Here is a 110,012-nt window from a genome sequence, read left to right on the forward strand (position 1 = left end):
AGTTCCTCGACTTTCTCTTGGACCTGCGGCATCCGCGTCGACCCGCCGACGAGAATCACTTCGTCGATATCGGATTTCGAGTAGCCCGCGTCGTCGAGGGCCTGCTCCGTCGGCGCGACGGTGCGTTCGAGCAGGTCGCTCGTCAGCGACTCGAACTTCGCGCGGGTGAGCGACGTTTCGAGGTGGATGGGGCCGCTGTCCGTCGCGGTGATAAAGGGCAGGTTGATTTCCGTCTCCTTGCGCGAGGAGAGTTCGACTTTCGCCTCCTCGGCGGCGTCTTTCAGCCGCTGGAGCGCCTGTCGGTCCTCGCGGAGGTCGACGCCGTGTTCGGATTCGAACTCCTCGGCGAGGTGGTCGATTATCGCCTCGTCCCAGTCGTCGCCCCCGAGGTCGTTGTCCCCGTTCGTGGCGACGACTTCGTAGACGCCGCCCCCGAGGTCGAGGACGGAGACGTCGAAGGTCCCGCCCCCGAGGTCGAAGACGAGGACGGTCTGGTCGGACTCGTCGTCGAGGCCGTACGCCATCGACGCCGCGGTCGGTTCGTTGACGATGCGTTCGACCTCGAAGCCGGCAATCTCGCCAGCGTCTTTCGTCGCCTGTCGCTGGCGGTCGTTGAAGTACGCCGGGACGGTGATGACGGCTTTCTCGACGTCGTCACCGAGATACTCCTCGGCGTCCCGCTTGATTTTCTGAAGAATCATCGCCGAAATCTGCTCCGGCGTGTACTCCTCGTCGTCGATATCGACGGTGTAGTCGTCCTCGCCCATGTGGCGCTTTATCGACTGAATCGTGCGCTGTGGGTTCTGGACGGCCTGATTTTTCGCCGGCTTCCCGACGAGTCGCTCGTCGTCGTCGGTGAATGCGACGACCGACGGCGTCGTTCGGTCGCCCTCGCCGTTCACGATAATCTCCGGGTCACCGCCCTCCATCACCGCGAACGCGCTGTTCGTGGTTCCGAGGTCGATTCCCAGAATTTTGTTGCTCGCCATCTTGTCTCTGAATACCGGCTTTTGCCGGTTAAAGGTTACTAGACCGGGCGAGTTTGCGGTCCCCACTACCCCACCGCCGTCGTTCGATTAGATATCGTGGGAACGGCTCACACCGTGAACGTTTATATAGAACTGCAATTCGGGTCGGCCTACCACCTACTGGCCTTCGCTGACCGTCACTTGCGCCTCCTGAATGACCGCGCCCGCCATCTCGTAGCCGGGGCGGTAGACGTCGACGACGGTGCCTTCGGGCTGGTCGCTCTCGACGCGCATCATCACCTGATGGCGCATCGGGTCGACCTCCGTGCCGGCGTCGGGTTCGATGGGCGTCACGTTCTCGTCTTCGAGGACGCGGTCGAACGTCTCGAGCGTCGATTCGACGCCGTCGCGGATGTCGACGTCCTCGTCTTGGTCCAGCGCCCGAACCAAGTCGTCACGCACCGAGACGAGACGCGTCACGAAGTCCTCGGTCGCTCGCTCTTTGATTTCTTCCTCGCGCTTCTTGGCGCGTTTCTTGTAGTTCTGGAAGTCGGCCTGCTTGCGCTTCAGTTTGGACTCCAAATCGTCGGCCCGCTCCTCGGCGTCCGCCAGTTCGGATTCGAGCGTGTCGACCTGCGCTTGGAGGTCCGCGACTGCCGACCCGAGGTCCGCATCGTACTCCGCGACCCGGTCGGCGAGGTCGGTCGTCTCGTCTCCGTCCGCGTCGTCGCCGGCGGCGTCTGTCTCCGTGCCGTCGGCCGTCTCCTCGTGCATGGTCGTGTGAAACGCCTCGGGTCGCTTAAGGCTTGCAGAACGCCGTCACTGGTACATCCCGAGGGGACGTGCCTTCGAACTCGCCTCCTCCGCGCTCTGCATCTGCTTCGCGAGACGGCGTTTCGCCTGCCGTATCTCCTGTGCGCGCTCGGTGAGTTCCTCCACCGGAATCGAGACGTCGAGCAGCGGTTCGATGCCCGTAGACAGCAGGTGCGCCGACGCCTGCGGGTCGGGGAAACGCTTGCTCGCCTCGACGATGAGTCCGAGCGCCGGGGTGTCCGTCCGGACCGCGTGACTCAGGAGCGCCCCCGTCGGACCCGACACCAGCCCCGCCTCCTCTGGCGGGTCGATATTGACGGCCGCCAGCCGCTCGCTCGTCCCGCCGGTTCCGACGCCGTACAGCGCGGGTGTCTCGCCCTCCTCGCGCTCCCGCCCGATACCGCTGAGGTAGATGGGCGTCACGTCGTTGCTGCCGGTCCACTCGTCGAGACATTCGGCGAATTCGAGCGCCGCCGGCGGGGAGACGGGCACGTCGCTCCGGAGCGCGAGCAAATCGCGGTCCGGGTCGGCGTACAGCCGTACCGGCGGCGCCAAGTCGCGTTCGCCCCCTTCGTAGGTCGCGACCGGCGGCAGGCTGTCGCAGTTGATATTCGCGTAGTGACACATGTCGAACGCCTCGGCGACGTGGTCGGTCGCGAGTTTGCCCACGAGGCCGACACCCGGCAACCCCTCGATGAGCGTCGGTTCGTCGAGCGACACGTCGTCCCGGAGGACGTCGATGCGGCTCATGTGAACACGTCGAACCGGCGGACCTAAAGAAGCGACGCCTATCCCCAAAAGCACAAATCCGGTGGCGTATTACCCGGTCTATGGTTACGTTCCTCGCCGGCGGGACGGGCACGCCGAAACTGCTCGATGGGGTCGACGCCGCGTTCGACCCCGAGGAACTCACCGTCGTCGCCAACACCGGCGACGACGTGGAACTCGGCGGCCTCCTCGTCTGTCCCGACCTCGACACCGTCCTCTTTCGCGGTGGGGGCGTCCTCGACCGGGAGCGGTGGTGGGGACTCGACGGCGACACGACCGCGACCCACGACGAACTCGACCGACTGGCGAACGTCGCCGGCCTCGACGCCGGCCCCCGATATCTCTCTCCAGAGAGACAGACGGCCGGGCGCCGACTCGCTCGCTGGCGCCGCTTCTCCGGCGTCGCGGAGTTCATGGAAATCGGTGACCGCGACCGCGCCGTCCACGTCACCCGCACCAGCCTCCTCGACGAGGGGCACTCGCTCACCGAGGTGACGCGCACGCTCTCGCAGGCCTTCGACCTCGACGTCGACCTCCTCCCCATGAGCGACGACCCCGTGGCGACCATCGTCCACACCGACGCGGGCGCCATGCACTTTCAGGAGTTCTGGGTGGCTCACCGCGGCGCCCCCGCCGTCGAAGACGTGGAGTTCCGCGGCGCCGACACGGCGACGCCGACGGACGCGGTCCGCGACGCTCTCTCGGACCCGGTCGTCATCGGCCCCTCGAACCCCGTCACGAGCATCGGCCCGATTCGGGCGCTCTCCGGCGTCGATGCCGCCCTCGACGACACGCCCGTCGTCGCCGTCTCCCCGTTCGTCGAGGACGAGGTGTTCTCCGGTCCCGCCGCCGCCCTCATGCGCGGGACGGGCCGTGACCCCTCCACCGCCGGCGTCGCCGACGCCTACCCCTTCGCGGACGCGTTCGTCCTCGACAGCGACGACGGCACCGACCTCGACCGGCCGGTCGTCCGCACCGACACCCGAATCGACACGCCCGAGGACTCGCGTCGGGTGATTCGAGCCGTCGCCAACGCGTTACGGGAGGTGGCCTGATGCTCGCCCTCGCCAGCCTCAGCGGCGTCGCGGACGCCGAGTGGGCACGCGCCGGCGCCGCCCACGCCGACCTCGCCGTTCTCGGCGGCGTCGCCATCGACGACGAGTCCCGGGACGCCGCCCGTGCGCTGGTCGACCGCGGCCGCGACGAGTTCCTCCCGAACGACCCCCTCGCGTTCGTCGAGCGCCAACTCTCGGCCCTCGACGACGCGCCGATTCGCGCCGGGATGAACGTCCGTAGCACGACCGTCGAGCCGATACGCGACGCCGCCGCGTGCTGTGCCGACCACGACGCCGTCCTCGAAATCAACGCCCACTGCCGACAGGACGAACTCCGGGCCGTCGGCTGTGGCGAGACGCTTCTCCGCGACACGGCGCGACTGGAGCGGTACGTCGCCGCCGCCAGCGAGACGGGCGCGACGGTGAGCGTGAAGGTCCGCACGGAAGTATCGGGCGTCGACCTGCCCGAGACGGCCTGTCGGCTGGGCGAGGCGGGCGCGGACCTCCTCCACGTCGACGCCATGGACTCCGAACCGCTCGTCGCCGACGTCGCCGCCGCCACCGACGCCGCCGTCCTCGCCAACAACGGCGTCCGCGACCGGGCGACGGCGTGGGAGTATCTCGCCTACGGGGCCGACGGCGTCAGCGTCGGGCGTCCGAGCGACGACCCCGCCGTCCTCCGACGGGTGGCTCGCGCCGTCGATGACTGGGAGCGCCGCCGGACCGGCGGCGAGGGGGCGCTCGGATGAGCGACGGGCCGCGGCCGGAGATGTCGCCCGCCGACCACGCCGAACTCGCGCTGTTGCTGGAGGTGGCGAGCACGCCGAAACCGGGGAACGTCGACCGGAAGCGCGACCACGAGGACCTGCACTTCGAGCAGTTCCTGACCGGGGCGGTGGGCGCCCGTCCCGGCTTCGAGCAAGTCGAGGCCGGGGACCCAATCGGCGAGGCGTTCGAGCGCGGCGTCCGCGGCATGAGCCAGCAGTCGGGCGGCAACACGCAGTTCGGCTGTCTCCTCCTCCTCGTGCCGCTGGTTCGGGCGGCGGCGACGGACCGCCTCTCGCCGGATGGACTCCGGGCTGTCGTCTCGGAGACGACCGTCGACGACGCCGCGGCCTTCTACCGGGCGTTCGAACACGTCGACGTCGCGGTCGGCGACCCCCCCGAAGACGCCCCGAACCTCGACGTTCGGCGGGGCGCCGACGCCGTGCCCGCGCTTCGCGACCGGGGGCTGACGCTCGCGGATGTGATGGCGACGAGCGCCGACCGGGACGGCAACGCCGCGGAGTGGACCGACGGGTTCGAGCGCACCTTCGCCGCCGCCGAGGCCGTCCTCGACGACGAGGGACCGGTCACCGACCGTCTGGCGCGGGCCTTCCTCGACTTGCTCGCCGAGCGCCCGGACACGCTCGTCGCCACCCAACACGGCGAAGAGCGGGCGCGGGAGGTGAGCCGGCGGGCCGCCGAGGTGCGCGACGACCCCGCGGCCGCCGACCAACTCGCCGAGGAGTTTCTCGATAACGGAATCAACCCGGGGACGACCGCCGACCTCACCGCCGCGACGGCCTTCGTCGCGCTCGAACGCGGGGTGTCGCTGTGAGCGACGCGTGGCCGGTCACGCTCCGCGGCGTGACCGAGAGCGTGGTGGCGACGCTCGGCCCGAACGACCGCTGGAATCAGGCGGCGCTCGGCCTGCACGCGCCCGACGACGACGGCCCCGTGACCGCCGTAACGTGGGGTCGGACCCGGACTCGCGGCAACTTCGAGCGCCGCGGCGGAGGCGTCGTCCAGTTCACGACCGACCCCCGAGAGTTCGTCGACGCCGCCCTCTCCGTGACGGAGACGGACGACCCTGTCCGTGACGGCGCGGCGGCGTGGGTCGAGGTGGAGGCCCGCCGCCTCGAATCGGGCACCGAGGGCGACACCGAGTGGGTGCGCTGGGCGCTCACGCCCACCGAGTCGACGGTCCGAGAGCGGACGGTGCCGACGATAAACCGGGGGTTCTACGCCGTCGTCGACGCGACGGTGGCGGCCTCGCGTCTCGACGTGCCGACCTACGACACCGACGCCCTGCTCGACCGCCTCGCGTACTTCGCCGAGACGGTCGAGCGGTGTGGCGGCCCCGCGGAGCGCGAGGCCTTCGAGCGCATCGACGACCGCACCGACTGGCGCGCGCGGCGCGACGACGCGTAACGCCGAACCGCAACGATTTTGTAAATTTAGGCTGGCCTAAACACATGGTGAGCGATAGCGACCACGACGTGGTCGTCGTGGGCGGCGGGCCGGCGGGCTGTTCGACGGGCGTGTTCGCCGCACGATACGGGCTCGATACGGTCGTCTTCGACCGGGGCCGGTCCTCCATCCAGCGGTGTGCCTTTCTGGAGAACTACCTCGGCTTTCCCGGCGGCATCGACATCGAGACGTTCTACGCGCTCATGCACGACCACGCCGAGGAGGCGGGCTGTTCGATTCTGGACGACGTCGTGGAGTCGGTCGAACGCGACGGCGACGGGTTCGTCGTCACGCCGCAGGACGGCGACCCGGTCACGGCTCGCTGGGTCGTCGCCGCCACCCGATACGACGGCGAGTATCTGCGCCCCCTCGACGGCGACGCGATGTTCGTGACGCGCGACCACGCCGGCGAGGAGAGCGAGCGATTCGACCGGGACTACGCCAACGCCGACGGCTCGACGCCGGTTGACGGCCTCTTCGTCGCCGCACCGTACGGCGAGACGGGGTATCAGGCCAGCATGGCCGCCGGGCGCGGCGCCCGAGTCGGCATCACGCTCGTCGAAGCCGTCCGCCGGGCGCGGGGCTACCCCGAATCGGTGGCGAATCACTACGACTGGATGCGACCCGAGGCGGAACTCGACGAGGGGTGGCGCGACCCCGACCGCTGGCGCGAGTGGTTCGACGACCACCTGCCCGACGACCACGGCCTCGACGACGACAGACTCGACACCCTGCGCGAACGGGACGTCGAGCGCCGACTCGACACCTACCTCACGGAGGCCGAGGTAGAACGTCGGAAAGAGCGGGCGCACGAGCGACTCCTCGACCACGTCGACGACGAGCGAATTCTGGCGGCGGCGCGCGAAATCGAGGCCGAACGGGCGTCGAGCGACTGACCGCTGACCGGCCTGTGACGCAGTCGATGCCTCGAAAAATCGAAGCAGTTATGTATTTTTAGGCCGGCCTAAATTCATGCGGAACTCCGACACGACGCAGACGGCACCGACACGCAGGCAGTACGTGAAGTGGGGCGGTACAGTCGTCGGCAGTGCTCTTCTGGGGGGCTGTGCCGGCGCCGGTGGGGAGGCGTCGACGCCGTCCGAGACGACCGAGTCGTACTCGGTGACGATGGCGCCGGCCGGCGAGGTCACCTTCGACGCGGTGCCCGAGCGATGGGCCGCCTACGACGGTGGCTTCGCCGACATGGCCGTCGCGCTCGGACAGGCCGACGGGCTGACCGGCGTCGGCGACGCGGACCGATACTACACCGACGTCTACGACGACCTGCCGGGCGTGAGCGTCGACCGCGGGCAGATAGAGACCAACCCCGAGGTGCGGACCAAAGAGGGGTTCTACCAACTCGACAGCGATGTCCACCTGTACGACCCGCAGATGCTCGTCAACTGGTTCGACTGGGACGAGGCGGACGTCGAGGAAATCGCGACGAACGTCGCGCCGTTTGTCGGCAACCTCATCTTCCGTCGCTCCGACGAGTGGCACGACTACCAGTACTACACGCTCTACGAGGCGTTCGCGAGGGTCGCCGACCTCTTTCAGGAGCGAGAGCGCTACCAAGCCTTCGCCCAACTCCACGACGAGTTCCTGTCGGACGTGCAGTCTCGGCTCCCGCCCGAATCGGACCGCCCGAGCGTCTTTCTCACCTACGAGGGGACGGACCAGCCCGAGACGTTCTCGCCCTACCGGCTCTCGGATAAGGGCACGAGCAAGAAGCAGTGGCGTGACCTCGGCGTGAGCGACGCCCTCGCGGAGACGGGTATCGAGAACCTCAGCACGACCAACCGCGGCGAACTCGACTACGAGAACCTCCTCGAAATCGACCCCGAGGTCATCCTCGTCCGGGGCCACGAGCGAAAGACGGCCGCCGAGTTCCGCGACGTCGTCCTCGCGTACATGGAAGACCACCCCGTCGGCAGCGAGTTGACGGCCGTCCAGAACGGACGGGTCTACCGCGGCGGCTACCTCCATCAGGGCCCCATCCACAACCTGTTCCTGACCGAGCGCGCCGTCAAACAGCTGTTCCCCGACGAGTTCGGCGAGGTGACGGGCGACACGCAACTGTTCGACCGGGAGCGCGTCGCAGGTATCGTCCGCGGCGACGACTGACCCTGCGAAAGGCCCCCACGGATTGCTACGAAGACGAAACTTTACTAAGCGCTCCACGTAGAGTGATGGACATGGCCATCAAACCCAAATACGTCAAACAGCTCGGTGGCATCCTGCTGGAGCGCTACCCGGAAGCGTTCAACACCGACTTCGAGACGAACAAGGACAGCGTCACCAAGTTGACGAACGTCGAGTCGAAGGGCGTTCGCAACCGCATCGCAGGCTACATCACGCGCAAGAAGGCGAGCGCAGCAGCCAACGCCTGATAGGCGACGATTCTCGTTGTTCATCACCCGCGTAGCCGCGGCTCAACTCGTCGCGTCGGCGCGCCGGAGTTCGACGCTGAAGACGGTGCCCGTCGGCTCGTTCGCCGCGGCCCAGACGCGGCCGCCGTACTCCTCGACGAGCGCCTGCACGATTGAGAGCCCGAACCCACCCCAATCGCGGGTGTGGGCGAACTCGTCGTCGTCGAACAGTTGGTCGAGTCGCGCCGGAGACATCCCCTCGCCGTCGTCGGCGACGGTGACCGTGACCGTCTCCTCATCGACTGCGACGCCGACGGAGACGGTCACCGTCTCGGGGTCGTTGTGCTGGACGGCGTTCGTGAGGAGGTTGTCGAACACCGTCGCCACCATGTCGTCGGCGTGGACCACCGTCGGCGACTCGGGGAGGTCACACTCCACGGTAGCCGCGGGATAGGCCGTCCGAACCGACTCGACGGCCTCGCGGAGCGGGTCGCGGACGTCGACCGTCTCCTCGTCGACGCTCGTCGAGACGTCGGTCGCGAGGCGGCGCGCGGTCTGGATGAGGTCGACGATTTCGTCGCTGCGATGACGGACCACTCGCAAATCGTCGCGGCGGTCCTCGGGCACCGCGGGTTCGAGCGCGTCCAGTTTCGCGAGGACGAGATTCATCCCGTTGAGGACGTTGTGGCGGAGGAGTCGGTTGAGGAACTCGACGCGGGCGCGCTCCCGACTGAGTTCCGCCTCTCGTTCGGCCCGGTCGGTCACGTCCCGAAGCGCCGACAGGTGGCGACCGGGGAGGATGTTCGCGGTGGCGGCGAAGGCGACGGTTCGACGCTCGCCGTCCGCGCGGACGATGTCGAACTCGCCGCGGGCCGCGCCGTCCGCGAGAAACGCCTCCCACTGGGCGTCGATTGCTTCCGACGAGGCCGCGAAGTCGCTAATCTGTCGGCCGAGTAGCTCCGAGCGCTCAACGCCGAACAGGTCGGCGGCGGCGGGGTTGACGGCCACGTAGCGTCCCTCGTCGTCGGCGATGACGAGGGCGTCGAGCGTCCCCTCGAACACCGCGCGGAGTTGGCGCTCCCGCTGGCTCAGTCGCTCGTGTTGCCGGCGGGAACGCACGTCGTAACGGCTGATGACGAGCCCACCGACGGCACCGGTCGCTGCCATGTCGACGACGAGATATCCCAGCGATTCGACGACGTGCCCGTGTGAGACGTGGAGCCAGAGGACGTATGTCGCGACGAGCGTCGCGCCGAGAAAGCCGGCTGTGACCCAGAACGCGGCCACCAGCGGTCGCACGTCGTCGCTACCCCAAGCGAGCCAGCTACCGACGCCGAACAGGCCCAGTCCGATAACGAGCGGTAGAGCGTCGCCGGCGAGTGCGTCGACCGTAATCGTGTGTCGGTACAGATGATAGAGCGGGACGGCGACGAGAAACGTGCCGATACTGGCGACGACGCCGCCACCGATTCGGCGGCGCCACAGCGGCGAGAGACCGTCGGTGACGGTTTCGAGCCAGCCGGTCAGTCCCGGGCGTTCGGCGCGCTCACCGAGGAGGTCCGCGAAGTCGCTTCCGCCCGGTCGTCTGACCCCCCGGTCCTCAGCCCCCCCGTGTTCTCCGCTCACGCCGACGATTTACGGATGTTGGCGGTATATGTCTACTGATACGAGTTTGACAGGCGAGGCGTCAGAAGCGGTCGGTTCGCCCCGACGCCGTCCACGCATCCGTCGGTGCCGCGTCGGGCACGCGCGTCGTCCGCCCCTGCAGTTCGACGAGGCGACCGGCGAAGGCCCACTTCCGGCCGGTCCACGACTCCTCCTCGCTCGACTCGGCGGCCGCGGCGGCGCGCGCGTGGTCGTTGAGGTGGGCGCCGATGGCGGCGGCGATGGCCGCCGCCTCCTCGTCGCTGGCGTCGTCGGGCACGTCGAGGTTCATATCGGGATGTTCCCGTGCTTTTTGTCGGGGTTGCTCTCGCGTTTCGTCTTGAGCATGTGCAGGTCGTCGACCAGTCGCGTCCGGGTGTCCTGCGGTTCGATGACGTCGTCGATGAACCCGCGGTCGGCGGCGGTGTAGGGGTTGGCGAACTCCTCGCGGTACTCCTCGACCAAGTCGGCGCGGCGGGCCTCGGGGTCCGCCGCCGCGTCGAGTTCGTCGCTGTAGAGGACGTTCACCGCGCCCTCCGGTCCCATGACCGCGAGTTCGGCTGTCGGCCACGCGTAGTTCACGTCGGCGCCGAGATGTTTCGACGCCATGACGCAGTAGGCGCCGCCGTAGGCCTTCCGCGTGATGACCGTCAGGAGCGGCACTGTCGCCTCGGAGTAGGCGTAGAGCAACTTCGCGCCGTGGCGGATGATGCCTCGGTGTTCCTGTTCGGTGCCCGGCATGTATCCCGGCACGTCGACGAACGTGACGATGGGGACGTTGAAGGCGTCACAGAAGCGGACGAACCGCGAGGCCTTCATGCTCGCGTCGACGGTCAGCGTCCCGGCGTTCGACCGGGGCTGGTTGGCGACGACGCCTATCGAGTGGCCGTCGAGTCGGCCGAAGCCGACGACGACGTTTTTCGCCCAACTGTCGTGTATCTCGAAGAAAGAGCCCTCGTCGACGACGTTCCCGATGACGTCCGTCATGTCGTAGGGCTTCTGTGGCTGGTCGGGGACGACAGTCGTGAGTTCGTCCGCCGAGCGGTCAGGGTCGTCCCACGGGTCGACCCGCGGCGGGTCCTCGACGTTGTTCTGGGGGAGATAGGAGAGGAGCCGCCGGATGTTGTCGAGGGCTTCCTCCTCGTCCTCGAAGGCGCGGTGAGCGACGCCCGTCCGCGAGGCGTGGGTGTCGGCGCCGCCGAGTTCCTCGAAGCTCACTTCCTCGCCCGTGACGGTTTTGATGACGTCCGGGCCGGTGATGAACATGTGGCTCGTGTCCTGCACCATGAAGACGAAGTCGGTGATGGCGGGGGAGTAGACGGCGCCGCCGGCACAGGGGCCCATGATGCCCGATATCTGGGGGATGACGCCGCTCGCCTGCTGATTGCGGTGGAAGATGTCGGTGAAGCCGGCGAGACTGCGAACCCCCTCCTGAATGCGGGCGCCGGCGGAGTCGTTGAGGCCGACGATGGGCGCGCCGACGTCCATCGCCTTGTCCATCACCTTACAGATTTTTTCGGACATCACCTCGCCGAGCGACCCGCCGAAGACGGTGAAGTCGTGAGCGAAGACGAACGTCTTCCGGCCGTTCACTTCGCCGTAGCCGGTCACGACGCCGTCGCCGGGGAGCTTTCGCTCATCCATGCCGAACTTGCTGGTTCGGTGGGTTCGGAACTGGTCGAACTCGCGGAAGGTGCCATCGTCGAGGAAGTAATCGATGCGCTCCCGGGCGGTCTTTTTCCCCTTCGAATGCTGGGATTCGATTCGGTCTTCGCCCCCGCCGAGGAGTGCCCGTTCCCGCTTCTCGCGGAGCTCCTCGATTCGGTCCTCCATGGTCATGGCCGACCACCTATCATCGTTCCCTAACAAGGTTCGAGGACCGGCAAAAGGATTCCGCCCCTCGGTATCGCGGTTATCGCCTAGTCCCGCGCCACGTCGCGCCGCGCGCCAATCCGACGAGCGCGAGGGCGACGAGGGCCACGGCGGCGGCGACGGTGGGCCAGACGCCGATTCGGGCGTCCACTCCCGCCGTCGTCAACAGCGTGAACACGAGGAACACGGGGATGATGACGCCGATGGCAAAGAGCCACGGCGTCGCAAAGCGCGTCGCGACCGACCCCGCGCCGGTGACGTACTCCTCGATGGCGTCGGGGCCGAGCACCCAGCCCGCAAACAGGAGGAAGGCGAGGAGGCCGCCGGTGAGCAACAGGTCGGCGAGCATCCCCGCCACGAAGTCGAACAGCGTCGGGACGAACGCCGTCGCGGTGCCCGTCAGCGCGATGAGCGCGAGAAGCACGCCCACCGCGCGCCGCCGCGACCAGCCCCCCTCGTCGACGAGGACGGCCACCGGAATTTCGAGCATGCTGATGGAACTCGACAGCGCGGCGAGGGTGACGACGCCGAAGAAGACGATGGCGAGGAGGTCACCGCCCGGAAGCGCCGCGAAGGCGCCCGCGATGCCGACGAACAGCGCCCCCGGACCGCCGGTTCCGGGGTCGATACCCTGCGAGAACAGGAGGGGGAAGACGACTAGCCCCGCGAGGACGCCGACGCCCGTGTTGAGCAACGCGATGACCGACCCGTCGAAGGGGAGCGACCGGTCCTCGCCGATGTAGGAGGCGTACGTGACCATCGTCCCGGCGCCCACGGAGAGAGTAAAGAGCGCCTGTCCCGCGGCGGGTGCGAGCACGCTCGCGGCGTTCGCTCGCAGGGTCGTGAGGTCGAACTCGAGGAAGAACTCGTACCCCGCCGCCGCGCCGGGTTCCGTGACCACCCAGCCGGCCATGCCGAGCAAGAGGACGAGGACGGCGGGCACCATCACCTTCGTCCCGAGTTCGATGCCCCGGCGGACACCGCCGAGGACGATGCCGCCCGTCACGGCCAGAAAGCCGAGGTGGAAGAGCGCGGCCTCCGCGCCGAACGAGACGCGGTCGAAGTACGGACCGGGCGCGGCGAGGTAGGGCGCGCCGCCGGTGACCGGTCCGACAACCGAGACCAGCAGGTAGCGCAGAATCCAGCCGCCGACGACGCTGTAAAAGGAGAGCAGGGCGACGCCCGTCAGCGCCGAGACGGCGCCGACGATGCCCCAGTATCGCGACCCGGAGAGGTCCCGCAGAGCGCCGACGGGGTTGCGTCCCGACCGGCGTCCGATGACGAACTCGCCGAGGAGGCCGGGGACGCCGACGCCGAGTATGACGAGCAAATAGACGGCCAGAAAGGCGCTGCCGCCGTTCTCTGCGGTCATCCACGGGAACCGCCAGATGTTACCCAGTCCGACGGCGCTCCCCGCGGCGGCGAGAATGAACCCCGTCCGCGTCGCCCACGTCTCGCGTGTCATGCTCACGCTCTGTGGAAGAGACGGAAGTGCGTTTTGAACGGCGACGCGACGGGTTTCCCCAATTGACATGACCGGTATGGTGAGCCTAATTAGCGGGACAGATGTTCAAAATCGGCCGATGGTATCGGAGTCATAACACACGCCGACTGCTCGGTTTTGATAGTAAGCGTCGGCTACGCATCCGGCTTTGGTATCTGTACAACGGTCGTAACCGTGATCGGCCGTTCTGTATAGTTGTAATGCGACTCAAAATTGCCGCACTCGCAGTAGCCGTTATCGCCATTTCGGCGACGGTCGGTGCGAGCGCGTTCACCACTGGTAGCGTTGCGCGATCTTCCTCCGTTGACGTCGTGAGCGACGATGCGGGTCTCATCGCGCTGTCTGACGGTACCTCCGGCGGCCTCGTTGCACAGTCGAACGGCAAACTCACTATTGACTTCACGAATGGCGGTGCGGGCGGCGTCAACCCTGACGCCTCGTACCAACTTGGTGACGATACTGACCCGACCAACAAGACGGCGTTCAACGTTTCTAACCTCGACGCTGAAACGCACGACCTCACCGTCTCGTACACCGGCGTCGACGGCGGCGCGACCGGCGACGGGACGGCCAACATCCAGTTCAACATCTACGACGACACCGGCACGCAGGTCGGCACCGTCTCCGAGGAATCCACGTCGGCGACTGTCTCCAGCGTGGCCTCCGGGTCGACGCTGTACGTCGTTGTCAACGTCGACACGACCGGTCTGACGAGTTCGACCAGTCTGTCCGGCACGCTGGAAGTCTCGGCCTAGAGAACACTCAATTTTTTATGCTACGGAAAGCTGGACTGGTCGCACTCGTCACGCTCGTCGCTATCACAGCGGCGCCCGCAGGCGCACCGGTTCAGCTCTCCTACGTATACTCAGACAGTATGGCTCCGACCATCGGCGTCAACGACGGCTACGTGCTGATGCCGGCCGGTCAGGTCGACACTGGTGATATCGTGACGTTCTGGAGCCCAGACAGGGATGCCTACGTCACCCACCGGGTCGTCGAGCGAACCGCAGACGGGTTCGTCACCAAGGGTGACAACAACCACGCGACGGACCAGGCGTCAGGCTATCCGACCGTGACCCGCGACCGTATCGTCGGACAGGTGCTTAGCGTCGGGAATGGGCCCCTCGTCATCCCGGGCCTTGGCGTCGCCATCGGGTGGTTGCGAGGCCATCGCCTGCAGGTGTTAGTTGGCTGTCTCGGGCTGCTCGCTCTGGGACCGGCACTCGGCGCCAGCACGGCCCGGCGGTCGCTCCTCCGTCTCGCCGATATCTTCCAGCCCCTGTTCGCCGTCAGCCTTGTCGCCATCGCCGTGTTGCTGGCGTTCGGACAGCCGGGGCACGAAATCACGCTGGTCGCCGTCGACGGCGGGGCACCGAGCGAGGCGTCGCGAGTCATCCCCGTCGGCACCGAGAACCCCATCTCGGTCACTGTCCACCAGCCGGCACGGCCGCTGACGACGCGTGTGGTGTCGACCCGCGGCCTGACCGACGTGGTACAGACGCAGAACGCGTCAGCGGTCAGCGTCTCGGGGACCGTCCCACCGCCGAGTTCGCCCGGTCCCGTCCCCGTCGGCGTCGATATCCGTCAGTATCCGGCACTCCTCCCGGCGGACGTACTCGCGCGCCTCCAAGCCATTCACCCGTTGCTCGCCAGCGGTGCGTGTGCCTTCCTCACGCTGTCGCCGCTGTGGGTACTCTATCACGTGCTGGTTGACCCGCAGACGCCGCTTCGAAGCCGGCCAGTTAGACTACTGGCCGTCCTCCGTCGCGGACGTGGGGGTGGGCGATGAGCCGTCGCGGTGGCTCACGATTCGGGGTGCTGACGTGGGTCGCCGCGGCGGTCCTGATTACGGCCGCGCTCGGTGGCGTCTCACCGACGACGGCTTTCACGACGGGAGACGTCGACCGGTCCTCGGCGGTAGACGTGGTCACGGACCCCGAGGCCGCCCTCGGCGTCGATTCGGCGACAGCGGTTCACACCAATTCCACTGACCCGCTGGTAGACACCACTAACCGCCTCGACCGGGCGACGACCGTCACGGTGTCGCTGCGTGACAATTCGACCAGCTACGCCGACCTCGTCGTCGACGGCACCAACGAGGGCGACAGCATCTCGTTGTCGCTCGGCCGCGGCGACGCCGCACGCGTCAGCGTCGTCCTCCCTGACGACGAGTCGCTCGTCGGTTCGACGGTTCGGTTCGACGTCAGCGCGTCAGCATCCGGATTACACGTCTCGGCCACCGACCGACGCGTCCCAATCGAGAGTTAACACATGCTTCCACCACGATTCACATACGTTATTTCGAAACGCGGTCCCGCGATAGCGATGGTGTTGCTCATCCTCGGCACGACCGGTCTCGGTGCCGCCGGATGGGTGTATACGCACCCGCCGACGACGGAGATAACTGACCACACTGACCAGCGGACTGTCAAGAGTTCGCTCTCTACCCACGCCGTCGTCACTGGCGAATCGTCGTTCTATCCCCCCGGAACCCGGATTGATGACCAACCGGTGTACCTGACGAAGGGGGCGCCGAACATCTCGCTCACGCTCGGCACGCGTCTCCCACCCGACGCCGCCGACACGAGCGTCGACCACCGCATTGAACTCGTGTACACGGCAAGTCGGGACGGTGACGTGTTCTGGCGGCGCACCGAGACGCTCGGAACCAGCACCACCCGCGATGGGGACCGGGTCATCACGACAGCGACGCTCTCGATGCCTCGCGTCCTCTCACGGACGGCCGATTATCGGAAGGAACTCGGCGACGCCGCTACGGTGTCTGTGAGCATTGATTCCGACGTGACCTACCGCTTTGGCCCGTACGACGGCGAGTTCTCGAAGACCACACCGATACGCTCTGGCTCCGGCTGGTATGCCATCGAACCGGTGACTGCGTCGGAGACCCACAGCACGACGGAGGCGCGAACGGTCGAACTCGACGTGGTCGATTCACCGCGGTTTCTGGTTCCCGGCGGCGTCGGGGCGGTGCTGTTCGTCGCTGGCCTCCTCGTCGCGGGCAGTTATCACCTCAGCGGGCGTCGCTCGGTGGCCGGCCTCAAGACGGCGGTCCACCACCAGCGGTACGCCGACTGGATAACTCAGGGAACGCTCCCGGAGGGAACTGCCCGAACCGCCGTCGGAACTGACTCACTGGAGGGGCTGGTCGACGTGGCTATCGACACCGGCGAGCGAGTCATTTACGATGCGGAGCGCGGGCAGTACGCCGTCCTACACGGCCAGACGCGGTACGTCCACATCCCGGACGACGAGTGAGATATCGCCACCAACTACGGATTAGGCCGGTCTTTAAACCATTCCCGATGGATTAGCAAACGACGTATGCAGACCGGAGGCTTCGATGTCTGGGAACCAAGCACCGACGGTCGAAGGGTTGCTCTCGGTAACCAGTGACCTCCTCGCTGCCGACTCAGTAACGGAGATTGCGGCCGCCATCGACGACGCGGCCGATGACATCGTCGACGACGCGACGGCCGCCGTGTACCTCTACCGGGACGACCGTCTGGTGCCGACGAACGCGGCCGACTCTACCCAGTCGTTCGACATCGATGACGACCATCCGGTCCCGTCGGCGTTCCGGACGGACGAGCCGAGGTGGGTTGACGACGGGAGGGACGGCCGGAGCGACGGTGTGGACGTGGGTGAGCGGGCCGTGTACCCACTCGACAGTCATGGCGTCCTCGTCGTCAGCGTTGACGAGGGATTCGACCCGTCGCCGACCGACCGCCGTCTCGTGAGCATCCTGTCTACGAACGCGACGGCCGCACTCCGTCGGCAGGCCCTCGAAACGGACCTTCACGAACGGGAAGCATCGATTCGGACACTTCACACGGAGATGCGGGCGATGCTGCGGGCGGAGTCACGGGCCGACATCGGTCAGGAAATCACCGATGCGGCTACAACCGTTCTCGATGCGCCTGCCGCGGCGTTCCTGTGGGATTCCGACGAGGGCCGTCTCAAAGCGACTGTTGCGGACGAGACGACAGTCGCTACGTCGACGATAGCAATGGATGGCGGACCGGCGTGGACAGCGTTCGTCGACGGTGAGACGCGGCGGGTTGCCGCTCCCGAGTCGATGCCACTGGCCGGCGTGGCGCCGACTGCGAGCGAACTCGCGGAGCCGATAGGACACCACGGCGTGGTGCTCGCCGCGCCGTCGACTGTCTGCGACTGCGATGTCGAAGTTGTGAAACTGCTGTCCGCGAATGCCGAACTCGCACTGGACCGGGCGGAGCATGCGGATACGATTCACCGTCAGGAGGCACGCCTTCAGGAGCAGACCGAGCGTCTCGCGCGCCTTGACCGTATCAACACCACCATTCGAACGATTCTGAAGGACCTGGTTCGGGCTGACTCCAAGGCCGAAATCCAGCGGGCAGTGTGCGAGGAACTCGTCGCGGCCGACCACATCGCCTTCGCCTGGGTGGGCCACCGTGCCGCGAGCGGCGAGGGGTTGCACGTCGACGCCTGGAGCGGCGAGGGACGGGGATTTCTCGACTATCTGCTCGACACCGAGGACGAGACGGGGGCTTCGCCGCTCCCGGTTCGGGTCGCTGAATCCGGAGAGGTCATCGTCGTCGACAGTGTGGCGACGAGCGACGACTTCGCACCCTGGCGCGGACCGGCGATGAATCGTGGATTCCGAAGCGTCGTCTGTCTTCCGCTCTCGTGGAATAGCCGCGACTACGGCTTTCTGGAGTTGTACGGCATCCGACCGGACGGCTTCGACGCGGGCGAAGTGACGGTACTGGAGGAGTTGGCGACGACTGTCGCCAACGCCATCAATGCCGTCGAGCGGAAGGAGGCGCTCATCAGCGGGCAGGCGACGGAGTTGGAACTCGCAGTCGACGACGTCGACGACCCGGTGTTCGAACTCGCTCGGCGGACAGGGTGCCGACTGGTCGTCAACGGCGTCGTGCCCCGCTCCGACGGGTCATGGCTCGTTTATACCGTCCTCCCATCGGATGACCCCGATCCGGTCGTCTCGGAGTGTGACCGCTTCGTCAGCATCGAGGACGCCGAAGTCATCCGCTCCGCCCCCGAGCAGTCGTTCATGAGGCTCACTGTCTCCGAGTTTACGCTCGTCGAGACGCTCGGCAACCACGGCGCCACCATCCAGTCAGTCGAACTCGCGCCCAACAGCGGGTCGGTCACGGTTACCGTCCCGCCGTCGACGGACGTTCGCTCGTTCGTCGAGTCCTGCGAACGCGCACTCGGTGAGATTTCCCTCCAGCGACGCGAACAGACGAGCGGGATAGGAACAGTGGGTGACCTCCGGTACAATCTGGAGAACATCGTGACGGACAAGCAGTTCGAAGCGCTCCAGACTGGCTTCGCAAACGGGTATTTCGAGGTGCCGCGCGAACATACGGGCGAAGAAATCGCCGACAAGATGGGCGTCAGCGGACCGACGTTCCAGCACCACATCCGCAAGGGCGTCCGGCGTATCCTTGGTCTCGTGTTCGACGACGGCCGCGAGTAGCAGCGACGCTCAGATTAGCGGCGCCGACAGCAGGCCGGCGTTGACGGCGAGCGTCTGCAGACCGAGGAGGAGCGTGACCAAGACGCCGAGCGGAACGACGGTGCGGACGAACCAGAGCCACGCGACGGCGCCCGACTCGCTGAGTCCCGTCCCGCGCCGGAGTTCGGCGACGGCGTCGCCGGTGTCGACCCAGCCGACGAACAGGAGCAGGCAGAGCACCGACAGGGGAAGCAGGAGGTTGTACGCGATGGCGTTGTACCAGCCGAGAATCGACAGGCCGAACGCGCTGGGGACGCCGAGCGCGAAGATAGCGACGCCGAGGCCGACGGTTATCACGGGCCGCGAGTAGTCCGTGTTGTCGACGAGATACGACGCGACGACTTCGAGCAGGCTGATGGCCGAGGAGAGCGCGGCCAGCAAGAGCACGACGAAGAAGACGACACCGAGGATGCGTCCCGCCGGCAACTGCGCGAACGCGCCTGCGAGCGTGATGAACGCCGCGCCGAGTCCGCCGCTCCCGGGTTCGACGCCCAGCGAGAAGAGGATGGGAAAGACCACCAGTCCTGCGAGCAGGCCGACCAGCGTGTTGAGGACGACGATGGTCGCACCGTCCGCCGGCAGCGAGTCGTCGCGGCCGATGTAGGAGGCGTAGGTTATCATCGCGCCCATCCCGAGCGAGAGGGTGAAAAACGCCTGCCCGACGGCGGCGGGGAGGATGGTGCCGAAGTTGGCGACGAGCGCGTCGATGTCGGGCGAGAGGTAGTAGACGTAGCCCGCGGCGCCGCCGTCGAGCGTCGTCGCCCAGACGGCCAGCCCGCCCAGCAACAGGACGATGCTCGGCACCATGAGTTTCGTCGAGCGCTCGATACCGCCGCTGATGCCGAAGGCGACGACGCCGACGACCAGCGCCATGAAGACGGCGTGGAAGGCGACGGCCTCGGGGCCGGCGGAGATGGACCCGAAGTACGCTTCGGAGCCGCTGAAGTACGACCCGCGGGCGCTCCCGACGATGTAGCGAATCACCCAGCCACCGACGACGCTGTAAAAGGAGAGTATCCAGAACGCGGCTATCGTGCCGATGGCGCCGACGAAGCGCCAGTTGCGATGCCCGAGGCGGGCGAACGCGTCGATGGGGTTGCGCTCGGCCCGTCGGCCGACGACGAACTCGGAGAGCATGGCCGGGAAGCCAATCAGGAACACGGCCAGCAGGTAGACGACGAGGAAGGCGGCGCCACCGTTGGCCCCCGTCTGGAACGGGAACTGCCAGATGTTGCCGAGGCCAACCGCGCTCCCGACGGCGGCGAGGATGAACCCCACGCGAGTCGTCCACGTCTCTCGTTGTGTTTGTGACATGGGATGAGTATCACCCGTATGGGAAAAAAGGCTCACGGTCCGCATAGCGCGCTCGCGCTGGGTTTCGTCCGGGAGTCAGTCCATTCGGCGGTACAGTTCGACCCGAATCTGAGAGGCCCCCGACTCCGGGAACGTCAGGTGCCCGTGGGCGTTTTCGAGTATCCACTTCGCGAGCCACAGCTCCAGCCCGCGGCAGTGCTGAAGCTGTGTCTCAGTGCCGCTGGCGAGCACTCGCCGGTCGTTCGGCGGTATCGGCGGGCCGGGGTAGTCGATGTCGAGGCGGACTTGCTCGGGCGGGCGGTCGGTAACCGTGAGCGTGAGCGTCGGCTGGTCGGTGTCCTGCATCCGAATCGCGTATTCGAGGAGTTCGGCGAGCGCGGTGTCGAGGTTCGTATCCACCGCGACCGACACGTCCTCTTCTCCCGTCACAGACACGTCGGCGTCCGGGAACGTCTCCTCGACGCGCTCGATGGCCCGAGCGACGACCGGTGCGAGCGCGGTGCGTTCCATCCGTGACTCGCCAATGGTTCGCTCGACGTACCGCGCCTTGTCCGCGATGTCGACGATGTCGTCGACGTGTTCTCGGGCCGTTTCGAGTCGTCGGGCGTCGGCCGGTTGCTCGGCGTCGAGGGCCGACAGAATCCCGCTGACGACGTTCAGGTCGTTGCGGATGTTGTGTCGGAGGATGCGGTTGACGACCGACAGCCGTTGCTCGTGGCGTTCGAGTTGGTTTCGCGCGTGTGTCAGGCCGTGCATCTGCTCCAGCATGAGGCGGGCGTTCAGCGGGCGCGCCTCCTGTGTCCGGTACTCGTCCGGCGAGACGTAGTACGGATTCTCACAGAGCGTGTACCGGTAGATGACCTGTTCGTGGGTCCACAGCGCCTTGGCGACGGATTCGTCGTTGAACTGATTCAGGTCGTACTGACACAGCGCCGTGACCGGCAGGTCGGGACAGGCGGCGTCGAACGCCGCTTCGAAATCGACCACGTGGTCGTACGAGAGGTCGGTGTGGAAACACCACGAGAGTTCGCCCGCGGTCCAGAGCCCGTCGTACCCGTCGTCGACGCTGGCTCGGCACGCGTCGCCGAGCAGCGATATCAACGCCTCGGGGTCGAAGTCGGCCTCGTCGTAGGCGTCGCTCGCGCTTCGAATGACGAGGTCACCGGCCGCGAGTCGGTCGTCGACGTCGACGTCCATCGACCGCAAGAGTCGTTCGACCGTCGACCGGCTGTTGGTGTCGAGGAAGTAGAGACACCGCTTGCCAGTCTGCAGCGCGTGTCTGACGAACGTCCCGGCGACCGTCCGCTGTGTCTGTGGCGAGCGATAGAAACACGCGAGATGTCTCGGCAGGTCGGCCCGGTCCAACTCCCCGCGGAGCGTGTCCGCCGTCCCCACTGGCGGGCCGTCCCCATCGACCCGCGCGTCCTCGGCGTAGCGTTGGCTCACAAGTGGAGTTAGAAATCAAACGTGAAACAACTGATGGATATTACGGCGTGACGACGAGTTTGCCGAGGAAGCTCTCGGTCAGGACGTCCTCGTGGGCGTCGGCCACCTCGTCGAGGTCGTACGTCCGCGCCACCTCGATGTCGATGTCGCCCTCGCCGAGGAGGTGAGCGATTCGGCCGAGCGGCGCGCTCAGCGCCGGCGTGTTGAACATACTCATGAACTGGACCGTGAGGTCCTTGCTCCGGGCGACGCCGTCGTTGGTGAGCCGAATTTCGGGGTCGTTCTCGCCGATGCCGACGACGCGGCCGTCGTGGGCGGCCACGTCGGCGTCGAACTGGAAGTAGTCGTCGAGGCGGTGGTCGAGAATCACGTCCGGGCCGCCCGCACTTGCCTCGACGACGGCATCCCGAAGGTCGTCACGCGCGTAGTCGAGGACGGCGTCGGCGCCGAGGGCTTCGAGGCGGTCGTGATAGTCGGGTGAGGCGGTGGTGACGACGCGCGCGCCGGTCGCGGCGGCGAGTTGGACGGCCGCGTGGCCGACGCCACCGCTCCCGCCGTGGACGAGTGCCGTCTCGGCGGGTTCGAGGCCGGCGTGGTCGATGAGCGCGCGCCACGCCGTCACCGCCGCGACGCCCGCGCCCCCGGCGGCTACGGGGTCGACGCCCTCGGGGAGGCGCGCGAGGCGGTCGGTCGGCACGGCGACGTACTCCGCACAGCCGCCGTAGTGGTCCTTGCTCAGGCCGGTAGCGACGACGGCGTCGCCCGCGCTGACTCCCTCGACGTCCGACCCGACGCCGACGACGTCGCCGGCGGCGTCCACGCCCGGAATCATCGGGAGAGTGAAGGGCTCGTACGCGCCTTCGCGGAAGTAGGTGTCGACGGGGTTGATTCCCGCCGCCGCCACCTCTATCAGCACCTCGTCGGCCGCTGGCTCGGGACGGTCGACGGTTTCGACGGTCAGTACCTCGGGGCCACCGTGTTCGTGATAGCGGACTGCTCGCATGGACGCGGGTACGGCGAGCGGGCGAATAAACGGTCCGGACGGGTCGCCGACTGACTCGTGATACCGTGTCACACGGGACCGGTACTACTAACTCCCGCTCGCCGAAATTGGCAGGCGATTCCACGATGAAACTTCACGAGTATCAGGCGAAGGGTCTCTTCGCCGAGGCCGGGATACCGACCCCCGACTCCCGGCTCGCCACGAGCGTCGACGAGGCGGTCGACGCCGGCCGCGACTTGGGATATCCAGTCGCGGTCAAAGCGCAGGTGCAGGTTGGTGGCCGCGGGAAGGCGGGCGGCATCGAAATCGCCAGCGACGAGGCCGGGGTTCGTGAGGCCGCGGACGCGATTCTCGGGATGGACCTGAAGGGGTATCACGTCGACCGGGTCCTCGTCGAGTCGGCAGTCGATTTCACCGACGAACTCTATCTCGGCGTGACGATGGACCGCGGCGAGGGCGAACCCGTCGTGATGGTCTCCTCCGAAGGGGGAGTCGACATCGAGACGGTAGCCGAGGAGAACCCCGACGCCATCGCGCGCGAACACGTCGACCCCGCCTTCGGCCTGCACCCCTATCAGGCGCGGAAGGCGGTGTACGGCGCGGGCATCTCTCGCGACCTGTCCCGGAGCGTCGCGAGCGTCCTCCAGACGCTCTACGACCTCTGGGAGTCGAACGACGCCACGGAGACGGAGATAAACCCGCTGATGGTGACTGCGAGCGGCGACGTGGTCGCCGCCGACGCCGTCATGAACATCGACGAGGACGCGCTCTTTCGCCACCCGGACCTCGCCGAGATGGAGGAGGAGTCGTACACGGACGACTTAGAGCGCAAGGCGGGCGAGTACGGCTTCGACTACGTCCGGCTGACGGGCAACGTCGGCATCATCGGCAACGGCGCCGGACTCGTGATGACGACGCTCGACTTGGTGGACCACTACGGCGGCGCGCCCGCCAACTTCCTCGACATCGGCGGCGGGGCGAAGGCCGAACGCGTCGCCAACGCCCTCGATATGGTGTTTTCCGACCCCAACGTCGACTCGGTGGTGTTCAACATCTTCGGCGGCATCACCCGCGGCGACGAGGTGGCCCGCGGCATCAACGACGCGCTCGAACAGTTCGACGAGATTCCGAAACCGGTCGTCGTGAGACTGGCCGGCACCAACGCGGCAGAAGGCATGGAGATACTCAACACGGACCTCGTGCAGGTGGAGGAGACGCTCGAAGACGCGGTGCAACGCGCCGTCGCCAACGCCGAGGAGGTGGCAGAATGAGCGTGTTGGTGGACGAGAACACCCGCGTCGTCGTACAGGGTATCACCGGCGGCGAGGGGCAGTTCCACGCCGGCCAGATGATGGCGTACGGGACGAACGTCGTCGCCGGCGCGGTGCCCGGTAAAGGGGGGCAAGAGGTCGACGGCGTCCCCGTCTACGATACCGTCCACGAAGCGGTGCGCCGCGAGGACGCCGACGCCTCCGTCGTGTTCGTCCCGCCCGCCTTCGCCGCCGACGCCCTGTTCGAGGCGCTCGACACCTCGCTCGACCTCGTCGTCGCCATCACGGAGGGCATCCCGACACAGGACATGGCGAAGGTGAACCGTCGCCTCCGGGAGACGGACACGCATCTCATCGGGCCGAACTGCCCCGGCATCATCACGCCGGGCGAGACGAAACTCGGCATCCTCCCGGGCAACATCTTCGCCGACGGCGAGGTGGGCCTCATCTCCCGGTCGGGGACGCTCACCTATCAGGTGGTCGACAACCTGACGAGTCGCGGTATCGGCCAGACCACCGCTATCGGCATCGGCGGCGACCCCATCATCGGCACCTCCTTCATCGACGCCCTCGAACTCTTCGAGGCCGACCCCGAGACGGAAGCCATCGCCATGTGCGGCGAAATCGGCGGCGAGGACGAGGAGGAGGCCGCGGAGTTCATCGCGACGCAGATGGACACGCCCGTCGCGGCGTTCATCGCCGGGCGGACGGCCCCGCCGGGCAAGCGGATGGGCCACGCCGGCGCCATCGTCTCCGGGAGCGGCACCGGGACCGCAGAGAGCAAGATTCGGGCGCTCAACAACGCGGGCGTCCCGGTCGGCGACACGCCCGAAGAAGTGGCCGACCACATCGAAGGCTTCCTGTAACCCGGCGCGCTTGCTCTCACCGTGACCGACCCCGTTCGGCGCTGTCCGGACCACGGCTACACCGACGGCCCCTGTGACTGTGGGGCCGGCGAGACGGTTCTTTCCGCCGACCGCCGGACCCGCCTCTCGAAGTTTCTGAGCGGCGCGCTCCGGCATTTCCCCGCGGACGCCGGCCTCGAACTCGACGCGCAGGGGTGGACCGAGTGGGAGGCCCTCGTCGCGGCGGCGACCGACCGGTACCCGTGGGCCGACGCCGAGGCTATCGAAGGCGTCGTCGCCACCGACCCGAAGGGCCGGTTCGAGCGCTCGGGGGGACGGGTTCGCGCCGCCTACGGCCACTCCGTGGATGTCGACTTGGAACCCACCGACGCGCCGGTGCCCGACCGCCTCTATCACGGCACGTCGCCCGACGCCGACGACTCCATTCGCGAGGAGGGGATTCGACCCATGGGGCGCCAGCAGGTGCATCTCTCGGCGACGGTGGCGGAGGCGCGAACGGTCGGGGAGCGCCACGCCGCCGACCCAGTCGTCTTCGCCGTCGACGCCGCGGCGCTCCGCGAGACGTATCGAATCACCAAGCGCGGTCGAGAGACGTACACCGTCGACCGCGTGCCGCCGTCGTATCTGACGGTCGTCGAGGACTAGTCGTCGGTGGCGTCGTCGGCGACGGGCGTCGCGGGCGTCTCGGAGGCATCGACGGTGGAAAAGGGACCGTGGTACGTCGAGCGGTAGCCGAGGAGGACGTCGTGGCCCTCGGCGGACATGAGGACGGGCCAGAACGCCTCGTCGGCGACGAGTGGGTCGCCGTCGGCCGTCGCGAACGTCTCGCCCGCGTCGACGCGCTCGAAGTTCGCGGCGAGGAACTGGTAGGACTGACCGGGCTCTTTGTAGATGGGCTCGGACACCTCGTAGAACCCTGCGTCGGGGGCGGGCGGGTCGCCGGAGAGGACGCCCGTCGTCTGGAGGAAGGCGACGAGGCAGTCGTAGGCGTTGTCGACGGCCTGTTCAGACCCCTGATATCCAGCCTCGATGTCGACGAAGCCGGGGAGTTCGACCGAGCGCCCGTCGGCGACGACGGTGAAGTCGACGACGCCAGTGACGGGGAGGTGTGCGAGAACCTCTCGCTTGCGCTCGTTCAGATACGCGACGTTGGCGAAGGCGTGTTCGTAGGAGACGGTAGAGTGGATGCCGAGCGAGACACAGCCCTCGACCTCCTGCAGTAGTTCGTGTGCGAGTCGTTCCTCGTACAGGTCGCTATCGGGGTCGCCCGGGAGCGCGCGGTTCAAATCTGTATCGACGTAGCGCACGTCGCGTTCCAGCGCACGCTCGTTAGCGATTATCAACTTCGCCGGGCGGTCGACGTCGGGGTCCGTCGCGAGAAAGCGCTCGATGGCGCGGGCGCCACAGGGTTCGTCCCCGTGGACGGCGCCGACGACGGCCACCTCGGGTGTCCCCGTTCCGACCGTGTGGACCTGCATGAACGTGTCTCGGGTGGCCCCATCCGAAAAATCCATCGGGGACGGGGCGACCGGCCTACTGTGGCAACACCGACGGGTCGCCGGAGCGGTAGATGTAGTCGCTACCGATGCCCGCGAGCGGGGAGTTCGATTCCTCCGCGTGGGCCTTCGCGGCGTCGAGATACGTCTGTGAGATGTCGACGACGTTTCGATACGCCGTCTCGTCGTCCGCTTCCAGCAGGTACTCGGCCGTGACCGGCGTGAGTTGGTCCTCGGCGTAGTCGGCGTCGTAGTCGTCCACGTCGTCGAGCCACACCTGCGCGCCGATGATGGCGAAGATAATCGATTTCTCGAAGGCGGTGTCGACGTCGATATCCGCCGCCCGGTACATCTCTATCATCCCCCGGTAGATGACGCCGACGCGGCGGTACTGGGTCTTGAGATAGGGCAGTTCGAGGTCGGACGCGTCGAACATCGGCGGCGGCGAGTCGAAGTCGGCGAACTTGTACTCGGCTTCGATGGCGTCGACGGCGTCAGAATCACCCTCCCGCGCCCGCCGCGCCAACTCGCGGAAGCGCTCGTCTTTCTCTTGGTGGCGCTCGGAGATATCGACCGCCCGGTCGTAGGCCTCGCGCACCGCCGGCGGGAACGCCTCGAATCGCTCGTCAACGACTCGCTGGAGCGTCCGCTGGGCACACGCCGCAATCTCGCGGCGGAGTTTCTCGGAAGCGACGGGGAAATCGACGTGGAAGTCCTCGTACTCCGCGTCGTTGAGAGCGTCTCGCATGTCGCCGTCGACGAGTGCGGCCGTGACGAGTTCGGTCATCCGCTCCGCTCGCTCGATGGTGTCGAGGCGGTCGGCGTGGGCGTCACGCAGCCGGTCCAGACGCTTTTCGTCGCCGCCGAGACGCGCCCGAAGGCCGGTGAGTTCGCGGTTCACGGGGTCGAACCCGTCGGGCGTCTCGCGCCGCGCCCGGTAGTACACCTGTCCGAGCGTCAGTTCGGCCGGGAGCGTGAGCTTCGTGTCGTACTCGAACTCGACGGCGTCGGGCGCCGCGTCGATTTCGCTCGCGATGGCGTCCTCGACGGGGTCGAAGAGGTCCGCTACCGCCCGCGTCATGAACTGGTCGGTGGCGCGCTGGAGTCGCAGGGCGCTCACGGACAGTTGGCCGCTGTCCGCGTAGTAGCCCAGAATCGCCCGCATCGGCGTCGGAAGCGCCTCCCGTTGGGCGATGCTCTCCGCCACGCCTCGCCAGAGTCCGTTGTGTCCTGCCATACTCGGTGTGATAGTCGGCGCGCCGCCGGTCGGCGCCCCGCGATGTAGGCACACGAGCGCCACAGAGCTATTCAAACCTTCTGATTGGAGCGCGATAATCGGTGGATAGAAGCGCTCCCGACCCCTCGCCTCGTCCAGAGATGACCGTGTCGCGATGGCTCCACTCGGTCGCCGAGGGACTCGCGAGCGGCGTGGCGCAGGCGGGCGTTCTCGACGCGAACCCGGTCCCTCGCTCGTGGCGACACGTCACCAAACTCGACCCCGAACCGGCCAAGCGGCTCCCGCTCTGTTACCCCGCGTATCTCGCCCACACCGACGCCGTCTCCGTCGGCGGCTCGACGGGCGTCACCCCGACCACCACCGAAGACACCTTTCGCCTCCTCGAATTCGCGTCCCCGCCCGCGATACACGAGCCGAGCGCCCCGACCCACGTCACCGACCGGACGCTGTCCGAGTCGGCGTTTCTCGCGGTTCCGGAGGTGCTGAACGGCACCTCCGAGGCGCTCGTCGGCACCCTTGGCGAGGGCATCGCGGCGCTCCGCGAGGACCTGATTGCGGCGCGCCTCGACAGACACCTGCCCGGGTGGCTGAGCGGAAGACTCACGCCCCACGTGGCGCCGCTGCTCTCCGCACACGTCCTGAACCGCGCCCTGTTCGAGGCGTACATCATCCAGAACCCCGAGAGCGCGGCGGCGCGGGAGGCAGGCGTGACGGCGGCGGACGTGCTCTCGCCCACGGAAGCCCGGCACCGAGCGCTCGCGGCCGACGCCCACCTAGAGAGCGAAGTCGTCTACGTGGAGTATTCGGGCACCTACGGCGGCGAGGCGGCGACCGAGGTTATCGAGGCCGTCGCCCCCGAACTCAACTGGGCGCGGCTCTGGTACGGCGGCGGATTACGAACCTGCGAGCAGGTCCGGGCGGTGCGGGACGCTGGCGCCGACGCCGTCGTCGTCGGCGACGTGTTCCACGAGATTGCCGAGGCGGAGACCGACCTCTACCGGCGGCTGGAGGGCGCGTTCGACGGCGAACCGACGCTCGACCGAATCGAGACGTGGCTCGACGACGCCGTCGCGGTGGCGGACACCGCGGCGGCCCAATACCTCTCGACGACTCCCGTCGACGCCCCGGTCCACCGGGCCCGAACCCTTCTCGCGACGAGTCTCCTGATTCGTCGGACGCTCGACCCGGTACTCGCGGCCGACGCGTCCCCGGCGCGCGCGGCCCGAAATCTCGACGCCGCGATTGACGACGAGTCGCTGAGCCGGTCGTTCCTGTCTGCTCTCGCGGAGGGGACGCAGGAGAACGGGTCGGGGCTTCCCGTGACTCACCTCCCGGTCAGATAGGCAGGCTCGACAGCGTGAGAAACAGCGGGATGATGTTCGATATCACGACCGTCTGGAGTTGGCGGCTGTCGAGCGGCCACACGGGCGACGAGAGCAGTTCCTCGTAGCCCGCCCGGTCGTTCACGCCGCCGATTGGCTCGCTGGCGTCGTCGCTGCGGTTCGACGCCTGCCGGGTCAGAATCATCCGCTCTTTGTCCCGAGCCATCTTGAGGTGTGTCGTCCAGAAGGTGTAGTAGAGCCAGACGGCCGAGACGGCGGCGTAAATCACGATTGGGCCGCCGAAATCGACGAGCCAGAGGATGGCCTGTGCGTCCTGCAGGGCGTCGAACCCGCCAACCGGGAGGGCACGAAGCCCCTGAACGTACAGGCGGTAGACGTAGTAGAGCCCCGCGATGATGACGAGGGCGTTCACCTGCATCGCCGCGCGGCCGATGTCGCGGAAGCCGCCGCGGCCGTCCGGATGAAACGGCTGGAAGCGGAGCCGTACCGCCTCGCCGTCGCGTTCGTACTTGTCGTCGAGCAGGAGGTTCAACTGCCGGATGAATATCAGGAACTGGAAGATGGCGGTCATCAAGATTGCGTCGAAGAAGGCGTTACAGGCCAGCGCAACCATCGAATTGAGTTGATGCGGGCCGTTTTGCAGCAGCCAGAACGTCACGAGTTGGCTGGTGAACGTGATGCCGAAGACGAGCGCGAGCGGCACGCCGAACGCCGACGCCGAGAACTTCTCCCGTATCTCGTCCAGAAAGGCCGTCTCGTACCGCGTCCCGTCCGGCACGACGTTTTTCTCTCCCAGATTTTCGAGGAGGTTCTCCGTCCGAATCAGCAGGTCGTACGCTATCATGCCCGAGACGTACGCGGCGAAGAGAAATCCGGACCCGAAGACGACGTTTCGAGGGAGGGTCGCGGGCGAGTCGCTGTGCCAGACGAGGAAGACGGAGAACAGCGTGCCGGCGAGCAAGACGCCGAACAGCCCGTAGACGAACGCTGGTTTCGCCAGTTGGGTGTAGCGGGTCACGATGCCGACCCGACCGATAGTGACGAACAGCGTCGCCCACACCACGACTGCGCCCGCGACCCAGACGAGGTTGTCGGCGGTCATCGGCGGGAAAAATGCCCAGACCGGCTCCAGCCCCGGTTCGACGAGCGGTGCGAGGAGATAGAGCAGCGTCATGCCGAACATCGTCAGGGGCCAGTGGCGAAGGACCGGCCGGACGATATCCGGCATGATGCGAACCGAGCTGTCGGCCCGCTCCTGCGCGTAGAAGGCCTCTCGCGGCGAGAGGGCACAGAACTGGTGAAAGCTCAGCGAGGAGAACGGTCGCTCGGCACGAGTGGCTAGGTCGTTGCCGCGGACGAAGGCGTTGAAGGGCCGCTGTTCGGGGTCCGAATCGGGTGGATACCAGTCGACGTCGCCGGCGTCGTCGGACGCTTCGGAGCCCATCGTCAACTACTCTGACAGTCCACCATCTAAAACGCTGGTGTCTGCGTAGGGCCACCGCTTATTATTCGCGCCACCCAATTGGTTCCGTGACCGCAAGCGAATACCGGGAACAACTCTATCAGATATTCTTGGTCTCCGACTGCGATGTCGAAACGTCGATTCACCGCGCGCTCGATTTGGGAGAGGAGTATCTGAATCTGCCACTCGGATTCGTGACCGAAGTCGAGGAGGGACAGCAACGAATCGTCCACGTTTCGGGCGACCACGACACGATACGACCGGGAATCCAGTGCCCACTCGACGAGGCCTACTGTCGGCGAACCGTCGAACTCGACAGTGCGTTAGCGGTCCAAGATGCCTCGGTATCACAGGCCATCAGCGACCGCGCACGACAGCGATTCAATCTCGGCACGTACATCGGCGCCAAAATCCTCGTCCACGAGGACAACTACGGAACCGTCTGTTTCGCCGCCGAACAGACTCGGGCCGTCGATTTCACCGACGCGGAGGAGACGTTCGTCGAAATCCTCGCCCGGCTTATCGGACAGGCGCTCGAACGGCGGCGGTTCGAACAGGAACTGCGCGCGCGAAACCGCCACCTCGAACGAGAGCGCAACCGATTCGAGGCCATCGCCGACACGGCCTTCGACCTGCTTTTCAAACTCGACCTCGACGGGCGATTCACCTACGTCTCGTCGGCGTCCGAAGACATCACCGGCTACCCGCCGGACGAAATCGTCGGCAAGCGATTCACCGACATTCTCAGCGAGAGGTCCATCGAGTCGGCGACACGCGCGTATCAAACGGTCACGGGGGGCGACCCCGTCGAGGCCGTCGAACTCGACATCGTGACGGCGGACGGCGAAACGGTCGTTCTGGAAGTGAACGGTACGCCAGCGACCGAAGATGGCGACATCGTCGGGGTCCACGGCGTCGGGCGCGACATTACGGCCCGGAAGATGGCCGAGCGCGAGTTAGAGATAAAGAATCAGGCCATCGACGAAGCACAGGTTGGCATAACGATAGCCGACGCACAGCAACCAGACGTACCACTCATATACGTAAACCAAGGCTTCGAGCAAATTACGGGGTACGACGCGACGGACGTGATTGGCCGGAACTGTCGGTTTCTACAGGGCGAGCGCACCGACCCCGAAACCGTCTCGAAACTGGGCGAACACATCACCGCGGCCGAACCCGTCGTGGCCGAACTCGTAAATTACAGAGACGACGGGACGCCCTTCTGGAATCAGATTCGCATTACCCCCGTTAGTGACAGCGACACCGTGACACATTTCCTCGGCATTCAGACGGACATCACGGAGCGAAAGCGGTCGGAACAGCTGATTCGGGTTCTCAACCGCGTCCTCCGCCACAACCTTCGCAACGATATGGGCGTGATTCGAGGACTCGGCGAACTGCTCGAAGGCGACCCGGAAGACACCGCAGATATCGGGAACACCATCACGGACACCGCGGACCGGTTGATAGAGTTGGGCCAGAAAGCCCGCGAACTCGAGGAGACTGCGAGTCAGGACGCCACCCCGTCACGAATCGACCCGGCGTCGATGCTCGAAGCGACCGTTGCACCGTACCGTCGAGAGCACCCGGACGTAACGATAGATGTCGAGGTACGGTCGGAGCAGAGCATCTGTGCCGGGGACGAAATGCAGAAGGCTCTCTCGGAGTTGATAGACAACGCGGTCAAACACAACCCCGCCGAGAGTCCTCGCGTCGAGATTACCGCAGAGAGCGACGGCGAGTGGGTCACGTTGTCGATTGCGGACGACGGCCCCGGCATCGACGAGATGGAAACGGCGGTCATCTCGAAAGGGGAGGAGCACGCCCTCGAACACGGGTCGGGACTCGGGTTGTGGTTAGTCAATTGGATTGTGACACGGTACGGCGGCTCGTTTCAAATCCAATCGGACGGCGACGATGGGTCCTGTGCGACCATACATCTGCCCGCACTCGACGACGACCAGTCGATTGAAGCCGCGGCGAAACGCCCGACGATTTTATTCTGGTGACGCGGGGGCCGGCTTATAATGGCTCTCCGGTCAGCAGGTAGTGGCCGACGACGTACGCGCCGACGAACAGGGACGCGGCGACGAGGAGCCAACCGAACGAGCGACTGGCGAGGGCGGAGATACCGAGTGGGAAGGCGACTACCATGCCCGTGATTGTGGTGGCGAGGATGGCTCGGCTCGACGCCGACTGCGGCATCGTCGGCGATTCGCCCGTTCCCGGTTCGTCGACGAATCGGCCCGTGGCGCCGTAGTGGGCGACGAGATAGCCGCTCCACGAAGTCACGACCCAGCCGAACACCTCGGCGTAGCCGCTTCGAACCGCGGACTGGACGGCGAAGGCGAGTGCAACCGTCGAGACGAGCAAGCCGCCGTACAGTTGGAGTCGACGCCCCAGCACTCACAACACCTCGTCGTTGGCGGCGACGTGTCCGATTACGTACCCACTCACGACGGCGGCCCCGGAGAGTAGGGTCGGCTCCCACGCCGACGCGCGGACGGCCTCGCCCATGAAGAGGAAGCCGTACGCACAGAGGACGACGGAGAGCGCGAGGCCGGCGACGCGCGCGAGGACGCCGGGCGTGACGGTGCCCGTCGCGTCCAGTCCGCCGACCGACGGCCAGCCGTGAACGCCGTACTGCATCGTCCGGTAGCCGCCGACAAAGAGCGCGAAGCCGACGACGACCAGCCACAGTCGCCCGGCGAAGGCGTTGACGCCGACGAGCGTCATCCCGACACAGAGGAGCAGGCTACCGGTGACGACCCAGCCGATGCGTGTGCGGTCCATTTCGCACGACAGGCGTAGGTCCGGTCCTTATATTTAGCCACCGGTTCACCACCCCCTGTGACCGACGGACTCGAAGTCGCCGCCTTCACCGACACTTATCTGCCGACGGTCAACGGCGTCACCTACACCATCGCGGAGTGGGCGGAGCGCTGGAACGAGTCGTACGGGCAGATGAACGTCGTCTACCCCGACAGCGACCACCGGCCCCGCGAACACGAGTATCCGATTTCGAGCGCACCCTTTCCCTTCTATCCGGGGTATCGAGCCGCACTACCGTGGATTCCGTCGGCGGTGCGCGATACCGACATCGTCCACGCACACAGCGTGTTCTCGGTCGGCGCCGCGGGCTGGGTGCTCGCCCGGACACAGGACTGCCCGCTCGTCGTCTCGTATCACACGCCGATGGCAGAGTACGCCGACTACGTCATCCCGACCGACGTCGGGTCGTCGCTGTTTGCCTCGGGGCTCTCGACGTACGAACAGCACGTCCTCGGCGCGGCGGACCTTGTGCTGGCGCCCTCGGCGGAGACGACGCGCGAACTCGAAACTCGACTCGACGACGGGGCGTCGGTCCGGACGCTCTCGAACGGCGTCAACCTCCGCGAGTTCCAGCCGACGGACGGCACCGCGTTTCGCGACCGCTACGGACTCGACGGGACGCTGGTGGGCTACACGGGCCGACACGGCTTCGAGAAGCGCATCGAGGACCTCGTTCGCGCGGCCGACCGACTCGGCGACGTGACGGTCGTCCTCGGGGGCGACGGGCCGGCAACGGACGACCTTCGGCGACTCGCGGACCGCCGCGACGTCGACGTTCGGTTCGTCGGGTTTCTGGACCGCGAGGAACTCCCCGAATTTTACGCCGCTCTCGACGTCTTCGGCTTCCCCAGCCCCGTCGAGACGGAGGGCCTCGTCGCCTTGGAGGCTATCGCCTGCGGGACGCCCGTCGTCGGCGCGGACGCCGGGGCGCTCCGGTCGACAATCGACGACGGCGAGACGGGCTACCTGTTCGAACCGGGGAATCCGGCGGCGATGGCCGACCGACTGGCCGCCGCGCTCGACGACCAGAGCGCTCTCGAAGCCGGCTGTCTGGCCCACCGCGAGACGCTCTCAATCGAGGCGACGCTCGACCGACTGGTCGACATCTATCGGGAATTGCGCTGACCGGCGACGCCTCAGTTTCGCCCGCTGTCGATGGTCGCGCCGTCCTCGACCAACACCCCGCGGTCGATGGCCGTCTGGAGAATCCGCTCGCACTGTGGCTCGGTGACGTCGTAGGCACCCGTCACCATCCCCGTCAGCGCGTCGCGCTCCATGGGGAACTCGCGATTCTGGAGGAGGCGAATGACCTTGTAGTAGCCGTCCGGAACGTCCTCCGTCTCCGCAGCGGGCTCATCGTCCGTTTCGGAGGATGCCGGTTCGGGGTCATCGGCTTGCTCCGGTGGCTCGTCGTCGGCAGTCGTCTCGGGGTCGTCGGCGTCCTCCGTCGCCTCCTCGGGCGCGTCGGATTCGTCCTCTTCAGATTGCTCGGCCGACCCGAAGGTCACTTCGTCGAGCGAGTCGACGCTCCGGTCGGGGCTGGTCGCCGTCTCCGCCGCCTCGACCAGCGGTTCGAGGACGCGCCGAAGCTTCTCGTGACAGGTCGAACAGAGCACCGCCGAGCGCGACCCGTCGGGAGCCACCAGTCGCTCGGGGACCACTTCGTACTCCTGTAACGAGTCACCGACGGCGCCACAGAAGTAACAGGACCGAAGCTGAGTCATGGTCGACCCTGTGCCGGGCGTCGGCTAAGTGTTTTCCCTCGCGCGCTGCCGACCAAAATTCGGATACTTGTATAATATCGATAAAAAGATGGCAAATATCCACTTCGACCACAGAAATATTTAATTAAGCGGCCCTCATTATGTTGATTCGATGGCACGCTACGTCTGTCCGGGGTGTGACCGGGAACTCGAAGCGGGCCCGTTTCGGATGACCTGTCCGACCTGCGGCGGTCGGCTCCTGAACTACCGACGCTCTCGCTCGCAGTCGTAGCCTGCTGGCTTACTCTCGAATCGCCGTCGCGTCGAGTGGTGACGCGGCGTCCCAGTACGTCTCGAACTGCTCGCGTGCCCAGTCGCGGACGGCCCGGTCGTCGGTGTCGACCGAGGCCTGTAAGACGCCGTTCGCGTCCCGCAACAGGAGGTGAACGACGTCGTCGGCGACAGTCGTCGCGACGGGGATGTCGTCGTCGCGGACGCGGACGCTCGCGTTCGGCGCGTCGAGCAACGAGGTCAGGCGGCGGCGCAATCCCTCGTCGTCGGCCACGGCGTCGATGGCGTGGCGGGAGAACACGCCCTCGAAGGTCAGTTCGCCCGCCGTGACGCGCCGCTCGATGACGTCGAGGCTCCCCTCGTTGAAGGCGTGAGAGAACACGCGGACCGACGACGCCTCGCGGAGGAAATCGAGAACGCGCCGGACCGGCGCGTTGGGTTTCGTCCCGCTCGGAACCGTTATCGTCGCGTCGTCGAGTCGCCGGAGGTCGAATCCCAGCGCCGCCGTCGGGAGATACTCGACGATGGGCCGAAGGTCGTGCTCCGTCTCCATGACCGACAGCAGTTCGAGAAAGGCGTCGGCGACGAGTTCGCCCGTCGCGGTGGCGACGTACGCGCCGTCGACCCGCTCTATCCACGACCGCTCCTCGAAATCCCGGAGGATGCGACCCAGCGTCGCCTGCGAGGCGCCCGTCGCCACCGCGAGGTCGGTTCGCGTGTGGCGGTCGTCGGCGAGACGCCGGAGCACCGACACGCGATTCGGCGAGAGCGCGAGAAACTCTATCTCCGCCAGTGCGGACTCCATACCCTCTCTGCTCCCCCGTCCGGGAAACCGTTTTCGCCCCCTGAAACCGTTGCACGCCGTGTACGGCCCGCCCGGAGTGCGAGTCTTTCTTCTCGTGAAAAATTTTACGAATTAAACTATACCCGCTCGGCCCGTGGGTGTCTATATGCACGGACTTCTGCAGTTTTCGGCATCGGACTGCGAACGGAGCGGTTGGGAGGGTGCGGAGTGACGACGGCGGACCGTCGCTCGCTCGGCGCGTTCGTCGTCGCGAGCGTCCTCTTCGGCGGGACGTTCGTCGCGGTGAAGGCCGGTCTGGCCTACTTCCCGCCGCTGCTTTTCGTCGCCTTGCGCTTCGACATCGCGGCCGTCGCGCTCCTCGTCTACGCCGCGGCGACGACGCCGCGCGGCCAACTCCTCCCCCGGACGCCCCGCGATTTAGCGGGTGTGTTGGCGACGGGCGTCCTCGCCATCGGCGTGACGAACGCCCTCCTGTTCGTGGGACAGGGGTACACGACCAGCGCCGTCGCCGCCATCGTCTTCAGCCTCAACCCGATTCTGACGCCCGTGTTCGCGGCGCTCGTCCTCGCTGACGAACGCCTCTCGCGCCGCGGCCTCGTGGGCATGGCCCTCGGGTTCGTCGGCGTCGCGCTGGTGGTCAACCCCGACCCCGCGACGCTGTTCGACCTCGGCATCGGCAAGGCCATCCTGCTGGCCGGCGCCGTCACCGGCGCCCTCGGGAGCGTCCTCATCCGCTGGGCCGGCGGGTCGCTGTCGAGCACCGTCCGCACCGCGTGGGGTCTGCCCTTCGCCGCCCTCCTCTGTCACTATCTCAGCTGGACGGCAGGGGAGTCCGCCCGAGCCATCACGTGGAACGCCGAGGCCATCGCGGCGCTCGCGTACGTCGGCCTCCTCGCCGGCGCCGTCGCCTACGTCGCCTACTTCGGCCTCATCGACACGGCGGGCGCGATTCGCGCGAATCTCGTGTTCTACGCCGTGCCCGTCGTCACCGCGCTCGGCGGCTGGGCACTGCTCGGCGAAGTCGTCTCGCAACTCGCCGTCGGCGGCTTCGTGACCATCTTCGTCGGCTTTGCCGTCCTCGGCAGCGAGTCCATCGACGTCCGCGCCGCGCTCTGCCGCCTCCGTGACCGGGCCGTCGACTCGGCGGACGCCATCGATGTCGACGACCCGTGTCTCGACGTCGAGTCCGACTGACCTCTCGGCCGGCCAGATTTCCCGCGGTCCCCACGCTTAACGTGCGTCGTGTGATACCACGCCGTATGACGAATCGGACTCTCTCTCAATCGCCGCTGGCCGCGACTCGCTTCGGTCCGTCGGGGGGTGAGTGACGTGGCGACGGAACTCCAGCCAACGCCCGAGTCGCTCACTTGTGCCGTCTGTGGGGCGACCATCGACGACGCGGGCTATCTGCCGGCGACCGACCGCGGGGCGACCTACGAGCCACGACCCGACGAAGCCGTCTGTGGCTCCTGTGGCTTCAACGAAGTCGGCATGATGGGCTGTGCGCCCGACGTCGACGACGTGACCGACCCGGGCCCCGATGTCGTGTTGCTCTACGTCCAACGGACTGCGGGCGGGTTCGACGTCGTGTCGGTGAAGCGGTAGGCTCGACGCCGAGGCCGAGTATCGACTGTGAACGAGTAGTTATAGAGTGGGATTTGAACCACGGTCGTTCCGCTTCGCTTCACTCCCTGCTTCAAATCCCTCCTGTGGCTCTTCGACTCCACTTCGTTCCGTCAGAAGAGCCAGGGGTGGGATTTGAACCCACGAAGTCTCGATTACAAGTCGAGTGCATGAACCGCCCATGCTCCCCTGGCACGGCGGACAGATTATCGGTCCCCACGCGGGCGTTTATCGTTTTCGACCTCTCGCTCGAACTCGATTCGATGCGGGCGATACCCCCGCGACTCGTAGAAGCGGATGGCGTCGTCGTTGGGTGCAAGCGCCTCGATGGCGACTATGTCGACGCCGCGGTCGGCGAGCGTCGACTCGGCGGCGTCCAAGAGTCGCGTTCCGACCCCCTCGTCTCGCCACGAGGGCCGGACGTACAGGTCGCGGACGATGCCGCGGGTGCCGTCCTGCACCAGCGGTCCGTGTTCGACTGCGAAGCGAACGAATCCGACGATGCCGTCACCGCGCGCGACGACTAGCCCGCCGTCGGCGGCGTGTTCGGCCAGCGACCGCCGCACCGTTTCGCGGTTCGCGTCGGCCTGCAGGCGCGTGCCGTGGCGTCGCTGGTCGCGCGCGAGTTCCACCCAGAGGTCCGCGACGGCGTCGGCATCAGCCGGCGTCGCCGGTTCGACCGTAACCACGCCCTCCCTACGGCTACGGGCGGCAAATCAGTTCCGCCGGGCGCGAACCATCAGATATCGCCTGCGGCGGCGTCGGCGCCCTCGTAGAACCAGTACCCCTGTTCGCGCAGCGCCGTGCCGAGTGCCCGGTGTAGGGCGACGAAGTCGTCGAACTCGTCGGCGTCGACGCCCTCGAAGACGTCTCGGACCGAGACGACCGTCTCGTAGTCGATTCTGACGGGGTCGTCGCCGTACTCCTCGACGAACGCCGCGGTGTCGAGGGGGAAATCCTCCTCCTCGTCGATTTTCTTGGCGATGATGGCGTGGCCGTACTTGCGCCGGCCCTCGCTCCCCTCCTCGCCATCCGGGTCGTGAGGCCAGTCCATGCTCGCCACTTGGTCCCGCGGCTCAAAGCCGTTACGGGTGTGAAAGTCGTCGCGGTGGCCCGCCGCGCGCTACAGCGGCGAAAAGTGGTGCACGGTGCGGGCGTGGTCGAGGAGTTCCTCCGTCGAGTCGAACGTCTCACCGCATCCACATCGATGCCAGCCCGCCGACGACTGCTGTGTCGACATACACGTTTGTTAGTGCTCCGAATATATAATTATTGTTCATGTTTTTTGGTGGCGTGTCACTAGCGGTAGTCGGTGACAGGGATGTGGGCGGCTTTCACGGGTGACGAAAGATGCGGTGGGACTGGGATTCGAACCGGACCCAGACGTGCTCGCTCGTTTCACTCGCTGCGCGCGACTGGTAGGATTCGAATCCCAGCGGCCGCTCTCCGTTCACTAGCGTTCACGGAGAAGCGGTGGGACTGGGATTCGAACCCAGGAAGCCGTGAGGCTACCTGCTTTCAAGGCAGGCGCAATAGGCCGCTCTGCCATCCCACCGATACATCCGCCGTTCGATTCCGGCCTTCATTAACCTGACGTACGTCCGCTGTCCGTGGTGGAAACTAGCAGGCGGTCGGTCCGACGGCCCGAGACGAGGGCGAACCAGTCAGATTCATGATGGTCCAGTCAGGAGACGTGTCTGAATGGCTGGAACTCTCGTTCAGGCGCTATCGTACACGATGCTGGCCGTCGTGGCCGCCATGGTCGGCGGCGTGATTGCCGTCGTCCGGCCGCCGGGGGCACAGATGGAGAGCAACGTCCAACATTTCGCCGCGGGCGTCGTCATCGCCGCTGTCTCGGCCGAACTCCTGCCGGACGTCCACGACCGGGCCCCGGCCGTCGTCGTCGTCGGGTTCGCACTCGGCGTCGCGGCGATGCTCGGCATCCATCGGCTGAGTAAACTCATCGAGAAGAAAGACATGGGTGGGAAGTTCGCGGGCGCCGCAGGACTGCTCATCACCGTCGGTATCGACATGCTCATCGACGGGGTTCTCATCGGCGTGACCTTTCTCACGGAAGCCGCGACGGGCGTCCTCATCGCCATCGCGCTGGCCATCGAAGTGCTCTTTCTGGGCGTCGCCGGTGTCGTCGCGCTCCCGCCGTCGGTCAGCACGCTCCGAAAACTCGCCGTGCCGGCGGTGTTCGGGCTGTTGCTGACGACCGGTGTGACCGTCGGCGTGGTGCTTCTCGACGGCGTGACCGGCGCCCCAATCGCCATCATCCTCGCGTTCGGCTCCGCGGCGCTCCTCTATCTGGTCACCGAAGAACTGCTCGTCAAGGCACAGAAAGTGCCCGAGACGCCGGTTTCGACGTCGCTCTTTTTCCTCGGGTTCCTCTGTATCTTCCTCCTCGATATGGTGCACTAACGTCGGGGACGCTCTCAGTTCCCGGCCGCCAACAGCCGTCCGAGACCGAGCGCGATGGCGAAGGTGAGCGCCGTCCCGAGTAGGGCACCGCCGAACGTGCCCGCGTACGGTCCGAACCCGGGGAGCGCGTAGCCCGAGAAGAGGCTTGCGCCGGTCGAGACGATTTCGGACGAGGCGCCCGCGAGTTCCACGGCGTTGTCCATCGGTTCCGCGTAGCCGACCCGATTCGCGGCCCACGCGAACACCGGCGCCAGCGCGACGAGACAGAGGAGACCCCCAATCGAGCGTCGCTGCCATCGGCCGACCGCTCGAACGCTCATGCGTGCACCGCCCCGAATCGGAGTTCTTCGGTGTCGACGCCGGCGCGGGCGAGCAGTCGGGTGCCCGCGAGCGTGAGGATGCCCTCACCGATACCGAGGACGGCGTGCCCGCCGACCATGACGGCCATCACGGTGAGGAACTCGCCGCCGAAGCCGGGCGAGACGCCGAGTTGGAGGCCCGCGGATGCGGCGGCGGCCGTGATGCCGACCCAGCCACCGGCGACGGTTGCGAGTGCCTCGCTCCGGTCTTCGAGCGCCGCGTACACGGCGTAGCCGACGTACGCCTGCACGATGGCCATGTTCCAGACGTTGGCGCCGAGCGACAGCGTGCCGCCGTCGCCGAAGATGAGTGCCTGAACGGCGACGACCAGCGCGACGGCGAACGCGCCGAGATGCGGTCCGAGGACGATAGCCGCGAACGCCCCGCCGACGAAGTGCGCGCTCGTCCCGCCCGGAATCGGCCAGTTCAGCATCTGGGCGGCAAAGACCGCGGCCGCGACGACGGCGAACAACTGGATGCGATGCTCGGTGAGCGACTCTCGCACCCGACTCGCGGCGGCCAGCAGGACGGCGCCGCTGAGTACGAGGAAGGCGCCAGCCATCCACGGATGCAGGAGTCCGTCTGGTGTGTGCATACCCGGATACAACCGGGCATCGGCTCATAATACTTTTCGAAGCGCCCGCTTCACCGGCTTCCACAAACTGAATTTTCAGTCTTCACGACCTCTATGTGGCTAGCGGCGCCACCGTCGAATATGGACCTGCAAGCGTTCACGGAGTCTCACGCGCCCGTCGACGGTGCCGAGGGCTTCCAGAAGGAGAACAACCGCCTGCTCGATATCCCGCTCGATGGCACGGTGATGGTCAAGGCTGGCTCGATGGTCGCGTACACGGGCGACGTCACGTTCACCGGCAAGTCGTCGGCCGAAGGCGGCCTCACCGGGTTCGTCAAGGAAGCCGTGAGTAGCGAGGGGACACCAATCATGGAGGCAGAGGGCAGTGGCCACCTGTACATCGCCGAGCAGAGCAAGAAGGTACAGATACTCAGCCTCGACGGCGACGAGGCCATCTCCGTCAACGGGAACGACGTCCTCGCGTTCGAGACGAGCGTCGACTACGAAATCAACACCGTCAGTAGCATCTCGGGCATGGCGGCCGGCGGCCTGACGAACGTCTATCTCTCCGGCCCGGGCGACGTCGCGATATCCACCCACGGCGACCCGCTGGTGATTACCCCGCCGGTCTACACGGACCCGGACGCCACCGTCGCTTGGAGTGCGAACCTCTCGCCGTCGTTCGAGACGAACAAGACGTTCGAAATCGGCCAGACCTCCGGCGAGGGGATTCAGATGGCGTTTACCGGTTCCGAGGGCTTCGTCGTCGTCCAGCCGAACGAGGAAGGCTCCGTCACGCAGGCCGAATGACCGAGCGCGAACCCGAGGACGACCGCGAGCGACTGAACCGGCGGCTCGACCGCGTCGTCGACGTCCTCGCGACCTACCTCCCCTGACGGCGCGCGCGGCGATTCAGAAGACCGGCGACAGGCCGAATCGCCCGGTGGTGCGATACAGCGCGCGCCGAACCACCGCCTCGCCGAGCGAGACGACGAGGACGAGACCCAGCAGGAGCGGCCAGACGGTGAGATACGACGAGAGCGGATGGAGATGCGCTCCGTACGCCCACTGATAGACCGTATCGCCGAGTATCCAGAGCGTCGCGAGCGGTGGCGTGACGAGCGAGAGGCGACCGAACAGATAGAGCGGGACGGCGCCGGTCAGGAACATCCCAATCCACGCGTACGCGATTCCGAAAATCACCGTGGTTCCGTTCCCCGACACCGACACGCCCGACGAGAACAGCCACCAGAGGACGAGCGTCGCGTACACGCCCCCGCCGCCGACGGCGACGGTGTGGGGAGTGAGTTCCGCGCGGAGGGACATGGGGCGGCCTTCGCCCGACACGCAGTTAACTGACGGTGCTGGCGGACAGTAGTCAGTCGACGACTCCCTGAACGTAGAGCTGTGCGTAGGCGCCCGCCCAGACGACTGAGAGGAGTTCGCCGGCGCTCGCCGACACTACTCGAAGCACGGGGGCGAGCGGCGCCAGTCCGTGCCCGATTTCGGGTAGCGAGCCGGGAAGGAAGAAGCCGACCCCGCTTCCCGCGACGACGAGGGCGACGAGAACGAATTTCCGCCGGTAGTTCGTCGTGATGCGCCAACTGAGCCGGAGCGATTTCAGGGGGCCGTAGCCGCCGATGACACACGCCTCGGGCGCGAACCAGAACTTGAACAGCAACAGCAGGAAGGGAACGCCCACGACGCTGAGACCGATGGCCGCGGCAACGGGGAAGCCGACCAGTTCGACGGGGTTCCCGGCGGCAGCGGCCACGAGCACGAACAGGGGAACGGACAGGACGAACGGGACGAATAGGACACAGACGACGACGAGGGTGAACACGCCGACCAGCGCCGGCGTGCGAGCGAGACTTCGGCGGAGGGCTTCCCACGCCGTCACGCGGTCGGTGAGTTCGCCGGCGACGACGACGCCCACGTACGCCCGAATCAAGACGGCGAACGCGAACGCCGTCGCGGCTTCGAGGCCGTTCACCGCGGGCGTCGGAATGGCCTGCAGGCTGTCGGTTTCGAGCAGTCGATTCGTGAGCACGATGGCCGCGCTGAACAGGGCAATGGAGGGCCGCGAGCGAAAGAGGCGGGCGGACCAGACGAGGGTGTCGAGGACCGACCGGCGGACCGTCGCCGTCTCGACGTCTCGACAGTCCAGACAGCCACAGCCGTCGACGTCGTCGCGCGCCTCGATAGTCGGGGACACGTCCGGTGTGGTTCCGTCGCCCGGACGAGAAATCTTTCGGAGGGGGTCAGTCGACGGAGACGAGTCGCGAGAGCGACTCGCCGACTGCGAGCAGAATCGCGGGCGGGCCGAGCAGGGATGCGACCGATTTGAACGCCCGCTTGAGACCCGGTCGGTCGTCCTCGGTGCCGAGGAAGATGAGCGTGGGGTCCTCGGCGACGACGTAGACGTCCATCTCCCTGCCTTTCTCCGAGTAACACGTGTCGGTGACCTCGATGACGCCCGAATCGTGGAGGTTCGTGAGGTGGTAGTGGACGTTCTGCACGCTCTGGTCTAAGTCGTCGGCGATGCGCGCCGGCGTCGCGGGCGTCTCGTTGAGCAACTGGAAAATCTCGTACGCCGTCTCGGAGGACAGAGCCTCGATGACGTCTCGCGTCGCGTCGTCGTCGAGACTCAGGACGGACGGGTCGTCGCTTCGTTCGACCGTGGCGTCGGTCTGGGTGGGGAGGAGTCGCGTCATCGTTGGAGGGGTCGCGTATCGACGTAGATACGCTCGGCTTCGGATATGTAGTTTCGGTGAATCATCGTTTCGACTTCGGCTCGGGCGACTCGGCGATTAGCTGCACGTAAAACGCCGTGTAGACCGTGTAGAGATAGCTCAAGCCGACGACGGAGACGACGCTTCCGACCGCAATCAGGAGGCCGAGCGAAAGGCCGTCCACGACCGGAACTCCGCCTTCGAACGGGAGCCGGCCACCGAACGGAACCGACGCGGTCAGACTGGTGGCTGTCAGCGACGACTCGACGAGATATTCGGGGAGCAAGACGAGATTGAACAGCAGTCCCCACAGCACGGAGAAGCCGACGACGCTCGCGAGGTTCGTCCGAACGAGGGCGACGCTCCGGCGGAAGGCGTCGGTCACGCCCGACTCCTCGACGACGATTGCCACGTCGTAGAACTGTAAGAACAGGATGACGGCCAGAACGAACAGGAGCCACACGACGGCCGACCCGACCATCGTCGCGAACGCTATCGTCCCGTCGGCCGACCCGGCGGCGATAACCCCGACGCCGAGCGCGAAGCTTCCCATCCCCACTCCGATGGCGACGCCGAGCACCAAGAGTGCAAACAGTAGCGACCCGAGAAGCAGGCGCACGTAGTGGGTTCGCCCGGCGGTCACGAAGGTTCCGAGCGACGGCGTCCCGTTCCGGAGCGCCGTCTGCACCATCCCGACGAAGCCGCCGAGGACGAACGGAAAGACGAGGAAGCCGACGAGCGAGACGGCGGCCGAGAGAAGCGGTCGTGATACCGCATCCCCGAGCAGAGACAGTTGATTCCCGGCCGCGAGAAACAGTCCGGCAAGTAACAGGACGGGGTTCTCGCGAAGCAGGGTCGTTCCGTCTTTGAACGCGGCGACAGTCGATGGCATACCGCCATCTTCGCGTGTTCGGTATTAGGTCGGACGTAGCATCAAAACGGGATTTAATCGTTCGGCGACGCCGTCTCGCCGCGATTACAGCTCCGGCGTGTGTCCCGTGCCCGCGGCCGTGGCGGCGTCGGCGCCACCGCGGCCGTCGTCCTCGTCGGCGAGTTGGAGATACGCTGCGGCCACGATGCCGTAGACGAACACGAACAGGACGCTGTTGAGACCGATGTTCGCGAGGTCGCTGAGAGCCGCTTCACCGGCCATCTGGAGGACTGAGGGCACGAATCCGACCACGGCACCCGCGACGGCAACGGCGAAGACGAGCGCCATCAGTCGGAGGCGGTTCCCGCGAGCGAGCGCCCAACTTCGCTTGACCGCGCCGACGACGCCCCGGTCCTCGACGCCGACGGCGAAGATGACACAGATGAAACTGGCGGCGATGAACAGCCCCGGAACGAGGAGAAAGGGGAGGCCGAGCATGGTCGCGAGCCAGACGAGAGCGCCGCTGACGAACATCGTGAGCGTCGCCCGCCCGATGCGACGCGTGTACAGGTCGGCGGGGAACGACGAGAGCGCCGAGAGCGGGCGGGCGAAGGCCCGTGCGAGGACCACGAAGTAGGTGGCGTTCAGCACTAGCGCCACGACGAGGACGGCGCCAGCGACCGGCCCGGAAACCGGGAGTGTCAGGCCGATTGCGTCCGCCGCCGGCGGAATCTCCGCCGCAATCAGGGTGTTGAGCGACGTGACCAGCAAGGTCTGGTGAACGAGCAACAGTGCAAACAGTATGCCGCCACTGCGAGTCAGTACGCGTCTGCTTCCGTCGACGATAGCGTCTGTCAGTTGGAGGGCCATCACCAGCGGTTACTGGGGAGGCGAACGTAAGCGTTCACGAGGTTCAAAACGAGCCTTTAGTCACGTCTGCCCCTCGGGAGCGCCGAATTCGAAGGACCCCGTCTCCGAGATTCGGAGGCGGCTACCGAGCGGCCCCGACTCGGACGCCGCAAGCGACACGGAACACCGAAGGGCCGACGGGAGCGTGTCGGCGTCGCGAACGAGGAGCGGGAACTGGAGCGTGCCGTCGACTGCGGCGTCACGCAACGCGACGACGAACTCTCGACGCGTGGGATACCGCCGGTAGCGAGTGCGAAACGCCCCCGACGTCGCGGGCGGTTCGGCGAGATATTGCACGTCGCCGTGTCGTTGATGGTAGGTTTCGGGCGTCGACAGCCGCAAAGTGAATCTGTCGAGCGTGTAGCCCGACGAGGGGTCGACGCTCGCGTTGACGTGAAAGCCGGCGGTGGGAGTGGGGTCGCCGGCGTCGAACTGCGGTTCGCGAGCGAGTTCGACGTAGCCGACGTACCCCGCCTCGTCCGACGCGGTGGGGAAGTCCCACGAGAGTTCGGTCGCCGAATCCTCGTGCACCACGGCGGACGCCCGTTCCGTGGTACCGGGAACCCCTCCGGAACAACCGGCGAGCGCCGCCGTGGTAACGGCGCTACCGAGTGCGAGCAGTCGTCGACGAGTGGTTTTCCGCGTCATCCGTGGTTACGGCGAGATGTACGCGTAGCCGGCGTCCTGCAGACGCGTGAGTTCGCCGACGCCGGACGGGACAATCTCCACGCCGTCGATGAGGTCAGCCGCCGTCACGTCGGCACCGCGGAGCGTGTTCCGGCACTGCTTGATTGCGATGCCTCGGTCGAGGAGGGCTTCGACGCGTTCGCGTTCCGGGGAGTCGGCGACGACGAGTTCGAGGCCCCCGGCGTTCGTGACGAGAGCGACGTCGTCGAGGGTGACCGTCTCGTCGTCGAGGAGGTTCGCGACGTTGGAGACGGTCCGCGAGTGGCGGTCGGCATCCGAATGGTGAAAGACGGTCCGCATACCGCTCGATACGGCGGAATCGCGGAAAAGACCTGTGCCACCTCGCACCGAACGGGTTTCACACGCCGATTAAGTGTCCCGCCGGACTAGCGTGGCCACACGCATGGGTCCCCTCTCCCGGCGACGAGCCCTCCAACTGAGTGCCGTCAGTCTCGTCGGCGTCGCGGGTTGTAACGGACTTCCGACGGACCGGACGGGTCCGGCCGAGAGACGGATATCGGTCACGAAGCCGGCCGCAGGCACGTGGCCGATGGCTGGATACGACCCGCAGAATACGGGCCACAATCCACACGCGACGCCCCCTCGGCAATCCCCGTCAGAGGACTGGCGAGTGCAGACATCGGAGACGGTGACGTCCGTAATCGCCGGTCCGGACGCCGTCTACGCGAGTGCCGAGGACGAAATCGTCGCCGTCTCTCGCAACGGGTCGGAGCGTTGGCGCGAATCGCTCGGTGGCGGCCTCTACTACGTCGCCGGACGGCTCTACGTGAGTACCGACGACGCAGTCGTCGCACTCGACGCCGACTCCGGCGACGAGCGCTGGCGGAGCGACGTCGACGACTTCGAACCGAGCGAGGTGTACGAGGTGGCGGGAACAGTCTACGTCACCGGTCGGGAATCGGTCTGTGGGCTGCACGCCGATACGGGCGAGCGACGGTGGCGACTCTCGACCGCCCGGTATCCGGCCCTCGTCGCGAGCGACGACCGTCTCGCCGTCGTGACGAACGAGCGGATTCGGCGGTTGGCGCCCGGCGAGATGACCACCGGACTCGTCCGCGATTCGGCGCCGACCGTCAAGGAGACGATTCGGACTGGCTGGCGGCCGTGGACGATGGCGCCCACGCTCGCCGACGGCGTCCTGTTCGTTCCGCAGTACGGCGACCGTCTGTCCGACTCGCTGGGCGCCGTTCGGAAGTACGGTCTCACCCAGACGGACGAATACTGGATGTCGACGTTCACGTGGCGGGGCGTGGCCGCCGTCTCGGTGACGGCCGACACGGTGTTCGCGGCGCCGTATCGGGCGACGACGGACCCGCCGGACGGCTCGCTCGTCGCACTCGACCGAGAGACCGGCGAGGAGCGCTGGCGCTACGACGGCGCGATGCTCGGACGGCCGGCCGTCGGCGACGGCGTGGTCGTCACCGGAGCGGCCGACCCCGGCTCGCCGTCGGTCTGTGCCGCCGCGAACGACTCGCAGGAGCGAACCTGTACCGACGGCGAACCCCCCGCCGAATCGGGCGTTCTTCACGGATTCGATGCCGACTCCGGCGAGCGACTCTGGACCACCACGCCCGGGCACTCGTTCGGTGGGTATCCACTCGCACTCGCCGGCGACCACGTGTACTACGGCGACGCGGACGGCCTCCACGCGCTCTCGTGACGCGTTCAGAGAGTCAGCCCGCAGAACCCATATAGCGCTCGGGGGATTAACCGAGGCAATGGACGAGTCGCCCTCGGTACGGACCCCCTCTCACATCTACACGGCGCCGCGAACGGCCGTCTCGCAGAATCAAGGCGCGTTCCGGACTCACTTCAACTTCCCCGGGCGGGCTGTCCCCGACCACGACGACCACGGGTACGGCCCGCTCGCGACTGTCGTCGAGTCGTTCATGGACCCGGGAACGCTCATCCGGATGCATCAGCACCGCAACGAGGAGATAATCTCGTGGGTGCCCGACGGCGTGATGCGCCACGACGACCGGCAGGGCAACGAACTCGTCACCGACGCCGACCACCTCATGGTGATGAACGCCGGCAGCGGCTTCTGGCACGCCGAGGAGACGCTGGCCGACGACCCGCCACTGCGGATGCTCCAGATATTCGTCCGCCCGCACAGCCTCGACCTCGAACCGGGCATCCAGCACGAGCCGATTCCCGCGCCGACCGCAAACGACTGGCGGCACCTGTTCGGTCCCGAAGGGAGCGACGCCCCGCTCACGGCCCGCAACGACGTCGATTTCTACGACTGCCGGCTCGACGCCGGTGCCACGGCCACGCTGCCGTCTCGGGCGGGGTGGCACACCTATCTGTACGTCTTCGACGGAGCCGTCGAGGTCAGTGAGGTGCCCGTCGGACACACCGAGAGTGCGCTCGTAACGGCCGAGAGCGACGTCGCCGTCACCGCAACCGAGGATTCGACCGTCGTCGCCTTCGCCATCAATCCCGACGCGCCGGTTACGCGACAGGGGACGATTGGGCGGTGAAAGGTCGAGTCGGGGGCCGGCCGACAGCCCCGAGCCTTCTTGTATCGACAGCGGGTATCGAAGACGTATTCGAATGACGACCCCGGACCGACTCGACCTGCTCGTCTACTCGGAGTCGGCGCTCACCCGACTGACGCGCGCGCAGTTCGCGGACTCGATTCGGTTCGTCGACCCGGACGTCGTCGTCGTGATCGACCCGAAACACGAACATCGCCTTCGTCAACTCGCTCCCGACGGATGTCGGGTGGCGGCCGTCGGCGGCTACACGGCCGAGGGCGTCCAGACGCACACGAACGGGTCGGTCGGACTGGCTATCGTCGACAGTCTCGACGGGCTTGCGTCGCTCTCGGACGAGTCGCTCGCGGCCGGCGAGTGCTACCTGCTCTCGGACCTGCTCTCCGTCGACGTCGAACTGACGCGTCTGGAGACTCGCTTGGAGGGCCGGGAGGCGTACGAAACCGCGCTCCAGTCCGCTCGCGGCTCCTACACCCATCTGAGTACGAACGCCAACCCCTCGTATCGGGCCGAGTGGGACGGATTACTGGTGCAGGGTGTCATGCCCGGGGCGAACGTTCGACAGGGCCAACAGCGGGACGGCGTCGCCCATCTCCAACTGCACGCCGACGGCGTCGTGTCGACCCGGACGTTCTCGCCGGACGAGTTCGGCCTTCGGACGCTCGACCAAGTCGGGCGAACCCGCGCCGAGGCCCTCCGAGCGGCGGGGTTCGAGTCCCGCGAGGACGTCGCGACGGCCGGCGTCAACGAGATTCGGGACCTCTCCGGTTTCGGTCGCGCCACGGCGGCGACAGTCGTCGACAGCGCGACGGCGACAGTCGAGGGCGACGTCGTCCGGTTCGCCGACGAGGGCTTTCCGCGTGCCGACCCCGTCTTCGTCGACATCGAAACCGACGGCCTCTCGCCGACGATGGTCTGGCTCATCGGCGTGTTGGACCGCGAGGGGAGCGAATCCTATCTCTCCTTTCTCGCCCGCGACCCCGACAGCCCCGGCGCGGCCGTCACCGAGTTCGTGTCGTGGCTGACCGACACCGCCGAGAACCGGCCGGTCGTCGCGTACAACGGCCACGGGTTCGACTTCCCCGTACTCGAAGAACACGTCGAACGCCACTGCCCGGAGTATCTCGACGCGTGGCGGGACCTGTGGCTGTTCGACCCCTTCCGCTGGGCGACCGATGGCGGCAACGCGATACTCCCCGGCCGGACCAACAAACTCGAAGACGTGGCGGCGGCGCTGGGCTGGGAGTCGGACGAGACGGGACTCAGCGGGGCGGCGGTCGCCCGCCTGTTCCAGCGCTGGCAGTCCAACCCCTGTGCCGAGACGGAACTCGATTGGGAGCGACACCAGCGGTACTGCGAGGACGACGTCCGGGCGCTCGCTCGCGTGTTCGACGCGATGGCAGACGCCTCGCGGACCGACCGCGGGCGCGACGGGCCGGGAGAATCCAGTTCGTCGACGACCACACAAGGCACGCTCGGTGATTTCTGACGATGACTGACCACTCACTCGTGGGAGCGCGCCTCCGCCCGGAGACGCTTCGGGCGTCTTACCCCGAATACGACGACCAGTTGGTCCACACGCAGACGCAACCGGCCCGGGACGCCGCGCACGTCGACAGCGGGACTGTCCTCCCGAGCGAGTTGGCGACGGCCCTCGACACCGACCTCTACGCCCATCAGGCGACGGCGCTCGAACGCTTGCAGGCCGGCGACAACGTGACGGTCGCCACGTCGACGGCGTCGGGCAAGACGTGGATATACACCCTCTACTTCGCGTTGCTCAAGCGGCAGAACCCCGACGCTCGGGCGCTCTTTCTCTATCCGACCAAGGCGCTCAGCACGGACCAGGAACAGGCCGTCAACGACCTTCTGAACCGTCTCGGCGTCGACGCGACGGCCGAGAAGTACGACGGCGACACGCCCAGCGACCGCCGACCACGGATTCGAGACCAAGCCGATATCGTCATCTCGAACTTCGCCGGCATCAACGCCTATCTGAACGACCACGTGAAGTGGCGCGACGTCTACCGGAACTGCGAGTTGCTCGTCCTCGACGAGAGCCACACCTACACGGGCATCCACGGGATGCACGTCGCGTGGACGCTCCGTCGACTGCGGCGACTCGTCGACTACTACGGCGCCGACCCGCAACTCGTCTGCTCGACGGCGACGATTGGGAACCCGGAGGCGCATTCGGAGGCGCTGACCGGCGCCGAGTTCAGCGTCGTCGACGACGACGGCAGTCCCCGCGGGCGACGCGACATCGCGTTCTGGCAGCCACCGGTCGACGACGCGGACGGACCGGACCTGCCAGAGGCGGAAATCGTCCCCGAGATGCGACGGAGCGCGACGGAGGAAGCCGCCAGCGTCACGGCCCATCTCGGACTCAACGGGGTGCAGACGCTCACCTTCGCCCGGTCACGACAGGGGACGGAAGTCGGCGTGAAACAGGCGACGAGCGCGGCCCGGTCCCATCCCGGCGACGGCTATCTGTCGGTCGAGCCGTATCACGCCGGCCTCAGCAAGCGAAAGCGTCGGGCCATCGAGAACGAACTCAAAGGCGGGGCGCTGGACGCCGTCCTCTCGACGAACGCGCTCGAACTCGGCATCGACATCGGGTCGGTCGATGCGACCGTTCTCTCGGGCTATCCGGGGACGCGCCAATCCTTCTGGCAACAGATTGGACGGGCCGGACGGGGAGTCTCGGACGCCCTCTCGGTGTTCGTGCCGCGCGGCGACGCCATCGACCAGTACATCCTCGACCATCCGGACTACCTCTTGAGCGACGACGTCGAGGACGCGGTGGTCGATTTGACGAACGACGCGGTCTACGCCCGACACGTGCTCTGTGCCGCGGCCGAGCGCCCGCTGACGGAGGCCGACAGCGAGTGGTTCGGTCCGCTGTCTCGGCTCGAACGCGCCGTCGCTATGTGGCGAGACGCCGGTCAAGTCATCGGCGATTTGGGCCGGGGCGTACAGTACGACGGGCCACCCCGCCCGCAGTCGGCCATCTCGATGTACGCCACGACGGACGACCAGTACGTGGTTCGGTGTACGAACGGCGATATCGACATGGAGCCGCTGGACAAGGAGCGAGTGTACCGCGACTACCATCCCGGCGCGCTGGCGCTCTACGATGGCCAGCAGTACGAAGTGACCGATATATTGGAGGACCGACCACAGCCGGTCGTCGAGGTTCGCGCGGTCGATACGCGCGAATACACGCAGACGATGAGCGACAAGCGGATTCACGACGTGGTCGGCGAGCGGTCTATCGACCTCGGTGACGGGGTCGCACTCCACGCCGGTGCGGGGACGGTCGAGGTGGAGTATCACACCTACAAGCGAATCGACATCGAGACGGGGCAGACGGTCGGCGCCCCGGAGCCGACGGGCGTCCCGCCGCTCTCCCTGCGGACACAGCTCATGTGGGTCGAACTTCCCCAATCAATTCTGGAGAGGGTCATGGACGCCGTTCCGCGCGAATCGGTGCTCGATGCGCCCCCTGAGACGGCGATGAGCGACCGCGAGTGGACGCTCGGCGGCGGCCTCCACGGCGCCGAACACGGGATGATACAGCTCGCGCCGCTCGAACTCAGACTCGACAACTCCGATATGGGCGGGCTGAGCACCGTCCGGCACCCCGAAGTCGGGTCGCCGGTGTGGTTCATTCACGACGCCGTCGAGGGCGGGGTTGGGTTCGCCCACAGCATCTACGACCAGTTCGAACAGGTTGCGACGCGGACCCGCGAACGCGTCGCCGACTGCGACTGCGACCCGAAAACGGGGTGCCCGGCGTGTCTGATGAGTTCGCAGTGCGGGAACGAGAACGAACCCCTCCATCGGCCGGCGACGACGTCGGTTCTCGACGCCGTTTTGGAGCGTCTGTGAACTCGGTGTCGGACCCGCTGTCCCAAGAGATGCGGCCTCGCACGGCAATCGTCGCGGCGGTACTCGTCGTTCTCGCTGGGTGTATCCAACCGCCGGGAAGTCGTGTAGATAGACTCCTGACCGGAGATGCCGTAGAACTATTCACGCAGGGGTAGAAATCGTGCCAAGTGTCGTCTATGCCCTCGAACGGAATTGTCGGCGGCGATTGGAGCGGGACCGAACTACTGAGTGGGCTGGCTCTCCTCGCGGGGATTGGTCTGGTGGGAACTGGAAGTTACTTCCATCTGACCGTCGCCACGCGAGTCAGCGCGGGACGCTGTGATGGGTGTGACCCGTGGCATCCGCTTTTCGTACTCGCACCGCTCGTTCTCGGTTTGGTGGCGATTCTCGTCGGCGCCGGCCTCTGGTATCGGCGCTGAGTCGTCGCGCCGTCCGTACCGCTTCGAATCGGAACTCACCAGCCACGTGACGTATCTGTGACCCGTCGAATCGCCACCAGCCTTCCCTCAAAGTTTGGCTCGCCTAAAACATATACTATTCCTGATAAGATTTATAAGAGCACGCCCCGCATATCTAGTCAATGAGTACCAAAGAGGGGCCGCGCCACGAGTCGGGCATCCCTGTCCGGACCGACAGTACCGCTCGCGGAGTCACACACCCCGGAGACGACACGCTCGCCCTCGGGGAGGCGACTCGGTAGATAACCGATGGCAAAGAAACAAATCGGTCTCGTCCGGGAGCCAGAGACTGGCGAGGTTCGGCAGGAGTGGGACACCATCGCTCCGAACGCGCTCCGAATCGACCACGACGACGCCGAAGCCATCGTCGACGCGCTCAGCGTCTCTCACGCCGGGTCGTTCAACCTGTTCTATCTCCTGCGAAAGCACTACTGGACCGCCGAGGGGGCCGAGTTCCACGACGTCGCCGACTTCCTCGAAGACGCCTACAAGGAGGTCCGTGCCATCAACGACGACCTCGCGATTCGCATCGTCGAACTCGGTGGCATCCCCCCGAACACGCCGCCGACGATTCAGGAACACGCCGAGGTTCACCTCGAGGCCGAGGACCTCTACGACCTCCGTGCCTCGCTGGAGGGTGACCTCGAAGGCTGTGCCACCCTCGTCGCGAGCATGCGCAACCACGTCCGTCTCGCGAAGGAACGCGGCGACTCGACGACGGCCGAGCGTCTGCGTGAGCATCTGCCGACACTGGAAGCGGTCGCTCACGAGATAGAGCACTATCTGGAAGACGATACGCTGGTCCGGACTGGGGGGCGCGATTGATAATGGCGAGTACACCGCATCTCCGACAACCCGATTCGGAGCACGTTCGACGGGAGTGGGACACCGTCGGTGAGAACGACCTTCGGCTCAATCGCGACGCCGCGGCGCGGATAGTTACGGCCCTGAACGCCGACCTCTCCGGGCAGTACATCCTGTTCAATCAGGTCCGGAAACACTCTTGGCTCGTCGAGGGTGCCGAATCGAACAGCGTCAGGAACGTTCTCGAGGACGCTGCCGACCGGCTCAGCGAGATGACGGACGCGCTCGCCGTTCGCGTACACGCGCTCGGCGGCGTACCGGTCTGTGGGCCGATGGGTGTCCGGCAGCACGCGCCGCTGTACATCGAATCGCCACACCAGTACGACGTGCGGTCGTCGCTCGAACGCGACCTCGATGGCTACGCAACGCTGGCCGTCCAGATGCGTGAGCACATCGAACTGACCGAGCGAATGGACGACGAAGCGACCGCCGAGATGCTACGCGAGCATCTCGAAACGATAGAGGAGGACGCCGACACACTCGACCGCTATCTCGACGACGACACGCTCGTTCGGCGAGGATAGCGGTACGTCGGCGGCCGGCCGGAGGCGGGGCCGCCCCGACTACTTGTTTTCGAGGGCGTCGAGGATACAGGCGGTAGCGATGACCGCTTCCTTCGGGACGTTGCTGGCGTCGTCGATGTTGACCGTGTAGGCGTCGCGGAGCGAGAACTGGCCCTCGATGTCGCCGACGTGGTCGCCGTTCGCGTCGAAGATTTCGTACTTGTTCGGGATGAGGTTGGCGACGGAGATGAGGTGGCGGAGCGCCGCGAGAAGCTTGTTCTTCGTCCGAATCGTCGCCAGCGTCGCGCCCGTCTCGGGGTCGCGAATCGTCCAGTTCTCCGCGAACAGCGAGAAATCCTCGTCGAGGACGACCACCTCCTCGCCCGTGCCCGCGTCCGTGATGGTGTAGTTCCCGGCGACGTCCATGATGCCCCCGGCCTTCACGGTGAACGCGTCCTCGTCGTCGCCGTTCAGGAACGGGAACTCCTCTTTCAACTTGAACAGCTTCTGCTTCCCGCGCAGGACGACGTCGCCGGCGCTGTCCCGGACGGTGTACTTGTTCCGAACCATCGACTGCTTGACCTCGTAGCGGTCGTCGTGGAGGTCGACCGTGGAGATGTCGTACGACGACTCGTCGAACGCGGGGGACTCGGTCATGGGGCTGTGATGACCCCATCTTCGGTCAAAAACCTTCTGCCCGATGGGGTGTCGCGAGCCGCCGCTCAGGGGGCGACGACGCCCGCGACGGCGACGAGAACGCCGGCGAGGACGAGTCGCAGTCGGTGCGGCGAGACGCGATGGTCGAGGCGCCACCCGACGAGGACGCCGACGAGAGGTCGGTCAGTTCGTAGAGCGCCGCCGTGACGAACACACCGCCGGGACCGACGGTCGTAATTCCGATGCCAGCAACCAGCGCGATGGCGACCAGCCAGCTGCCAGATGTCAGAAAGATGGGAGTGACGCGTCGTCGCCGGGCGTCTCGTTCGCCGCGCTGGCGGGTATCGCCAGCGCCGCCCCTGACGTTCGGCTACCGACCGTTCTGCGCATCGTCTCCTGTCGGCACCCGCACGAACCGAGAGTTGGGTGGCGCGTCAACGGGACGCCGGCGTGGGCGCAGTGCTCACATCTCGATTTCGCCGTTGACCTCGTCGCCGCTGTCTTTGTCTACGGCCTCGACGTGGAGGATACCGTCTTGGTCGTAGTCGAAGGTTATCTCGATGCGTGGTTCGCCAGCGGGTCGCGGCGGAATGTCCGTCAGTCGAACCTCACCGATTTTCTCGTTCTCTGTGGCCACGTCGCTCTCCCCTTGGTGGACACCGATGGGGATGACCGTCTGGTTATCCCCCGTCGTCGTGAAGAGGTCTGTCGCCTCCGCGTCCTCGATGTTCGTCCCTTGCTCGATGAGAACGGCCATGCTGCCGTCTTCGAGTTTCGTCCCCAGCGAGTGAGAGATGATGTCCGTGATGCCGCTGTCACGTTCCGTGATGCTCTCTTCGTCGTCGGAACCGCCAGCGTGGGTTGTCGCTTGGTGTCGCTGTCGCTCGTCTTCCGATTCGAAAGTCTGGTCACAGTGAGAGCATTCGTACTCCTCTTCGTCGGTATCGCTGTGCCGGTCGTCGTAGTGCTCGTTCAGTGTCAGCAGTGCGTCGTACTCTTCGCCGCAGATGGGACACCGATACCCGGATTCTATCTCCCGCTGTGCGTACACCGCCGCGCCCTGCGAGACGATTTTGTCCGGGTCCAGCGTCATCGTCGGTTCCACGCCGACGTACTCCTCCAGTTGCTCCTGAATCACCGGAATTCGGGTCGAGCCACCGACGAGTAGGACGTTGTCGATATCGTCGGCCGACATGTCGGCCTTGTCGAGCACCGTCTCGACGGGGTCTATCGCGCGGTCCTGTAGCTCCGCAGTCGCGTCTTCGAAGGTACTCCGCGTAACCGTCTCGTCCATCGAGACTATGTCTCCCTGTATCTGCCCCAAGAACGGAGCCAGTGCTTCGGCTTCCTCGTTGCTCGAGAGCGCGATTTTCGTCTCTTCGGCTTCCGAGCGGAGGTTCGCCCAGATTTCGTCCCGTCTGTTGCCATCCTCGTCCTCGAGCAGCGACTCGCCGTGTTCGTCTTCGTGGCGGTCGGCGAGTAACTCCATCATCGCTCCCGTGAAGTCTGCCCCACCCAATCGGTTGTCGCCGTCGGTGGCCAAGACCCTGTACTCGTCGTCGGCGACGTCGATGAGAGAGATGTCGAGCGTCCCACCACCGAAGTCGTAGACCAACAGCGTCTCGTCGAGGTCCTTTCCGTTGCCGTAGGCTAGTGCGGCCGCAGTCGGTTCGTTCAGCAGATGCGTCGTCTCGAAGCCCGCCTGTTCGGTGGCCTCCTTCGTTGCGTTCGTCTGGTTGATGGTGAAGTAGGCCGGGACGGTGACGACAGCCTCCTCGACGTCGTCGCCGAGATAGGCCTCGGCGTCCGCTTTGAGTTTCTTGAGAATCTCGGCCGACACGTCCGTGGGGGTGACCTCGTTGCCCGCCACTTTGACGGTGTAATCCTCCTCGCCCATGTGGCGCTTGATTTCGCGAATGACTTGGTCGGGTTCGGCCGGTTCTCGGTCGACCGCTTGCCGACCCACCAGCGCGTTTCCGTCCTCGTCGTAGTGGACGACGGACGGAGTCAAGCGCTGCCCGTCGTTGTTCTGTAGCATCTGCGGGTCCCCGGCTTCCACGATAGCCATCCCGCTATTGGTCGTTCCGAGGTCGATTCCCAGAATCTTCTCACTGGCCATACAGGATATCCATTCACGGTGGTTCGATAATATTTTTGGTGGACGACACTACGCTCGGGCGCACGATTGGCACGTGCCCCACGCTATTCGTCGCGGTACGACGATTGTGGGGCGCGAGACGGATTATTCCGCGAGCCTAGAGCGTCAATAATCGCCGTCGCTCCTGCTTGCCTGCCGTGCTACGCCCCATCATTTCAATCAGAGTTCACTTTGGTTTTGCTGACACGGATGAGTCCACCATCCTCATCTGCCCGCCGCAAATCGCGCTCTAACTCGTCTGCCGTGTCGTCCCAGCCTTCGTCCCGCAATCGCTCGATTCCCTCCTCGACGCGAGTTTTCGAAACGTCGGGGTCCTGAATGTCCACTCGCACTTTGGACGCCGCTCGTGCCCGCTCGATACCCGCTCTCGCGAGGCCACCGTTTGCGGAGTACTCGACGCTCGCAGTCGTCTCCGCGAGTACCGACCCCGTCGCATCGCGAACGCGAAGCGTCGCGAGTTCGTGAGTCAGTCCGGCCGACTTCGGCTGTCCGAGTACGGTAAAGGTGAACCGCTGTTGACTCCCCACTTCGAGTTCGGGCAACGCCAGCGTGTTCGGTGACGCGTCGGTGTCGATTGCGCGCTCTTCGGTCGTCGGCGCTTCGAAGTACGCTTCGTCGTCCGGGACGATGAACCCCTGTTCCGGCTCGATATCGAGGACCGGTTTCGATGCGAGGACGTTCTCGGTGTTACCTACCGTCTCTTCTAAGAAGTGGTCGATGGCGTCTTCCGAGAGATCGACCGGTTCGCCGCCCGATGCGTTCGCAAGCGCGAGTATGACGGCCTCGTCGTACGCACGGCCGATGCCCGCGGCGATGATAGAGAGCCCGTCGTCGTCGTACTCGGCCGCGAGGTCACGGTACGTGTCGGCTTCGAATCGGTCCTGTCCATCCGACAACAGGATGATGCGCTTGACTGCTCGCGGATTATCCGGCGTATCGTCGACCAACTGGTCCCGGACTGTCTCTAATCCGTTATAGATGTCCGTCCCGTTTGCGGCCTCGATGGCGTCGATATCTGCCTCCACGTCCGCTTGGGTGACGTCGCCCCATCGAGTCATCGGCGTGACCACCTCGACAGACGAATCGAATCCGACGATACTCACGTAGTCGTCTGGGTCGAGTTCCTGTAGGGCCTGTTTCGACCCCCGTTTCGCGTTCCGTATCTTTTCGCCATCCATCGAAAAGCTCGTATCAATAAGTAGTGCGACGTGTCTGGTCGTGGGTTGTGCCTTCGCCACTGGGTCCAGCGTTACCTCGACTGTCGTCTCGCCACCAGACGACGGCAGCACCTTACTGACCGCGGCGTCGATATCGATTGTCATCTGATACTCGCCTCAACGTAGTCGTTCGTGTTAACTATTCGTCCCGAAGCCTCGCGGGCTGTCCGTAGCTATCGGCGAAGTTCCATCGGCCCCTCCAGCGATGTATATAAGTTAACATACGACCGACGGGGGAGTATGGATGGCTCCGAGGGACGACCGGCGAGTGTCAGCGAACTCGTCGAATCCTTGCTCCGGGAGCGGGACGAGCATCACGACGAGGCGTGGTTTCGCGAGCAGTTGGAAGCGATAGACCGAGACCGTCGGGAGGCGCTGCAGCCGTTCGTCTCGGAGGTGTTCGATATCGTCGATTCGATGGACGGTGCCGACGTGACGTTTAGGACGACAGGCACGACACGGGACCGTGATTTCGACGCCGACTGGGAGTCTGGGTTCGACGGCTGGTCGGGGCGCTCGAAACCGGTTCGGACGGACGACGAGGACGGGTTCCTTCGGCGCTTTAGGTGGCGGTATGGACGGCATTCGGAGACGTGGGAAGTCACCGTCCCCGGACCACTGTTCGAATACTACACCGAGCGTCACCGGACGCGAAGCTTCGGGACGTACATTTCGGACCCGTTCGACCAACCGTTCGTATCCTCATTGGCGAACAAAGTTCGCTCGTTCGGCGACGACCTCGGACTCGGTCAGCGCGAGCAGATTAACGTCGCCGTTCGGTTCGTTCAAAGCATGGAGTACACCCCCGACGACGAGACGACCGGGCAAATCGAGTACCCAAAATACCCCATCGAAACGCTCGTCCACGACGGGGGTGACTGCGAGGACACCTCCATTCTCCTCGGAGCGCTCCTCCGCGAACTCGGCTGTGAGGTCGCACTCATCGTTCTCCCCAACCACCATCATATGATACTCGGTGTCGCGCCGAACGTCGATATCGACGGTAACTACTACGAACACGACGGAACGAACTACTACACGCTGGAGGCGACGGGGCACGGATGGGATATCGGCGACCTGCCACCACACTACCGGAACGCGTCCGCACAGGTTCACCCGGTCGGCGAAGACCCAACGCTGGTCCACGAGTGGAGCGCAGACCCACAGGCCGACGGAGGAGTCTCGGTCACTGCAGACGTCGCGAACTTCGGCGACGTTCCGGCCGAAGAACTGGACGCGTACATCGAATTCGAAGACGGCGACACGACACTCGCTCGGACGCAACTCGTCCGTGGCGACACGATTCTGCCATCCGTCTCGGAGCGTTACGAATCGACGCTCTCGCTGCCGGACGACAGACAGATACGCGGCCGGTGTGTCTTGACGCTCGGCCACCGGGTACACGACTCCAGTACGAGTGACTGGCACTGACTCTCCCCGACGTGGTAGCTGACACGAGCGGTGGTGACGAGAGCCGTCGCAGGCAGGGAAAAATAAACCTGTCCGGAGGGTGAAGCGTCTCGTAACTGAGATGTCCGACCACGACTCGACAGCTGACGACGGCCAGCGGGAAGAGAACGACCCAGCAGCCGACACTGCGGAAGCCCGAAAAGAGACCACGGACCAGCACGCCTCCGGAGGGGCGAAGGGGGACGGGCGGGCGGCTGACGAACGTGCTCGCTCCAGTTCCGAGGCGATGGACGACGAGGAGGCCGCCTCGGAGGACAGTGCCGACACGTCCGAATCTGACGGGGAACGGCAGCACGCCGACGAGGACGTGAGTTCGAGACTCGACTCCCTCGAAGCGCAGTTCGAGCAGACACAGGAACGGCTCGACTCCCTCGAGACGCAACTCGCGGACTACGAGCGGCGAAACGACCGCGAACACGAGGAACTCAAAAAATACGCCGTCGAGGACTTGGCCGCGGAGATGCTCAAAGTGAAGGACTCGCTGATGGACGCGATAGAGATGGAAGAACTCGAAGACGGCACGGAGCAGCGCCTCCGGATTGTCGGCAAACAGTTCGACAAAGTGCTCACATCGGGGCGTCTCGACCGAATCGAACCGGAAGCGGGGGAGCCGTACGACGACGACCGGTTCCGAATGGTTTCGAAAGAGGCGACCGACGAGTACGAGCCGAACCACGTCGTCCGAGTGCAGGAGAGTGGCTACCAGATACAGGACCGGGTTATCCGCCCGGCACGTGTCGTGGTCGCGACAGCAGAGTAAGCACGGGCAGCTGGGATAGCCGAAGGCGGGTGTGACGCTGGTTGACGGGGACGGAACCATGGCCTGTCGGCTGATTCGGGTCGCGGCTCACCGCGGTAACCGGCAGTTCACGGGTGACTCTGTGGGTGGCGCAGCGTCTCGTGTTCACCCAAATTCATATAATGAAGTCCTGCCTTCGAGGTAGTATGGCAGATGGTCTTCGACCGTCGGCAAAGCAGGTTGTAATCGGAATCGGCGACGCCGGGCTGAACATCGTCGAAACCCTCAGTCAGGTCATTGAGGAGGACGGATATGATGCGGACGACTTTCTCCTTCTTGGTATCAACAGCCACGACATTGACAGCGACGTCATCGATGACCGATGGCTAATCGAAGTACAAGATAGCGGGAAAGACTGGTCGACGAAACAAGATGAGTACTACTACCTCGACCGGACGGACCAATCACCGACGTCCGACGGGGGAGTCCAACGGAATCGGCCGACAGCGAGGGGTCACTTCGACGAGTCGTCGAACGTAAACACACTCATCGCGAACTTCGACCAGTATTTCCAAGACTTTCTCGGCGACAGTACCAACGTCAACGTGTGGCTGGTGAACTCGCTCGGTGGGGGGACCGGCAGCGGGACGATGCCGATGATTCTCGGTCTCTTGCAGGCTCTGGAGGGGAACATCGTCGACGATATGACGCTCTTCGGCCTCTCGACGGTGCCCCGACTGGACGTCGCTCCGAACGAAAACCATATGATGGGGCTGGACGCCGACGCGATTCCGAACGCGTTCGGCGCCCTCAGTGAGTTACGGGAACTTCTGGACGTGAAAGCGGTGACCGACCCGCCGGAGCTCGAGATAGACCTCGAACTGGACGACGAGAACGTCGAGCTAGTTCGGGGGACGGGGTCGCTGCCGTTCGACCGAGGGAAGATACGCGCGTTCCATCTGCTCGGCGTCGACGAAGACAAAATCAACGTCGACGCGGAAGACAACCCGTACGCGGAGCAAGTCGAACGGACCGCGGCGTACACGATACTGACGGGTGCCGTAGACGACGAAAACTACCCGCACGACGAGTATCCCGACCTCAGAGACCGGAAACTCAACACGGTCGACGCGGTTCAGTACTCGTTCCCGTGGAGCAAGGTCGCGGAGTACGTCGAAACCGAGGCAAACCTCCAGCGAGACAGGAAAGAGCGGGCGGCCCTGAACGACCTCAGCGAAGAGTTCAAGGCGCTGAAAGAGACTGTCGGGAGCGTCAGCGAAGTTCGTCCCGAAAGTGGCGACATCGACAAAGAGGACCTCCGGCGGCTGGTCTCGTACGCGGAAGACCAAGCGGAGGCGGTGACGGGACTCGAATATCTCACTAGCGAGGAGAACCTGCGAGATAGTGCGACGGACAGCGTGAGTCCGACGGACGACAAAATCTCGTTCCTCAAGGAGGATTTCAAACTCGACGACCTACTCTCGCCGATATCCCGAGCGGAGAGCAAGCCCGGAACGATACCAGAGGTGGTCGTGACCAGCGACGACACGAACGACGACGGCGAACTCGTCGCGGACATCAACGCACCGGACAGACAGGCGTCGCTACTCCTCAAGTACCTCTTTTACGTCGAATTGGAGGACCGCTTGGAGTCGGAGATATTCGAGGCCGCCCAAGACTACGAAGACAACCTCAACGACATCTGGCAGGAAGTCGTGGAGGACGCCGGCGAACAGACGCAGGAGGAGTACGACAACGCCGACAACCCGGCCGAGAAGTGGGGCGTTGCGGAGTCGCTCGTCGACGACGTCATCGATAACGAGCGCAATCCGGGGCTGCTCCGGCGCGGTGACGAGGAACGTGCGAACAGGTTGGAGGAGATGCAACAGGTCGTCAATGGCGCCGAAGACACCTACCAGTCGCTGGAGAAGGTGGCAGACGAACTGATGACGCTCCGCAGAAACACACACGACCGGCTGCGGGACCTCCTCGAATGGTACGATTCCGAGCGGGAAGATATCGAAGACACCATCCGAAATCTCGATGCGACCATCGAGACGACCGAACAGACGACTCTCGTCAATCTGAAAAGCGACCTGAAAGAGAGCGAAGTGAGCAAGTTCAGCACGCTCCCGATAACCAACCCCGAAAATATAATCACCAACCACTTCACCACTTCCGAGGACGACGTCCACACCCGTATCCCGAAGTTGGTGGCCGAATACGACCTCGACGACGCGGAGAACCCCACGAGGGAGGCCATCATCCAGCATCTGCAGGGTGAGTTGACGATTCAGCAAGCGACGAGGGATAACGTCATCGAGCAGTCAGAACTGGTCGACGGACTTCGTGACCTCCTCGGACGCCTCGAAGAGCGATTCGCGAACGACGGGGCCATCGACAGGAGCATGGTCGTCCCGATGAGCCACGAAAACGACGACTGGAAGGAGGCGACCGGCTACTCCAGTTACGGGTCCCTCTTGACCGACGAGGCGGCGAAGATGGAGGTGTCAGAGATTGGCAAACTGGAGGTCGGTACGCCGGGGACAGTCCGATTCGTCTTCGTCAACGTCGACGTGACGATGGACGATGCGAGCGAGTACGCCACGATTCGGGAGTGGTACCAGACCGGTCAACTGTCCGGCAAACTCAACGTCGACCAGAACGACCCCGCAGACATCATCAACTTCGCGTATCCACGGCTGAGCGATTTGGACGTGGATGAGAAATCCGCCGGGTCCATGAAACAGGTCGATAAGACCGAGTAGACGTACGCCCGACGTTTTTGTTGACACGTCGTCGAGGCGTGGCCGAGTAGTCCTGACGGACGGGTCCTATCTCCCTTCTCGCTACGTCTGATGCCCGTGGAATCAACCCGAGAAAGGATAAAAACTAATGTATGTTGATAAACTGGTGTCTTTCGTATGAACGGAAGATGGGCTACCCTCGGTCTCGGTATCGTTTTACTTCTCGTCGTCGGGAGCGTACTACCAGGCTCAGTGATGGGTGCGACTGAGGACCCCATCAGCCAATCGTCCCCGTCGCAACTGAACACGGCGACACAGGACGGAGTGAACGTCACGACGCAGTATCCGACGTCCGACGAGTCACAGGGTGTCGACGTCACCGTGACCGTGTCACCGACGGAAACGGAGATATCGAACATTTCGGTCGCCATCAGTAACACGGACTCGGCGTTCGTCGACTTCGATTCGTTCGGTGTGACGATTGAGCCCAGCGGTGCGGCCGAAGTCGACGAGGAGCTGCAGTTCCGTGGCGGCGAAATACAGCGCGTGTACCGTATCGACTCGCTGGAAGTTGACCAATCGGTGACGATAACGTTCACGACCTACCCGCGACAGTTGCAGTCGAGCAACGACCGTCTCGACGTCGCACAGGTCAACTACGAGTATCTCAGAAACGGTGTGCAGGTCCCGGACAACCCCCCTGCCCGGATGACCGCCGTCGCTGATTTGTCGTCGTCTCCGGTCAACGAAGCCCAGAGTCTCAGGACCACGCTCGACGGGTTGTGGGTGACGGTCGGCGTGAGTATCCTGCTCGGACTCGTCGGCATCGTTGCAGCCGTCTGGATGTATCTCAATAGCGACAGCGGTTCGGGCCCGAGCCGGTCGGACATTAGCGACGTTGCCGACGATGTCGAGGAACTCGAACGGCGATTAGAGGCGGTTGGCCAAGAAGAGGCGCAGGCGGAAGCCGAGGATATAAAGGAGAAAATCGAGGACCTGAAGTACTGAACGCGGCTGTCGAAGTCGCTTCGTCCATCTCTCCTTTGACATTTTCGCACGCGTGAACAGGATCTGCCGACCGCCGATGGGGCAGCTACTACCGTAAATTGACGGCTTCGACGGCTGTCTACGAGCCCACACTACTAAATCAATCCACCCGGTAATCTGACATAATATGGTAGATAAACCGTTCTCGATGCTGGACGATGAGGAGGAGGACGAGACGGACGGAGACGCAGCCGACGGCGATACGGCTTCGAACGAAACGTCGACGACAGCCACGGAGACGTCGACGACTCAGACGCCGATAGCCGGGACAGCGTCACCCGGTGGATTCGGACCCCCGACCACGGAGCGAGAGGAGAACTGGCAGCGGGCCAAAGTGCTCTCCATCGGCGGACTGCTTCTGGGGGGGCTCGGAGTTCTGATTCTGCTGGGGACACCAATCAACCAACTCTTCGGACAGGCAGGGGTCGTCCTCGGTATCGGTGCGACGGCGGGGTCGCTACACTACTTCGTGGAGTCACACAGAGCGTCACGGCAGGCCCACGAGGAGGCAGTGGTGACCCGGTTGAACGCAATCCACGACGAGGTCACCAAGAGCGAATACCACGACCTGATTCGGGAACTCAGGAAACAGCGCCAAACAGCCCAGAAACTACTGGACCAACTCCCCGACGACGAGATTGACACGCTGATTGACGAACTGGACACACAGGAAGACACCATCGAGGCGTTCGCTGACCACCTCGAACAGGCCGAACAGGAGAAACTCGACGCACTCCGAGATTTGAAAGATTCGACGTGACTATCGCCAGTCGGATCCGTGGCGTTCTCGACGGCCGACGGAGCCGGGATGGACGCCGCGCGCTCTGTCCGAGTGTAGGGCGGAAGTAGTGCGACCGGCCGCTACTCCGGCCGCGGCCGACTCAGGTTAATCAGTCCGGCCTCACACTCCGGGCAGACCGTCGGCGACGCCGAACTGCAGAGCCGCGCGCCGCACTCCCGACATTCGTAGAGCTGTTCGTCCGGGTCACACGGTGCTGGGTCCGGCGGAGTGGGCATCTCGTTCGCTCTTCGGCCCGGCGCGTGTTAACTTTTGTCTCGGATGCTCGGCACCTCGTTTTTTACCCGCTCGCGCCGACGGCTGTCGTATGCTCGACAAGATTCTCTTTCCGACCGACGGGAGCGACGGCGCGAGCGAGGTGTTCGGACACGCCCTCGACGTGGCCGCCGCTCACGACGCGACGGTCCACGTCATCAACGTGGCGGACACGGCCCGAGACAGCGTCACGCAAGTCCGAGGACAGGTCATCGACGCGCTCGAACAGGCGGGCACGCGCGCGGTCAAGGACGCGGCGAGTCGCGCCAGCGACCGCGGCGTCCCGACCGTCACCGACGTCCTGCAGGGCGAGCCGTACGCCACCATCGTCGACTACGCAGAATCGGCGGACATCGACCTCGTCATCATGCCGACACACGGCCGACAGGGTCTACAGCGGTTCCTCCTCGGAAGCACGACCGAACGCGTCGTCCGGCGCTCGGACGTGCCCGTACTCACCGTCCGCCCCGACGACGACGTGACCGTTCGGTATCCGTATCAGTCCGTGCTGGTTCCGACGGACGGGAGCGACCCCTCGGCCGCAGCCCTCGAAGTCGGATTGGACGTGACTCGCGTCGCGGACGCGGCCCTCCATCTCGTATCGGTGGTCGACGTGGCGAGTCTGGGGTTCGACGTGCGCGCCGACATCCAGACGGAGGCGCTCGAATCGGCGGCCCAAGATATCGTCGACGAGGCGGCGGCCACGGCGACGGAGGCCGGCGTCGACCCCGCGGCGACGAGCGTCGAGTTCGGCGGGTCGGTCGCGCGGGCGATTCAGTCCTACGTCACGGACCACGATATCGACCTGCTGGTCGTCGGCACCCACGGCCGGACAGGATTCGACCGGTACGTCCTCGGGAGCGTCGCGGAACATCTCGTTCGGACGGCGCCGGTCCCGGTGTTGACGGTGCGGGACACGGTGAGGTCGTAAGCGGGCGGTGCCGATTATCAGTTCGTGGCGATGGCGGACGGGTTTATCTCGTCGGCACGGTCGACTGCGAGCATGCAGCAGTACGACGATGCGTTCGGGACGGGTAGTCTGAACGCGCAACTCTCGGTCGACGACTTGATGCGGGACTGCGGGCTCGACGCGGCGGAAATCGAGTGGCGAAAGGAGTTCGTCGGCTTCGACGAGACGGATATCCGGCGGCTCGAATCGCTGGACGATGTCTTCCGTGACCACGCCGACCAAGTGGCCGAGGACTTCTACGACAACCTCACCGGCTACGACCAGACGGTGTCGGTCATCGAGCGCTCGGAGAAGACCATCGAGCAACTGAAGCGGACGCAGTCGGCGTATCTCGTCACGCTCGCGAACGGCGACTACGGCCGGGACTACTTCGCCAACCGCGCGCGGATTGGCAAGCTTCACGACCTGCTCGACATGCCGATGAAACACTACATCGGGCAGTACGGCGTCTACTACGACCTGCTCGTTCCGCTCCTGTTGGACCGGGTGACCGAGCGGTTGGTCGACCGACTGACCGAGGAGACGGACGCCGACCCCGGCGCCGCCGAACGCGTCGTCGGCGACGAACTCGACGTGGCGGAGGAGGAACTGCTCGCTGTCCTGCGCATCATCAACCTCGACATGCAGGTGGTCGCGGACACGTACATTCACTCCTACAACCAAGAACTGGAGGCGAGCGTCGCCGAGCGCGAACGACTCATGGACGAGGTGGAGTCGGACCTGACCGAGCCAATCGGTGACCTGCGCGACTCCGCCGAGGAGGTGGCAGCGCGCACGTCGTCCATCGACGACAAGACCGACGAGCAGGTGGATTCGATGTCGGAGGTGGCGGGCGAGGTGTCGAACATGAGCGCGACTGTCGAGGAAATCGCGTCGACGGCGAACGAGGTGGCGGACACCAGCAAGCGCGCGGAGGAACTGGCGACCGAGGGTCGGGCGGCGGCGACCGATTCAATCGAGACGATGGAGCGGGTGAGCGAGTCCTCGGAGGCGGTGACGAGCGACGTCGACGACTTGGCGGCACGCATCGACGAAATCGACGAGGTGGTCGAGGTCATCAACGACATCGCGGACCAGACGAACCTGCTGGCGCTGAACGCCTCCATCGAGGCGGCGCGGGCGGGCGAGGCGGGCGACGGCTTCGCCGTCGTCGCCGACGAGGTCAAAAGTCTCGCGGCAGAGTCACAGCGTCACGCGGGCGACATCGAGGAGATGGTCGACGACATCCAAGACGAGATGGCGGCGACAGTCGACAGCCTCGAAACGACGACCGACCGCATCGACCGGGGGATGACGGAAATCGAATCCGCGATGGAGACGCTCGAAGCGATTACCGACGCCGTACAGGACGCCACGCAGGGCATTCAGGAGGTGTCGGAGGCGACGGACGACCAAGCGGCGTCGACGGAGGAAGTCGCGAGCATGATAGACCAGTTGGTCGAACAGACCGAGCGCATCTCCGAGGAGGTGGAGACGGTGGCGACAATCAACGACTCCCAGACGGAGCAGATTCGGGCCATCGACGAGAGCGTGCGCCGACTCGGAGACGACTGACCCCCGTAGTTGAATACCCCTCGCGTCGAACCCCCAACCGATGCATACGAGGCGCGGTGGCCGGTGCTAGTCGAGACGTTCGCTCGGCTGTTCGGGACGGACCCGGTTATCAACGGCCTCGTCGGCGGCGTCGTCATCGCGTCGCTCAACCTCATCGGGGCGTCGCTGGTCTTCGTCTGGCGAGACCCCTCCGAGCGCGCACTCGACGGCGCCCTCGGCTTCGCCGCTGGCGTCATGCTCGCGGCGAGTTTCACGAGCCTCATCATCCCGGGCGTCGAGACGTACTCGGGCGGGAACCCGCTGCCCGTCCTGTTCGGCGTGGCGCTCGGTGCGCTCTTTTTGGACCGCTCTGATATGCTGATTCCGCACGCCCACTACCTCGTCACGGGGCGTCGGCGCTCCGACGCCGCCGACCCCGACACCTCGCTCCCCGTCGAGAACGAGCGACTCGCCGGCGTCATGCTGTTCGTCCTCGCGATAACGCTGCACAACATGCCGGAGGGGTTGGCAGTCGGCGTCGGGTTCGGGAGCGGTGACCTCGAAACGGCCATCCCGCTGATGCTGGCTATCGGTCTCCAGAACGTACCGGAGGGGCTTGCGGTGTCGGTGGCGGCGATAAACGCCGGGTTGGACCGGCGGGCCTATGCCGTGTTCACGGGGATTCGGTCGGGCGTCGTCGAGATTCCGCTCGCGGTGTTCGGCGCCTACGCCGTCGGCACGGTGTCGGCCCTGCTCCCTTACGCGATGGGCTTTGCCGCGGGCGCGATGCTCTTTGTCATCAGCGACGAAATCCTGCCCGAGACGCACACGCGGGGGAACGAGCGCATCGCGACGCTGGGGACCATCGTCGGCGTCATCGTGATGCTGTATCTCGACATCTCGCTCGGCTAAGTGGTTCCCAACTCGCTGGAAAGAGGGGGGTTCATATATCGGCAGCCATCCTATCAAATACCGATGACTGGGGGCGGCGACCTCACGTTCCGCTGTCCGGACTGTGGGGAGGCGATGACCGTGAACGAGTCGATGCGAGACGCATTGCTCGACCACGGCTGTGTCGTCTGTGGCTCGACAGTCTCGACGGCGGCGTTCTCGCCCGTCGACGGTGGCTGACCGGCGACGCTCGCCGCGCGGTGAACAAGTTATAAACAGCCCCCCCGCTATTCCCCAGCAGACGACACGCATGACCGTGGAGCAACAGACCGCGATGACGGACGCCGAAACCGACGCACTCCTCGACCGTCACGAAACCGGCGTTCTGGCGCTCGCCCGCGAGGACGAGCCGTACGCGGTCCCGATTTCGTACGGGTACGACGCCGACACCCGCCAGTTCTGTATGCGACTCGTCTCTACCCCGGACGGCGAGAAGCGACGCTTTCTCACCGACTCACCGACGGTTCGGTTCGTCGTGTACGAGGAGGGCGAGACGACCTATCGGAGCGTCGTCGCGACCGGTCGCCTCGAAGCGCTCGACCGGGCGTCGCTCACGCCGGACCACGTCGAACGCTTCGGCGCCGCCCGGCGACCCCTGTTCGAGATGTGGGACGAGGCGAAACCCGACCTCGACATCCAGTTGTACGAACTCGCGCCCGACGAACTGAGCGGGCGCCGAATCGACATCGAGTGACTACGCGTCGAGAATCGCATCGAGGAGTTTGGTCTGTGCGGCGGCCAGATGCTCGGTGAACGTCGAGCGCGAGATGTCGAGGTCGGCGGCGACGTCGCCCGCGTTCGCGCCTTTCGGCCGTTCGAAGTAGCCCATGCTGTGGGCGGTTTCGAGCACTTCCCGTTGGCGGTCGGTGAGTCGCCCCCGGTCGACAAACACTAGGTCGTGGTCCGCGCGCTCACCCTCCGACCGCAGGAGGCGCTGGATATCGACGGTCGGATACCGCTCCCGGAGCGTCGTGATGACGCCCTGTAGTTCGGACATGTCCGCGGCGTGAAAGACCAGATACAGCATGCCGTCCCGGGTGTGGACGTCGACGACCGGACAGTCGAACTGCTCGATGCACTCGCACGGACAGCCACCGCCCCGAGTGCGGCTGAACCGATACACGGTCTTCGAGCCGTAGGTAAAGACGGGGGAGAGACGCTCGTCGGCGTCGGCGGCCTCGGCCGCTGCGTCGTCCAGCATGAACTCCTCGGTGACCGTCCCCTCGTCGGCGGGAGCGACGCTCCGCGACACCGAGAGAGTGGACGCGTCGGCGTTCGCCGCGGCCGACGCGACGGGACAGGACCCGTCCGCGTCGACACACAGTTCCGCTCTGATACCCCCCATTATGCACTCCCTTGGCGCGAGCGATTGGTAAACGCACCGGAGCGTGCTTGCCATCCCTTATAAACTACCTCGATATCGTGGGTGAAGACTGGTTGTGGCCCCCTGTCTCTATAGAGATGACTGACGATGGCTATCGCCGCACCTCGCTACGACAGACGGACTGAGGAAACGACTATCGACGACGCCGACGACGTGCAGGCGATTCTGCACGCGCTACAGGACGACGACTGCCGGGCGGTACTCGACGCGACGGGAGAGCGGTCGCTGTCCGCGAGCGAACTCGCCGAGCAGTGTGACCTCCCACTCTCGACGGCGTACCGAAAACTCGAAACGCTCACCGACGCCGGCCTGTTGACCGAGCAAACCCGTCTCTCGCCCGAGGGGAAACACGCGAGCGAGTACGCCCGCGCCGTCGACGAGGTGGTCGTCGACGCCGACGCCGGGTTTGAACTCACCGTCTCGCGGCGTGACCACGCCGACGACGGACCGACCGCCGAACCCTAATCGCCGCGCAGTCGACGCACCGCCCAGAGAACGAGTACGAGGCCCTCGATTCGGGCCGCGGCGTACACCCACGGCCGGAGCGATACGTCGTCGTCGGCCGTCGCGAGGTCCATCCAGAAGTCGACGACGGCTCGCGGACGAAGCAGTTCTGCGACGCCAACGGCCAGCACTGCGAGGCGGAGGAGCATACCGAACGGGACGCAGTCGATGCCAATAACTGTTACCCATACGATAGGTTTCGGCGGTGAATCGGCCGACCGAGCGTACTCGGTGTTACTGTTTTAACGTCTCAGTTCGTAGTTCGGAACGGCATGGCGAACCGCAATCCGTTCGACGAACTGGACGAGTTGTTCGACCGGATGCAGCGAAACATGGAGCGCGCCACCCGGATGTGGGAGTCCGAGGCCCTCGACTCCGGACTACCGGGTGCCGCCTCGATGAACGTCGACCTCGAAGACCAGGGCGACGAGTTCGTCCTGACGGGCGACCTGCCCGGCTTCGAGACAGAGGACATCGACGTTCGGATGCAAGAGCAGACGCTACACATCACCGCCGAACACGACGAATCCAGCGAGGAGTCGGACGGGGAGTACGTCCACCGCGAACGGCGGCAAACCTCGGTGGAGCGGGCGATTCCCCTGCCGAGCCCCGTCGACGCCGACGAGGTCACCGCCAGTTACAACAACGGCGTCCTGACCGTCCGGCTTCCGAAGACAGACCCCGATTCGGACGGGACACAAATCGACGTGACCTGATTACGCGCGGAACGCTCGCACTTCGTCGAGCGTCGGTATCCCCGACCGGGCGCCGGCCGCCCGCGTCGCCATCGACCCCGCAGTGACCGCCGTCTCGATGGCGTCGCGGAGCGACGCCCCGTCGGCCAGTCGCGCCGCCAGAAAGCCGTTCAGCACGTCGCCGGCGCCGGTGGTGTCGACCGGCTCTACCGTCGGTGGGTCGACGCTGAACCCGTCCGTCGGCGTCTCGACGAGTAGCGTATCGCCGCCCCGTTTCCGGACGACGACGCCGTCGTACCCCGCGAGCGACGACTCGATGGCCGCGTACTCGTGTTCGTTCGGCGTGCAGTAGTCGACGGCGTCGCGAGCGAGCAAGGGTTCGACACCCGCCGGCGGCGCGGGGTCGAGAATCACCGTCGGACGGTCGGGGTCGTCGGCGAGGGCATCGAGCAGTGTCGCGACCGGTTCGACGGGAATCTCGTTCTGCAGGAGGAGACAGTCCGCCTCGGCCACGGTGTCGGCGTGAGCGCGGACGTAGGCGTCGTCGACGTCGGCGTTGGCGCCGGGGTGGACGACGATACGGTTGTCCCCGCTCTCCTCGACGAAGACGTAGGCCGCGCCGGTCGGGACGGGGGCCGTCCCGAGGGAGTCGGTGTCGATACCGGCCGATTCGAGCGCCGACACCACGCCGTAGCGCTCGTGGTCGACCCCCACTCGGCCGAGCATGGTCGTCGTCGCCCCCGCGGTGGCCGCTGCGACCGCCTGATTCGCGCCCTTGCCACCGTGTCGAATCTCGTCCGCCTTGGGGGCGAAGTCGTCGGGGAGGTCGGCAACCCGGACCGTCTCACCGCGGTCCGGGAACCAGTCGTACCGCGCTTCGAACGCCGCGAGTTCGTCGGCCCCCACGCGCGTGACGTGGTCGACGTTGACGCTACCGAGACTGATGACGTCGCCCATCGTGCGCCCATGCTCGGGGATGCCCCGTATACGTTCGGGTCGTGGCGGCGAACTCGGGCGCCGAGAGTCGCCGCGGCTGGTCCGCACTCGTCACGAACGTTTATCCGCGCTCCGATGCGACAGCCACGTATCATGTCAATCGTGGCTGCGGTCGACGAGGAGGCAAGCACCAGCGTAGTGCGTCGGGGATACGAACTCGCGCGGGCGTTCGACGAGGAGTTGGTGGTGATACACGTCATGCCCGAGACGGAGAGCGTGGCGGCGGCCGAGGAAGTCGCGAGCGAGGCCATCCGACTGGCGCTCGACGACCCGGAAAACGTGACGGCCGTCGGCGCCCTCGGCGACCCAGCGCCGCGAATCCTCCACGTCGCAGAGGAGCGCGACGCCGCGTACATCGTGCTCGGCCCGCGGAAGCAGACGCCGATTGGCAAGGCGCTGATGGGGAGTGTCTCCCAACTCGTCATGCTGAACGCGGACTGCACCGTCGCGTTCGTCACCGGCGAGTAGTCACGCGAGTCGCCGCCATCGAAGACGTGTTTCAACGGACGCACCACGACGCCTAAGCGTGCTACCGTGGTACACGGAGATATGTGGAACCTGACGCCGCGGCGCCATCCCGCCGGCGCTTCGTGCTCGCCGCGCTCACCAGCGCCGGACTGGCCGGCTGTCTCGGGACGAGCGACCACCCCGACCCCATCTCTCGGAGCGACGCGATGAGCTGTAACCAGTGTGGGATGATACTCAGCCAGCAACCGGGGCCGGCCGGTCAGGCGTACTATCAGGACAACAGTCCCGAGGGGAACGAGCCACCCGCGCGCTTCTGCAGCGCGGTCTGTACGCACTGCCACCGGTTCGCGAAGGGCGACCAAGGGTGGACACCGCAAGTGACGTATCTCACCGACTACGCGGCCGTCGACTACCGCGTCTCGCAGTCCGGCGGCACCCCGGTCATTTCGGCGCATCTCGGTGCCGAGGGGTTCGCCGCCACCGACGCCCTCGACGTCGTGGTCGGGTCGGACATCCAGGGGTCGATGGGACCGGCCATCGTTCCGTTCAGCGACACGGCGCAGGCGGAGTCGTTCGCATCGGCGTACGGCGGCGACGTCATCGCCGCGAGCGACATCTCGCGGGAACTCATCGCCCAGCAGTGACCCGCATTCCCAGTCCGTGGGAATCGACAACAGGTATTGCTCTGTCGGAGCGATATCGGGTGTATGACTGACGTCCGTCGACAGGTTCGGGACCACGTCCGGACGAACCCCGGCGTCCACTTCAACGCGCTCACGCGAAACCTCGACATCGCGACCGGGCAGGCGCAGTATCACCTCCACCGACTCGGTCGGAACGACGACGTCGTCGCCGAGGAAGTCCGAGGCCGAACCCACTACTTCGACCCCGAGTACGACCCGTGGGAGCGCCGGCTGGTCGCGCTGTATCGTCGCGAGACGGCTCGCGACATCATCACGCTCCTTCTCGAAGCCGAGTCGTTGGCGGCGACGACGCTCGCCGACCGCCTCGACCTCGCCCGGAGTACCGTCTCGTGGAATCTCGACTCGCTGGCCGACGCCGACGTCGTTGACCTGTCGTACGGTGACCGCGGACAGGTGGAAGCGACGCTCACCAGACCCGAGGAGACAGTGCGGTGTCTCGAAGCCGTGACGCCGTCGCTCGCCGACCGTCTCGTCGACCGCTTCGTCCGCCTCGTCGACGACGGCCTCTACGGCGAGGACTGAGTGGCCGCGACTCGGAGCAACCGGCCACGTCGAACTCGCGGCGCGCTCTCCGTCGGGCGTCTAATTGCCCTGATACTCGGCGTAACTCACGCAGTAGGCGTCGGGGGCGATGGTTCCGGCGACGACTGCACAGGCGCCCATCCCGTCGTCGTTCTTGTCCTCGATGTAGAACCGGCAGTTCGAACACTGCTGACCATCGCTCGGAGAGGTCTGGTAGTTCACGTCGGACTGCGCGGAGACGGCGTCGGGGTTGCGTTCGACGCCACCGATGCTGGTCGCCGTCTCGTAGGCGGCGGGCACGCCCTCGCTAGCGCTCGTCGACGTCGCCGTCATCGTCGCCGTTTCGCCACCACCACCGCCGCCACAGCCTGCCAGACCTACGGACAGCCCGGTTCCGAGCAGTCCGAGGAGTCGTCGTCGGTTCGCCGTCGTCAGTTCGTCTGACATGTGAGAAGATTGTGTTTTATAGCAGATAAATTGTGTGTCTAATCTCTCCCGGGATACAGACCTTTTTGGTGGCTTCTCGTCTACGACCGCCACAGGACGTGTGGCCTAGCGGATAGGGCGAGAGGTTCCTAACCTCTAGACCGCGGGTTCGAATCCCGCCACGTCCGTTCTCCGGCGAGCGAAGCGAGCCGTGAGAACGAAGACCGGAGATTCGAATCAGGGAGGTCGCGCGCAGCGTAGCGAGCACGTCCGACCGTGGTTCGAATCCCGCCACGTCCGTCTCGTTCGTATTCACTCACTCGACTGCCGCGGCGTAGTCCCCCTCGCTCCCTGCGGTCGCTCGCGTGACTCCCGCCACGTCCGTTTTCTGGCTGAGCGAAGCGAGGCCGAAAACGGTGACTGGAGTTCGAACCCTACGAGACGAGCGGAGCGAGTCTCGGTCCGGTTCGAATCCCGCCACGTCCGTCTCGTTCGTTTTCACGCACTCGACGGCCGCGGCGTAGTCCCGCTCGCTCACTCCGTTCGCTCCCGAGACTCCCGCCACGTCCGTTCTCCGGCGAGCGAAGCGAGAGCGAACACGGCACTTTCGGCGAGTTCCCGACCGAAGTCTGAAATTATAAAGCGATTCCAAACACGGGCCAGTGTACGATGCAGCGACTGGTCGGTCCGGCGCTCACCGCCCTCGCGGTACTACTCGCTATCGCGACTGTCGGCGTAGTCTTCGGTGAGTTTCGGTTCGCGAGTGACCTGGCGCTGGCTCTTCTCGGGCTGGCGTTTCTCACCGGAAGCGGTCTGTCGCTCGTCGAACTGGGACAGCGGATTCACCAGCTCGTGCGGTTCGGTCTCACGGATATCCACGACGAAAGCGACATCCACACGTCCGGTCCGGGGCGGCGTTGGCTCCGTATCGAGACGACTGTCGCCGCCGAAGACGACCCCGTCCGTGGTGTTCTCGACGACTCTCCCGCAGTGGCAGTAACCGTCGAGTGCAGTGTCCGTGAACGGCTCGCCCAGTTTCCGTGGCTGAGCACACAGGTTGGAACCCACTCCGAACGAACGAGTGCAGTTCCCGTTGGGCTCGGTCACTCAAGTACCGACACCGTCTTCACCGCCACTGGCACCGCCCGGACGCTCGGACACGACCTCCGTGTCGTCGGGGGCGACTGCAGAGAACTGACTGTAGACGACGACGTCCCGCCACACACCCGGACCGCGCTCGCTGACTTAGGTATCACCGTCGAAACGGCCCTGTTCAGGGGGCGAGTCTTCGAACACTACGTCCGTATCGCCGAAGCGACGGTCCCGAACAGAGCAACGGTCCAACTCTTCGGACCGGTCGTTGTCGAGAATACGGCGAGCGGACGAACGCTTAGACCCGCTGGCCGATTCGCCAGTCGGCCGCTGATGACGACAGACGGGTGGAGAGCGATTCTGAAACGGATCGGTCGACGACTCGCTATCCTCTCGCTGGTAGCACCCCTGACCGGTTTCTGTGGGTGGTTGTTGCTTTCGGTAGCAGGACGCTCGCTGCTCGGGTGACTCCCGCCACGTCCGTTTGCCGACGAGCGAAGCGAGGCCGAAAATGCCGACTGCCGAGGGGTCGCTACAGCACGTCGTCGTCGACGGTCTTCGGGACGATTTCGGCGTCAGCGAGCGGCGCGATGTTGATTTCGACGCCGTGTTTGTGGTTCGGCCGGTAGCCTTCGGTCGTGATTTCTGCGAGCGCGCGGTCGGCCCAGTCGGCGGAAATGTCGCTCGCAATCTCGTCGCAGGCCTCCCCGATTTCGCTCGCGAGCGCCTCGTACTCGTCGAGGTCGCTCGCCAGTTCGGAACAGAGCCGTTGCCGGTCCGAGACGCCGCCCTCACCTATCTGTGCTTGGCCGGCGTCCTCGAACTGGTCGTAGTAGTACGTCGTGAACAGGATGCCGTTGCTCGCGTAGTGCGCCGAGCCGACGAGGTCGTCGTAGTATTCGAAGAGGTCGTACAGATGCGCCGCGACCGGTTCGTCGCCGTCGGCGGCGTAAGCCTCGAACGCTGTTTCGAGGTCCGCGAGCGCGTCCAGCCACTCCTCGCGGTTCTCCTCGACCGTCTCGTAGAACGAGGGGCTGAACAGGTCGCCCATGTCCACGTCCGGACGGGCGGCCAACTCCTCCAGCGTCTCCAGCCGCGCGGCGGTCCGCGCCCGGAACTCCGCGACTCGCTCGGCGGCCTCGCGCGCGACCTGCCGGTTCTCCGCGGGCCACTCACGCGGGTCGGGCTGGGCGAGGTCCGCCAGTCGGTCCTCGAAGACGGCGATTTGTTCGAGGCCGCTCTCACAGCGGGCGTACGTCTCGGCGGCGTCGGCCTGCTCGCTCGCCGACAGCGACTCGTCGCCGCGGCGGCGGTTGGCCGCGCTCCGCCGCTCCCGGAGCAGGGCCTTCCGCGGTTCGAGATAGCGGTTCTGGAGGCGGTCGAACACCCCCGCGTCCAACTGGTGGTAGTCGACGAGACAGGCAAAGCCCTCGCCCTCGGGGTCCGAGACGAGGCGCTCGGTCGTGAACCGCCACACGATGGGCGTCCGGTCGAACGTCGAGACGTGATAGTCGAACAGGTCGTCTTCGAGCCACGCCCGGAGGTTGGGGTAGGCCTCCTCGGCGGCGCTCTGACTGCCGAGGAGGGCGTCGACCTCCGCGAGACGGGCGTCGGCATGGTCGCCCCAGATGCGCTCGAATTCGGCTTCGATTCGGGTGAGGAGGCTGGTCTCGCCGTCGATATCGGAGAGTGGGACGATACCGTCGTCGCTCTCGTGGACGATGCGAAGCGAGAGATGTAGCAGGAGGTCTTTCACCATCGCCGGGAAGTCGTCGGTCGGCTCGGTGATGGATTCGGGGTCATGGTCCTCGCGTTCGCGGGGGTCTTCGATGGTTCGGAGGGCGATTTCTTGGAGGATAGTGTCGCGCTGGTCGTCGGTGATATCGAAACAGTCGAACACCGCCTCATCGATGGCATCGGCACAGGTTTGGAGATTCTGCTCGATGCGTTCGAGATGCCGTGCCGCGGCGACACCGAGTTCGTCCAGCGAGGTGTCCGGCGACACCGTCTCGGAGGGGGTATCGAGTTCGAGTTCGTCCCGAAGTTCGCGGTGCGGGTGGTCGTACTGCGGAAGCGAGTCGTTAGCGCCGAGGGCGTCGAGGAGAACGGGGCCGTCGTAGTGGGGCGAGACGAAGTCGTACTGGCGCTTGGAGACGAGGTGGCCGACGGCCTCGCGGGCGAGGCTTTCGAGTTCGTCGATTCCTTCGAGTTCTTCGCGCCACGGGACCTTTGAGACCAAGCCAATCTCCCAGTTTCTCTCGGAAGTCTGTGTGAGCATCAGGTACGTGAAGAGATGGCTGTTCGTGTAGGCAAGCGCAGTCCACGTAGCACGGTTCGGCACGAGAACAGACCCCATATGTCCGAACACGGAAGAGTCGTGCAGGTATCCGAATCTACGCCCGCTCCGCTTGGAAACCGTGTAGGAAAGTGCCTCTCTGAAATAATATTCCGTGTTTCGCGGATAGGATTTCGGATACCGCTTCACTTCCCGCCCGTCGTTGCCCCAGAGGATGGTGTTCTTGACACGTGGTAACAGCCATGCATCCGAACCACCCTTCGCAAACGGTGCCCACTCCGAATCCCCGGCAGTAACCCAAAACCGACGGAGAAAGCGCCCATCGTCGGCTGTCGCGGTTCCCTGTTTGATTGCGGAGAACCCCCTCTTTCCGGGAAGGTTCGCGTTGTCAGCGTCGAGGACGACATCGGAGTCGTACAGTAGACGGAGCTGTCGGGGGACCCAATAAGAGAGCGGCGTTCCGGGGACAATCTCGAACTCGGAGAGAGACCGTTCGTACATCCGTTGCGCGCTATCGTCGTCCGAATCGAGAAAGGCGGCGCGGAGAAACACCTGTTCTTTTTCCTCTTTTTCGATATCCGGGAGGCGGATGAACGCGCCAGTCTGTTGTCCGTCCGTCCCAGACCGAACGACCGTACCGACGGTACCGACTGTCGCGTTGTCGAGGATATCGTACCCGAATTCGGAAAAGAAATCGAACGCGCCGCGGTTGCCAATGAAATCCTCGCGGAAGCCTTGGAACGACCGACTGAACATGAACGAGTGGGGAACGAGCATCCCGATACGGCCTTTTCGCCTGACGAAGCCGTCGCAGGCTTCGAAGAAATTGATGTAGTACTCCGGCTTGTATTCGTAGTGGTCCTTGACGTACTCCTGCACGTCGTCGGGCATCCGCCCACCCGACCCATACGGCGGATTCATCAGCGCCACGTCGTAGTCCTGTGTCAACACCACCAGCAGATGCAGGAAACTCCGGAGGTTCTGTGCGCCGAAGGAATCGGACGTCTGTTCCTCGACGGCGGCTTCGAGTTTGCGCAGGAACTCGTGCAGGGTGTGGGGACCCTCGCCGCCCCACTCCATGACGTCCGTCTGGTCGTCCATGAACTCGTCTTCGAGTTCGCCCTGCACGTCGAGCAGACTTCCGAGGGCTTCGGTGGTCTGGAACTCCTCGATGACGCCGTCGAGGGCTTCTCGAACGTCGGTACCCTCGCCCGTGATGTCGTCCAGTACGTCGACCGCCTCCTCGATTTCCGCGACGCGAGCGTCGGCACAGACGATGCCGACGTTCGGCATCTCGAAGTCGCCGCCCTCCGCTTCGGCCCGCGTGCGAGCCTTCAGATAGAGGTTGAACGCCGATAGCTGACAGGACCGAAGGTCGATGTCGACGCCGTAGAGGTTGTGTTCGAGGATTTTCGCGGGAATCGCCGCGCGGTCGAGGTCCGTCTCCGCCCACCAGATGCGTTCGAGAATGTCGAAGGCATAGAGGAGGAAGTGGCCGCTGCCGCAGGCGGGGTCGATGACGCGGAGGTCCGAAGGGTGGTCGAAGTCGGGGGCGTCGCCGCCGTCCGCGTCGGGGATGAGATACGTACAGAGTTCGGGCACGCTCGGGGCGTCGTCGGGCGTGACGAGGCGGTCCTTGCGCGCCTCGGGCGAGATGGCGTCGGCGTCGGGGACGGCGTCGGTCTGGTCGGTCGCTTCGAGATAGAGTTTGCCGAGCGAGTTGTCGGCGAGCATCCGGACGACCCAGTGGGGCGTGTAGAACTGGTTGGCCGGCCCCACGTCTTCGGGTTCGAGCGTGTTCTTGGCGTCGAGGGCTTCGACGACCGGGCGGTTGTAGTACTCGTACACCCATCCCAGCACGTCGTCGGCGCGCCACACCTCGTCCGGGACCGAATCCAGCATCCCGCAGAGTTCTTCGAACGTGTCGTCGTCGGGGTCGACGAGGCTGTACGGCGACGAGCGGTCGAACAGAATCTCGATTTCGTCGGCCAAGCGGTCACAGGCGTCGTGGTAGGCTTGAAGAATCGACTCGTCTTCGAGCAGGAACTCCTCGTGGACGAGCGTTTCGGCGGCGGGCGTCAGGCCGTTCTCCTTGAAGACGGTGACCTCCTCGGCGACGAAGTCCCGGACCTCCATACAGCGGAGCGCGGCGAGGCGATTGACGATGGTGTAGCCGACGCCGGCGACGTACTTCGCGAACGCCTCGTCCCACGTGTGGCCGTCGACGCCCTCGATGTCGATGGCGTCGACGAGGGCTCGTGTCTCGTCGTCGAGCGCGTCGCGATTGGCCGGCTCCTCGTCGAGCCCCCGCTGTGTGAGCTGGTACTCGACGTTGGCCTCGACCCGGTCGCGCATCTCTGCGACGACGTCTTCGAGGTGTTCGCGCTCGGCTTTGTCCAGTTGCGCCGTCCGCTCGTGTGTGGCGGTGTCCGTCATGGGGAACGCTGAGTACGCCACCAACAGCGTCGGGTGATTTCAAAGTTGCTTCCGGGGCGCGCTCGGACGGTCCGGGCGGCGCCTGCGCCCGACGACCGAAGACGGCTTAGTGAGGTTTATGCGGGCGTAGGGGCGAGATTCGGGTAAGAATGCTCTCAGCCACGAGACGCGGGCTCGTCGAGGGGCTTCGCGTCGCCGTCAGCGAGGCGGGCTACGACTACGATATCGCGGACACCGACGTCGAACTCGAAGCGTTCGACGACGAGGAGAAAGGCGAGTTCTCCGCCGCCGTCTCCTTCGCCATCGCGGCGGACGTGGGCGCGAACCCCATGGCCGTCGCCGACGACATCGCGGCCGCCCACCGCGACCACGGACTGCCCGAGGGAGTCAGCGAGGTGAGCGTCGCTAACGGCCACATCAACTACCATCTCGACCCCGCGGCGATGGCGCGTCTGACCCTCGGCACCATCGACAGCGAGGGCGACGCCTACGGGTCGCGCGAGCGAGACGACCCGGACACCATCGTCGCCGACGTCTCCTCGCCGAACATCGCGAAACCCCTCCACGTCGGCCACCTGCGAAACACCATCCTCAGCGACGCGCTCATGAACGTCTTGGAGGAGCGGGGTCACGACGTGACCCGAGACAACCACCTCGGCGACTGGGGGACGCAGTTCGGCAACCTGCTCCACGAGTACGTCGAGTTCGGGGACGAGGACGCCTTCGAGGACGACCCCATCGCCCACCTCCTCGAACTCTACCAGCAGTTCGAACAGCGCGACGGACTGCTGGAGGAAGTCGAGGACTTCGGCGCCCTGACCGACGACTTCGAGGAGGCCGTCGAGAACGAGCGCACCCACCACACCGAAGCGGGCAAGGAGTGGTTCGCGCGTCTCGAACGCGGCGAGGATGTCGCCGTCGACCGCTGGGAGCGGTTCCGCGAGGCCAGTATCGAGCGCTTCGAAGACATCTACGCCGAACTCGGGGTCGACTTCGACCTCTGGCTCGGCGAGAGCTTCTACGCTCGCGAGGGCTGGAACGACGTCGTCATCGAGAAGGCGCTGGATGAGGACGTGGCGATGCGCGGCCCGGACGAGTCGGTGTTCATCCCGATTTATCCCGACGACTACGAGGACGCGGGCGACCCCGAGGCGGCGTCGGTCGATACCTCGCTGGACCGGGCGCGGGCCATGGTCGACGACGCGGGGAGCGTCGAGGACGCCGACTTCGACGCGTTCTACATCGTCAAGTCGGACGGCTCGACGGTCTACGGAACCCGTGACCTCGCGACCATCGACTACCGCGTCCGCGAGTTCGACGCCGACCAGTCGGTCTACGTCGTCGCCAGCGAGCAGAACCGTTACTTCCAGCAACTGTTCGTCGCCGCGCGGAAGATGGGCTACACCGACGTTCGCCTCGAACACATCGACTACGGCATGATTAGCCTCCCCGAGGGGAGCATGTCGACCCGCGGCGGCCAAATCGTCACCGTCCGCGAGGTGCTCGACGCGGCCGACGAGCGCGCTCGCGAAATCGTCCGCGCGAAGGGGCGGAACGTCGAGGATGACGAAGTGGACGCCATCGCCCGCAAAATCGCGCTCGCGACGGTGAAATACGGCATGGTCGCGGCCAATCGCTCGAAGGACATCACCTTCGACATCGACGAGGCGGTGTCGCTCGACGGCGACACCGGTCCCTACGTCCAGTACGCCACGACGCGAGCGTACAGCATCCTCGACTCGGCGGAGGCGGTGCCCGACGTCGGCGACATCGACCCGTCGGCGTTCAACGACACCGACTACGACCTTATCTACCACCTCGGGCGCTACCCGCTCGTCCTCGACCGGTGTGAGACGCGCTACGACGCCGCCCCGCTCGCACACTACCTCCTCGAACTCGCTCACGTCTTCAACTCGTTCTACCACAAGAACCGAGTGCTGGACGCGGAGTCGGCGGCCGAGGAGCGCCTCGTCCTCACCGCGACCACCGCGCAGGTGTTCGAGAACGGACTCGACCTGCTCGGTATCGACACGCTGGCGGAGATGTAGAACGGGGGCTTTTCTCCGCCCCGCCCGTCGGACGGGTCGTGAGCCGACCCACTCGCTGGCTGGCCGTCTGTCTCTGTCTGCTCGCCGTGAGCGCCGGCTGTCTCGGCGCCGGCGTCGGGAGTGACGGAGACACGGCGGAATCGACCGTTCGCGTCACGGACGTCGTCGACGGCGACACGATAGACATCCGGTACGCGAACGGCACCGAAGACACGGTGCGCTTGCTCGGCGTCGACACGCCGGAGGTCCACGTCGAGAACGACCCCGCGGAGTTCGAGGGCGTCCCCGACACCGAGGCGGGGCGGTCCTGTCTCCGCCGGCACGGCGAGCGCGCGACAACCTTTGCCGTCGAGCGACTCGCGGACCGCGAGGTGACGCTTCGCTTCGACCCCCTCGCCGACCGGCGGGGCGGCTACGACCGCCTCCTCGCGTACGTCGTGGTCGGGAACGAGACGTTCAACGCCGCACTGCTGGAACGCGGCCACGCCCGACTCTACGATTCGGCGTTCCGCCAGCGCGACGACTACGCCGCGCTCGAACGAGCGGCGCGCGAGGAGGGCCGCGGCCTCTGGAGCTGTGCCTCGTAGAGGTATTACTACCAGACATTCACAAAGACTTTAGTATAACCAAAGAATATCTCCTAGCGAGAATGACGCCCACATGGTTCCGCGCCGACGGGGAGACGCTCGGACGACCGTGGGTCGGTAGGGCGGTGAGTCGATGACGGCGACGAAGTCCGGACTCGCGGGGCAGTTGGCCGTCGTCGCCGGCTTCGAGAACCCACAGGCCGCCCTCGAACAGTACCCGACCCCGCCGGAGTTGGCGGCCCACGTCGTCCACATCGCCGACCTGAACGACGACATCGAGGGACGAACCGTCGTCGACCTCGGCGCCGGGACGGGGATGTTCACGCTCGGCGCCGCGCTCCGCGGCCCGAAGCGAGCGGTCGGCGTCGAAATCGACCGCGACGCCCTCGAAATCGCGCGCGAAAACCGGCGTCGGGTAGGCACCCGGACGGAGATTCACTGGGTGCAGGCCGACGCGACGCGCGCCCCCCTCTGCATCGACGACCCGACCACCGTCGTGATGAACCCGCCCTTCGGCGCACAGGACGGCAACGAGCACGCGGACCGAGACTTTCTGGCGACGGCCGCCGACATCGCCGACGTCTCGTACTCCGTTCACAACGCCGGCAGTCAGGACTTTGTCGAGGCCTTCGCCGCCGACAACGGCGGCGAGGTGACTCACGCCTTCGCGGCGCAGTTCGACCTCGAACACCAGTTCGACCACCACGCCGCCGACAGGGCCGAAATCGATACCGAAGTCTACCGCATCGACTGGACTAGTCGTACGTCTCGGTGAACGCGACGCGAACCCGCGTCCCGCCATCGACGGCGTAGAGTCGCCCACGGACGTTGATGAAGCTGAGTCCACCGACCTCGACCGTCTTGTTGGCGGCCGGAATCGGCTCGGTGGCAGAGCGGTTTCCGACGGACACCGTGACCTTGAACGACCCGGCCGTGGCTTCGACGGAGATGTTTCGCCCGGCCACGACCGGGTTCGCCCGGGCCGGCGGCGACGTGTAGGCCGTCACGTTCTGGTCGTCGTGGACGAGACGCACTCGGTACGCGGTGCCGCCGCCGACGGCGCTCCACCCCGAGCGTTGGACGCGAATCGTCTCTCGCCACCCGACGCCGCCGACGCGGACGAGCGTCGTCCCGTCGAAGTCGAGTCGCCCCTTCGAGACGGCCGTCATCCAGATGCCTCGCTCGCGGTTCCTGACGATGACGCCCGAGGTGTTGACCTGTGTCGTCTCGCCGAACGCCTCGACGTCGACGACAGACACCATCCCGTTCGGAACGTTCTCGGCGTAGGTCACTTCGTAGCCGCGCGTCTCGATGGGCGCACTTTCACTCGGCAGGTCGTCGCTCGACGCTGTCATCAGGTTGACCGGGACGGCGGGGCCGGCGAGCGCCGCCGTACAGAGGAGGAGGATGGTCGCCCCGACCTGCCACCGGGCCACCGAGGAGTCGGTATCGGAGCGCTCGACGGAGGGAAGGAGCGGCCGAGCGGACGCCGCCGCCGTCGCCGCCACGAGCGCCGCGAGGAGGACGACGAGGGTGACCCCGAGCGCTCGGTAGAGGACGTACGTCTCGCTGCCGCGGAACCAGTAGACGGCCCACATGGACTGTGCCACCGCGAACAGCACGACGCCGACGGCGACCCGAAGCGCCGACGGTCCCTCGTCGTCGCGGCCGCGCAGTACCCACACCCCGGCGAGGACGCCGAGGAGGAGGCCGATGGCGTGGCCCTGAATCGCGATGTCGGCCCACCACGGCGCTGAGTACGACGACCCGGCGCTCGCGGACACCGTCGGTTGCTGGAGTGCCGTGTAGAGCGTCCGGAGCGCGTTGCCCGCGGTGATGGCGACGACTGTCGCCAGCGGGTAGCGCACCAGCGCGAAGCCCGCGAAGGCGAAGACGACGCCCGAGAACCCGATGACCGGGCCGACGGCAAAGAGGGCGGTGAACAGACCGGCGCCGACGACGGCGAGGGGAGCCACCACCAGCGCCCGCACGTACGGGTTCGTCAGCGGCGACGTGAACGTCTGCGTGCCGCGCTCGCGAGGGTAATGTCCCCACGCGTACTCCGCGAGGGGGGCGAGCGCGAGCGTTCCGACGAGGTTGCCGAGCAGATGCCCGACGCCCGAGTGTGAGAAGGCCGCCGTCACTACGCCCAGCGGATAGAAGTACGACCACGCGCGGAAGGGAATCGTGACCGGTGCGTACCAGTGCGACCAGCCGCCTTGGACGAACAGATACACCGCGAGGACGCCGAGGACGGAGAGGACCGTCCCCCACGGGACACCGAGGAGGAACCGTGACCGGAGGCGCGCACCCCAGCGCCCGCGGGGGCGGTCGACTGCGAAAATGACCACCGCGACACAGAGAAGAGAACACAGAACGGCGAGTCGAAAGAGCGTCGCCGAGTCCGGAAGCCCGAGCATACTACCCGTTCACCGGGCGCCGGTAATGAATCCGGCGGGGGGTCCTGCGCGGCGCTTCGGCGGCCGGCTTACAGTTTGCTTTCGGCGTCTTCGGCGAGTTCGGCCATGCGCTTGCCGACGCGGCCGGCGTCGGAGAACTCGTCTTCGCTCATCGCCGTCGCGAGCGCGTTCCCGAGGACGAACACGGCGTGTTTGTGCTCGCTTTTCGACTTGTGGACATGGGAGGGGTCGACGCTCAGCGACTCGTAGGGGTCGAAGATGCTGTCGTCGACTGACTCTTGACTGCGAAAGTAGTTCATAATCGTTACCATCTGCTCGTGGAGTTCGAGGAGTTCTTCCTTGTGCATACTGACACCTACGGCGGTGTATCGGTTAAGGATTATTGCGGCTGTCTCGCATAGTCGGGCGCCGTGGCTCGCGTCTCGAAGGGGTCAGAAGACGTACTCGTCTTCGTGACCCATCATCCCCTCGTCTTCGAAGCCCGGTTCCTCCTCCTCCATCGGCCCACTGGTCTTGTAGGCCCGCAGTCCGGTCGAGAGCAGTTCCTGAATGGCTTCCTCCCGGTTGACGAACTCACCCTGTTCTATCAACTGGGCAATCTGCATCTCGAGGTGTTCCGGAACGGTTATTTCCACGTTCGGCATTTGAACGTTCGACGGTTTGGAAGGACCGTATTTAAATTCTGCGGGGCGGATTCAGAGTTCGATAACTGTCGATTCCATCGCACGAGTATATCTCTGGAAAGGGCGAACTGGAGTTTCGGAATCGTGTAATCCGCCGAGGCCGAGAGTATAGGTGTATCGAGCGCCGAGCCAACCCATGGTTAGAGACGTCACCGACGTCTACCGGGAGTTCGGCGACGAGCGACTCCCGCCCGGCCAGCACCGAACCGAGTCGTTTCCGATTCTCTCGAAGGGGAACGAGCCGCGCGTCCCGCGCGAGGAGTGGTCGCTCTCGGTGACCGGCGCCGTCGACGACGCCGTCACCCTCGACTGGGACGAGTTCACGGCGCTCGGCGTCGAGACGCAGCGACAGGACTTCCACTGCGTGACCGGGTGGAGCAAGTTCGACTGCGAGTTCACCGGCGTCCCGCTCACGACGCTCGCGGACCACGTCGGCGTCGACGACGACGCCGTCCACGTCATGTTCTCCGCGGCCGACGACTACACGACCGACCTCCCGCTGGACGCCAGCCTACGCCCCGAGACGCTGCTCGCCTTCGAGTTCGACGGCGACCCGCTCCCCCGCTCTCACGGCGGCCCCGTCCGCGTCGTCACGCCACACCGCTACGCCTACAAGGGCGCGAAGTGGGTGACGGGCGTCGAGTTCCTCACCGAACCGGAGCGGGGGTTCTGGGAGCGCCGCGGCTACTCCGTCACGGCGAACCCGTGGGACGAGGAGCGATACAGCGATAGTTAGGTAAAAGAGTGCGGCGTCCCGAGGTGTGCTTATAATGGGTGTCCCGCGAAGCGACGAGACCGGAACCCGTCTCGTCAGCCGGTCGGCTCGGGCGTCGGTCCCATCGCTCCGTGCCGCCCTCGACGCCATGCCCGCCCCGCGCACCTTCTGGACGGCGCCCGACGAGGCGTCCGTCGTCGCCGGCGGCGCCGCCGCGACGCTCACCGCCGACGGCCGGGACCGCTTTACGACCATCAAGGAGGGCGTCGGACGCGTGCTGTGTGAGGGCGACGTTCACGCCGGAACCGAGGCCGCCTGCCCCCGCCTGTTCGGGGGATTCGCCTTCCACGACCAGCGAGCCGACGACGACACGTGGGACGACTTCCCCGGCGCGCAGTTCGTCCTGCCCCGGGTTCAGGTCACCGACACCGACCGCGGAACGTGGGTGACGGTCAACGCCGTCGGCCCCGACGCGACGGTCGACGCCGTCTCGGACCGTCTCGAATCCGAGTGCGAGCGCCTCGAATCGCTCGACGCGCCGACGCCTACGGACCCGCCCGAAATCGTCTCGCGGACCCGGACGACCCCGCGCTCGGCGTGGCGCGAATCCGTCGAGGCGGCCATCGACCGCATCCGCGCCGGCGACCTGCAGAAAGTCGTCCTCGCGCAGGCACTCGCCGTGACCTTGGACCGACCGCTCTCGCTCCCCGACGTGCTCGCTCGCCTCGGTGAAACCTACCCCGACTGCTATCGCTTCCTCGTCGAACCGACCGTCGAGGGCGACACCGCTCGCCCCGGCTTTTTCGGCGCGACGCCGGAGCGGCTCGTCACTCGCCACGGGCGGACGGTCACCACGGGCGCGCTCGCGGGGACGACGGGTCGCGGCGACACGCCCGCCGAAGACGACTGGCTCGCACAGGAACTCCTCGACGACGAGAAGAACGTCCACGAACACGAACTCGTCGCCGAAACCATCCGCGACCAACTCGACCCGTTCGCGTCCTCTATCACCGCCGGCCAGCGCCGCGTGCGGCGACTGGAGACGGTTCAGCATCTCTTCACCCCGATGACCGCGACGCTAGAACGCGACACGCACGTCCTCGATTTGGTCGAGGCGCTTCACCCCACCCCTGCCGTCGGCGGCCTGCCGCCCGAGACGGCGCTCGCGACGATTCGGGAGACGGAGCCGTTCGACCGCGGGTGGTACGCCGCCCCGGTCGGGTGGGTCGACGCCGCCGGCAACGGCTCCTTCGCCGTCGCCATCCGCTCGGCGCTGGCCCGCGGCGCCGAGACGACGCTGTTCGCCGGCGTCGGCGTCGTCGCCGACTCCGACCCGGACCGCGAGTGGGACGAAGTGCAACTCAAATACCGCCCGATTCTCGACGAACTCGAACATCGATGAGCGCACCGAACCGCAACGTCCTCTGGGCGCGCGCACTGGTCGACGAACTCGCCCGCGGCGGCGTCGACGCCGTCGTCGTCTCGCCCGGCAGTCGCTCCACGCCGCTGACGACGGCGGTGAGCGAGCACGACGACATCACCGTCTTCTCCGTCCTCGACGAACGCGCCGCGGCGTACTTCGCGCTCGGCCGCGCGCGGCGGACGGGCGAGGTGACGCCGCTCGTCTGCACCTCCGGCACCGCCGCCGCGAACTACCACCCCGCGGTCATCGAGGCCACGCAGGGCCGAGTCCCGCTCTGCCTGCTCACCGCCGACAGACCGCCCGAACTCCGCGACAGCGGCGCCAACCAGACTATCGACCAAGAGAAACTGTACGGCGACGCCGTCCGGTGGTACAAGGACCTCCCGGAGCCGGAGGCCGACCCCCGAAAACTCCGGTCACTCCGGACGACCGTCGCCCGCGCACTCGGCGAGGCGACGGGAACGCCGTCGGGACCAGTCCATCTCAACTGCCCGTTCCGCAAGCCGCTCGAACCGACGCCCGTCGCGGGCGACGTGCCCGCCGACCTCGACCCACTCGCCGCCGTCGGACGCGAGGGCGGCCAACCGTTCGTGCGGACGACGAGCGGCGCGCCACAACTCGACCGGGCAGACCTCCGAAACGTGGCGGAGGCGCTGTCCGTCGAGCGGGGACTGCTCGTCGCCGGCCCCGCGGACCCGCCGGGCGTCGACGCGCAGGCAGTTACGGCGCTCGCACACGCGACTGGCTTCCCCATCGTCGCCGACCCGCTCTCGGGGCTTCGCTTCGGCGGCCACACCCGCGTGACGACGACCGTCGGCGGCTACGACGGCTATCTCGACCCGCGAGTGACCGAGGACTGGCCCGACCCCGAGGTGGTGCTCAGACTCGGCGCCTCGCCCACCTCGAAACAGCTCCGCAAGTATCTCGCCCGGACCGGCGCGCGCCAACTCGTCGTCGACCCGGCCGGGGAGTGGCGCGAGGCGGAGTTCCGGGCGACGGACCTCGTCGTCGCCGACCCCTCGCGCCTCGCCGGCCGTCTCGCCGAGGTGGTGAGCGGGCCGACGGACGCGGACTGGCGCGAGCGATGGGCGCGGGCCGACCGCGTCCACGCCGATATCGTCGCCGACGCCGCTACCGACGGCGACGGCGGCTACTTCGAGGGCGCGGTCCTCGCCGACGTGGCGGACCTCGCACCGGAGCCGTCGACGCTCGTCGTCTCGAACTCGAACCCTGTTCGCGACGCCGACCGCTACATGGCGCCGGCGACGGACAGCTACACCGTCCTCGGCAATCGCGGGGCGTCGGGCATCGACGGCGTCGTCTCGACGGCGCTCGGGGCGGGGAGCGCCACCACCGACCACCTGACGCTCGTCATCGGCGATTTGGCCTACTACCACGACAGCACCGGCCTGCTGTCGGCGCTCCGGTGTGGCGTCGACGCGACAATCGTCCTCGTGAACAACGACGGCGGCGGCATCTTCCACCGACTCCCCATCGAATCCTTCGACCCGCCATTTACCGAGTCGTTCAAGACGCCCCACGGGCTGGATTTCGAACCCACCGCCGACCTCTACGACCTCGGCTACACCAGCGCCGACGAGCGCGAGGGCTTTCGCGACGCCTACGCCGACTCGGTGGCGAGCGACGGGACCGACGTCATCGACGTGACGACGGACGCCGAGGCCAGCCAGCGAACCCGCGAGCGACTGGTCGAGGAGACGATTACCGAACTCGTCGAGTGAGTAGGTTTAGGTGCGGCCCGCCGCCAGTCGAGAGCGATGCCCTCCACCAACACGAACTGGCGGCTCGGCGCACTCGTTCTCGCCGCCCTCGTCCTCACGTACGCCATCGTCGTCGCGAACAACGTTCTAGTCGGCGTCTTCGTCGCCGCCCTCGTCTACCTGCTCGCGTGGGTCATCGACCGCGCGTCGGCCGGCAGCCCGCTCGACGACATGAGTCGCGAGCGGCAGGCGGTGACCGGCGGCCTCGTCCTCGTCATCCTCGCGTACTCGCTGGTCATCGTGGCGTCGCTCCTGCTTGGCGTTCTCGCCGCGGCGACGGTGTGTGTCGTCTCGTGGGTCACCAGCCCCATCGGTCCCGTGGCGCGGTGGCTGGACCGCCGGTGACCCGCACCTTTTTGCGCGGGCCGCCCTCGGACCGGGTATGGTTTCCGACATCTTCGACCCCGACCGCTGGACGGCGGTCACCGACGACTTCGAGGACGTAACCTACCACCGCGCGGACGACGTGCCCGCGGTGCGCATCGCCATCGACCGCCCGGCGGTGCGAAACGCCTTCCGCCCCCAGACCGTCGACGAACTCTACGCGGCGCTGGACCACGCCCGACAGCAGGCCGACGTTGGCTGTGTCCTCCTGACGGGGAACGGCCCGTCGCCGAAAGACGGCGGGTGGGCGTTCTCCGCCGGCGGCGACCAAGCCATCCGGGGCGAGTCGGGCTACGAGTACCGCGACGACGAGGGCGACGTCGAGGGTGCCGACACGGGCGACGAGTCGCTCGACACCGACGCGCCGAGCGTCGGCCGCCTCCACATCCTCGAAGTCCAGCGGCTGATTCGGTTCATGCCGAAACCGGTCGTCGCCGTCGTTCCGGGGTGGGCCGTCGGCGGCGGTCACTCCCTTCACGTCATCTGCGACCTGACGCTGGCGAGCGAGGAACACGCGAAGTTCCTCCAGACCGACCCCGACGTGGCTTCGTTCGACGGCGGCTTCGGGTCGGCGTATCTCGCCCGGCAGGTGGGGCAGAAGAAGGCACGGGAGATATTTTTCCTCGGCAAGACCTACGACGCCGCGGAGGCGGCGGAGATGGGCATGGTCAACGAGGCGGTGCCCCACGAAGACCTCGAAGACACCGCGCTGGAGTGGGCGAAGACGATGACCGGAAAGAGTCCGACCGCGATGCGGATGCTGAAGTACGCGTTCAACCTCGCGGACGACGGGATGGTCGGTCAGCAGGTGTTCTCGGGCGAGGCGACGCGACTGGCCTACATGACCGACGAGGCACAGGAGGGGCGCGACGCCTTCCTCGAAGGGCGGGAGCCGGACTTCTCTGACGTGCCGTGGCACTACTGACTCCGCGCCCTGCGGGGTGTCACTCGGTGTCGTCGAACGGCGGAAGGGGAGATGGTATATGGCCGGACGACCAACTACTGGTATCTCGATGAATCCGAACCGTGTTGACTTCTTAGTGGACTTGGCTTATGGCGTGGTAATCCTGCTCTCCGTGGCGCTCATCCTCGCTCTCGGCACCAGCGTTGGCGTCGCGTTCGGGATTGGCGCGCTCGTCTCCTACACGATTCACGTCGTGTGGAAAATGGCCCGATTCGACCCGCAGTGGATGACGGAGGAAGTGACCGAGAAGGTCGAGGAGACGCTCACCGAAGAGGTGACCGAGAGCGTCGAGCAGACCGTCTCCGAGGAGGTCGAGGAGGTCGAGAAATCCGTCGCCGAGGAAGTGACTGAAAAGGTCGAACAGACGGTGACCGAGGAAGTCGCCGAGAACGTCGAGAAGGAAGTGACCGAGAAGGTCGAACAGACCGTCGCCGAGGAAGTGTCCGAAAACGTCGAGCGCACCATCACCGAAGAGATGACCGACATCATCGAGCAACTCGAAGAGGTGAACCAGCGCGTCGACCGTCGCCCGCGCGCCGACGAAATCGACGGCGTGCAGGGTGAAGCGACCGAGGACGAAGACGTGGACGAGGACGAGGAGCCAGACAAATGACGACGACTATCGAGAACGCATGATTGGCGGCCTCCTACTCGTCGGATTCGGCGTCGCCCTCTTCGTCGGGTTCAACATCGGCGGGTCGAACACCGGCCCAGCCTTCGGCCCGGCCGTCGGCGCGGGCGTCATCTCGAAACTGTTCGCCGGCGCGCTCATGGCCATCTTCTTCTCTATCGGTGCGTGGACTATCGGCCGGCGCGTCGTGAACACGCTGGGTCGAGAACTCGTGACCGACCCCGGCGTCTTCACCATCGAGACGAGCATCGTCGTCCTCTTTTTCATTGGCGGCGCGCTCTTCGTCGGTAACTACGCGGGCGTGCCGGCCTCGACGTCGATGACGGCCGTCGGCGCCATCGCGGGACTGGGCGTCGCCGCCGGCGAACTCAACTGGGCCGTCATGGGCGAAATCGCCGTCTGGTGGATTGTCGCCCCCCTCGTCGGCTTCTGGGTGTCTGGCGTCGTCGGGCGGTACTTCTACCCGGCCATCAACCGCTGGATTGCTATCGAGCGGAGCGACGGCCCCCTGCTCACCGCCGACCGGTCGGGGACGGTTCCGATGCCTCGCTCCGGCCCGAACACCACCCGTCGCGAAGTCGTGGGGACGATAGTCGTCATCGGCATCGGGAGCCTGATGGCCTTCTCCTCCGGTACCTCGAACATCGCCAACGCCATCGCGCCGCTGTACGGCGCCGGCGTCGACCTGAATCTCCTCATCCTCTTGGGGTGTGCCGCCGTCACCGTCGGCGCACTCACCATCGCCCGCCGAACCCTCGACACCCTCGGCAACGACATCACCGACCTGCCGCTGACCGCGGCCATCGTCGTCGCCGTCATCTCGTCGGGCATCGTCATCGGCCTCTCCGCTATCGGCATCCCCGCCTCCTTCGTCATCATCGCCACCATGTCCATCGTCGGCCTCGGCTGGGGGCGTGCCACCCGGTCTATCACCGTCTCTGAAGGCGTGCGCGGCGAGAAATCGCCGAACGTCTCCGTCGGCGCGCTGACAGCCGACGACCCCGGCGAGGAGGCGCCCGACATCGGCGAGGAGGACCCGGCTGAGGTGCCGAGCGCCACCGAACTGTTCAACCCCGAGACGACGGGGCGGGTGGTCCTCATGCAGAACGTCGTCCCCCTGCTCTCGACGCTCGGCGCGTACGCCACCTTCCGCCTCCTCTTTGCCTTCGTCTGGTAGACACGGAAACGGGGACTTTTACGCGGCTGGGCGCCCGAGGTTCGACAATGAGCGCACAGGCCTCCGAGATTAGTCGCTCGAAGGCGTGGCTGATGGCCGCGCGACCACAGACGCTCCCCGCCGCCGCGGCGCCCGTCGCCGTCGGCACCGGTCTCGCCATCGGCCGCGGCGTCGAGCATCCGCTCGCCGCCCTCGCGGCCTTCGTCGGCGCCGCCCTCATTCAGGTCGGCACCAACTTCGCCAACGACTACTACGACGCCGTCAAGGGCGCCGACACCGACGAGCGCGAGGGGTTCACCCGCGTCACGCAGTCCGGCCTCATCCCACCCGAGTCGGTCAAACGCGCCAGCTACCTCACCTTCGCCGCCGCCGTCCTCGTCGGCACGTCGCTGGTGTACGTCGGCGGCCTCCCCATCCTGCTCGTCGGCCTCTGCTCTGTCGCCGCGGGACTGGCCTACACCGGCGGTCCCTACCCCCTCGGCTATCACGGCCTCGGCGACCTCTTTGTCTTCGTCTTCTTCGGCGTCGTCGCCGTCACGGGGACGTACTACGTGCAGGCGGCCGCCGTCCTCGCCGGGCCGTTCCCCCTCTCGATTCCCTCTGGGACGCTTCCGGCTATCGCTCTCGTCGCCAGCCTCCCCGTCGCGGCCATCTCGACGAACATCCTCGTCGTGAACAACGTCCGCGACTTGGAGACGGACGCGGCGACGGGCAAGCGCACGCTCGCGGTCCGAATCGGCTACCGCTGGAGTCGCGTGCAGTACGTCGCCCTCCTCGCGCTGGCGTATCTCGTTCCCGTCGCGCTGTGGGCGGCCGGTCCCGCCTCGCCTGTCGTCTGTCTGCCCCTGTTGACACTGCCACTCGCGGCGTCGGTGGCCCGGACCGTCTGCACCCGGACCGACGGCGAAGCGCTCAACCCCGCCCTCGAACGCACCGGCAAACTGCTCGCGGCCCACGCCGGCCTGTTCGCCGTGGGACTCGCGTTCGCGCTGTGAGACGGCGCTCGTTCGCGCTCGACCTCGAACGCCCGCTTGCGACGGCCCGCGGGACGATTCGGCGCCGCGAGGGCGAACTCGTCGGTGTCGACGCTGACGGTGTTCGGGGCGTCGGCGAGGCGACGCCGCTCCCCGGTTGGACGGAGTCGCTCGACGACTGTCGGGCGGCGCTCGACCGAATCGACCCGGACGCGACGCTCCTCGATGGACCGCCGACAGACCCGCTGTCGGCGGCGCCGGGGGTCGCGGACGCCCTCGCCGACGCGCCCGCCGCCCGCCACGCCGTCGAGTCCGCCGCTCTCGATGCCCGGGGCCGACGCGACGGGGACGCGCTCGCGTCACTTTTCGCCGACGCGCCCGCCGACCGCGTCCCGGTCAACGCGACGATTGGCGACGGTGCGGTCGACGAGACGGTGAGCGCCACCAAAACCGCCGTCGCCGACGGCTTCGACTGCCTGAAGGTGAAAGTCGGCGTCGGAGAACTCGACCGCGACGTGGCACGCCTCCGCGCCGTCCGAGAGGCGGTCGGCGACGGCGTCGCGATTCGGGCCGACGCCAACGGCGCGTGGGACCGCGAGACGGCCAGCGAGGCGGTCGCCGAACTCGCGGCGCTCGACCTCGCGTATCTCGAACAGCCGCTCGCTCGCACCGACCTCGCGGGTCACGCCGCGCTCCGCGGGCGGGGTGTCCCCATCGCGCTCGACGAGACGCTGGCGACGGCGGGCGTCGGAGCGATTCTCGACGCCGACGCCGCGGACGTCCTCGTCCTGAAGCCGATGGCGCTCGGAGGGCCGGCCCGAACGCTCGCCGTCGCGGAGCGCGTGCGCGCGGCGGGCGTCGACCCCGTCGTGACCACGACTATCGACGCCGCGCCGGCGCGGACGGCGGCAGTCCACGTCGCCGCCGCGATTCCGGACGTGCGACCCTGCGGGCTGGCGACGGCCAGCGCCCTCGCGACCGACCTCTGTCCCGACCCCGTGCCCGTCGTCGGAGGGGCCATCGCCGTCCCTGACGGTCCCGGCGTCGCCGGCGACGCCTTCGAGGACCTGCTCTGACCGTTGGAGCTATAGGAATCACGTCCCTTCGACTGGTATGTCGACAGGGCGACTCCTCTACGCGCTGGCGGTGTTCGCGGCGCTCGTGTTCTGTGCCGGCATTGCGGTCATCTGGGCGCTCTCGTACGGCCCGCTTTAGTCGGGGCCGTGAGAGACGCCCTCGCGTCGGTCGGCGCGCAGGCGACGAATCGTCGCCACCGCGTTGCTCGCGTCGTAGCCGAAGTAGACGGCGTCGCCGGACGCTGACGCCACCTCCGTCGCGTTCACGAGGGCATCGACGTCGACGTCGACGGCGTAGAGTTCGACACCGAGACGCGTCTCGGCGCCCGCAAGTCGGCTCTCGAACCCCTTCGCGATGGTCTCCAGCCAGTAGGTCGTCCCGTACGCGGTGTCGTAGAGCGGGACGACGAACTCGTCGGCGAGAGAGGCGAGAGCATCGACGTCGACGCCGCTCCGCGCCCGGAGATGGCCGGGGTAGGGGTCGGGGTACAGCGTGAGATACAGGTCGCCGGGAACCCGCTCCCGGACGGCGGTGACGAAGTCCGTAACGACCGAGACGCGCCACGCGTCCCGGTCGTCGAACTCGCTCGCCTCGAACCGGCGGTCACAGCGGTCACACCGGCAGTAGCCGTCGCGGGGGAAGCCGATGTCGTCGAGGCGGAGATGCGGCGCTTCGGCCACGCAGTCGTCGACGATTTCGAGCAAGCCCTCGCGGTAGCGGTCGTGAGTCGGGCAGACGTACGACCAGTCGAAGTAGGGGCGCTCGCGGGTCGCGGGGCGTCCTTCCCCGTCCACCGCGGCAAGGCTCGGGTCGTCGCCGACGGCGGCGTTGTCGCCGAACGCCGACACCATGTTGACGCCCGTCGCCACCGGTTCGGCGGCCCGGCCGGTCACGTCTTTCACCTCGTAAAACCCGCTGTCGACGTCCGACCACTCCAGTTCCTCGGCGTTGCGCGTCACCACCCCGTACATACCTCGCGGTACGGGCGTGTGGGGGTAAGTGGTTTGGATAGCCGTCGCTGGCGGGTGAGCGTCGGAGAAGGGGGCCGCGGGTGTCGACTACTCTTCGACGTCGACTTCGACCGGCTGCTTGTCGCCGGACAGCAGGACGTAGCCGATTGCAATCAGTGCGAGCACGAGGATGAACTTCGTTTTACCGGACATGGTCTCCCGTTGGGCCACCTGTCACAAAGCGGTTTCGCCCGCGCCGCGGGTGTCGATATGCTCGGCCACGTCGTCCTCGCGAACAATCGTATCGCAGTACGAGCATCGGACGCCGTCGTCCAAGACTTCGAACGCCGTCTGGACGGGTTCGTCGGCGTTCGTGATGCAGTTGTGGTTCGGGCAGACGAGAATGCCGGTGACGGAGTCGGCTCGCTCGACACGGTCTTTCTCCACCACGTCGAAATCGCGGATGATGTTGATGGTCGCCTGCGGCGCGATAAGCGAGATGACCTCCACCTCGGACTGGCTGAGTTCCCGTCCCTCAACCTTCACCACGTCCTTCTGTCCCACCTTGCCGCTGGGGACGTTCATCCCGATGCTGACGCTCTCGCCGCCGCTGCCGTCGATGCCGAGGACGGCGAGGACGTTCAGCGCTTGCCCGGCGGTGACGTGGTCGATGACGGTGCCGTTGCGAATCTTGCTGACGCGGAGTTCTTTGTCGGTCATCGGTCGTCACCTCCGAGGAGGATATCGAGCAGCGCCATCCGAACGGGCACGCCGTTGTGTGCCTGCTCGAAGTATTTGGCGTGGGTCGTCTCGTCGACGTCGGGCGCGATTTCGTCGACGCGGGGAAGCGGATGCATCACCGTCAAGTCGTCGGGAGCGGCGGCGAGGGTGTCGGTATCGATGCGGTACTCGCCCGCAACCTCCCGGTACTCCCGCTCCTCGGGGAATCGCTCGCGCTGAATGCGGGTCACGTAGAGCACGTCGAGTTCCGAAAGCACCGCCTCGATGTCGGTGTGTTCGCGAACCTGCGCGCCCGCCTCGTGGAGGTCGTAGCGGACGTTCCGCGGCAGGCGCAGGCTCTCGGGGCTGATGAAGTGTTGGCGGGCGTCGAAGTTGGTGAGGGCGTGGGCCAGCGAGTGGACCGTCCGGCCGTACTTCAGGTCGCCCATGATGCCGATTGTGAGGTCGTCGAGGCCCGCGTTCTCGCGAATGGTGTAGAGGTCGAGGAGCGTCTGACTCGGATGCTGGCCCGCGCCGTCGCCGGCGTTGACGAGAGGGACGTCGACGAACTCCGTGGCGAGTTTTGCTGACCCCTCGCTCGGGTGGCGGAGGACGAGCGCGTCGGCGTAGCCCTCGATGACCCGGACGGTGTCGGCGAGGCTCTCGCCTTTCTTCACGGACGAGGAGTCGACCGCGCCCATGTCGATTGTCTCGCCACCGAGGCGCTTCATCGCCGACTCGAAGCTCATCTTCGTCCGCGTGCTCGGCTCGAAGAAACACAGCGCGAGCACGCGCCCGTCGTGACGACCACGGACGAGGTCGGGGTCGGCATCGACCGCCGCCGCGTGGTCGAGCACCGCCTCGATGTCGTCCCTGGAGAGGTGGGCCGCACTGATGAGGTGGTCCTGCAACATTACGTGTGTGAGCCACCCGCGGCGCCTTGAATCCCTCGGGACGCCCTCACCGCTACGGCCAGTTGCCGCTGTCGTCGAACGCCTCCGCCACCCGCTCGATGGCGACGACGTACGCCGCCGTCCGGAGGTTCGGCACGTCGTACGTCTCGAACGTGTCCACGAGGCGGTCGAACGCGTCGGTGATGACGCGTTCGAGTTCGTCGTTGACTCGCTTCTCGGTCCACGAGAACCGCTGTCGGTTCTGGACCCACTCGAAGTACGACACCGTCACGCCGCCCGCGTTCGCGAGGATGTCGGGGACGACGTACACGTCGCGGTTGGTGAGGACGTCGTCCGCGTCGGGCGTCAGCGGGCCGTTGGCCGCCTCGACGATGACGTCTGCCTGCACGTCACGCGCGATATCGGCGTCGATGGCGTTTTCCAGCGCCGCCGGCACCAACAGGTCGACGTCGGCGGTGAGCACCGCCTCGTTCGACAGCGTCTCGTCGGCGCCTGCGAAACCACCGACGGTGCCCGTCTCTCGCTTGTGGTCTCGCACCGCCGCCACGTCCAGTCCGTCGGCGGCGTAGATGCCGCCCTGCGAGTCGCTGACGGCGACGACACTCGCCCCCACCTCGTCGAGGAGGCGGGCGGCGACTGAGCCGGCGTTGCCGAACCCCTGTACCGCGACTGTCGCGCCCTCGATGCCCCGGTCGAGGTAGTCGAAAACCTCGCGAGCGGCGAGCATCGTCGACCGACCAGTGGCCTCGACGCGGCCCGCGCTCCCGCCCGACGACGGCGCCTTCCCGGTGACGACGCCGGGTTCGGTCGTCCGCTCCAGCGTCTCGTAGGTGTCTTTGAGCCAGTTCATCTCCCGCTGGCCCGTGTTCACGTCGGGAGCGGGGATGTCGCGGTCCGCGCCGATGAGCGGGCGAATCTCGGTGGCGTACGCTCGGGTAACCCGCTCGACTTCGCTGTCCGAGTAGTCCCGCGGGTCGAAGGCGACGCCGCCTTTCGCGCCGCCGTAGGGGATATCGACCACGGCACACTTGTACACCATCCACCCCGAGAGAGCCTTCACCTCCGCCTCGGAGACGTGTGGGTGATAGCGGATGCCGCCCTTGTACGGCCCCCGGTCGCCGTTGAACTGCGAGCGATAGGCGCGGAACTGCTCCATCGACCCGTCGTCCATGTCGACCGAGAGCGTCGTCGACAGCACTCGCTCGGGTCGTTTGAGTCGCTCGATGACGTCGCCGTCGACGTCGGTGTAGGCCGCCGCGTCGTCTATCTGTTCCTGGAGGCTCTCGAACGGATTGATATCCGCCATTCCCGCTTACTTTCCCCTCTAGTAATACAGGCCTTTCGCCCTACGCGAGTTCGAGGCCGATAGTGACGGCGTTGGCCGCCGACGCGACGACCCACGGCAGCGCTATCCCGGCAGGAATCAGCGCCCGGTAGTCGTCGGGGACGACTGCCCATCCTGTGACGGCGACGCCGACGGCACCCGTCTTCAGGAGCGCGAGCGCCGGCACGGCGCCGATTCGGCCCACGAGCGCCGCAGCGAGCGGGTTGCCCTCCGCCAGCCCGAGACGCAGGCCGTAGGTGGTGAGTACGATATCGGCGAGACAGGTTGCGACGACGACACCCCAGAGCCGCGTCTCGTGGTCAGTGAGTCGAGCCACCGCGGTGGCGAGACGCGGCCCACCGACGGAGAGCGTCTGTTCCGTGTCGGTCGACATGGGGGCATCGTCGGCCGATACCCCCGTCAGTATGCGCCGCGTACGGCGCCTCAACGAGTGATTGTAGGGGACGATTCAGTCGAGTGTCGCTTCGAGACGGTCGATTAGCGACGGCGTGCCGAGATACACCGGCGTCCGCTGGTGGAGGCCGGTCGGGTCGACGTCGAGGACCGACCCCGTGCCGTCAGAGCTTCGACCGCCGGCACACTCGATAATGTAACCGACGGGGTTACACTCGAACTGGAGCCTGAGTTTACCCTCGGGCGCCGATTCGAGTTTGGGGTAGGCGAAGACGCCGCCGTAAGTGAGCACCTGATTCACGTCGCCAATCATCGCGCCGCCGTATCGGAGTTTGAGTTCGGACTCGACGTCGTCGACGTAGGCCGCGACGTCTGCCGGCCAGTCGGGGACGCGGCCGCCGAATCCGTACACCGTCGGGTCCTCGGGCAGGGTGACGTCCTCGTTGAGCGTCGTCGCCTCGCCGTCCTCGACTAGGTACTCCGTGACCGTGCCCTCGTGGGCGAAGGCCATCGTCGTTATCGGGCCGTAGAGGACGTAGCCCGCGGCGACGAGGTCACGCCCGCTCGCGGGTAGCGACGCGTCGTAGACGCCGACGATGGTCCCCATCACGTTGTTGGGCTTGAGATTCGACGAGCCGTCGAGGGGGTCGACCGCAACCGAGTAGCCCGAGCCGACATCGACGGCGCTCTCGCGCTCCTCGCTCGCGTAGGCGCCGACGCCGTCGATGGCGCCCAGTCGCTCTTCGAGCAACTCGTCGGCGTACTCGTCCGCCGCCAGTCGGCGCTCGCCGGAGGGGTTCTCCGACCCCGCCTGCTCCCGACGGCCGGGGAGGCCGGCGCGAATCTCGGGCGCCGCCGCGGCCACCGCGTCGCGAACCGCCGCAACGGTGTCTGCCATCAGTTGTCGGCTTCGAGGTTCGCGTTGGTGGCGAGGGCGTCCTCGACGCTCGCGTCCTCGAAGATGACGGCTTCGAGGCCGTCGAGGATGGCTTCGGGATGCTCGCGCTGGAAGACGTTACGCCCGACGGCGAGGCCGTCAGCGCCAGCGTCCATCGCCTCGCGCACCGTCGAGAGGAACGCCTCGTCGCTCGTCTTCGACCCGCCGCTCATGACCACTTTCATGTTGCCCGTGTTCTCGACGGCCCACGCCATCGCGTCGCCCGAGCCGGGGTATTTCACCTTCGCGATGTCGGCGCCGAGTTCGAGGCCGAGACGGGACGCGTAGGCGATGGTGTCCGCGCTCGTGTCGTCTTTGAGTCCCTGCCCGCGCGGGTAGGACCACATCACGACGCCCATGTCGTTGTCGCGGGCCGCCTCCTGTGCCTCGCGGAACTCCTCGGCCATCTCGACTTCGTGGTTCGACCCGCCGTAGAAGGTGAAGCCGATGGCGTCGGCGCCGAGTTCGGCGGCATAGTCGACAGACCAGTTGACCGCGGAGTCGGGTTCGCCCATCCAGAGGTTGCTCGTGCCGTTGAGCTTCGCCAACAGCGTCACTTCGTCCTCGTACTGGGGGTAGTACGCCTCGGCGATACCCTTCTGGACCGCGAGCGCGGTCACGGCGTCGTGGGTCGCCACGTCGAACACCGTCGCGGGGTCGGTCGTCTCCGGCACCGGTTCGAAGTCGACCGGCCCGTGTTCGAGGCCGTGGTCGTATGCGAGAATCAGTGCCTTGCCGTCACGGGTGATTGCGTCGTCAGCACCGGGAATCATGTATAGACGTTCCGGCGAAATCACACATAAAGCGTGTGGTCGTGCGCCGTGAGGATGAGTCGTGCTGACACCCCGGTGGGGCTAGTCTTACAATCCGGCGTCGCGGACGGACACGTATGCGACAACTCAGCGACATCGACACCGTCGGCGTCGTCGGCGCGGGAACGATGGGTAGCGGCATCGCGCAGGTGGCCGCCACCGCCGGCTACGACGTCGTGATGCGTGATATCGAGGACGACTTCGTCGCCAGCGGGTTCGACCGCATCGACGACAGCCTCTCTCGGTTCGTCGAGAAGGAGGACCTCTCGCGCGCCGAGGCGGACGCCGCCGCCGACCGAATCACCGGCACGACCGACCTCGCGGACCTCGCCGACTGCGATTACGTCATCGAAGCCGCCGTCGAGAACATGGACATCAAGCAGGACATCTTCGCGGACCTCGACGACGCCGTCGACGACGACGTCGTCCTTGCGACCAACACCTCGACGCTCTCGATTACGACCATCGCGTCGGCGACCGACCGCCCCGAACTCGTCGTCGGCCTCCACTTCATGAACCCCGCACCGGTGATGAAAGGCCTCGAACTCGTCGTGGGCGAACGCACCGCCGACGAGGTGGTCGACGTCTCCCACGCTCTCGCCGAGGACTTCGGCAAGGAGACGTGGGAGGCAGACGACAAACCCGGCTTCGTCGTCAACCGCGTCCTCATGCCGTGGATAAACGAGGGCATTCGCGCCTACGACGAGGGCGTCGCCGACAAAGCGGACTTGGATTCGGGGCTGAAACTCGGGACGAACGTCCCGATGGGACCGCTCGAACTCGCGGACCACATCGGCCTCGACGTCTGTCTCGACGCCAGCCAGACGCTCCACGAGGAACTCGGCGACCGCTACAAGCCGCCGTACCTCCTCAAGCGAAAGGTCGACGCTGGCGACTTGGGTCGGAAGACGGGGCGTGGGTTCTACGAGTACGACTGACCACCGCTCGCCAGTAACTGCGGTCGAACCCTCGCTAAGAATCAGTTCCGAACGGCCCGTTCGCGGATGGAGACAGCTTACTCGTCTTCGAGTGCGTCGTATATCTCTGCGTGACGGCGTCCGTCGAGTTTCCCCATTTCGAGCGCGATTTTACGACGTTCGGCGTCACTCTCGGCCGCCCGATACCGCTCGTACAACTGCCGGACCTCGTCGTCGACCGCTGCCGAGGAATCGGTGCTTGACGCCATCGTTCTACCGAAGATTCGGAGCGTGTCCCTTTATCAGTTGCGACGAGCACAGGCCCGGAAGTAGATGGCTGCCGTCGCGGTGTCAACCGCGGTTTCGTCGGTTGCAAACCGGTGCAAGAGGGCTCGAACTTCATCACCGTAGGAGAACGTGTACCCGTTCAGCATATAGAAAACAACCACCGTTCGGAGCGCCGTTCGTTTGTTCCCGTCGACGAATGGATGCTCCGCAACGAGTAGTCGCATCAACTGGACCGCTTTGTCGTGGATAGACTCTGGCACCTCGCCGAAAAATCCCTCCGAGATATACTGCAGCGCGGAAGCAATCGCGTCTTCCGACCGAACTCCCGGTTCCGTGGTATCCCCTTCGGCCACGATTTGCTCGTGGAGCTCCAGAATAAGTTCGACAGAAGGATACGCGAGCTCGTCAGTCACGCATCCGGCTTTCTCACGCTACTCGTTAACTATTTCTCAACCGTTGGGACACGTCTCGCCGTCGGCGATGTAGAGCAACCCAGTTATCGAGAGTCCCCGTCGGCCCGGATTCTTTTATGTCGCCGCCCCGCAGAGCCACCGATGGAAGTCGCCATTCTCACCGTCGGCGACGAAGTGCTGGCGGGCGATACGACGAACACGAACGCGACGTGGCTCGCGGGCCGACTGACCGAGACGGGCGCACGGGTCGTGCGCATCCTCACCGTCCCCGACGACCGGGCGGTGATTCGAGACACCGTCGCGGAGTGGCGCGAGGCGTTCGACGCGGTAATCGTCACCGGCGGCCTCGGGGGCACGCACGACGACGTGACCGTCGACGCCATCGCCGAGGCGTTCGACCGCGAGTTGGTCGTCGACCCCTCGGTCCGAGAGGACGTCATCGAGACGGTGGCGGCCTACCGTGACCGCAACCCCGACTTGGTCGAAGCCCACGAACTCGATATCGACGTGGACGCGTGGGCGGCGCTACCGGCAGGGAGTCGGCCGCTCATCAACCCCGAGGGGCTGTGTCCGGGGTGTGTCATCGAGAACGTCTACGCCTTCCCGGGCGTGCCCGACGAGATGCAGGCGCTGTTCGAGAAGGTGGCCGGCGAGTTCGGCGGCGACGCCGTCTCGACGACGGTCTACACCCCCCAGCCCGAGGGGTCGATGGTCGACGCCCTCGCCGGCGTCCGCGAGCGCTTCGACGTGACGGTCGGTAGCTACCCGAGTGCGACGGAACACAACCGACTGAAAGTGACGGGGACGGACCCCGAGGCCGTCGAGTCAGCGGTCGACTGGCTCCGCGAGCGAGTCGAGGTGGTCGACGACGCCTATCAGGAGTGATTCTGCGAGCCGTGCGTTTAACCTCCCAGCCCTTCTCACGCCGATAGATGATTGCGGTCGAGTCTCTGCGCAAGACCTACGGCGATTTCCCCGCCGTCGTCGGTAGCACGTTCGCCGTCGACCGGGGGGAGATTTTCGGCGTCGTCGGCCCGAACGGCGCGGGCAAGACGACGACGCTGAAGATGATAGCCGGCCTCGTCGACCCGACAGCGGGGTCGGCGACCGTCGCCGGCTTCGACGCCAGCGACCCCGAGATGCGCCGCTCGCTCGGCTTCCTCCCCGAGGAATCCCCGCTCTACGAGGACATGACCGCGCGGTCGTATCTACACTTCTTCGCCGACCTCTACGACGTCCCCGACGACGTGGCAACCGAGCGCATCGAGGACACGCTCGACCGACTGGAACTCGACCACCGCGACCGGCGCCTCGGCGATGTCTCGAAAGGGATGAAACGCAAAGTGGCCATCGCGCGCTCGCTGGTGAACGACCCCGACGTGCTGATTTACGACGAACCCGCGAGCGGCCTCGACCCGCTGACGACCAACTACGTCCTCGAGTTCGTCCGCGAACTCAGCGACGCGGGCAAGACCGTCCTCTTCAGCGCGCACAACCTGTATCACGTCGAGAGCGTCTGTGACCGGGTCGCGATCATGAATCAGGGCGAAATCGTGGCCCGCGGCACCGTCCCCGAGATTCGCGAGGAGTACGGCACGACCGACTACCGCGTGTTCACGTCGGTCGCTCTCGACGACACCGAACCTGCCGGCGACCGCTACGCCGTCACCGTCGAGAGCATGGCGGACGTCGAAGAAGTGCGCGACCGGGTCACGGCGCGGGGCGGCGAAGTGGTCGACATCCGAACCCGCGAGCCGAGCCTCGAAGAAATCTTTCTGGAGTTGGCCGAAACCACCGGCACCGGCCCGCGGGGTGAGTCGTGAGCGGCCGGTCGAGGCTCCGGGAGTGGATTCGGGCAGTCGCGCGCATCGCCCGCTGGGAGACGAGTCGGAGCGCCGGCGTCGTCGACCGACAGACGGCGATTCTCGGCCTCGTCGCCCTCCTCCTCGCCGGCGCCGTCGGCGGCGCGGCGATGGCATCCGGCGGCGTCGCCCTCGACCAAGACATCTACCGCGTCGGCGTCGCACCCGACAGCCCGTATCACGACGTCGTCGCGGACAGTCCGGCCCTCGCGTCGCGCCCGCCCGACCTCGCTCGCCTCGGCGACGATATCGAAATCGTCGTTCGCGACGGACAGTTCTACGTCGCCGACTCGCAGAAGGCACGGGCCGCGCTGTCGACGTTTCGGGACGCGGTCCGCCGGCACAACCTCGAACTGATGAGCGAGGAGTCGAACGCCTCGGCAGCGTTCCCGGTGGTCGTCACCCTCCGCTACGCCGAACAGGGGTCGGTGACGCCGCCGGGCGCGACCGTCGAGGGTGGGACGACCGGCGGAAGCGGTGGGGGTGACGGCGACGAGAGCACCGGTGGAGGCGACGCCGCCGACGGCCCGAGTAGTGGCATCGGTGCGACCGACTCGGACGACGAGGCGGCCGGAAGCGGCGACGGCTCGCTCGGCGTCCCCGGATTCGGCGCGATGGGCGGCCTGTTCGGCGGGAGTACGTCGGGGTCGCCGGCCGACATCTCCCCGCCCTTCCCCTTCGGCGCGCTCGTCCTCGCGTTCGTCTTTTTCATTCCCATGAACTTCGTCATCCAACCCTACGGGAGCAGCATCCTCAACGAGCGCATCAACCGCCGGGGCGAACTCCTGCTGGTCGCGCCCGTCTCGCCGACGGCCATCGTCGCGGGCAAGACCCTGCCCTACCTCGCCCTCCTCGTCGGCATCACCGCCGTCGTCGCTCTCGCCATCGGCGGGGGACCGATAAGCGTCGCGGCTGTCGCCCCGATTGCGGCGCTGTATCTCGCCGCCACCTTCGTCGGCGGTATGTTCGCCCGGTCGTTCAAGGAACTCACCTTCGTCACCGTCAGTATCTCCGTCTTCCTCACCTCCTACGCCTTCGTCCCCGCCATCTTCACGAACGTCACGCCCGTCGCGCTCATCTCGCCGCTGACGCTCGTCGTCCACGACCTACAGGGGACGGCGGTGACCGCCGGCGAGTACGTCTTCTCGACCGGACCGTTCTACGTCGGCTCGGCGGTGTGTTTCCTCCTCGGCGTCGGCGTCTACCGCGAGGAGGACATGTTCACACAGCGCCCGGTGCCGCTGAAGTTCCTCGACGCGCTGAACAGCCGTATCCACCGCCGGCGCGACGTCGCGGTGGTGAGCGCGCTCGTCATCCCCTTCGTCTTCATCGCCGAACTCCTCGCCATCGCCGTCCTCTTCGTCCTGCCAGTCGACCTGTCGGTCCCCCTGTTGCTCGTCGTCATCGCCACCGTCGAGGAGGTGGCCAAGAGCCTCCACCTCTACGCGGCCTTCCGCGGCCCCTTCGCCGAGCGACGCGACTGGCGGATGGCGCTCGTCCTCGGCGCACTCTCCGGGGGCGGGTTCTTTCTCGGCGAGAAGCTCACCGCCGTCGTCCAGTTGGTCGGCCTCCCCTCGCTCACGCTCGGACAGGCGGCGTTCTCCACCACCGGCGTCGTCGCGACGCCCGCCCTCGGGGTGGCGCTCCTGCTCGCCCCGCTCCTGCTTCACGTGACGGCGACGAGCATCGCGTCGCTCGGCGCGGCGCGCGGGCGGTGGGCGTACGTCGCCGCACTGGTGCCCGCAATCGCTATCCACGCGGTCTACAACCTCGCGGTGGTGAGTACCCTTGGGTGAGCCTCGTCTGACGATTGCGCGGCGGGAACTCCAGACGCTTCGCTCCGAGAAGACCATCGTCCTCGCCTTGCTCATCCAGCTATTCATCGCGGCCTTCTCCTCGTTTCTCGTCGTCGGCCTCGTCTCGCTGTACGACCCCGGCAGCGTCGAGGGGTACGAGACGACAGTCGGCGTGACCGGCGACGCACAGGCCGACCTGTTGCAGGTGGTCGACGAGCAGACGGCGATGGCGGGCGTCGGCTACGACTCACAGTCCGCGGCCCGGGCCGCCTTCGAGCAAGAGGAGGTGGACGCCGTGTTGCTCGCGGACCGCCGCGCGGGCCGGGTGTTCGTGACGGCGCTCGCGCCCGAGGGCTCCGTCCGGACGACGGTCATCGTCGTCCAACTGCGGGAGGCGCTGTCGACGTTCGAGCGCGTCGAGCGCCAACAGCGGTCGGACCACCTCTCCTCGACTCCTATCGACCTCCCGCCGCGGACAGGGTCAACGCCGTACTACGGGTTCAGCTACACCGTGCTGTTGCCCCTCCTCTGTTTCCTGCCCGTCTTCATCAGCGGGTCCATCGCCGTCGACTCGGTGACCGAGGAGTTCGAACGCGGCACGCTCGAACTCCTGCGGGTCGCGCCCGTCTCGACGGTCGATATCGTCGACGGCAAGGTGTGGGCGGCGGCAGCGCTCGCGCCCGCACAGGCCGGCCTGTGGCTCGCGCTCCTCGCGTTCAACGGGACGGCCGTCCGCCACCCGGCCGCGATTCTGATCGTCGTGGCCGCCCTCGCGCTTCTCGTCGTCACGCTCGGGGCGACGCTGGCCTTGCTCGCGCCCGACCGCCGGGCCGCGCAGTTCCTCTACGCCGTCGGCGTCCTCGTCGCGTTCGGCGGGACGACGCTCCTGCCCGCGAACCCCATCAACACCGTCGCGCGTCTCGCCGTCGGGAGCGTCGGCCCGACGTACCCCCTCCTCGTCGCCGGCTACGTCGCCCTCGGCGTCGGCGCGTACGTCCTGCTCCGGCGTGCCGTGCCGCGAATCGGGATTGCGGGCTGACGCCGCCCCGAAACACACTCAAGGCCCGCGTCGAACAGATGGGGTATGGGATTCGGAAGTACGGCCAAGAAACTCCAGCAGGTCACCGATATGGCCGAGGACGTGTACACCCGTCTGAACCAACTTCGAGAGCAGGTTAGCGAAACCCGCGAAACCGTCGAGGAGACCAAAACCCGCGTCGAGGAGATGGACCACGAACTCGCCGAACAGCGAGCGCTCGTCGAAGCACTCGCGGAGCAACAGGATATCGATATCGACGCCGTCACCGCCGACGCTCACGTCGTCGACGCGGAAGCCGTCGCCGAAAGCGACGACGAGTCGGCCTAACTCTGGAACTCGCGGTGAGTGACCATCAGACATCGGTCCTGCACGACGAGCAGTCCGGCGTCGCGGGCGCGGTCCGCCGCCGCGTCGTCGCGGATGCCCTTCTGTAACCAGATGCCCTCGACGTCGTCGCGTCGCTGGCGGCGCTTGACCGCCGTGTCGACGATGGAACTCACCTCCTCGCTCGGCCGGAACACGTGTATCAGGTCGACGTCGTCGCCGATATCTTCGAGGCTGTCGACGGCCGTCCGGCCGAGGACGACGTCCCGATTCGGGTTGACTGGGATGACGTCGTACCCCTGTTCCTGCAAATAGGCGGGAACGTCGTGTGCGGCCTTCCCCGGCGTGGCCGAACAGCCGATGACGGCGATGGTATCGACGTCCAGAAGCGTCCGTATCTCGTCGTCGGTGGCGGTCATGTGCGGACGTACGCCCGCCCGCCGAATGAATGGTGTGGCCTCAGACGTCCGGCAGGTTCGCGGTGGGTTCGCCGTCCTCGTGAGTCTCGATGACGCCATCGAACAACTGCTTGAGCGTGTTCATCGTCTTGTCGTCGTGTGCCGAGGAGTCGATGGCGTAGAGGCCGAGTCCGTCGACGCTCTGGACGCGTCCGGTGAAGACGTGGAGGAAGCGAAAGACGGTCTGGAGGTCGGAGTACATCAAGAGCGTCGACAGCGAGTCGAGAAAGACGCGGTTGCGCTGGACGGAGCGACGCTCGTAGAACTCTTCGAGCAGTTCGGAGAACTTGATACCGACGCCGGTCATATCGACCGGCGACGAGGTGTATCGGACCTGTGCGTCGTCGCGCGCCTCGCTGACGCCCTGCTGGCGGGTGACGCAGTCGACGACGGCGACCGGTCGGTCGGCGTACTCGACACGCTCCTCCAGCGCTTCGAAGACGCGTTTCGCGCCGTCGGTGTTGCTGACGACGATGGCGCCCTCGCCCTCTCGAACGCCGGCGGCCAGAATGTCGAACGCGAGCGATTTCTTGCCGGTGAGTGCGGGTCCGGAGATAAGCAGGTTCGTCCCCTCCTCGACCCCGACATCTAACGGCGGGCCAAGGTCATACATTACGAACCCTCGCAGGGGTGAACGGCCGTGGCAGAGCCTTGCCCTGCGGACGACACAACTCACCGGAAATCATGAGGTAGTAGGAACATATAGTGAGCCGGTAATATTCTTTTTGATTGCGCAGAATCGAAGGATGAGAGTCGGATACGCGGATACCGTCCGACCGCTCCGGGGGTCGTGCAGAAACCATCGAATTATGACATGTACCAGAAGGGACAATCGCGCCGCGTACTGTCCGGGAGACGGGTCAGGTTCGGACCGACGCGACCCGAATCGTGTCACTTCATCGTCCCATGCCGTTTAACACGGCTCGGTATAGATGTGGTGACAATGCCCACAGGTCAGCCGACGGTGCTCCTCGTCGACGACGAGCCGGATATCGTCGACATCTACGCGCTCGCGTTTAGCGATGCCGAGTACGCCGTCGAACGAGCGCACGATGGTGAAGCGGCGCTGGAGGCGGCGGCCGACGCCGACGTCATCTTGCTCGACCGGCGGATGCCCGGACTGTCGGGCGAGGACGTGCTTACCGAACTCCGCGAGCGAGAACTCGACGTGCGCGTGGCCATGGTGACCGCGGTCGACCCCGACTTCGACATCGCGGAGATGCCGTTCGATGCCTATCTGACCAAACCGGTGAGCGACGAGGAACTCCGCGAGACGGTCGACACCCTGCTCGCGCTGGCGCGGTACGACGAACAGGTGCGGGAGCGATACGTCGTCGCGCAGAAGCTAGCGATGCTGGAAGCCGAGAAGACACGGCGCGAACTCGAGGGCAGCGAGGAGTACGCGTCGTTGCGAGCGCGCGCAGCGGAGCTAGACGCGGCAGCGACGGAGACAGTGGGTGAGATGACCCGAGACGCCTTCGAGCGGGCCCTCTCGGGCATCGTCGAAGACGGTATTGGCCGAGACGCCTAGGCGTACTTCGCGACGACGTTGAGGATTTCGTCGAGTTCGTCGCCGTCGAGCGAGTAGCGGCCGTGTGCGAACACGGACCGGAGTTCGTCGCGGTCCTGCGGGAGCAGGTCCACGATTTTGAACGCGGCC

At 66.1% G+C, this 110,012-nt stretch carries 115 protein-coding genes, 3 tRNA genes and 3 pseudogenes (2 of these 121 only partly in view); 65 read left to right on the forward strand and 56 right to left on the reverse strand.

What is annotated here, in order from left to right; genetic code table 11:
- The 3 genes from dnaK to ACQUSQ_RS02270 all read right to left on the reverse strand — a co-directional run.
- Nucleotides 1-989, reverse strand: the 5' portion of a protein-coding gene (dnaK, locus tag ACQUSQ_RS02260) for a molecular chaperone DnaK (RefSeq protein WP_435066878.1). 922 nt of this gene lie to the left of the window's left edge; 989 of the gene's 1,911 nt are visible here — the first part of the coding sequence; its start codon is at nt 987-989; the stop codon falls past the left edge of the window.
- A gap of 156 nt (nt 990-1,145) precedes the next feature.
- On the reverse strand, nt 1,146-1,742 hold the full coding sequence (locus ACQUSQ_RS02265; RefSeq protein ID WP_435066879.1) for a nucleotide exchange factor GrpE: 597 nt from the start codon (nt 1,740-1,742) through the stop codon (nt 1,146-1,148).
- A 45-nt stretch (nt 1,743-1,787) separates the two neighbouring features.
- Entirely contained in the window at nt 1,788-2,531 is a 744-nt protein-coding gene (locus tag ACQUSQ_RS02270) for a proteasome assembly chaperone family protein (protein ID WP_435066880.1), read from the reverse strand.
- Nucleotides 2,532-2,611: 80 nt separating this feature from the next.
- Here ACQUSQ_RS02270 and cofD point away from each other — a divergent pair, with 80 nt between their 5' ends.
- From cofD to ACQUSQ_RS02305, 7 genes are all read left to right on the forward strand, one after another.
- Entirely contained in the window at nt 2,612-3,604 is a 993-nt protein-coding gene (gene cofD / locus ACQUSQ_RS02275) for a 2-phospho-L-lactate transferase (RefSeq protein ID WP_435066881.1), read from the forward strand.
- On the forward strand, nt 3,604-4,353 hold the full coding sequence (locus ACQUSQ_RS02280; protein WP_435066882.1) for a tRNA-dihydrouridine synthase: 750 nt from the start codon (nt 3,604-3,606) through the stop codon (nt 4,351-4,353). The genes cofD and ACQUSQ_RS02280 overlap by 1 nt, the downstream gene beginning before the upstream one ends.
- Complete coding sequence (locus ACQUSQ_RS02285; RefSeq protein ID WP_435066883.1) at nt 4,350-5,204, forward strand: triphosphoribosyl-dephospho-CoA synthase; 855 nt, start codon at nt 4,350-4,352, stop codon at nt 5,202-5,204. The genes ACQUSQ_RS02280 and ACQUSQ_RS02285 overlap by 4 nt, the downstream gene beginning before the upstream one ends.
- Nucleotides 5,201-5,797 carry a DUF447 domain-containing protein gene (locus tag ACQUSQ_RS02290; RefSeq protein ID WP_435066884.1) on the forward strand — a complete coding sequence of 199 codons (597 nt, stop codon included), beginning with the start codon at nt 5,201-5,203 and terminating at the stop codon, nt 5,795-5,797. The genes ACQUSQ_RS02285 and ACQUSQ_RS02290 overlap by 4 nt, the downstream gene beginning before the upstream one ends.
- 44 nt (nt 5,798-5,841) lie before the next feature.
- Nucleotides 5,842-6,732 carry an FAD-dependent oxidoreductase gene (locus tag ACQUSQ_RS02295; RefSeq protein WP_435066885.1) on the forward strand — a complete coding sequence of 297 codons (891 nt, stop codon included), beginning with the start codon at nt 5,842-5,844 and terminating at the stop codon, nt 6,730-6,732.
- A 76-nt stretch (nt 6,733-6,808) separates the two neighbouring features.
- Complete coding sequence (locus ACQUSQ_RS02300; RefSeq protein WP_435066886.1) at nt 6,809-7,960, forward strand: ABC transporter substrate-binding protein; 1,152 nt, start codon at nt 6,809-6,811, stop codon at nt 7,958-7,960.
- Nucleotides 7,961-8,031: 71 nt separating this feature from the next.
- Nucleotides 8,032-8,226, forward strand: a complete 195-nt coding sequence (locus ACQUSQ_RS02305) for a 30S ribosomal protein S17e (protein ID WP_114586480.1) — start codon at nt 8,032-8,034, stop codon at nt 8,224-8,226.
- Between the two features lie 42 nt (nt 8,227-8,268).
- On the opposite strand, the gene ACQUSQ_RS02310 is transcribed toward ACQUSQ_RS02305, so the two are convergent.
- The 4 genes and pseudogenes from ACQUSQ_RS02310 to ACQUSQ_RS02325 all read right to left on the reverse strand — a co-directional run bounded on the left by ACQUSQ_RS02310 (nt 8,269) and on the right by ACQUSQ_RS02325 (nt 13,186).
- A complete protein-coding gene (locus ACQUSQ_RS02310; protein WP_435066887.1) occupies nt 8,269-9,831 on the reverse strand; it encodes a sensor histidine kinase in 1,563 nt (520 codons plus the stop codon).
- Nucleotides 9,832-9,892: 61 nt separating this feature from the next.
- Nucleotides 9,893-10,144: pseudogene (locus tag ACQUSQ_RS02315) on the reverse strand (hypothetical protein); the annotation flags it as partial.
- Nucleotides 10,138-11,682: an acyl-CoA carboxylase subunit beta gene (locus ACQUSQ_RS02320; RefSeq protein ID WP_435067258.1), complete on the reverse strand. Its 1,545-nt coding sequence runs from the start codon at nt 11,680-11,682 to the stop codon at nt 10,138-10,140. The pseudogene ACQUSQ_RS02315 and the gene ACQUSQ_RS02320, both read right to left, overlap by 7 nt.
- A gap of 79 nt (nt 11,683-11,761) precedes the next feature.
- Nucleotides 11,762-13,186, reverse strand: coding sequence for a sodium-dependent transporter (locus ACQUSQ_RS02325; protein WP_435066888.1), 1,425 nt, complete (start codon nt 13,184-13,186; stop codon nt 11,762-11,764).
- Between the two features lie 350 nt (nt 13,187-13,536).
- Here ACQUSQ_RS02325 and ACQUSQ_RS02330 point away from each other — a divergent pair, with 350 nt between their 5' ends.
- The 5 genes from ACQUSQ_RS02330 to ACQUSQ_RS02350 all read left to right on the forward strand — a co-directional run bounded on the left by ACQUSQ_RS02330 (nt 13,537) and on the right by ACQUSQ_RS02350 (nt 18,728).
- Complete coding sequence (locus tag ACQUSQ_RS02330) at nt 13,537-13,980, forward strand: hypothetical protein (RefSeq protein WP_435066890.1); 444 nt, start codon at nt 13,537-13,539, stop codon at nt 13,978-13,980.
- Between the two features lie 17 nt (nt 13,981-13,997).
- Entirely contained in the window at nt 13,998-15,014 is a 1,017-nt protein-coding gene (locus ACQUSQ_RS02335; protein ID WP_435066891.1) for a signal peptidase I, read from the forward strand.
- Complete coding sequence (locus ACQUSQ_RS02340) at nt 15,011-15,493, forward strand: hypothetical protein (protein ID WP_435066892.1); 483 nt, start codon at nt 15,011-15,013, stop codon at nt 15,491-15,493. The genes ACQUSQ_RS02335 and ACQUSQ_RS02340 overlap by 4 nt, the downstream gene beginning before the upstream one ends.
- A gap of 57 nt (nt 15,494-15,550) precedes the next feature.
- The gene (locus tag ACQUSQ_RS02345; RefSeq protein WP_435066893.1) at nt 15,551-16,501 is read left to right on the forward strand and encodes a DUF5305 family protein; all 951 of its coding nucleotides are present in this window, start codon (nt 15,551-15,553) and stop codon (nt 16,499-16,501) included.
- A gap of 85 nt (nt 16,502-16,586) precedes the next feature.
- Nucleotides 16,587-18,728 carry a bacterio-opsin activator domain-containing protein gene (locus ACQUSQ_RS02350; protein ID WP_435066895.1) on the forward strand — a complete coding sequence of 714 codons (2,142 nt, stop codon included), beginning with the start codon at nt 16,587-16,589 and terminating at the stop codon, nt 18,726-18,728.
- A gap of 9 nt (nt 18,729-18,737) precedes the next feature.
- Here the strand turns inward: ACQUSQ_RS02350 and ACQUSQ_RS02355 are convergent, their stop codons facing one another.
- From ACQUSQ_RS02355 to ACQUSQ_RS02365, 3 genes are all read right to left on the reverse strand, one after another.
- Nucleotides 18,738-20,081: a sodium-dependent transporter gene (locus ACQUSQ_RS02355; protein ID WP_435066896.1), complete on the reverse strand. Its 1,344-nt coding sequence runs from the start codon at nt 20,079-20,081 to the stop codon at nt 18,738-18,740.
- A 75-nt stretch (nt 20,082-20,156) separates the two neighbouring features.
- Nucleotides 20,157-21,527, reverse strand: coding sequence for an MEDS domain-containing protein (locus tag ACQUSQ_RS02360; protein WP_435066897.1), 1,371 nt, complete (start codon nt 21,525-21,527; stop codon nt 20,157-20,159).
- A 40-nt stretch (nt 21,528-21,567) separates the two neighbouring features.
- Nucleotides 21,568-22,530, reverse strand: a complete 963-nt coding sequence (locus ACQUSQ_RS02365; protein WP_435066898.1) for an NADPH:quinone reductase — start codon at nt 22,528-22,530, stop codon at nt 21,568-21,570.
- 125 nt (nt 22,531-22,655) lie between these two features.
- Here ACQUSQ_RS02365 and sucC point away from each other — a divergent pair, with 125 nt between their 5' ends.
- Genes sucC through ACQUSQ_RS02380 form a run of 3 tightly spaced genes read left to right on the forward strand, consistent with a single transcriptional unit; the run spans nt 22,656 to nt 25,312 of the window.
- Nucleotides 22,656-23,801: an ADP-forming succinate--CoA ligase subunit beta gene (sucC, locus tag ACQUSQ_RS02370; RefSeq protein WP_435066899.1), complete on the forward strand. Its 1,146-nt coding sequence runs from the start codon at nt 22,656-22,658 to the stop codon at nt 23,799-23,801.
- Nucleotides 23,798-24,667, forward strand: a complete 870-nt coding sequence (sucD, locus tag ACQUSQ_RS02375; protein ID WP_435066900.1) for a succinate--CoA ligase subunit alpha — start codon at nt 23,798-23,800, stop codon at nt 24,665-24,667. The genes sucC and sucD overlap by 4 nt, the downstream gene beginning before the upstream one ends.
- A 21-nt stretch (nt 24,668-24,688) precedes the next feature.
- The gene (locus ACQUSQ_RS02380) at nt 24,689-25,312 is read left to right on the forward strand and encodes an RNA 2'-phosphotransferase (RefSeq protein WP_435066901.1); all 624 of its coding nucleotides are present in this window, start codon (nt 24,689-24,691) and stop codon (nt 25,310-25,312) included.
- 575 nt (nt 25,313-25,887) lie between these two features.
- Here ACQUSQ_RS02380 and ACQUSQ_RS02385 read toward each other — a convergent pair.
- Together ACQUSQ_RS02385 and ACQUSQ_RS02390 are read right to left on the reverse strand one after the other, a co-directional pair.
- Nucleotides 25,888-26,181, reverse strand: a pseudogene (locus ACQUSQ_RS02385) (hypothetical protein); the annotation flags it as partial.
- Nucleotides 26,182-26,200: 19 nt separating this feature from the next.
- A complete protein-coding gene (locus tag ACQUSQ_RS02390; protein WP_435066902.1) occupies nt 26,201-27,400 on the reverse strand; it encodes a hypothetical protein in 1,200 nt (399 codons plus the stop codon).
- Between the two features lie 140 nt (nt 27,401-27,540).
- Between ACQUSQ_RS02390 and ACQUSQ_RS02395 the strand changes: the two genes are divergently transcribed.
- Nucleotides 27,541-28,743: a geranylgeranylglyceryl/heptaprenylglyceryl phosphate synthase gene (locus ACQUSQ_RS02395; RefSeq protein ID WP_435066903.1), complete on the forward strand. Its 1,203-nt coding sequence runs from the start codon at nt 27,541-27,543 to the stop codon at nt 28,741-28,743.
- Here the strand turns inward: ACQUSQ_RS02395 and ACQUSQ_RS02400 are convergent.
- Nucleotides 28,736-30,187 (reverse strand): hypothetical protein, encoded by a 1,452-nt coding sequence (locus tag ACQUSQ_RS02400; protein ID WP_435066904.1) that lies wholly within the window; start codon nt 30,185-30,187, stop codon nt 28,736-28,738. The two genes, ACQUSQ_RS02395 and ACQUSQ_RS02400, sit on opposite strands and share 8 nt — an antisense overlap.
- Before the next feature lie 86 nt (nt 30,188-30,273).
- Here ACQUSQ_RS02400 and ACQUSQ_RS02405 point away from each other — a divergent pair, with 86 nt between their 5' ends.
- Nucleotides 30,274-32,217, forward strand: a complete 1,944-nt coding sequence (locus ACQUSQ_RS02405; protein WP_435066905.1) for a PAS domain S-box protein — start codon at nt 30,274-30,276, stop codon at nt 32,215-32,217.
- Nucleotides 32,218-32,230: 13 nt separating this feature from the next.
- Here ACQUSQ_RS02405 and ACQUSQ_RS02410 read toward each other — a convergent pair whose 3' ends face one another.
- A complete protein-coding gene (locus ACQUSQ_RS02410; protein ID WP_435066906.1) occupies nt 32,231-32,614 on the reverse strand; it encodes a hypothetical protein in 384 nt (127 codons plus the stop codon).
- Complete coding sequence (locus ACQUSQ_RS02415; RefSeq protein WP_435066908.1) at nt 32,615-33,001, reverse strand: hypothetical protein; 387 nt, start codon at nt 32,999-33,001, stop codon at nt 32,615-32,617. It lies immediately after the preceding gene.
- A gap of 57 nt (nt 33,002-33,058) precedes the next feature.
- Here ACQUSQ_RS02415 and ACQUSQ_RS02420 point away from each other — a divergent pair, with 57 nt between their 5' ends.
- Nucleotides 33,059-34,165, forward strand: coding sequence for a glycosyltransferase (locus ACQUSQ_RS02420; RefSeq protein ID WP_435066909.1), 1,107 nt, complete (start codon nt 33,059-33,061; stop codon nt 34,163-34,165).
- A gap of 11 nt (nt 34,166-34,176) precedes the next feature.
- On the opposite strand, the gene ACQUSQ_RS02425 is transcribed toward ACQUSQ_RS02420, so the two are convergent.
- On the reverse strand, nt 34,177-34,764 hold the full coding sequence (locus tag ACQUSQ_RS02425; protein ID WP_435066910.1) for a hypothetical protein: 588 nt from the start codon (nt 34,762-34,764) through the stop codon (nt 34,177-34,179).
- A gap of 280 nt (nt 34,765-35,044) precedes the next feature.
- Nucleotides 35,045-35,839 (reverse strand): helix-turn-helix transcriptional regulator, encoded by a 795-nt coding sequence (locus ACQUSQ_RS02430; RefSeq protein ID WP_435066911.1) that lies wholly within the window; start codon nt 35,837-35,839, stop codon nt 35,045-35,047.
- Between the two features lie 207 nt (nt 35,840-36,046).
- Here ACQUSQ_RS02430 and ACQUSQ_RS02435 point away from each other — a divergent pair, with 207 nt between their 5' ends.
- Together ACQUSQ_RS02435 and ACQUSQ_RS02440 are read left to right on the forward strand one after the other, a co-directional pair.
- The gene (locus ACQUSQ_RS02435; protein WP_435066912.1) at nt 36,047-37,033 is read left to right on the forward strand and encodes a DMT family transporter; all 987 of its coding nucleotides are present in this window, start codon (nt 36,047-36,049) and stop codon (nt 37,031-37,033) included.
- 135 nt (nt 37,034-37,168) lie between these two features.
- Nucleotides 37,169-37,444, forward strand: coding sequence for a hypothetical protein (locus ACQUSQ_RS02440; protein WP_435066913.1), 276 nt, complete (start codon nt 37,169-37,171; stop codon nt 37,442-37,444).
- Nucleotides 37,445-37,582: 138 nt separating this feature from the next.
- Here ACQUSQ_RS02440 and ACQUSQ_RS02445 read toward each other — a convergent pair.
- The 4 genes from ACQUSQ_RS02445 to ACQUSQ_RS02460 form a co-directional block, all read right to left on the reverse strand.
- Nucleotides 37,583-37,656, reverse strand: a tRNA-Thr gene (locus tag ACQUSQ_RS02445).
- A 12-nt stretch (nt 37,657-37,668) separates the two neighbouring features.
- Nucleotides 37,669-38,151 carry a GNAT family N-acetyltransferase gene (locus ACQUSQ_RS02450; RefSeq protein ID WP_435066914.1) on the reverse strand — a complete coding sequence of 161 codons (483 nt, stop codon included), beginning with the start codon at nt 38,149-38,151 and terminating at the stop codon, nt 37,669-37,671.
- 50 nt (nt 38,152-38,201) lie between these two features.
- Nucleotides 38,202-38,516 carry a DUF5785 family protein gene (locus tag ACQUSQ_RS02455; protein ID WP_435066915.1) on the reverse strand — a complete coding sequence of 105 codons (315 nt, stop codon included), beginning with the start codon at nt 38,514-38,516 and terminating at the stop codon, nt 38,202-38,204.
- Nucleotides 38,517-38,933: 417 nt separating this feature from the next.
- Nucleotides 38,934-39,017, reverse strand: a tRNA-Ser gene (locus tag ACQUSQ_RS02460).
- Nucleotides 39,018-39,163: 146 nt separating this feature from the next.
- Between ACQUSQ_RS02460 and ACQUSQ_RS02465 the strand changes: the two genes are divergently transcribed.
- The gene (locus ACQUSQ_RS02465) at nt 39,164-39,886 is read left to right on the forward strand and encodes a ZIP family metal transporter (protein WP_435066916.1); all 723 of its coding nucleotides are present in this window, start codon (nt 39,164-39,166) and stop codon (nt 39,884-39,886) included.
- Nucleotides 39,887-39,900: 14 nt separating this feature from the next.
- Here ACQUSQ_RS02465 and ACQUSQ_RS02470 read toward each other — a convergent pair whose 3' ends face one another.
- Nucleotides 39,901-40,206, reverse strand: a complete 306-nt coding sequence (locus ACQUSQ_RS02470; RefSeq protein WP_435066917.1) for a PDGLE domain-containing protein — start codon at nt 40,204-40,206, stop codon at nt 39,901-39,903.
- Nucleotides 40,203-40,841: an energy-coupling factor ABC transporter permease gene (locus ACQUSQ_RS02475; RefSeq protein WP_435066918.1), complete on the reverse strand. Its 639-nt coding sequence runs from the start codon at nt 40,839-40,841 to the stop codon at nt 40,203-40,205. Before ACQUSQ_RS02475 ends, ACQUSQ_RS02470 begins: the two co-directional genes overlap by 4 nt.
- Nucleotides 40,842-40,961: 120 nt before the next feature.
- Here ACQUSQ_RS02475 and ACQUSQ_RS02480 point away from each other — a divergent pair, with 120 nt between their 5' ends.
- Entirely contained in the window at nt 40,962-41,630 is a 669-nt protein-coding gene (locus ACQUSQ_RS02480; protein WP_435066919.1) for an AIM24 family protein, read from the forward strand.
- Between the two features lie 102 nt (nt 41,631-41,732).
- On the opposite strand, the gene ACQUSQ_RS02485 is transcribed toward ACQUSQ_RS02480, so the two are convergent.
- From ACQUSQ_RS02485 to ACQUSQ_RS02515, 7 genes are all read right to left on the reverse strand, one after another.
- On the reverse strand, nt 41,733-42,146 hold the full coding sequence (locus ACQUSQ_RS02485; RefSeq protein ID WP_435066920.1) for a hypothetical protein: 414 nt from the start codon (nt 42,144-42,146) through the stop codon (nt 41,733-41,735).
- Between the two features lie 52 nt (nt 42,147-42,198).
- Complete coding sequence (locus tag ACQUSQ_RS02490; protein WP_435066921.1) at nt 42,199-43,035, reverse strand: hypothetical protein; 837 nt, start codon at nt 43,033-43,035, stop codon at nt 42,199-42,201.
- A 46-nt stretch (nt 43,036-43,081) separates the two neighbouring features.
- The gene (locus ACQUSQ_RS02495) at nt 43,082-43,534 is read right to left on the reverse strand and encodes an ArsR/SmtB family transcription factor (RefSeq protein WP_435066922.1); all 453 of its coding nucleotides are present in this window, start codon (nt 43,532-43,534) and stop codon (nt 43,082-43,084) included.
- A 61-nt stretch (nt 43,535-43,595) separates the two neighbouring features.
- A complete protein-coding gene (locus tag ACQUSQ_RS02500; RefSeq protein WP_435066923.1) occupies nt 43,596-44,444 on the reverse strand; it encodes a hypothetical protein in 849 nt (282 codons plus the stop codon).
- 84 nt (nt 44,445-44,528) lie between these two features.
- Nucleotides 44,529-45,293: a hypothetical protein gene (locus tag ACQUSQ_RS02505; RefSeq protein WP_435066924.1), complete on the reverse strand. Its 765-nt coding sequence runs from the start codon at nt 45,291-45,293 to the stop codon at nt 44,529-44,531.
- A 60-nt stretch (nt 45,294-45,353) separates the two neighbouring features.
- Nucleotides 45,354-45,863, reverse strand: a complete 510-nt coding sequence (locus ACQUSQ_RS02510; RefSeq protein ID WP_435066925.1) for a hypothetical protein — start codon at nt 45,861-45,863, stop codon at nt 45,354-45,356.
- A 123-nt stretch (nt 45,864-45,986) separates the two neighbouring features.
- The gene (locus tag ACQUSQ_RS02515) at nt 45,987-46,319 is read right to left on the reverse strand and encodes a DsrE family protein (RefSeq protein WP_435066926.1); all 333 of its coding nucleotides are present in this window, start codon (nt 46,317-46,319) and stop codon (nt 45,987-45,989) included.
- Nucleotides 46,320-46,569: 250 nt separating this feature from the next.
- Here ACQUSQ_RS02515 and ACQUSQ_RS02520 point away from each other — a divergent pair, with 250 nt between their 5' ends.
- From ACQUSQ_RS02520 to dpsA (ACQUSQ_RS02550), 7 genes are all read left to right on the forward strand, one after another.
- A complete protein-coding gene (locus ACQUSQ_RS02520; protein ID WP_435066927.1) occupies nt 46,570-47,700 on the forward strand; it encodes a PQQ-binding-like beta-propeller repeat protein in 1,131 nt (376 codons plus the stop codon).
- Nucleotides 47,701-47,758: 58 nt separating this feature from the next.
- Nucleotides 47,759-48,523 (forward strand): pirin family protein, encoded by a 765-nt coding sequence (locus tag ACQUSQ_RS02525; protein ID WP_435066928.1) that lies wholly within the window; start codon nt 47,759-47,761, stop codon nt 48,521-48,523.
- A gap of 73 nt (nt 48,524-48,596) precedes the next feature.
- Nucleotides 48,597-50,027 (forward strand): ribonuclease H-like domain-containing protein, encoded by a 1,431-nt coding sequence (locus tag ACQUSQ_RS02530; protein WP_435066929.1) that lies wholly within the window; start codon nt 48,597-48,599, stop codon nt 50,025-50,027.
- A 2-nt stretch (nt 50,028-50,029) separates the two neighbouring features.
- On the forward strand, nt 50,030-52,429 hold the full coding sequence (locus ACQUSQ_RS02535; RefSeq protein ID WP_435066930.1) for a DEAD/DEAH box helicase: 2,400 nt from the start codon (nt 50,030-50,032) through the stop codon (nt 52,427-52,429).
- Between the two features lie 176 nt (nt 52,430-52,605).
- Nucleotides 52,606-52,848: a hypothetical protein gene (locus tag ACQUSQ_RS02540; RefSeq protein ID WP_435066931.1), complete on the forward strand. Its 243-nt coding sequence runs from the start codon at nt 52,606-52,608 to the stop codon at nt 52,846-52,848.
- A 288-nt stretch (nt 52,849-53,136) separates the two neighbouring features.
- A complete protein-coding gene (gene dpsA / locus ACQUSQ_RS02545) occupies nt 53,137-53,712 on the forward strand; it encodes a DNA starvation/stationary phase protection protein DpsA (RefSeq protein ID WP_435066932.1) in 576 nt (191 codons plus the stop codon).
- Nucleotides 53,713-53,714: 2 nt separating this feature from the next.
- Nucleotides 53,715-54,275: a DNA starvation/stationary phase protection protein DpsA gene (dpsA, locus tag ACQUSQ_RS02550; protein WP_435066933.1), complete on the forward strand. Its 561-nt coding sequence runs from the start codon at nt 53,715-53,717 to the stop codon at nt 54,273-54,275.
- A 39-nt stretch (nt 54,276-54,314) separates the two neighbouring features.
- Here the strand turns inward: dpsA (ACQUSQ_RS02550) and ACQUSQ_RS02555 are convergent, their stop codons facing one another.
- The 4 genes and pseudogenes from ACQUSQ_RS02555 to ACQUSQ_RS02570 form a co-directional block, all read right to left on the reverse strand.
- Entirely contained in the window at nt 54,315-54,911 is a 597-nt protein-coding gene (locus ACQUSQ_RS02555; protein ID WP_435066934.1) for an LURP-one-related/scramblase family protein, read from the reverse strand.
- Nucleotides 54,912-55,059: 148 nt separating this feature from the next.
- Nucleotides 55,060-55,206: pseudogene (locus tag ACQUSQ_RS02560) on the reverse strand (sulfite exporter TauE/SafE family protein); the annotation flags it as partial.
- A 168-nt stretch (nt 55,207-55,374) separates the two neighbouring features.
- On the reverse strand, nt 55,375-57,030 hold the full coding sequence (locus tag ACQUSQ_RS02565; RefSeq protein ID WP_435066935.1) for an Hsp70 family protein: 1,656 nt from the start codon (nt 57,028-57,030) through the stop codon (nt 55,375-55,377).
- Between the two features lie 194 nt (nt 57,031-57,224).
- Nucleotides 57,225-58,391 (reverse strand): vWA domain-containing protein, encoded by a 1,167-nt coding sequence (locus ACQUSQ_RS02570; protein ID WP_435066936.1) that lies wholly within the window; start codon nt 58,389-58,391, stop codon nt 57,225-57,227.
- Between the two features lie 135 nt (nt 58,392-58,526).
- Between ACQUSQ_RS02570 and ACQUSQ_RS02575 the strand changes: the two genes are divergently transcribed.
- The 5 genes from ACQUSQ_RS02575 (at nt 58,527) to ACQUSQ_RS02595 (ending at nt 65,049) form a co-directional block, all read left to right on the forward strand.
- Nucleotides 58,527-59,717 (forward strand): hypothetical protein, encoded by a 1,191-nt coding sequence (locus ACQUSQ_RS02575; protein WP_435066937.1) that lies wholly within the window; start codon nt 58,527-58,529, stop codon nt 59,715-59,717.
- A 100-nt stretch (nt 59,718-59,817) separates the two neighbouring features.
- Nucleotides 59,818-60,516, forward strand: coding sequence for a nucleotide exchange factor GrpE (gene grpE / locus ACQUSQ_RS02580; protein WP_435066938.1), 699 nt, complete (start codon nt 59,818-59,820; stop codon nt 60,514-60,516).
- A 185-nt stretch (nt 60,517-60,701) separates the two neighbouring features.
- Complete coding sequence (locus ACQUSQ_RS02585; protein WP_435066939.1) at nt 60,702-63,263, forward strand: tubulin-like doman-containing protein; 2,562 nt, start codon at nt 60,702-60,704, stop codon at nt 63,261-63,263.
- Nucleotides 63,264-63,497: 234 nt separating this feature from the next.
- The gene (locus ACQUSQ_RS02590) at nt 63,498-64,250 is read left to right on the forward strand and encodes a hypothetical protein (RefSeq protein ID WP_435066940.1); all 753 of its coding nucleotides are present in this window, start codon (nt 63,498-63,500) and stop codon (nt 64,248-64,250) included.
- A gap of 166 nt (nt 64,251-64,416) precedes the next feature.
- Nucleotides 64,417-65,049, forward strand: a complete 633-nt coding sequence (locus ACQUSQ_RS02595; protein WP_435066941.1) for a hypothetical protein — start codon at nt 64,417-64,419, stop codon at nt 65,047-65,049.
- Nucleotides 65,050-65,150: 101 nt separating this feature from the next.
- On the opposite strand, the gene ACQUSQ_RS02600 is transcribed toward ACQUSQ_RS02595, so the two are convergent.
- Entirely contained in the window at nt 65,151-65,306 is a 156-nt protein-coding gene (locus tag ACQUSQ_RS02600) for a rubrerythrin-like domain-containing protein (RefSeq protein ID WP_435066942.1), read from the reverse strand.
- Between the two features lie 89 nt (nt 65,307-65,395).
- Between ACQUSQ_RS02600 and ACQUSQ_RS02605 the strand changes: the two genes are divergently transcribed.
- From ACQUSQ_RS02605 to ACQUSQ_RS02625, 5 genes are all read left to right on the forward strand, one after another.
- On the forward strand, nt 65,396-66,274 hold the full coding sequence (locus ACQUSQ_RS02605) for a universal stress protein (RefSeq protein WP_435066943.1): 879 nt from the start codon (nt 65,396-65,398) through the stop codon (nt 66,272-66,274).
- 72 nt (nt 66,275-66,346) lie between these two features.
- Nucleotides 66,347-67,867, forward strand: coding sequence for a globin-coupled sensor protein (locus tag ACQUSQ_RS02610; RefSeq protein WP_435066944.1), 1,521 nt, complete (start codon nt 66,347-66,349; stop codon nt 67,865-67,867).
- Nucleotides 67,868-67,930: 63 nt separating this feature from the next.
- Nucleotides 67,931-68,758: a ZIP family metal transporter gene (locus tag ACQUSQ_RS02615; RefSeq protein WP_435066945.1), complete on the forward strand. Its 828-nt coding sequence runs from the start codon at nt 67,931-67,933 to the stop codon at nt 68,756-68,758.
- A gap of 63 nt (nt 68,759-68,821) precedes the next feature.
- Complete coding sequence (locus tag ACQUSQ_RS02620; RefSeq protein WP_435066946.1) at nt 68,822-68,977, forward strand: DUF7560 family zinc ribbon protein; 156 nt, start codon at nt 68,822-68,824, stop codon at nt 68,975-68,977.
- Between the two features lie 70 nt (nt 68,978-69,047).
- Complete coding sequence (locus tag ACQUSQ_RS02625; protein ID WP_435066947.1) at nt 69,048-69,491, forward strand: pyridoxamine 5'-phosphate oxidase family protein; 444 nt, start codon at nt 69,048-69,050, stop codon at nt 69,489-69,491.
- Here the strand turns inward: ACQUSQ_RS02625 and ACQUSQ_RS02630 are convergent, their stop codons facing one another.
- A complete protein-coding gene (locus tag ACQUSQ_RS02630; RefSeq protein WP_435067259.1) occupies nt 69,492-70,145 on the reverse strand; it encodes a helix-turn-helix domain-containing protein in 654 nt (217 codons plus the stop codon). It abuts the gene before it with no gap.
- A 123-nt stretch (nt 70,146-70,268) separates the two neighbouring features.
- Between ACQUSQ_RS02630 and ACQUSQ_RS02635 the strand changes: the two genes are divergently transcribed.
- Nucleotides 70,269-70,646: a helix-turn-helix domain-containing protein gene (locus ACQUSQ_RS02635; RefSeq protein WP_435066948.1), complete on the forward strand. Its 378-nt coding sequence runs from the start codon at nt 70,269-70,271 to the stop codon at nt 70,644-70,646.
- Here ACQUSQ_RS02635 and ACQUSQ_RS02640 read toward each other — a convergent pair.
- Entirely contained in the window at nt 70,643-70,834 is a 192-nt protein-coding gene (locus ACQUSQ_RS02640; protein WP_435066949.1) for a hypothetical protein, read from the reverse strand. The two genes, ACQUSQ_RS02635 and ACQUSQ_RS02640, sit on opposite strands and share 4 nt — an antisense overlap.
- A gap of 123 nt (nt 70,835-70,957) precedes the next feature.
- On the opposite strand from ACQUSQ_RS02640, the gene ACQUSQ_RS02645 reads away from it, so the two are divergent.
- Nucleotides 70,958-71,401, forward strand: a complete 444-nt coding sequence (locus ACQUSQ_RS02645; protein ID WP_435066950.1) for an Hsp20/alpha crystallin family protein — start codon at nt 70,958-70,960, stop codon at nt 71,399-71,401.
- Here ACQUSQ_RS02645 and ACQUSQ_RS02650 read toward each other — a convergent pair whose 3' ends face one another.
- The gene (locus tag ACQUSQ_RS02650) at nt 71,402-72,337 is read right to left on the reverse strand and encodes a PfkB family carbohydrate kinase (protein ID WP_435066951.1); all 936 of its coding nucleotides are present in this window, start codon (nt 72,335-72,337) and stop codon (nt 71,402-71,404) included. It abuts the gene before it with no gap.
- Between the two features lie 132 nt (nt 72,338-72,469).
- Here ACQUSQ_RS02650 and ACQUSQ_RS02655 point away from each other — a divergent pair, with 132 nt between their 5' ends.
- The 3 genes from ACQUSQ_RS02655 to ACQUSQ_RS02665 all read left to right on the forward strand — a co-directional run bounded on the left by ACQUSQ_RS02655 (nt 72,470) and on the right by ACQUSQ_RS02665 (nt 74,070).
- On the forward strand, nt 72,470-72,844 hold the full coding sequence (locus ACQUSQ_RS02655) for a universal stress protein (RefSeq protein WP_435066952.1): 375 nt from the start codon (nt 72,470-72,472) through the stop codon (nt 72,842-72,844).
- A gap of 83 nt (nt 72,845-72,927) precedes the next feature.
- Nucleotides 72,928-73,488, forward strand: a complete 561-nt coding sequence (locus tag ACQUSQ_RS02660; protein ID WP_435066953.1) for a nitrous oxide reductase accessory protein NosL — start codon at nt 72,928-72,930, stop codon at nt 73,486-73,488.
- A 63-nt stretch (nt 73,489-73,551) separates the two neighbouring features.
- A complete protein-coding gene (locus ACQUSQ_RS02665; RefSeq protein WP_435066954.1) occupies nt 73,552-74,070 on the forward strand; it encodes a winged helix-turn-helix transcriptional regulator in 519 nt (172 codons plus the stop codon).
- 60 nt (nt 74,071-74,130) lie between these two features.
- Here ACQUSQ_RS02665 and ACQUSQ_RS02670 read toward each other — a convergent pair whose 3' ends face one another.
- Nucleotides 74,131-74,517 (reverse strand): high-potential iron-sulfur protein, encoded by a 387-nt coding sequence (locus ACQUSQ_RS02670; protein ID WP_435066955.1) that lies wholly within the window; start codon nt 74,515-74,517, stop codon nt 74,131-74,133.
- Nucleotides 74,518-74,611: 94 nt separating this feature from the next.
- On the opposite strand from ACQUSQ_RS02670, the gene ACQUSQ_RS02675 reads away from it, so the two are divergent.
- A tRNA-Arg gene (locus tag ACQUSQ_RS02675) sits at nt 74,612-74,684 on the forward strand.
- 128 nt (nt 74,685-74,812) lie between these two features.
- Here the strand turns inward: ACQUSQ_RS02675 and ACQUSQ_RS02680 are convergent.
- The gene (locus ACQUSQ_RS02680; protein ID WP_435066956.1) at nt 74,813-75,034 is read right to left on the reverse strand and encodes a hypothetical protein; all 222 of its coding nucleotides are present in this window, start codon (nt 75,032-75,034) and stop codon (nt 74,813-74,815) included.
- Nucleotides 75,035-75,165: 131 nt separating this feature from the next.
- Here ACQUSQ_RS02680 and ACQUSQ_RS02685 point away from each other — a divergent pair, with 131 nt between their 5' ends.
- Nucleotides 75,166-76,056: a hypothetical protein gene (locus tag ACQUSQ_RS02685; protein WP_435066957.1), complete on the forward strand. Its 891-nt coding sequence runs from the start codon at nt 75,166-75,168 to the stop codon at nt 76,054-76,056.
- A 64-nt stretch (nt 76,057-76,120) separates the two neighbouring features.
- Here the strand turns inward: ACQUSQ_RS02685 and pglX are convergent, their stop codons facing one another.
- Entirely contained in the window at nt 76,121-80,320 is a 4,200-nt protein-coding gene (pglX, locus tag ACQUSQ_RS02690; protein WP_435067260.1) for a BREX-5 system adenine-specific DNA-methyltransferase PglX, read from the reverse strand.
- Between the two features lie 149 nt (nt 80,321-80,469).
- Between pglX and ACQUSQ_RS02695 the strand changes: the two genes are divergently transcribed.
- From ACQUSQ_RS02695 to ACQUSQ_RS02705, 3 genes are all read left to right on the forward strand, one after another.
- A complete protein-coding gene (locus ACQUSQ_RS02695; protein WP_435066958.1) occupies nt 80,470-82,368 on the forward strand; it encodes an arginine--tRNA ligase in 1,899 nt (632 codons plus the stop codon).
- A 38-nt stretch (nt 82,369-82,406) separates the two neighbouring features.
- Nucleotides 82,407-82,955, forward strand: coding sequence for a thermonuclease family protein (locus ACQUSQ_RS02700; RefSeq protein ID WP_435066959.1), 549 nt, complete (start codon nt 82,407-82,409; stop codon nt 82,953-82,955).
- A gap of 133 nt (nt 82,956-83,088) precedes the next feature.
- The gene (locus ACQUSQ_RS02705; protein WP_435066960.1) at nt 83,089-83,730 is read left to right on the forward strand and encodes an METTL5 family protein; all 642 of its coding nucleotides are present in this window, start codon (nt 83,089-83,091) and stop codon (nt 83,728-83,730) included.
- Here the strand turns inward: ACQUSQ_RS02705 and ACQUSQ_RS02710 are convergent.
- From ACQUSQ_RS02710 to ACQUSQ_RS02720, 3 genes are all read right to left on the reverse strand, one after another.
- Entirely contained in the window at nt 83,711-85,375 is a 1,665-nt protein-coding gene (locus ACQUSQ_RS02710) for a rhomboid family intramembrane serine protease (RefSeq protein ID WP_435066961.1), read from the reverse strand. The genes ACQUSQ_RS02705 and ACQUSQ_RS02710 overlap by 20 nt on opposite strands.
- Nucleotides 85,376-85,443: 68 nt before the next feature.
- Nucleotides 85,444-85,722: a UPF0058 family protein gene (locus tag ACQUSQ_RS02715; protein WP_435066962.1), complete on the reverse strand. Its 279-nt coding sequence runs from the start codon at nt 85,720-85,722 to the stop codon at nt 85,444-85,446.
- A gap of 84 nt (nt 85,723-85,806) precedes the next feature.
- Nucleotides 85,807-86,019 carry a ribbon-helix-helix domain-containing protein gene (locus ACQUSQ_RS02720; RefSeq protein ID WP_435066963.1) on the reverse strand — a complete coding sequence of 71 codons (213 nt, stop codon included), beginning with the start codon at nt 86,017-86,019 and terminating at the stop codon, nt 85,807-85,809.
- A gap of 175 nt (nt 86,020-86,194) precedes the next feature.
- Here ACQUSQ_RS02720 and ACQUSQ_RS02725 point away from each other — a divergent pair, with 175 nt between their 5' ends.
- From ACQUSQ_RS02725 to menC, 9 genes are all read left to right on the forward strand, one after another.
- Nucleotides 86,195-86,794, forward strand: a complete 600-nt coding sequence (locus tag ACQUSQ_RS02725; protein WP_435066964.1) for a sulfite oxidase-like oxidoreductase — start codon at nt 86,195-86,197, stop codon at nt 86,792-86,794.
- 34 nt (nt 86,795-86,828) lie between these two features.
- Nucleotides 86,829-88,175 (forward strand): isochorismate synthase, encoded by a 1,347-nt coding sequence (locus ACQUSQ_RS02730; protein ID WP_435066965.1) that lies wholly within the window; start codon nt 86,829-86,831, stop codon nt 88,173-88,175.
- The gene (gene menD / locus ACQUSQ_RS02735) at nt 88,172-89,938 is read left to right on the forward strand and encodes a 2-succinyl-5-enolpyruvyl-6-hydroxy-3-cyclohexene-1-carboxylic-acid synthase (RefSeq protein WP_435066966.1); all 1,767 of its coding nucleotides are present in this window, start codon (nt 88,172-88,174) and stop codon (nt 89,936-89,938) included. Before ACQUSQ_RS02730 ends, menD begins: the two co-directional genes overlap by 4 nt.
- A 36-nt stretch (nt 89,939-89,974) precedes the next feature.
- Complete coding sequence (locus ACQUSQ_RS02740) at nt 89,975-90,322, forward strand: hypothetical protein (protein ID WP_435066967.1); 348 nt, start codon at nt 89,975-89,977, stop codon at nt 90,320-90,322.
- Nucleotides 90,323-90,359: 37 nt separating this feature from the next.
- The gene (locus tag ACQUSQ_RS02745; RefSeq protein WP_435066968.1) at nt 90,360-91,286 is read left to right on the forward strand and encodes a 1,4-dihydroxy-2-naphthoyl-CoA synthase; all 927 of its coding nucleotides are present in this window, start codon (nt 90,360-90,362) and stop codon (nt 91,284-91,286) included.
- Nucleotides 91,287-91,419: 133 nt separating this feature from the next.
- Nucleotides 91,420-91,938, forward strand: a complete 519-nt coding sequence (locus tag ACQUSQ_RS02750) for a hypothetical protein (protein WP_435066969.1) — start codon at nt 91,420-91,422, stop codon at nt 91,936-91,938.
- A gap of 19 nt (nt 91,939-91,957) precedes the next feature.
- On the forward strand, nt 91,958-93,133 hold the full coding sequence (locus ACQUSQ_RS02755; protein ID WP_435066970.1) for an anion permease: 1,176 nt from the start codon (nt 91,958-91,960) through the stop codon (nt 93,131-93,133).
- A 47-nt stretch (nt 93,134-93,180) separates the two neighbouring features.
- Nucleotides 93,181-94,128 (forward strand): 1,4-dihydroxy-2-naphthoate polyprenyltransferase, encoded by a 948-nt coding sequence (locus ACQUSQ_RS02760; protein WP_435066971.1) that lies wholly within the window; start codon nt 93,181-93,183, stop codon nt 94,126-94,128.
- A complete protein-coding gene (gene menC / locus ACQUSQ_RS02765) occupies nt 94,125-95,183 on the forward strand; it encodes an o-succinylbenzoate synthase (protein ID WP_435066972.1) in 1,059 nt (352 codons plus the stop codon). The genes ACQUSQ_RS02760 and menC overlap by 4 nt, the downstream gene beginning before the upstream one ends.
- A gap of 135 nt (nt 95,184-95,318) precedes the next feature.
- Here the strand turns inward: menC and ACQUSQ_RS02770 are convergent, their stop codons facing one another.
- The 7 genes from ACQUSQ_RS02770 to ACQUSQ_RS02800 all read right to left on the reverse strand — a co-directional run bounded on the left by ACQUSQ_RS02770 (nt 95,319) and on the right by ACQUSQ_RS02800 (nt 101,216).
- The gene (locus tag ACQUSQ_RS02770; protein ID WP_435066973.1) at nt 95,319-96,155 is read right to left on the reverse strand and encodes a hypothetical protein; all 837 of its coding nucleotides are present in this window, start codon (nt 96,153-96,155) and stop codon (nt 95,319-95,321) included.
- Nucleotides 96,156-96,368: 213 nt separating this feature from the next.
- Complete coding sequence (gene pyrI, locus ACQUSQ_RS02775; protein WP_435066974.1) at nt 96,369-96,854, reverse strand: aspartate carbamoyltransferase regulatory subunit; 486 nt, start codon at nt 96,852-96,854, stop codon at nt 96,369-96,371.
- Nucleotides 96,851-97,768 carry an aspartate carbamoyltransferase gene (gene pyrB, locus ACQUSQ_RS02780; RefSeq protein WP_435066975.1) on the reverse strand — a complete coding sequence of 306 codons (918 nt, stop codon included), beginning with the start codon at nt 97,766-97,768 and terminating at the stop codon, nt 96,851-96,853. Before pyrB ends, pyrI begins: the two co-directional genes overlap by 4 nt.
- 52 nt (nt 97,769-97,820) lie before the next feature.
- Complete coding sequence (locus ACQUSQ_RS02785) at nt 97,821-99,074, reverse strand: Glu/Leu/Phe/Val family dehydrogenase (protein WP_435066976.1); 1,254 nt, start codon at nt 99,072-99,074, stop codon at nt 97,821-97,823.
- A 40-nt stretch (nt 99,075-99,114) separates the two neighbouring features.
- A complete protein-coding gene (locus tag ACQUSQ_RS02790; protein ID WP_435066977.1) occupies nt 99,115-99,486 on the reverse strand; it encodes a DUF5658 family protein in 372 nt (123 codons plus the stop codon).
- 75 nt (nt 99,487-99,561) lie between these two features.
- Nucleotides 99,562-100,404: a class 1 fructose-bisphosphatase gene (locus ACQUSQ_RS02795; RefSeq protein ID WP_435066978.1), complete on the reverse strand. Its 843-nt coding sequence runs from the start codon at nt 100,402-100,404 to the stop codon at nt 99,562-99,564.
- Entirely contained in the window at nt 100,404-101,216 is an 813-nt protein-coding gene (locus tag ACQUSQ_RS02800; protein WP_435066980.1) for a class I fructose-bisphosphate aldolase, read from the reverse strand. The genes ACQUSQ_RS02795 and ACQUSQ_RS02800 overlap by 1 nt, the downstream gene beginning before the upstream one ends.
- A 116-nt stretch (nt 101,217-101,332) precedes the next feature.
- Between ACQUSQ_RS02800 and ACQUSQ_RS02805 the strand changes: the two genes are divergently transcribed.
- Nucleotides 101,333-102,193: a 3-hydroxyacyl-CoA dehydrogenase family protein gene (locus ACQUSQ_RS02805; protein ID WP_435066981.1), complete on the forward strand. Its 861-nt coding sequence runs from the start codon at nt 101,333-101,335 to the stop codon at nt 102,191-102,193.
- Between the two features lie 77 nt (nt 102,194-102,270).
- Here ACQUSQ_RS02805 and ACQUSQ_RS02810 read toward each other — a convergent pair whose 3' ends face one another.
- The gene (locus tag ACQUSQ_RS02810; protein WP_435066982.1) at nt 102,271-102,441 is read right to left on the reverse strand and encodes a hypothetical protein; all 171 of its coding nucleotides are present in this window, start codon (nt 102,439-102,441) and stop codon (nt 102,271-102,273) included.
- Nucleotides 102,442-102,474: 33 nt separating this feature from the next.
- Nucleotides 102,475-102,873 (reverse strand): type II toxin-antitoxin system death-on-curing family toxin, encoded by a 399-nt coding sequence (locus ACQUSQ_RS02815; RefSeq protein ID WP_435066983.1) that lies wholly within the window; start codon nt 102,871-102,873, stop codon nt 102,475-102,477.
- Between the two features lie 141 nt (nt 102,874-103,014).
- Here ACQUSQ_RS02815 and ACQUSQ_RS02820 point away from each other — a divergent pair, with 141 nt between their 5' ends.
- Genes ACQUSQ_RS02820 through ACQUSQ_RS02840 form a run of 5 tightly spaced genes read left to right on the forward strand, consistent with a single transcriptional unit; the run spans nt 103,015 to nt 107,897 of the window.
- Nucleotides 103,015-103,758, forward strand: a complete 744-nt coding sequence (locus ACQUSQ_RS02820; RefSeq protein ID WP_435066984.1) for a competence/damage-inducible protein A — start codon at nt 103,015-103,017, stop codon at nt 103,756-103,758.
- 47 nt (nt 103,759-103,805) lie between these two features.
- Nucleotides 103,806-104,696, forward strand: a complete 891-nt coding sequence (locus ACQUSQ_RS02825; protein ID WP_435066985.1) for an ABC transporter ATP-binding protein — start codon at nt 103,806-103,808, stop codon at nt 104,694-104,696.
- Nucleotides 104,693-106,531: a PrsW family intramembrane metalloprotease gene (locus ACQUSQ_RS02830; RefSeq protein WP_435066986.1), complete on the forward strand. Its 1,839-nt coding sequence runs from the start codon at nt 104,693-104,695 to the stop codon at nt 106,529-106,531. Before ACQUSQ_RS02825 ends, ACQUSQ_RS02830 begins: the two co-directional genes overlap by 4 nt.
- Nucleotides 106,524-107,570, forward strand: a complete 1,047-nt coding sequence (locus ACQUSQ_RS02835) for an ABC transporter permease (RefSeq protein WP_435066988.1) — start codon at nt 106,524-106,526, stop codon at nt 107,568-107,570. Before ACQUSQ_RS02830 ends, ACQUSQ_RS02835 begins: the two co-directional genes overlap by 8 nt.
- Nucleotides 107,571-107,615: 45 nt before the next feature.
- On the forward strand, nt 107,616-107,897 hold the full coding sequence (locus ACQUSQ_RS02840; RefSeq protein WP_435066989.1) for a DUF5798 family protein: 282 nt from the start codon (nt 107,616-107,618) through the stop codon (nt 107,895-107,897).
- Here the strand turns inward: ACQUSQ_RS02840 and ACQUSQ_RS02845 are convergent.
- Together ACQUSQ_RS02845 and ACQUSQ_RS02850 are read right to left on the reverse strand one after the other, a co-directional pair.
- Entirely contained in the window at nt 107,894-108,313 is a 420-nt protein-coding gene (locus tag ACQUSQ_RS02845) for a CoA-binding protein (protein ID WP_435066990.1), read from the reverse strand. The genes ACQUSQ_RS02840 and ACQUSQ_RS02845 overlap by 4 nt on opposite strands.
- A gap of 40 nt (nt 108,314-108,353) precedes the next feature.
- Entirely contained in the window at nt 108,354-108,965 is a 612-nt protein-coding gene (locus ACQUSQ_RS02850) for an RAD55 family ATPase (RefSeq protein WP_435066991.1), read from the reverse strand.
- Nucleotides 108,966-109,295: 330 nt separating this feature from the next.
- On the opposite strand from ACQUSQ_RS02850, the gene ACQUSQ_RS02855 reads away from it, so the two are divergent.
- Entirely contained in the window at nt 109,296-109,883 is a 588-nt protein-coding gene (locus ACQUSQ_RS02855; protein ID WP_435066992.1) for a response regulator, read from the forward strand.
- Here the strand turns inward: ACQUSQ_RS02855 and ACQUSQ_RS02860 are convergent.
- Nucleotides 109,880-110,012: the 3' portion of an RNA polymerase Rpb4 family protein gene (locus ACQUSQ_RS02860; protein WP_435066993.1), read on the reverse strand. Its footprint extends 224 nt past the window's final position; only the last 133 of its 357 coding nucleotides appear in the window; the start codon falls outside the window, past its right edge; the stop codon is at nt 109,880-109,882. The genes ACQUSQ_RS02855 and ACQUSQ_RS02860 overlap by 4 nt on opposite strands.

Source organism: Haloplanus sp. C73 (genome assembly GCF_051195115.1).
Taxonomy (GTDB): Archaea; Halobacteriota; Halobacteria; order Halobacteriales; family Haloferacaceae; genus Haloplanus.

Bases quoted from the DNA above. Each gene is read 5' to 3' on its own strand.
- ACQUSQ_RS02740 (WP_435066967.1), top strand. From the start codon at position 89,975: ATGCCCTCCACCAACACGAACTGGCGGCTCGGCGCACTCGTTCTCGCC.
- ACQUSQ_RS02605 (WP_435066943.1), top strand. From the start codon at position 65,396: ATGCTCGACAAGATTCTCTTTCCGACCGACGGGAGCGACGGCGCGAGC.
- ACQUSQ_RS02770 (WP_435066973.1), bottom strand. From the start codon at position 96,155: ATGTACGGGGTGGTGACGCGCAACGCCGAGGAACTGGAGTGGTCGGAC.
- ACQUSQ_RS02540 (WP_435066931.1), top strand. From the start codon at position 52,606: ATGCCCTCGAACGGAATTGTCGGCGGCGATTGGAGCGGGACCGAACTA.
- ACQUSQ_RS02295 (WP_435066885.1), top strand. From the start codon at position 5,842: ATGGTGAGCGATAGCGACCACGACGTGGTCGTCGTGGGCGGCGGGCCG.
- ACQUSQ_RS02705 (WP_435066960.1), top strand. From the start codon at position 83,089: ATGACGGCGACGAAGTCCGGACTCGCGGGGCAGTTGGCCGTCGTCGCC.
- ACQUSQ_RS02810 (WP_435066982.1), bottom strand. From the start codon at position 102,441: ATGGCGTCAAGCACCGATTCCTCGGCAGCGGTCGACGACGAGGTCCGG.
- pyrI (WP_435066974.1), bottom strand. From the start codon at position 96,854: ATGACCGACAAAGAACTCCGCGTCAGCAAGATTCGCAACGGCACCGTC.
- ACQUSQ_RS02790 (WP_435066977.1), bottom strand. From the start codon at position 99,486: ATGTCGACCGACACGGAACAGACGCTCTCCGTCGGTGGGCCGCGTCTC.
- ACQUSQ_RS02805 (WP_435066981.1), top strand. From the start codon at position 101,333: ATGCGACAACTCAGCGACATCGACACCGTCGGCGTCGTCGGCGCGGGA.
- ACQUSQ_RS02855 (WP_435066992.1), top strand. From the start codon at position 109,296: ATGCCCACAGGTCAGCCGACGGTGCTCCTCGTCGACGACGAGCCGGAT.
- ACQUSQ_RS02500 (WP_435066923.1), bottom strand. From the start codon at position 44,444: ATGCCATCGACTGTCGCCGCGTTCAAAGACGGAACGACCCTGCTTCGC.
- ACQUSQ_RS02325 (WP_435066888.1), bottom strand. From the start codon at position 13,186: ATGACACGCGAGACGTGGGCGACGCGGACGGGGTTCATTCTCGCCGCC.
- ACQUSQ_RS02415 (WP_435066908.1), bottom strand. From the start codon at position 33,001: ATGGACCGCACACGCATCGGCTGGGTCGTCACCGGTAGCCTGCTCCTC.
- ACQUSQ_RS02710 (WP_435066961.1), bottom strand. From the start codon at position 85,375: ATGCTCGGGCTTCCGGACTCGGCGACGCTCTTTCGACTCGCCGTTCTG.
- dpsA (WP_435066933.1), top strand. From the start codon at position 53,715: ATGGCGAGTACACCGCATCTCCGACAACCCGATTCGGAGCACGTTCGA.
- ACQUSQ_RS02365 (WP_435066898.1), bottom strand. From the start codon at position 22,530: ATGCGAGCAGTCCGCTATCACGAACACGGTGGCCCCGAGGTACTGACC.
- ACQUSQ_RS02650 (WP_435066951.1), bottom strand. From the start codon at position 72,337: ATGGGCGACGTCATCAGTCTCGGTAGCGTCAACGTCGACCACGTCACG.
- ACQUSQ_RS02355 (WP_435066896.1), bottom strand. From the start codon at position 20,081: ATGTCACAAACACAACGAGAGACGTGGACGACTCGCGTGGGGTTCATC.
- ACQUSQ_RS02595 (WP_435066941.1), top strand. From the start codon at position 64,417: ATGGTAGATAAACCGTTCTCGATGCTGGACGATGAGGAGGAGGACGAG.
- ACQUSQ_RS02800 (WP_435066980.1), bottom strand. From the start codon at position 101,216: ATGATTCCCGGTGCTGACGACGCAATCACCCGTGACGGCAAGGCACTG.
- ACQUSQ_RS02305 (WP_114586480.1), top strand. From the start codon at position 8,032: ATGGCCATCAAACCCAAATACGTCAAACAGCTCGGTGGCATCCTGCTG.
- ACQUSQ_RS02555 (WP_435066934.1), bottom strand. From the start codon at position 54,911: ATGACCGAGTCCCCCGCGTTCGACGAGTCGTCGTACGACATCTCCACG.
- sucD (WP_435066900.1), top strand. From the start codon at position 23,798: ATGAGCGTGTTGGTGGACGAGAACACCCGCGTCGTCGTACAGGGTATC.
- ACQUSQ_RS02390 (WP_435066902.1), bottom strand. From the start codon at position 27,400: ATGGCAGGACACAACGGACTCTGGCGAGGCGTGGCGGAGAGCATCGCC.
- ACQUSQ_RS02340 (WP_435066892.1), top strand. From the start codon at position 15,011: ATGAGCCGTCGCGGTGGCTCACGATTCGGGGTGCTGACGTGGGTCGCC.
- ACQUSQ_RS02670 (WP_435066955.1), bottom strand. From the start codon at position 74,517: ATGTCAGACGAACTGACGACGGCGAACCGACGACGACTCCTCGGACTG.
- pglX (WP_435067260.1), bottom strand. From the start codon at position 80,320: ATGACGGACACCGCCACACACGAGCGGACGGCGCAACTGGACAAAGCC.
- ACQUSQ_RS02505 (WP_435066924.1), bottom strand. From the start codon at position 45,293: ATGGCCCTCCAACTGACAGACGCTATCGTCGACGGAAGCAGACGCGTA.
- ACQUSQ_RS02335 (WP_435066891.1), top strand. From the start codon at position 13,998: ATGCTACGGAAAGCTGGACTGGTCGCACTCGTCACGCTCGTCGCTATC.
- ACQUSQ_RS02840 (WP_435066989.1), top strand. From the start codon at position 107,616: ATGGGATTCGGAAGTACGGCCAAGAAACTCCAGCAGGTCACCGATATG.
- ACQUSQ_RS02745 (WP_435066968.1), top strand. From the start codon at position 90,360: ATGGTTTCCGACATCTTCGACCCCGACCGCTGGACGGCGGTCACCGAC.
- ACQUSQ_RS02265 (WP_435066879.1), bottom strand. From the start codon at position 1,742: ATGCACGAGGAGACGGCCGACGGCACGGAGACAGACGCCGCCGGCGAC.
- ACQUSQ_RS02645 (WP_435066950.1), top strand. From the start codon at position 70,958: ATGGCGAACCGCAATCCGTTCGACGAACTGGACGAGTTGTTCGACCGG.
- ACQUSQ_RS02470 (WP_435066917.1), bottom strand. From the start codon at position 40,206: ATGAGCGTTCGAGCGGTCGGCCGATGGCAGCGACGCTCGATTGGGGGT.
- ACQUSQ_RS02525 (WP_435066928.1), top strand. From the start codon at position 47,759: ATGGACGAGTCGCCCTCGGTACGGACCCCCTCTCACATCTACACGGCG.
- ACQUSQ_RS02795 (WP_435066978.1), bottom strand. From the start codon at position 100,404: ATGGCAGACACCGTTGCGGCGGTTCGCGACGCGGTGGCCGCGGCGGCG.
- ACQUSQ_RS02620 (WP_435066946.1), top strand. From the start codon at position 68,822: ATGACTGGGGGCGGCGACCTCACGTTCCGCTGTCCGGACTGTGGGGAG.
- ACQUSQ_RS02520 (WP_435066927.1), top strand. From the start codon at position 46,570: ATGGCTGGATACGACCCGCAGAATACGGGCCACAATCCACACGCGACG.
- ACQUSQ_RS02320 (WP_435067258.1), bottom strand. From the start codon at position 11,682: ATGGAGGACCGAATCGAGGAGCTCCGCGAGAAGCGGGAACGGGCACTC.
- dpsA (WP_435066932.1), top strand. From the start codon at position 53,137: ATGGCAAAGAAACAAATCGGTCTCGTCCGGGAGCCAGAGACTGGCGAG.
- ACQUSQ_RS02655 (WP_435066952.1), top strand. From the start codon at position 72,470: ATGTCAATCGTGGCTGCGGTCGACGAGGAGGCAAGCACCAGCGTAGTG.
- pyrB (WP_435066975.1), bottom strand. From the start codon at position 97,768: ATGTTGCAGGACCACCTCATCAGTGCGGCCCACCTCTCCAGGGACGAC.
- ACQUSQ_RS02285 (WP_435066883.1), top strand. From the start codon at position 4,350: ATGAGCGACGGGCCGCGGCCGGAGATGTCGCCCGCCGACCACGCCGAA.
- ACQUSQ_RS02610 (WP_435066944.1), top strand. From the start codon at position 66,347: ATGCAGCAGTACGACGATGCGTTCGGGACGGGTAGTCTGAACGCGCAA.
- ACQUSQ_RS02665 (WP_435066954.1), top strand. From the start codon at position 73,552: ATGACTGACGTCCGTCGACAGGTTCGGGACCACGTCCGGACGAACCCC.
- ACQUSQ_RS02430 (WP_435066911.1), bottom strand. From the start codon at position 35,839: ATGGAGTCCGCACTGGCGGAGATAGAGTTTCTCGCGCTCTCGCCGAAT.
- sucC (WP_435066899.1), top strand. From the start codon at position 22,656: ATGAAACTTCACGAGTATCAGGCGAAGGGTCTCTTCGCCGAGGCCGGG.
- ACQUSQ_RS02820 (WP_435066984.1), top strand. From the start codon at position 103,015: ATGGAAGTCGCCATTCTCACCGTCGGCGACGAAGTGCTGGCGGGCGAT.
- ACQUSQ_RS02475 (WP_435066918.1), bottom strand. From the start codon at position 40,841: ATGCACACACCAGACGGACTCCTGCATCCGTGGATGGCTGGCGCCTTC.
- ACQUSQ_RS02350 (WP_435066895.1), top strand. From the start codon at position 16,587: ATGTCTGGGAACCAAGCACCGACGGTCGAAGGGTTGCTCTCGGTAACC.
- ACQUSQ_RS02465 (WP_435066916.1), top strand. From the start codon at position 39,164: ATGGCTGGAACTCTCGTTCAGGCGCTATCGTACACGATGCTGGCCGTC.
- ACQUSQ_RS02485 (WP_435066920.1), bottom strand. From the start codon at position 42,146: ATGTCCCTCCGCGCGGAACTCACTCCCCACACCGTCGCCGTCGGCGGC.
- ACQUSQ_RS02480 (WP_435066919.1), top strand. From the start codon at position 40,962: ATGGACCTGCAAGCGTTCACGGAGTCTCACGCGCCCGTCGACGGTGCC.
- ACQUSQ_RS02625 (WP_435066947.1), top strand. From the start codon at position 69,048: ATGACCGTGGAGCAACAGACCGCGATGACGGACGCCGAAACCGACGCA.
- ACQUSQ_RS02575 (WP_435066937.1), top strand. From the start codon at position 58,527: ATGGATGGCTCCGAGGGACGACCGGCGAGTGTCAGCGAACTCGTCGAA.
- ACQUSQ_RS02715 (WP_435066962.1), bottom strand. From the start codon at position 85,722: ATGCACAAGGAAGAACTCCTCGAACTCCACGAGCAGATGGTAACGATT.
- ACQUSQ_RS02600 (WP_435066942.1), bottom strand. From the start codon at position 65,306: ATGCCCACTCCGCCGGACCCAGCACCGTGTGACCCGGACGAACAGCTC.
- ACQUSQ_RS02785 (WP_435066976.1), bottom strand. From the start codon at position 99,074: ATGGCGGATATCAATCCGTTCGAGAGCCTCCAGGAACAGATAGACGAC.
- ACQUSQ_RS02585 (WP_435066939.1), top strand. From the start codon at position 60,702: ATGGCAGATGGTCTTCGACCGTCGGCAAAGCAGGTTGTAATCGGAATC.
- ACQUSQ_RS02400 (WP_435066904.1), bottom strand. From the start codon at position 30,187: ATGGGCTCCGAAGCGTCCGACGACGCCGGCGACGTCGACTGGTATCCA.
- ACQUSQ_RS02730 (WP_435066965.1), top strand. From the start codon at position 86,829: ATGGGTGTCCCGCGAAGCGACGAGACCGGAACCCGTCTCGTCAGCCGG.
- ACQUSQ_RS02280 (WP_435066882.1), top strand. From the start codon at position 3,604: ATGCTCGCCCTCGCCAGCCTCAGCGGCGTCGCGGACGCCGAGTGGGCA.
- ACQUSQ_RS02640 (WP_435066949.1), bottom strand. From the start codon at position 70,834: ATGCTCCTCCGCCTCGCAGTGCTGGCCGTTGGCGTCGCAGAACTGCTT.
- ACQUSQ_RS02345 (WP_435066893.1), top strand. From the start codon at position 15,551: ATGGTGTTGCTCATCCTCGGCACGACCGGTCTCGGTGCCGCCGGATGG.
- ACQUSQ_RS02685 (WP_435066957.1), top strand. From the start codon at position 75,166: ATGCAGCGACTGGTCGGTCCGGCGCTCACCGCCCTCGCGGTACTACTC.
- ACQUSQ_RS02825 (WP_435066985.1), top strand. From the start codon at position 103,806: ATGATTGCGGTCGAGTCTCTGCGCAAGACCTACGGCGATTTCCCCGCC.
- ACQUSQ_RS02300 (WP_435066886.1), top strand. From the start codon at position 6,809: ATGCGGAACTCCGACACGACGCAGACGGCACCGACACGCAGGCAGTAC.
- ACQUSQ_RS02455 (WP_435066915.1), bottom strand. From the start codon at position 38,516: ATGGACTGGCCTCACGACCCGGATGGCGAGGAGGGGAGCGAGGGCCGG.
- ACQUSQ_RS02515 (WP_435066926.1), bottom strand. From the start codon at position 46,319: ATGCGGACCGTCTTTCACCATTCGGATGCCGACCGCCACTCGCGGACC.
- ACQUSQ_RS02495 (WP_435066922.1), bottom strand. From the start codon at position 43,534: ATGACGCGACTCCTCCCCACCCAGACCGACGCCACGGTCGAACGAAGC.
- ACQUSQ_RS02395 (WP_435066903.1), top strand. From the start codon at position 27,541: ATGACCGTGTCGCGATGGCTCCACTCGGTCGCCGAGGGACTCGCGAGC.
- ACQUSQ_RS02565 (WP_435066935.1), bottom strand. From the start codon at position 57,030: ATGGCCAGTGAGAAGATTCTGGGAATCGACCTCGGAACGACCAATAGC.
- ACQUSQ_RS02270 (WP_435066880.1), bottom strand. From the start codon at position 2,531: ATGAGCCGCATCGACGTCCTCCGGGACGACGTGTCGCTCGACGAACCG.
- ACQUSQ_RS02530 (WP_435066929.1), top strand. From the start codon at position 48,597: ATGACGACCCCGGACCGACTCGACCTGCTCGTCTACTCGGAGTCGGCG.
- ACQUSQ_RS02535 (WP_435066930.1), top strand. From the start codon at position 50,030: ATGACTGACCACTCACTCGTGGGAGCGCGCCTCCGCCCGGAGACGCTT.
- cofD (WP_435066881.1), top strand. From the start codon at position 2,612: ATGGTTACGTTCCTCGCCGGCGGGACGGGCACGCCGAAACTGCTCGAT.
- ACQUSQ_RS02695 (WP_435066958.1), top strand. From the start codon at position 80,470: ATGCTCTCAGCCACGAGACGCGGGCTCGTCGAGGGGCTTCGCGTCGCC.
- ACQUSQ_RS02590 (WP_435066940.1), top strand. From the start codon at position 63,498: ATGGGTGCGACTGAGGACCCCATCAGCCAATCGTCCCCGTCGCAACTG.
- ACQUSQ_RS02845 (WP_435066990.1), bottom strand. From the start codon at position 108,313: ATGACCGCCACCGACGACGAGATACGGACGCTTCTGGACGTCGATACC.
- ACQUSQ_RS02720 (WP_435066963.1), bottom strand. From the start codon at position 86,019: ATGCCGAACGTGGAAATAACCGTTCCGGAACACCTCGAGATGCAGATT.
- ACQUSQ_RS02635 (WP_435066948.1), top strand. From the start codon at position 70,269: ATGGCTATCGCCGCACCTCGCTACGACAGACGGACTGAGGAAACGACT.
- ACQUSQ_RS02725 (WP_435066964.1), top strand. From the start codon at position 86,195: ATGGTTAGAGACGTCACCGACGTCTACCGGGAGTTCGGCGACGAGCGA.
- ACQUSQ_RS02570 (WP_435066936.1), bottom strand. From the start codon at position 58,391: ATGACAATCGATATCGACGCCGCGGTCAGTAAGGTGCTGCCGTCGTCT.
- ACQUSQ_RS02425 (WP_435066910.1), bottom strand. From the start codon at position 34,764: ATGACTCAGCTTCGGTCCTGTTACTTCTGTGGCGCCGTCGGTGACTCG.
- ACQUSQ_RS02760 (WP_435066971.1), top strand. From the start codon at position 93,181: ATGAGCGCACAGGCCTCCGAGATTAGTCGCTCGAAGGCGTGGCTGATG.
- ACQUSQ_RS02850 (WP_435066991.1), bottom strand. From the start codon at position 108,965: ATGTATGACCTTGGCCCGCCGTTAGATGTCGGGGTCGAGGAGGGGACG.
- menD (WP_435066966.1), top strand. From the start codon at position 88,172: ATGAGCGCACCGAACCGCAACGTCCTCTGGGCGCGCGCACTGGTCGAC.
- grpE (WP_435066938.1), top strand. From the start codon at position 59,818: ATGTCCGACCACGACTCGACAGCTGACGACGGCCAGCGGGAAGAGAAC.
- ACQUSQ_RS02755 (WP_435066970.1), top strand. From the start codon at position 91,958: ATGATTGGCGGCCTCCTACTCGTCGGATTCGGCGTCGCCCTCTTCGTC.